The organism is Streptomyces sp. NPDC052040 (genome assembly GCF_044548405.1).
Taxonomy (GTDB): domain Bacteria; phylum Actinomycetota; class Actinomycetes; order Streptomycetales; family Streptomycetaceae; genus Streptomyces.
On sequence record NZ_JBIUBV010000020.1, the window covers coordinates 1 to 111,390 of the forward strand.

105 protein-coding genes and 5 pseudogenes (1 of these 110 only partly in view) are annotated in these 111,390 nt (G+C 71.9%); 61 read left to right on the forward strand and 49 right to left on the reverse strand.

The features are described from left to right. The first annotated feature begins 162 nt into the window (after window positions 1–162). Complete coding sequence (locus ACIHAA_RS28335; protein WP_399822044.1) at window positions 163–522, forward strand: hypothetical protein; 360 nt, start codon at window positions 163–165, stop codon at window positions 520–522. A 66-nt stretch (window positions 523–588) separates the two neighbouring features. Continuing rightward, entirely contained in the window at window positions 589–1,695 is a 1,107-nt protein-coding gene (locus ACIHAA_RS28340; RefSeq protein WP_399822047.1) for an amidohydrolase family protein, read from the forward strand. A 61-nt stretch (window positions 1,696–1,756) separates the two neighbouring features. Here the strand turns inward: ACIHAA_RS28340 and ACIHAA_RS28345 are convergent, their stop codons facing one another. From ACIHAA_RS28345 to ACIHAA_RS28355, 3 genes are read right to left on the reverse strand one after another with little or no spacing between them, the layout of a single operon-like run. Then, a complete protein-coding gene (locus ACIHAA_RS28345) occupies window positions 1,757–2,764 on the reverse strand; it encodes a heme A synthase (protein ID WP_399822049.1) in 1,008 nt (335 codons plus the stop codon). 58 nt (window positions 2,765–2,822) lie between these two features. Further along, a complete protein-coding gene (locus ACIHAA_RS28350) occupies window positions 2,823–3,614 on the reverse strand; it encodes an ABC transporter permease (RefSeq protein ID WP_399822051.1) in 792 nt (263 codons plus the stop codon). Beyond that, window positions 3,611–4,534, reverse strand: coding sequence for an ABC transporter ATP-binding protein (locus ACIHAA_RS28355; RefSeq protein ID WP_399822053.1), 924 nt, complete (start codon window positions 4,532–4,534; stop codon window positions 3,611–3,613). The genes ACIHAA_RS28350 and ACIHAA_RS28355 overlap by 4 nt, the downstream gene beginning before the upstream one ends. A gap of 317 nt (window positions 4,535–4,851) precedes the next feature. Here ACIHAA_RS28355 and ACIHAA_RS28360 point away from each other — a divergent pair, with 317 nt between their 5' ends. The 11 genes from ACIHAA_RS28360 to dapD all read left to right on the forward strand — a co-directional run bounded on the left by ACIHAA_RS28360 (window position 4,852) and on the right by dapD (window position 13,669). Further along, window positions 4,852–5,631, forward strand: coding sequence for a helix-turn-helix transcriptional regulator (locus ACIHAA_RS28360; RefSeq protein ID WP_399822055.1), 780 nt, complete (start codon window positions 4,852–4,854; stop codon window positions 5,629–5,631). Then, window positions 5,628–7,049, forward strand: coding sequence for a Fe-S cluster assembly protein SufB (gene sufB, locus ACIHAA_RS28365; protein ID WP_399822058.1), 1,422 nt, complete (start codon window positions 5,628–5,630; stop codon window positions 7,047–7,049). The genes ACIHAA_RS28360 and sufB overlap by 4 nt, the downstream gene beginning before the upstream one ends. A gap of 89 nt (window positions 7,050–7,138) precedes the next feature. Then, window positions 7,139–8,359 (forward strand): Fe-S cluster assembly protein SufD, encoded by a 1,221-nt coding sequence (sufD, locus tag ACIHAA_RS28370; RefSeq protein WP_399822060.1) that lies wholly within the window; start codon window positions 7,139–7,141, stop codon window positions 8,357–8,359. Continuing rightward, window positions 8,356–8,685 (forward strand): non-heme iron oxygenase ferredoxin subunit, encoded by a 330-nt coding sequence (locus tag ACIHAA_RS28375; protein WP_399822061.1) that lies wholly within the window; start codon window positions 8,356–8,358, stop codon window positions 8,683–8,685. The genes sufD and ACIHAA_RS28375 overlap by 4 nt, the downstream gene beginning before the upstream one ends. Window positions 8,686–8,692: 7 nt before the next feature. Then, window positions 8,693–9,478, forward strand: coding sequence for a Fe-S cluster assembly ATPase SufC (sufC, locus tag ACIHAA_RS28380; RefSeq protein ID WP_399822062.1), 786 nt, complete (start codon window positions 8,693–8,695; stop codon window positions 9,476–9,478). After that, window positions 9,475–10,731 (forward strand): cysteine desulfurase, encoded by a 1,257-nt coding sequence (locus ACIHAA_RS28385; protein WP_399822065.1) that lies wholly within the window; start codon window positions 9,475–9,477, stop codon window positions 10,729–10,731. Before sufC ends, ACIHAA_RS28385 begins: the two co-directional genes overlap by 4 nt. Before the next feature lie 18 nt (window positions 10,732–10,749). Further along, complete coding sequence (gene sufU / locus ACIHAA_RS28390; RefSeq protein ID WP_399822067.1) at window positions 10,750–11,217, forward strand: Fe-S cluster assembly sulfur transfer protein SufU; 468 nt, start codon at window positions 10,750–10,752, stop codon at window positions 11,215–11,217. Then, window positions 11,214–11,546: a metal-sulfur cluster assembly factor gene (locus ACIHAA_RS28395; RefSeq protein WP_399822069.1), complete on the forward strand. Its 333-nt coding sequence runs from the start codon at window positions 11,214–11,216 to the stop codon at window positions 11,544–11,546. Before sufU ends, ACIHAA_RS28395 begins: the two co-directional genes overlap by 4 nt. Window positions 11,547–11,682: 136 nt before the next feature. Then, on the forward strand, window positions 11,683–12,003 hold the full coding sequence (locus ACIHAA_RS28400) for a DMT family transporter (protein ID WP_399822070.1): 321 nt from the start codon (window positions 11,683–11,685) through the stop codon (window positions 12,001–12,003). Then, complete coding sequence (locus tag ACIHAA_RS28405) at window positions 12,003–12,542, forward strand: TetR/AcrR family transcriptional regulator (protein ID WP_399822072.1); 540 nt, start codon at window positions 12,003–12,005, stop codon at window positions 12,540–12,542. Before ACIHAA_RS28400 ends, ACIHAA_RS28405 begins: the two co-directional genes overlap by 1 nt. 137 nt (window positions 12,543–12,679) lie before the next feature. Then, a complete protein-coding gene (dapD, locus tag ACIHAA_RS28410; protein ID WP_399822075.1) occupies window positions 12,680–13,669 on the forward strand; it encodes a 2,3,4,5-tetrahydropyridine-2,6-dicarboxylate N-succinyltransferase in 990 nt (329 codons plus the stop codon). Window positions 13,670–13,798: 129 nt separating this feature from the next. Here the strand turns inward: dapD and ACIHAA_RS28415 are convergent, their stop codons facing one another. After that, window positions 13,799–14,245: an SDR family NAD(P)-dependent oxidoreductase gene (locus tag ACIHAA_RS28415; RefSeq protein ID WP_399822077.1), complete on the reverse strand. Its 447-nt coding sequence runs from the start codon at window positions 14,243–14,245 to the stop codon at window positions 13,799–13,801. Window positions 14,246–14,339: 94 nt separating this feature from the next. On the opposite strand from ACIHAA_RS28415, the gene ACIHAA_RS28420 reads away from it, so the two are divergent. Then, window positions 14,340–15,179: a LysR family transcriptional regulator gene (locus ACIHAA_RS28420; protein ID WP_399822080.1), complete on the forward strand. Its 840-nt coding sequence runs from the start codon at window positions 14,340–14,342 to the stop codon at window positions 15,177–15,179. 83 nt (window positions 15,180–15,262) lie between these two features. Here ACIHAA_RS28420 and ACIHAA_RS28425 read toward each other — a convergent pair whose 3' ends face one another. Both ACIHAA_RS28425 and dapA read right to left on the reverse strand, forming a co-directional pair. Then, window positions 15,263–15,766 (reverse strand): hypothetical protein, encoded by a 504-nt coding sequence (locus ACIHAA_RS28425; protein ID WP_399822083.1) that lies wholly within the window; start codon window positions 15,764–15,766, stop codon window positions 15,263–15,265. A 22-nt stretch (window positions 15,767–15,788) separates the two neighbouring features. Continuing rightward, complete coding sequence (gene dapA / locus ACIHAA_RS28430; protein ID WP_399822085.1) at window positions 15,789–16,697, reverse strand: 4-hydroxy-tetrahydrodipicolinate synthase; 909 nt, start codon at window positions 16,695–16,697, stop codon at window positions 15,789–15,791. 133 nt (window positions 16,698–16,830) lie between these two features. Here dapA and ACIHAA_RS28435 point away from each other — a divergent pair, with 133 nt between their 5' ends. Next, window positions 16,831–17,463: an ArsR/SmtB family transcription factor gene (locus tag ACIHAA_RS28435; protein ID WP_399822087.1), complete on the forward strand. Its 633-nt coding sequence runs from the start codon at window positions 16,831–16,833 to the stop codon at window positions 17,461–17,463. Between the two features lie 26 nt (window positions 17,464–17,489). Continuing rightward, the gene (locus ACIHAA_RS28440) at window positions 17,490–18,233 is read left to right on the forward strand and encodes an SRPBCC domain-containing protein (protein WP_399822089.1); all 744 of its coding nucleotides are present in this window, start codon (window positions 17,490–17,492) and stop codon (window positions 18,231–18,233) included. Window positions 18,234–18,257: 24 nt separating this feature from the next. Here ACIHAA_RS28440 and ACIHAA_RS28445 read toward each other — a convergent pair whose 3' ends face one another. Then, window positions 18,258–20,081: an endonuclease/exonuclease/phosphatase family protein gene (locus tag ACIHAA_RS28445; protein WP_399822091.1), complete on the reverse strand. Its 1,824-nt coding sequence runs from the start codon at window positions 20,079–20,081 to the stop codon at window positions 18,258–18,260. Between the two features lie 360 nt (window positions 20,082–20,441). On the opposite strand from ACIHAA_RS28445, the gene ACIHAA_RS28450 reads away from it, so the two are divergent. Next, window positions 20,442–21,869 carry a hypothetical protein gene (locus ACIHAA_RS28450; protein WP_399822093.1) on the forward strand — a complete coding sequence of 476 codons (1,428 nt, stop codon included), beginning with the start codon at window positions 20,442–20,444 and terminating at the stop codon, window positions 21,867–21,869. Between the two features lie 158 nt (window positions 21,870–22,027). Next, window positions 22,028–22,594, forward strand: a complete 567-nt coding sequence (locus tag ACIHAA_RS28455; protein WP_399822096.1) for a TetR/AcrR family transcriptional regulator — start codon at window positions 22,028–22,030, stop codon at window positions 22,592–22,594. A 95-nt stretch (window positions 22,595–22,689) separates the two neighbouring features. Here ACIHAA_RS28455 and ACIHAA_RS28460 read toward each other — a convergent pair whose 3' ends face one another. The 7 genes from ACIHAA_RS28460 to ACIHAA_RS28490 form a co-directional block, all read right to left on the reverse strand. Continuing rightward, window positions 22,690–23,934 (reverse strand): TerD family protein, encoded by a 1,245-nt coding sequence (locus ACIHAA_RS28460; RefSeq protein ID WP_399822238.1) that lies wholly within the window; start codon window positions 23,932–23,934, stop codon window positions 22,690–22,692. 88 nt (window positions 23,935–24,022) lie between these two features. Beyond that, a complete protein-coding gene (locus tag ACIHAA_RS28465; RefSeq protein ID WP_399822098.1) occupies window positions 24,023–25,012 on the reverse strand; it encodes a zinc-dependent alcohol dehydrogenase family protein in 990 nt (329 codons plus the stop codon). After that, window positions 25,009–25,884, reverse strand: a complete 876-nt coding sequence (locus ACIHAA_RS28470; protein WP_399822100.1) for a carbohydrate ABC transporter permease — start codon at window positions 25,882–25,884, stop codon at window positions 25,009–25,011. The genes ACIHAA_RS28465 and ACIHAA_RS28470 overlap by 4 nt, the downstream gene beginning before the upstream one ends. Beyond that, on the reverse strand, window positions 25,881–26,819 hold the full coding sequence (locus tag ACIHAA_RS28475; RefSeq protein WP_399822103.1) for a carbohydrate ABC transporter permease: 939 nt from the start codon (window positions 26,817–26,819) through the stop codon (window positions 25,881–25,883). The genes ACIHAA_RS28470 and ACIHAA_RS28475 overlap by 4 nt, the downstream gene beginning before the upstream one ends. Then, window positions 26,816–28,186 carry an ABC transporter substrate-binding protein gene (locus ACIHAA_RS28480; RefSeq protein ID WP_399822104.1) on the reverse strand — a complete coding sequence of 457 codons (1,371 nt, stop codon included), beginning with the start codon at window positions 28,184–28,186 and terminating at the stop codon, window positions 26,816–26,818. The genes ACIHAA_RS28475 and ACIHAA_RS28480 overlap by 4 nt, the downstream gene beginning before the upstream one ends. A 94-nt stretch (window positions 28,187–28,280) precedes the next feature. Further along, window positions 28,281–29,051 carry a DeoR/GlpR family DNA-binding transcription regulator gene (locus ACIHAA_RS28485; protein WP_399822106.1) on the reverse strand — a complete coding sequence of 257 codons (771 nt, stop codon included), beginning with the start codon at window positions 29,049–29,051 and terminating at the stop codon, window positions 28,281–28,283. Window positions 29,052–29,350: 299 nt separating this feature from the next. Then, a complete protein-coding gene (locus ACIHAA_RS28490) occupies window positions 29,351–30,172 on the reverse strand; it encodes an NAD-dependent epimerase/dehydratase family protein (RefSeq protein ID WP_399822108.1) in 822 nt (273 codons plus the stop codon). Between the two features lie 333 nt (window positions 30,173–30,505). Between ACIHAA_RS28490 and ACIHAA_RS28495 the strand changes: the two genes are divergently transcribed. From ACIHAA_RS28495 to ACIHAA_RS28505, 3 genes are all read left to right on the forward strand, one after another. Then, complete coding sequence (locus ACIHAA_RS28495) at window positions 30,506–31,447, forward strand: 5-dehydro-4-deoxyglucarate dehydratase (RefSeq protein WP_399822111.1); 942 nt, start codon at window positions 30,506–30,508, stop codon at window positions 31,445–31,447. Continuing rightward, complete coding sequence (locus ACIHAA_RS28500) at window positions 31,444–32,688, forward strand: hypothetical protein (protein ID WP_399822113.1); 1,245 nt, start codon at window positions 31,444–31,446, stop codon at window positions 32,686–32,688. Before ACIHAA_RS28495 ends, ACIHAA_RS28500 begins: the two co-directional genes overlap by 4 nt. 153 nt (window positions 32,689–32,841) lie before the next feature. Further along, the gene (locus ACIHAA_RS28505) at window positions 32,842–33,636 is read left to right on the forward strand and encodes an HAD family acid phosphatase (protein WP_399822116.1); all 795 of its coding nucleotides are present in this window, start codon (window positions 32,842–32,844) and stop codon (window positions 33,634–33,636) included. Between the two features lie 167 nt (window positions 33,637–33,803). Here the strand turns inward: ACIHAA_RS28505 and ACIHAA_RS28510 are convergent, their stop codons facing one another. Both ACIHAA_RS28510 and ACIHAA_RS28515 read right to left on the reverse strand, forming a co-directional pair. Next, window positions 33,804–35,261 (reverse strand): peptidoglycan D,D-transpeptidase FtsI family protein, encoded by a 1,458-nt coding sequence (locus tag ACIHAA_RS28510; RefSeq protein WP_399822119.1) that lies wholly within the window; start codon window positions 35,259–35,261, stop codon window positions 33,804–33,806. 149 nt (window positions 35,262–35,410) lie between these two features. Continuing rightward, a complete protein-coding gene (locus ACIHAA_RS28515) occupies window positions 35,411–36,184 on the reverse strand; it encodes an IclR family transcriptional regulator (RefSeq protein WP_399822122.1) in 774 nt (257 codons plus the stop codon). A 142-nt stretch (window positions 36,185–36,326) separates the two neighbouring features. Between ACIHAA_RS28515 and ACIHAA_RS28520 the strand changes: the two genes are divergently transcribed. From ACIHAA_RS28520 to ACIHAA_RS28540, 5 genes are all read left to right on the forward strand, one after another. Further along, the gene (locus ACIHAA_RS28520) at window positions 36,327–37,856 is read left to right on the forward strand and encodes an aldehyde dehydrogenase (NADP(+)) (protein WP_399822124.1); all 1,530 of its coding nucleotides are present in this window, start codon (window positions 36,327–36,329) and stop codon (window positions 37,854–37,856) included. Between the two features lie 39 nt (window positions 37,857–37,895). Continuing rightward, entirely contained in the window at window positions 37,896–38,504 is a 609-nt protein-coding gene (locus ACIHAA_RS28525; protein ID WP_399822126.1) for a DUF1349 domain-containing protein, read from the forward strand. 123 nt (window positions 38,505–38,627) lie between these two features. Next, complete coding sequence (locus tag ACIHAA_RS28530) at window positions 38,628–39,167, forward strand: GNAT family N-acetyltransferase (protein WP_399822128.1); 540 nt, start codon at window positions 38,628–38,630, stop codon at window positions 39,165–39,167. Window positions 39,168–39,243: 76 nt separating this feature from the next. Further along, window positions 39,244–39,960: a DsbA family oxidoreductase gene (locus ACIHAA_RS28535; protein WP_399822130.1), complete on the forward strand. Its 717-nt coding sequence runs from the start codon at window positions 39,244–39,246 to the stop codon at window positions 39,958–39,960. A gap of 99 nt (window positions 39,961–40,059) precedes the next feature. After that, on the forward strand, window positions 40,060–41,109 hold the full coding sequence (locus tag ACIHAA_RS28540) for an aminotransferase class V-fold PLP-dependent enzyme (protein ID WP_399822132.1): 1,050 nt from the start codon (window positions 40,060–40,062) through the stop codon (window positions 41,107–41,109). Between the two features lie 171 nt (window positions 41,110–41,280). Here the strand turns inward: ACIHAA_RS28540 and thpD are convergent, their stop codons facing one another. The 5 genes from thpD to ACIHAA_RS28565 all read right to left on the reverse strand — a co-directional run bounded on the left by thpD (window position 41,281) and on the right by ACIHAA_RS28565 (window position 46,113). After that, window positions 41,281–42,177 carry an ectoine hydroxylase gene (gene thpD, locus ACIHAA_RS28545; protein ID WP_399822134.1) on the reverse strand — a complete coding sequence of 299 codons (897 nt, stop codon included), beginning with the start codon at window positions 42,175–42,177 and terminating at the stop codon, window positions 41,281–41,283. Window position 42,178: 1 nt separating this feature from the next. Then, window positions 42,179–42,577, reverse strand: a complete 399-nt coding sequence (locus tag ACIHAA_RS28550; protein WP_399822136.1) for an ectoine synthase — start codon at window positions 42,575–42,577, stop codon at window positions 42,179–42,181. Window positions 42,578–42,627: 50 nt separating this feature from the next. Further along, the gene (ectB, locus tag ACIHAA_RS28555) at window positions 42,628–43,899 is read right to left on the reverse strand and encodes a diaminobutyrate--2-oxoglutarate transaminase (RefSeq protein WP_399822138.1); all 1,272 of its coding nucleotides are present in this window, start codon (window positions 43,897–43,899) and stop codon (window positions 42,628–42,630) included. 73 nt (window positions 43,900–43,972) lie between these two features. After that, window positions 43,973–44,515 (reverse strand): diaminobutyrate acetyltransferase, encoded by a 543-nt coding sequence (ectA, locus tag ACIHAA_RS28560; protein WP_399822139.1) that lies wholly within the window; start codon window positions 44,513–44,515, stop codon window positions 43,973–43,975. 491 nt (window positions 44,516–45,006) lie between these two features. Next, window positions 45,007–46,113: a pyridoxal-phosphate-dependent aminotransferase family protein gene (locus ACIHAA_RS28565; protein ID WP_399822141.1), complete on the reverse strand. Its 1,107-nt coding sequence runs from the start codon at window positions 46,111–46,113 to the stop codon at window positions 45,007–45,009. A 315-nt stretch (window positions 46,114–46,428) separates the two neighbouring features. Between ACIHAA_RS28565 and ACIHAA_RS28570 the strand changes: the two genes are divergently transcribed. The 5 genes from ACIHAA_RS28570 to ACIHAA_RS28590 all read left to right on the forward strand — a co-directional run bounded on the left by ACIHAA_RS28570 (window position 46,429) and on the right by ACIHAA_RS28590 (window position 51,264). Beyond that, window positions 46,429–47,280 carry a transporter substrate-binding domain-containing protein gene (locus tag ACIHAA_RS28570; RefSeq protein ID WP_399822143.1) on the forward strand — a complete coding sequence of 284 codons (852 nt, stop codon included), beginning with the start codon at window positions 46,429–46,431 and terminating at the stop codon, window positions 47,278–47,280. Then, complete coding sequence (locus tag ACIHAA_RS28575; protein ID WP_399822145.1) at window positions 47,277–48,119, forward strand: amino acid ABC transporter permease; 843 nt, start codon at window positions 47,277–47,279, stop codon at window positions 48,117–48,119. The genes ACIHAA_RS28570 and ACIHAA_RS28575 overlap by 4 nt, the downstream gene beginning before the upstream one ends. Next, window positions 48,116–48,919, forward strand: coding sequence for an amino acid ABC transporter ATP-binding protein (locus ACIHAA_RS28580; RefSeq protein WP_399822146.1), 804 nt, complete (start codon window positions 48,116–48,118; stop codon window positions 48,917–48,919). Before ACIHAA_RS28575 ends, ACIHAA_RS28580 begins: the two co-directional genes overlap by 4 nt. 71 nt (window positions 48,920–48,990) lie before the next feature. Continuing rightward, window positions 48,991–50,082: an amidohydrolase family protein gene (locus tag ACIHAA_RS28585; RefSeq protein WP_399822148.1), complete on the forward strand. Its 1,092-nt coding sequence runs from the start codon at window positions 48,991–48,993 to the stop codon at window positions 50,080–50,082. Window positions 50,083–50,292: 210 nt separating this feature from the next. Beyond that, entirely contained in the window at window positions 50,293–51,264 is a 972-nt protein-coding gene (locus ACIHAA_RS28590; RefSeq protein WP_399822150.1) for an SCO1860 family LAETG-anchored protein, read from the forward strand. A 287-nt stretch (window positions 51,265–51,551) separates the two neighbouring features. Here ACIHAA_RS28590 and ACIHAA_RS28595 read toward each other — a convergent pair. The 3 genes and pseudogenes from ACIHAA_RS28595 to ACIHAA_RS28605 all read right to left on the reverse strand — a co-directional run. Beyond that, window positions 51,552–52,319: pseudogene (locus ACIHAA_RS28595) on the reverse strand (sirohydrochlorin chelatase); the annotation flags it as partial. Window positions 52,320–52,668: 349 nt separating this feature from the next. Then, a complete protein-coding gene (locus ACIHAA_RS28600; RefSeq protein WP_399822152.1) occupies window positions 52,669–52,881 on the reverse strand; it encodes a hypothetical protein in 213 nt (70 codons plus the stop codon). 15 nt (window positions 52,882–52,896) lie between these two features. Continuing rightward, the gene (locus ACIHAA_RS28605; RefSeq protein ID WP_399822154.1) at window positions 52,897–54,177 is read right to left on the reverse strand and encodes an anion permease; all 1,281 of its coding nucleotides are present in this window, start codon (window positions 54,175–54,177) and stop codon (window positions 52,897–52,899) included. A gap of 478 nt (window positions 54,178–54,655) precedes the next feature. On the opposite strand from ACIHAA_RS28605, the gene ACIHAA_RS28610 reads away from it, so the two are divergent. The 3 genes from ACIHAA_RS28610 to ACIHAA_RS28620 all read left to right on the forward strand — a co-directional run bounded on the left by ACIHAA_RS28610 (window position 54,656) and on the right by ACIHAA_RS28620 (window position 58,279). Continuing rightward, complete coding sequence (locus tag ACIHAA_RS28610) at window positions 54,656–55,306, forward strand: class II aldolase/adducin family protein (protein ID WP_399822240.1); 651 nt, start codon at window positions 54,656–54,658, stop codon at window positions 55,304–55,306. A gap of 121 nt (window positions 55,307–55,427) precedes the next feature. Then, complete coding sequence (locus ACIHAA_RS28615; RefSeq protein WP_399822156.1) at window positions 55,428–56,564, forward strand: alpha/beta hydrolase family protein; 1,137 nt, start codon at window positions 55,428–55,430, stop codon at window positions 56,562–56,564. Window positions 56,565–56,824: 260 nt separating this feature from the next. Then, window positions 56,825–58,279 (forward strand): hypothetical protein, encoded by a 1,455-nt coding sequence (locus tag ACIHAA_RS28620; RefSeq protein ID WP_399822158.1) that lies wholly within the window; start codon window positions 56,825–56,827, stop codon window positions 58,277–58,279. 6 nt (window positions 58,280–58,285) lie between these two features. On the opposite strand, the gene ACIHAA_RS28625 is transcribed toward ACIHAA_RS28620, so the two are convergent. Beyond that, window positions 58,286–58,714, reverse strand: a complete 429-nt coding sequence (locus tag ACIHAA_RS28625) for a VOC family protein (protein WP_399822242.1) — start codon at window positions 58,712–58,714, stop codon at window positions 58,286–58,288. Between the two features lie 292 nt (window positions 58,715–59,006). Here ACIHAA_RS28625 and ACIHAA_RS28630 point away from each other — a divergent pair, with 292 nt between their 5' ends. The 3 genes from ACIHAA_RS28630 (at window position 59,007) to ACIHAA_RS28640 (ending at window position 62,140) form a co-directional block, all read left to right on the forward strand. Continuing rightward, window positions 59,007–60,605: an ABC-F family ATP-binding cassette domain-containing protein gene (locus tag ACIHAA_RS28630; protein WP_399822160.1), complete on the forward strand. Its 1,599-nt coding sequence runs from the start codon at window positions 59,007–59,009 to the stop codon at window positions 60,603–60,605. 388 nt (window positions 60,606–60,993) lie between these two features. Continuing rightward, the gene (locus tag ACIHAA_RS28635) at window positions 60,994–61,215 is read left to right on the forward strand and encodes a helix-turn-helix domain-containing protein (RefSeq protein WP_019885249.1); all 222 of its coding nucleotides are present in this window, start codon (window positions 60,994–60,996) and stop codon (window positions 61,213–61,215) included. 133 nt (window positions 61,216–61,348) lie between these two features. Beyond that, window positions 61,349–62,140 (forward strand): enoyl-CoA hydratase/isomerase family protein, encoded by a 792-nt coding sequence (locus ACIHAA_RS28640; RefSeq protein WP_399822162.1) that lies wholly within the window; start codon window positions 61,349–61,351, stop codon window positions 62,138–62,140. Between the two features lie 73 nt (window positions 62,141–62,213). Here ACIHAA_RS28640 and ACIHAA_RS28645 read toward each other — a convergent pair whose 3' ends face one another. The 4 genes from ACIHAA_RS28645 to ACIHAA_RS28660 all read right to left on the reverse strand — a co-directional run bounded on the left by ACIHAA_RS28645 (window position 62,214) and on the right by ACIHAA_RS28660 (window position 66,701). Then, window positions 62,214–62,969: an SDR family oxidoreductase gene (locus ACIHAA_RS28645; RefSeq protein ID WP_399822163.1), complete on the reverse strand. Its 756-nt coding sequence runs from the start codon at window positions 62,967–62,969 to the stop codon at window positions 62,214–62,216. Then, window positions 62,954–64,759 carry a glycoside hydrolase family 15 protein gene (locus ACIHAA_RS28650; protein ID WP_399822165.1) on the reverse strand — a complete coding sequence of 602 codons (1,806 nt, stop codon included), beginning with the start codon at window positions 64,757–64,759 and terminating at the stop codon, window positions 62,954–62,956. Before ACIHAA_RS28650 ends, ACIHAA_RS28645 begins: the two co-directional genes overlap by 16 nt. A 101-nt stretch (window positions 64,760–64,860) precedes the next feature. Beyond that, window positions 64,861–65,649, reverse strand: a complete 789-nt coding sequence (locus ACIHAA_RS28655; protein ID WP_399822166.1) for an SURF1 family protein — start codon at window positions 65,647–65,649, stop codon at window positions 64,861–64,863. 68 nt (window positions 65,650–65,717) lie between these two features. Beyond that, window positions 65,718–66,701: a DEDDh family exonuclease gene (locus tag ACIHAA_RS28660; RefSeq protein ID WP_399822168.1), complete on the reverse strand. Its 984-nt coding sequence runs from the start codon at window positions 66,699–66,701 to the stop codon at window positions 65,718–65,720. A 440-nt stretch (window positions 66,702–67,141) separates the two neighbouring features. On the opposite strand from ACIHAA_RS28660, the gene ACIHAA_RS28665 reads away from it, so the two are divergent. Beyond that, window positions 67,142–67,879: a VIT family protein gene (locus ACIHAA_RS28665; protein WP_399822170.1), complete on the forward strand. Its 738-nt coding sequence runs from the start codon at window positions 67,142–67,144 to the stop codon at window positions 67,877–67,879. Between the two features lie 122 nt (window positions 67,880–68,001). Beyond that, entirely contained in the window at window positions 68,002–69,048 is a 1,047-nt protein-coding gene (locus ACIHAA_RS28670; protein ID WP_399822172.1) for a zinc-dependent alcohol dehydrogenase family protein, read from the forward strand. A 318-nt stretch (window positions 69,049–69,366) separates the two neighbouring features. Here the strand turns inward: ACIHAA_RS28670 and ACIHAA_RS28675 are convergent, their stop codons facing one another. The 3 genes from ACIHAA_RS28675 to ACIHAA_RS28685 all read right to left on the reverse strand — a co-directional run bounded on the left by ACIHAA_RS28675 (window position 69,367) and on the right by ACIHAA_RS28685 (window position 74,015). Continuing rightward, the gene (locus ACIHAA_RS28675) at window positions 69,367–70,767 is read right to left on the reverse strand and encodes a CoA transferase (protein WP_399822173.1); all 1,401 of its coding nucleotides are present in this window, start codon (window positions 70,765–70,767) and stop codon (window positions 69,367–69,369) included. 87 nt (window positions 70,768–70,854) lie between these two features. After that, window positions 70,855–72,384 carry a S8 family serine peptidase gene (locus ACIHAA_RS28680; protein ID WP_399822175.1) on the reverse strand — a complete coding sequence of 510 codons (1,530 nt, stop codon included), beginning with the start codon at window positions 72,382–72,384 and terminating at the stop codon, window positions 70,855–70,857. A gap of 101 nt (window positions 72,385–72,485) precedes the next feature. Then, entirely contained in the window at window positions 72,486–74,015 is a 1,530-nt protein-coding gene (locus ACIHAA_RS28685) for a S8 family serine peptidase (protein ID WP_399822176.1), read from the reverse strand. Window positions 74,016–74,320: 305 nt separating this feature from the next. Here ACIHAA_RS28685 and ACIHAA_RS28690 point away from each other — a divergent pair, with 305 nt between their 5' ends. The 3 genes from ACIHAA_RS28690 to moaA all read left to right on the forward strand — a co-directional run bounded on the left by ACIHAA_RS28690 (window position 74,321) and on the right by moaA (window position 77,432). Continuing rightward, window positions 74,321–74,677 carry a DUF485 domain-containing protein gene (locus ACIHAA_RS28690; RefSeq protein ID WP_399822178.1) on the forward strand — a complete coding sequence of 119 codons (357 nt, stop codon included), beginning with the start codon at window positions 74,321–74,323 and terminating at the stop codon, window positions 74,675–74,677. Next, window positions 74,674–76,293 (forward strand): cation acetate symporter, encoded by a 1,620-nt coding sequence (locus tag ACIHAA_RS28695; RefSeq protein ID WP_399822180.1) that lies wholly within the window; start codon window positions 74,674–74,676, stop codon window positions 76,291–76,293. The genes ACIHAA_RS28690 and ACIHAA_RS28695 overlap by 4 nt, the downstream gene beginning before the upstream one ends. Window positions 76,294–76,442: 149 nt before the next feature. Continuing rightward, window positions 76,443–77,432, forward strand: coding sequence for a GTP 3',8-cyclase MoaA (gene moaA, locus ACIHAA_RS28700; RefSeq protein ID WP_399822182.1), 990 nt, complete (start codon window positions 76,443–76,445; stop codon window positions 77,430–77,432). 29 nt (window positions 77,433–77,461) lie between these two features. Here the strand turns inward: moaA and ACIHAA_RS28705 are convergent, their stop codons facing one another. Then, entirely contained in the window at window positions 77,462–77,698 is a 237-nt protein-coding gene (locus ACIHAA_RS28705) for a hypothetical protein (protein WP_399822244.1), read from the reverse strand. A 285-nt stretch (window positions 77,699–77,983) separates the two neighbouring features. Further along, window positions 77,984–78,379, reverse strand: a complete 396-nt coding sequence (locus tag ACIHAA_RS28710; RefSeq protein ID WP_399822184.1) for a DUF3099 domain-containing protein — start codon at window positions 78,377–78,379, stop codon at window positions 77,984–77,986. 245 nt (window positions 78,380–78,624) lie between these two features. Here ACIHAA_RS28710 and ACIHAA_RS28715 point away from each other — a divergent pair, with 245 nt between their 5' ends. Then, complete coding sequence (locus tag ACIHAA_RS28715; RefSeq protein WP_399822186.1) at window positions 78,625–78,903, forward strand: GlsB/YeaQ/YmgE family stress response membrane protein; 279 nt, start codon at window positions 78,625–78,627, stop codon at window positions 78,901–78,903. 132 nt (window positions 78,904–79,035) lie between these two features. Here ACIHAA_RS28715 and tyrS read toward each other — a convergent pair whose 3' ends face one another. From tyrS to ACIHAA_RS28730, 3 genes and pseudogenes are all read right to left on the reverse strand, one after another. Continuing rightward, window positions 79,036–80,304 (reverse strand): tyrosine--tRNA ligase, encoded by a 1,269-nt coding sequence (gene tyrS, locus ACIHAA_RS28720; RefSeq protein WP_399822187.1) that lies wholly within the window; start codon window positions 80,302–80,304, stop codon window positions 79,036–79,038. 57 nt (window positions 80,305–80,361) lie between these two features. Beyond that, window positions 80,362–81,756 carry a metallopeptidase TldD-related protein gene (locus tag ACIHAA_RS28725; RefSeq protein WP_399822189.1) on the reverse strand — a complete coding sequence of 465 codons (1,395 nt, stop codon included), beginning with the start codon at window positions 81,754–81,756 and terminating at the stop codon, window positions 80,362–80,364. Continuing rightward, window positions 81,753–82,019 (reverse strand): annotated as a pseudogene (locus ACIHAA_RS28730) (metallopeptidase TldD-related protein); the annotation flags it as partial. The pseudogene ACIHAA_RS28730 and the gene ACIHAA_RS28725, both read right to left, overlap by 4 nt. A gap of 340 nt (window positions 82,020–82,359) precedes the next feature. Here ACIHAA_RS28730 and ACIHAA_RS28735 point away from each other — a divergent pair. The 4 genes and pseudogenes from ACIHAA_RS28735 (at window position 82,360) to ACIHAA_RS28750 (ending at window position 86,042) form a co-directional block, all read left to right on the forward strand. Further along, a complete protein-coding gene (locus ACIHAA_RS28735; protein ID WP_399822191.1) occupies window positions 82,360–83,541 on the forward strand; it encodes a helix-turn-helix domain-containing protein in 1,182 nt (393 codons plus the stop codon). 314 nt (window positions 83,542–83,855) lie between these two features. After that, a complete protein-coding gene (locus tag ACIHAA_RS28740) occupies window positions 83,856–84,137 on the forward strand; it encodes a hypothetical protein (RefSeq protein WP_399822192.1) in 282 nt (93 codons plus the stop codon). Window positions 84,138–84,293: 156 nt separating this feature from the next. Beyond that, a pseudogene (locus ACIHAA_RS28745) lies at window positions 84,294–85,332 on the forward strand (replication initiator). Further along, window positions 85,251–86,042, forward strand: coding sequence for a site-specific integrase (locus tag ACIHAA_RS28750; protein ID WP_399822194.1), 792 nt, complete (start codon window positions 85,251–85,253; stop codon window positions 86,040–86,042). The pseudogene ACIHAA_RS28745 and the gene ACIHAA_RS28750 overlap by 82 nt, the downstream one beginning before the upstream one ends. Window positions 86,043–86,102: 60 nt before the next feature. Here ACIHAA_RS28750 and ACIHAA_RS28755 read toward each other — a convergent pair whose 3' ends face one another. Continuing rightward, window positions 86,103–87,629 (reverse strand): TldD/PmbA family protein, encoded by a 1,527-nt coding sequence (locus ACIHAA_RS28755; RefSeq protein WP_399822196.1) that lies wholly within the window; start codon window positions 87,627–87,629, stop codon window positions 86,103–86,105. Window positions 87,630–87,999: 370 nt separating this feature from the next. On the opposite strand from ACIHAA_RS28755, the gene fabG reads away from it, so the two are divergent. Both fabG and fabI read left to right on the forward strand, forming a co-directional pair. Then, window positions 88,000–88,704 carry a 3-oxoacyl-[acyl-carrier-protein] reductase gene (fabG, locus tag ACIHAA_RS28760; RefSeq protein WP_399822198.1) on the forward strand — a complete coding sequence of 235 codons (705 nt, stop codon included), beginning with the start codon at window positions 88,000–88,002 and terminating at the stop codon, window positions 88,702–88,704. Window positions 88,705–88,709: 5 nt separating this feature from the next. Next, window positions 88,710–89,477: an enoyl-ACP reductase FabI gene (gene fabI / locus ACIHAA_RS28765; RefSeq protein WP_399822199.1), complete on the forward strand. Its 768-nt coding sequence runs from the start codon at window positions 88,710–88,712 to the stop codon at window positions 89,475–89,477. Between the two features lie 95 nt (window positions 89,478–89,572). On the opposite strand, the gene ACIHAA_RS28770 is transcribed toward fabI, so the two are convergent. Next, window positions 89,573–90,262 (reverse strand): FadR/GntR family transcriptional regulator, encoded by a 690-nt coding sequence (locus ACIHAA_RS28770; RefSeq protein WP_399822201.1) that lies wholly within the window; start codon window positions 90,260–90,262, stop codon window positions 89,573–89,575. A 100-nt stretch (window positions 90,263–90,362) separates the two neighbouring features. Here ACIHAA_RS28770 and ACIHAA_RS28775 point away from each other — a divergent pair, with 100 nt between their 5' ends. The 4 genes from ACIHAA_RS28775 (at window position 90,363) to ACIHAA_RS28790 (ending at window position 93,041) form a co-directional block, all read left to right on the forward strand. Beyond that, window positions 90,363–91,775 carry a CynX/NimT family MFS transporter gene (locus ACIHAA_RS28775; protein ID WP_399822203.1) on the forward strand — a complete coding sequence of 471 codons (1,413 nt, stop codon included), beginning with the start codon at window positions 90,363–90,365 and terminating at the stop codon, window positions 91,773–91,775. A gap of 108 nt (window positions 91,776–91,883) precedes the next feature. Then, a complete protein-coding gene (locus tag ACIHAA_RS28780) occupies window positions 91,884–92,000 on the forward strand; it encodes an SGM_5486 family transporter-associated protein (RefSeq protein WP_268256357.1) in 117 nt (38 codons plus the stop codon). A gap of 222 nt (window positions 92,001–92,222) precedes the next feature. Continuing rightward, window positions 92,223–92,387, forward strand: coding sequence for a hypothetical protein (locus ACIHAA_RS28785; RefSeq protein ID WP_399822204.1), 165 nt, complete (start codon window positions 92,223–92,225; stop codon window positions 92,385–92,387). A 135-nt stretch (window positions 92,388–92,522) separates the two neighbouring features. Beyond that, window positions 92,523–93,041, forward strand: a complete 519-nt coding sequence (locus ACIHAA_RS28790; RefSeq protein ID WP_399822206.1) for a SixA phosphatase family protein — start codon at window positions 92,523–92,525, stop codon at window positions 93,039–93,041. A gap of 57 nt (window positions 93,042–93,098) precedes the next feature. Here the strand turns inward: ACIHAA_RS28790 and serB are convergent, their stop codons facing one another. The 3 genes and pseudogenes from serB to ACIHAA_RS28805 all read right to left on the reverse strand — a co-directional run. Next, entirely contained in the window at window positions 93,099–94,310 is a 1,212-nt protein-coding gene (gene serB / locus ACIHAA_RS28795) for a phosphoserine phosphatase SerB (RefSeq protein ID WP_399822208.1), read from the reverse strand. 201 nt (window positions 94,311–94,511) lie between these two features. Continuing rightward, window positions 94,512–96,040 (reverse strand): annotated as a pseudogene (locus ACIHAA_RS28800) (streptophobe family protein); the annotation flags it as partial. A 162-nt stretch (window positions 96,041–96,202) separates the two neighbouring features. After that, a pseudogene (locus ACIHAA_RS28805) lies at window positions 96,203–96,825 on the reverse strand (streptophobe family protein); the annotation flags it as partial. 228 nt (window positions 96,826–97,053) lie between these two features. Here ACIHAA_RS28805 and ACIHAA_RS28810 point away from each other — a divergent pair. Next, complete coding sequence (locus tag ACIHAA_RS28810; protein ID WP_399822210.1) at window positions 97,054–99,609, forward strand: FHA domain-containing protein; 2,556 nt, start codon at window positions 97,054–97,056, stop codon at window positions 99,607–99,609. Window positions 99,610–99,693: 84 nt separating this feature from the next. Here the strand turns inward: ACIHAA_RS28810 and ACIHAA_RS28815 are convergent, their stop codons facing one another. From ACIHAA_RS28815 to ACIHAA_RS28825, 3 genes are all read right to left on the reverse strand, one after another. Beyond that, window positions 99,694–100,395, reverse strand: coding sequence for a transglycosylase SLT domain-containing protein (locus ACIHAA_RS28815; protein WP_399822212.1), 702 nt, complete (start codon window positions 100,393–100,395; stop codon window positions 99,694–99,696). A gap of 296 nt (window positions 100,396–100,691) precedes the next feature. Continuing rightward, the gene (locus ACIHAA_RS28820; protein WP_399822214.1) at window positions 100,692–101,888 is read right to left on the reverse strand and encodes an S-adenosylmethionine:tRNA ribosyltransferase-isomerase; all 1,197 of its coding nucleotides are present in this window, start codon (window positions 101,886–101,888) and stop codon (window positions 100,692–100,694) included. After that, window positions 101,885–102,580, reverse strand: a complete 696-nt coding sequence (locus ACIHAA_RS28825) for an SDR family NAD(P)-dependent oxidoreductase (protein WP_399822216.1) — start codon at window positions 102,578–102,580, stop codon at window positions 101,885–101,887. Before ACIHAA_RS28825 ends, ACIHAA_RS28820 begins: the two co-directional genes overlap by 4 nt. A gap of 196 nt (window positions 102,581–102,776) precedes the next feature. On the opposite strand from ACIHAA_RS28825, the gene ACIHAA_RS28830 reads away from it, so the two are divergent. The 3 genes from ACIHAA_RS28830 (at window position 102,777) to ACIHAA_RS28840 (ending at window position 104,967) form a co-directional block, all read left to right on the forward strand. Continuing rightward, window positions 102,777–103,922 carry a GAF domain-containing sensor histidine kinase gene (locus ACIHAA_RS28830; RefSeq protein ID WP_399822218.1) on the forward strand — a complete coding sequence of 382 codons (1,146 nt, stop codon included), beginning with the start codon at window positions 102,777–102,779 and terminating at the stop codon, window positions 103,920–103,922. Beyond that, window positions 103,915–104,556, forward strand: coding sequence for a response regulator (locus ACIHAA_RS28835; protein WP_399822219.1), 642 nt, complete (start codon window positions 103,915–103,917; stop codon window positions 104,554–104,556). The genes ACIHAA_RS28830 and ACIHAA_RS28835 overlap by 8 nt, the downstream gene beginning before the upstream one ends. 162 nt (window positions 104,557–104,718) lie before the next feature. Further along, entirely contained in the window at window positions 104,719–104,967 is a 249-nt protein-coding gene (locus ACIHAA_RS28840; RefSeq protein WP_399822221.1) for a chaplin, read from the forward strand. Between the two features lie 284 nt (window positions 104,968–105,251). Here ACIHAA_RS28840 and ACIHAA_RS28845 read toward each other — a convergent pair whose 3' ends face one another. Continuing rightward, complete coding sequence (locus ACIHAA_RS28845; protein ID WP_399822223.1) at window positions 105,252–106,034, reverse strand: hypothetical protein; 783 nt, start codon at window positions 106,032–106,034, stop codon at window positions 105,252–105,254. Window positions 106,035–106,185: 151 nt separating this feature from the next. Here ACIHAA_RS28845 and ACIHAA_RS28850 point away from each other — a divergent pair, with 151 nt between their 5' ends. The 3 genes from ACIHAA_RS28850 (at window position 106,186) to ACIHAA_RS28860 (ending at window position 108,573) form a co-directional block, all read left to right on the forward strand. After that, entirely contained in the window at window positions 106,186–106,983 is a 798-nt protein-coding gene (locus ACIHAA_RS28850; protein ID WP_399822225.1) for an ABC transporter ATP-binding protein, read from the forward strand. Window positions 106,984–107,062: 79 nt separating this feature from the next. Next, complete coding sequence (locus ACIHAA_RS28855) at window positions 107,063–107,491, forward strand: NfeD family protein (RefSeq protein WP_399822227.1); 429 nt, start codon at window positions 107,063–107,065, stop codon at window positions 107,489–107,491. A gap of 131 nt (window positions 107,492–107,622) precedes the next feature. Further along, window positions 107,623–108,573 (forward strand): SPFH domain-containing protein, encoded by a 951-nt coding sequence (locus ACIHAA_RS28860; protein WP_399822229.1) that lies wholly within the window; start codon window positions 107,623–107,625, stop codon window positions 108,571–108,573. A 70-nt stretch (window positions 108,574–108,643) separates the two neighbouring features. Here the strand turns inward: ACIHAA_RS28860 and ACIHAA_RS28865 are convergent, their stop codons facing one another. From ACIHAA_RS28865 to ACIHAA_RS28875, 3 genes are all read right to left on the reverse strand, one after another. After that, window positions 108,644–109,150 carry an HNH endonuclease gene (locus ACIHAA_RS28865; RefSeq protein ID WP_399822231.1) on the reverse strand — a complete coding sequence of 169 codons (507 nt, stop codon included), beginning with the start codon at window positions 109,148–109,150 and terminating at the stop codon, window positions 108,644–108,646. 164 nt (window positions 109,151–109,314) lie between these two features. Further along, window positions 109,315–109,854: a YbhB/YbcL family Raf kinase inhibitor-like protein gene (locus ACIHAA_RS28870; RefSeq protein WP_399822232.1), complete on the reverse strand. Its 540-nt coding sequence runs from the start codon at window positions 109,852–109,854 to the stop codon at window positions 109,315–109,317. A 146-nt stretch (window positions 109,855–110,000) separates the two neighbouring features. Next, window positions 110,001–110,786, reverse strand: coding sequence for a sporulation protein (locus tag ACIHAA_RS28875; protein ID WP_399822234.1), 786 nt, complete (start codon window positions 110,784–110,786; stop codon window positions 110,001–110,003). A 178-nt stretch (window positions 110,787–110,964) separates the two neighbouring features. On the opposite strand from ACIHAA_RS28875, the gene ACIHAA_RS28880 reads away from it, so the two are divergent. Beyond that, window positions 110,965–111,390, forward strand: partial view of a DNA-3-methyladenine glycosylase gene (locus tag ACIHAA_RS28880; RefSeq protein WP_399822236.1) — the 5' portion only. It continues 216 nt past the right edge of the window; 426 of the gene's 642 nt are visible here — the first part of the coding sequence; its start codon is at window positions 110,965–110,967; its stop codon lies off the right edge, out of view.

The window sequence follows — 111,390 nt, forward strand, 5'->3', positions numbered from 1 at the left end:
CGGGGGGCCTCGGGGGGGGGCCGGGGGGGCCGGGGCGGGGGGCCCCCCCAACCCCCCCCCCCCCCCCCGCCCCCCCGCCGCCGGGGGGGGGGGGGGGGGGGGCCCACCCCCCCCCCACCCCTCCCGTCGCCGTTTGATCTACTCGTCGGTAGCATCCTGGCCATGGCAGACACGCAGCAGGTTGACGAGGGCACCGACGCCAAGCAGGCCGCCAAGGCCGAGCGCAGGGCCGCCCGGCTCGCCAAGGAGATCGACGCCTTCGCCAAGGCGCACGGCGGCGCCGAGGGCCAGGTGGCCTACATCGGGGAGCGCGGCGCCCGGATCGTGCTCGTCGGCGAGGACGGCGGCTGGGGCGACCTCGTCGCGCCGACCTACGACATCGCCGAGAAGGCCGTGCAGAAGGCGGGGATCACCGTCCACGAGGACTTCGACGGCGAATTCGCGGCCAAGGTGCGCACCGGCCCCTACGAGTGGACGCGGATGGCGGGGATCCAGCTGGGCGGCAAGCACACCGCCGGATAGCAACACCCTCACGCCGGTTCACCCGTTAGGACCTTCGAAGGCACGGTCCAGCCGCGGGGAGTCCGGATGATCGAAACGCCGTCCCTGACGGACCAGTACTGCCACGGTGTGCTCCGCACCGAGCTGGGTCTCGGCACGTTCGAGGCCCATCTGGCCCGCACCGAGGGGCCGCCCGCCGCCGGCACCACCCTCTTCGACACCCAGACCGGTTTCGCCGTACGCCGCTGGTGCCCGCCGCTGCTCGGCCTGGAGCCGCACTGCCCGCCCGCCCGCTATCTCGCCCGGCGCCGGGAGCTGGGCGTCCTGGAGGCGGGCCGCAGACTGCTGCGGGGCAGCGGCATCACCACCTATCTGGTCGACACCGGGCTGCCCGGCGATCTGACCGGCCCGGCCGAGATGGCCGTGGCGGGCGACGCCGAGGCGCACGAGATCGTCCGCCTGGAACTGCTCGCCGAACAGGTGGCCGACACCTCCGGCACGGTGGAGTCCTTCCTCGCCAATCTGGCGGAGTCGATCCACGGGGCCGCGGCGCACGCGGTGGCCTTCACCTCCCTGGCGGGCGTACGGCACGGGCTGGCGCTCGCGCCGGAGCCGCCCGGGACGGGGGAGGTGCGGAGCGCGGCGGGCCGCTGGCTGTCCGGCCGCCGGGTGGGCGGCGCGGTGTCCGATCCGGTCCTGCTGCGCCATCTGCTGTGGAGCGCGGTGGCCTCGGGCCGCCCCCTCCAGCTGCACGCGGGCCTCGGTGAACCGGGCCTGCGCATCGACCGCACCGACCCGGTCCTGCTGACCGACTTCGTCCGCGCCACCGCCGGGCTCGGCACCGATCTGGTGCTGCTGCACGGCTATCCGTACCACCGGCACGCGGCCCATCTGGCGGGCGTCTTCCCGCATGTCCACGCGGACGTGGGCGCGGTGCTCGCCCGCACCGGGGCCCGGGCCGCCGCCGTCCTCGCCGAACTGATGGAACTGGCCCCCTTCGGCAAGCTCCTCTTCTCCAGCGGCGCCCACGGCCTGCCCGAGCTGCATGTGATCGGCGCCCAGCTGTTCCGCGAGGCGCTCTCCCGGGTGCTGGGCGACTGGGTCGCCGACGGTGCCTGGTCGGCGGAGGACGCGGAGCGGGTGGCGGAGATGATCGCCTCGGGGAACGCCCGACGGGTGTACGGGCTGGCGTGAGCGGGGGGTGGGCGGCGCCCCCGGCCGTGGCGACGGCGCGGGGAGCCGTTGGCGGTCCCCGTCAGGCCGCGGTGAGGGCCGACTCCGCCGAGGGGTCCGGCAGTCCCGCCGGGGCCCCGGGCCGCTCCCGCAGCGACAGCAGCACCCGCAGCACCCCGATCCACACCAGGCACGACCCGAGCATATGGACGCCCACCAGGGCCTCGGGGAGGTGCGTGAAGTACTGGACATAGCCCACCACGCCCTGGCAGAGCAGCACCACGAACAGATCGCGGGTGCGGTGCAGGGGCCCCTTGGGGGCGTCTACGGCCTTGAGGACGAACCACAGCGCGAAGGTCAGCGTCACCACGATCCAGGCGAGCACCGCGTGCACCTTGCTGACGGTCTCCCAGTCGATCGGGATGCGTTCGACGTCTCGGGAGTCGCCCGCGTGCGGTCCGGCGCCGGTGACGACCGTGCCCACCGCGATCAGCAGACCCGAGGCGGCGACCAGGAACCACACCAGCTGCTGCACGGCCTTGCCGGTCAGCGGCCGGGGCGCCCCGTCGCCCTCGCGGGTGCGCTGCCACATGACCGCGGCCACCGTGATGAGCGCGGTGGTGAGCAGGAAGTGGGCGGCGACGGTGTACGGGTTGAGGCCGACGAGCACGACAATGCCGCCGAGGACCGCGTTGCCCATCACGACCCAGAACTGCGCCCAGCCGAGCCGGGTGAGGACCCGCCGCCGGGGTTTCTCCGCGCGGGCGGCGACGATCGCCCAGCCGATGGCCGCGCACAGAACATAGGTCAGCATCCGGTTGCCGAACTCGATGGCCCCGTGCACGCCCATGGCGCTGGTCGTGGTCAGCGAGTCGTCCGTGCACTGCGGCCAGGTCGGGCAGCCGAGCCCCGAGCCGGTCAGGCGCACGGCGCCGCCGGTGACCACGATGACCACCGACATGACGAGTGCGGCGAGCGCCGCCCGCTGCACCGTCCGGGGCTCCGGGGTCCAGCGTGCGGCGAGGAAGGCGAGCGGGTTGCGCGCGGCCGCTACGGCGTCGGCGCGGGTCACGTTTGGCACGCCCTTCATCGTAGGGGGCCGCTTGTGCATGAATTCACGTGGGTGGGGGCCCGGGGGGTGGGGCTGCTCACTCCCAGCGGAAGAACCGGCCCGCCGCGGCCAGGCCCAGGACCGCCCAGACCGCGAGGATCCCCAGGTCGCCGAGGGGCAGGGCGGCCCCGTGCTGGAGGACGGCGCGCAGTCCGTCCGAGAGCGCGGAGATCGGCAGCAGGGAGAGCACGTCCTGCACGCCGCCGGGGAACTTGTCCAGCGGCACGATCACGCCGCCGCCGACGAGCAGCAGCAGGAAGACCAGGTTGGCGGCGGCCAGGGTCGCCTCCGCCTTCAGCGTGCCGGCCATCAGCAGGCCGAGCCCGGAGAACGCCGCCGTGCCGAGGACCAGCAGAAGCAGCACGGCGAAGGGGTTGCCGTGCGGCGACCAGCCAAGCGCGAGGGCGACGGCGGTCAGCAGGACCACCTGGAGGACCTCGGTGACCAGGACCGAGAGCGTCTTCGCGGTCATCAGCCCCCAGCGGGGCAGCGGCGAGGCGGCGAGCCGCTTCAGCACGCCGTAGCGGCGCTCGAAGCCGGTCGCGATGGCCTGGCCGGTGAAGGCGGTCGACAGCACGGCGAGACCGAGGATGCCGGGGGCGAGGAAGTCCACGGCCTTGCCCGCGCCGGTGTCCACGATGTCGACGGAGCCGAAGAGGACCAGCAGCAGGGTCGGGATGACGACGGTCAGCAGCAGCTGCTCGCCGTTGCGCAGCAGCATCTTCGTCTCCAGCAGGGCCTGCGCCGCGATCATCCGCGGCAGCGGGGCGGCGCCGGGAGCGGGGGCGTAGGCGCCTGCGGCGGTCGTCGGTGCGGCCTCGTGGTTCATGAGCGCAGCTCCCTGCCCGTCAGCTCCAGAAAGACGTCTTCGAGGGTGTGCCGTTCGACGGAGATCCGGTCCGGCATCACCCCGTGCTGGGCGCACCAGGAGGTGACCGTGGCCAGCAGCTGCGGGTCGACCTTGCCGGAGACGCGGTAGGCGCCCGGCGTCAGCTCCACGGCCGTGGAGTCCGCCGGGAGCGCCATGAGCAGGGAGCCCACGTCCAGGCCCGGGCGGCCCATGAAGCGCAGGGTGTTCTCGGCGCCGCCGCGGCACAGCGCCTCGGGGGAGCCCTGGGCGATGACCCGGCCCGCGTCGATGATCGCGACATCGTCGGCGAGCTGCTCGGCCTCGTCCATGAAGTGGGTCGTCAGGATCACCGAGACGCCGTCGGCGCGCAGATCGCGTACGAGGTCCCAGGTGGCCCGGCGGGCCTGCGGGTCGAGCCCGGCGGTGGGCTCGTCCAGGAAGACCAGTTCCGGGCGGCCGACGATGGCCATCGCCAGGGCCAGCCGCTGCTGCTGGCCGCCCGACAGCCGCCGGTAGGCGGTGCGCCCGCAGCCGGACAGCCCCAGCCGCTCGATCAGCGCGTCCACGTCCAGCGGACGGGCGTGCAGCTTGGCGACATGGCGCAGCATCTCCTCGGCGCGCGCGCCCGGGTAGACGCCGCCGGACTGGAGCATCACACCGATCCGGGGGCGCAGCGCGGCGGCGTCGCGGACCGGGTCCAGGCCGAGGACGCGTACCGTCCCGGAGTCCGGCCTGCGGTATCCCTCGCAGGTCTCGACGGTGGTGGTCTTGCCCGCCCCGTTGGGGCCGAGTACGGCGGTGACGCCCGCGTGGGCCACCAGGTCGAGGCCGTCCACCGCGGTCTTCGCGCCGTACCGCTTCACCAGGGACTGCACCTGGATGACCGGCTCACTTCGCATGGGCGAGAGTCTAGGTAGGTGCGCCGGACGCCGGACGAGGGGGTCCGAAAACCACCCTTCGCATGGCCGGTGCCCGGTCCGCGGGGAACGCCTCCGCCGGACCGGTCGCGGCTGGGGCCCGAGTGACAAGAGGGCCGGTCGGAGGGGGTGCGGGCGAGGAGCCGGGATCTTGAGGGAACCCCCTGAAACGGTTCAGTCCCCTCTGGTCCGGAGATCGTTTGCGCAGGTCAGCTTAGGTTTACCTAAGTGATGTAGCGCACCGTGGGTGGTCCGGACGCCGCTTGTCAGTCCCCTCGGAATTACGCAACAATGGCGTTGTGAAAAACGTCGGCGAGGCTCGGGAGACCCCCACGGGGACCCCGCAGGAGGAACTCGCGACCGGTGAGCGCTCCACGCGCAACCGCGTCGCGCGCTCCATCCTGGACCACGGCCCGTCGACCGTCGCCGAGCTGGCCGGACGGCTGGGGCTCACCCAGGCGGCCGTACGGCGCCATCTGGACGCCCTGGTCGCGGACGACGTCGTCCAGGCGCGCGAGCAGCGGGTCTACGGGGCGCGCACCCGGGGCCGCCCCGCCAAGGTCTTCGCGCTCACCGACTGTGGCCGGGACGCCTTCGACCAGTCCTACGACACGCTCGCCGCGGACGCCCTGCGCTGGATCGGGGAGCGGTTCGGCGGGGACGAGGCCGTCCTCGCCTTCGCGCGCGCGAGGATCGCCGAGCAGGCGACCGCGTACCGGCGGGCCATCGAGGCCGCCGACCCCGACCGCCGCACGGAAGCCCTCGCCAGGGCCCTGAGCGTGGACGGGTACGCTGCTACGGCGCGCAGCGCGCCCCTTCCGCAGCGGGGCGAACAGCTCTGCCAGCACCACTGCCCGGTCGCCCATGTCGCCGAACAGTTCCCGCAGCTGTGCGAGGTCGAGACGGAGATCTTCTCCGAACTGCTCGGCACGCACGTGCAGCGGCTGGCGACGATCGCGCACGGCGACGGTGTCTGCACGACGTTCATCCCCAAGGCGCCACCGGCGACGGACACCCCCACGATTTCCGAGACCACCCACAACGCATCTGCCAGCACGGCCGGGAGGAACCCCGCATGACTCTCCCCACGGAGACTGCCCACCCCGAACTCGAGGGCCTGGGCAAGTACGAATACGGCTGGGCCGACTCCGACGAGGCCGGTGCCGCGGCGAAGCGCGGTCTGAACGAGGACGTCGTCCGTGACATCTCCGGCAAGAAGTCCGAGCCGGAGTGGATGACCAAGCTCCGCCTCAAGGGTCTGCGGCTCTTCGAGAAGAAGCCCATGCCCAACTGGGGCTCGGACCTGTCGGGCATCGACTTCGACAACATCAAGTACTTCGTGCGCTCCACGGAGAAGCAGGCGGAGTCCTGGGAGGACCTGCCCGAGGACATCAAGAACACCTACGACAAGCTGGGCATCCCCGAGGCGGAGAAGCAGCGCCTCGTCGCCGGTGTCGCGGCCCAGTACGAGTCCGAGGTCGTCTACCACCAGATCCGTGAGGACCTGGAGGAGCAGGGCGTGATCTTCCTCGACACCGACACCGCCCTGAAGGAGCACCCGGAGCTCTTCAAGGAGTACTTCGGCACGGTCATCCCGGCGGGTGACAACAAGTTCGCCTCGCTGAACACCGCCGTGTGGTCCGGCGGCTCCTTCATCTACGTGCCGAAGGGCGTGCACGTCGAGATCCCGCTCCAGGCCTACTTCCGTATCAACACGGAGAACATGGGCCAGTTCGAGCGGACCTTGATCATCGTCGACGAGGGTGCCTACGTGCACTACGTCGAGGGCTGCACGGCGCCGATCTACAAGTCGGACTCCCTGCACTCCGCGGTCGTCGAGATCATCGTCAAGAAGAACGCCCGCTGCCGCTACACGACCATCCAGAACTGGTCGAACAACGTCTACAACCTGGTCACCAAGCGCGCCGTGGCCTATGAGGGCGCGACCATGGAGTGGATCGACGGCAACATCGGCTCCAAGGTGACGATGAAGTACCCCGCCGTCTACCTGATGGGCGAGCACGCCAAGGGCGAGACCCTGTCCATCGCCTTCGCGGGCGAGGGCCAGCACCAGGACGCCGGCTCCAAGATGGTCCACATGGCGCCGAACACCTCGTCCAACATCGTCTCCAAGTCGGTGGCGCGCGGCGGCGGCCGTACCTCGTACCGCGGCCTGGTCGAGATCGGCGAGGGCGCCGCGGGTTCCAAGTCCAACGTGCTCTGTGACGCGCTGCTCGTCGACACCATCTCCCGCTCGGACACCTACCCCTACGTGGACGTCCGCGAGGACGACGTGTCCATGGGCCACGAGGCGACCGTCTCCAAGGTCTCCGAGGACCAGCTCTTCTACCTGATGAGCCGCGGCCTCTCCGAGTTCGAGGCGATGGCGATGATCGTGCGCGGCTTCGTCGAGCCGATCGCCAAGGAACTGCCCATGGAGTACGCGCTGGAGCTCAACCGGCTGATCGAGCTGCAGATGGAAGGCGCGGTCGGCTGACGTCCGGCCCCGTCCGCAGCAGGCGGCCCGCCCTTCCGGAGCGGGTCGCGGGTCACCACTGACTTTAGGAAGAGAGCACAACGACAGCCATGGCCGAGGCCCAGAACTCCCCCACCCTCGACTCCACCCGGGCGGGCGGACCCCCACCGGTGGGGTCCACCACCGCGGGCTCGATCGCGGTCGCCGCGGAGTCGACCGTCGCCACCCGTATGAGCGCGCCGCCGTCCTTCGACGTGGCGGACTTCCCGGTGCCGCACGGCCGCGAGGAGGAATGGCGGTTCACCCCGCTGGAGCGCCTGCGCGGGCTGCACGACGGCACCGCCGTGGCGAACGGCGGCGGTGTGAAGATCACCGTCGAGGCCCCCGAGAGCGTCACCGTCGAGAGCGTCGGCCGTGACGACGCCCGGCTCGGCAGGGCGGGCACCCCGGTGGACCGGATCGCCGCCCAGGCCTACTCCTCCTTCGAGAAGGCCTCGGTCGTCACCGTCCCCAAGGACACCGTCCTCGACGAGCCGATCCGTATCGCCGTGCACGGCCAGGGCGGCACCGCCTACGGCCACCAGGTGATCGAGCTGGGCGCCTTCGCCGAGGCCGTCGTGGTCATCGACCACACCGGTGACGCGGTGCTCGCCGGCAACGTCGACTACCTGCTGGGCGACGGCGCCAAGCTGACCGTCGTCTCCGTCCAGGACTGGGACGACACGGCCGTGCACGTGGCCCAGCACAACGCGCTGGTCGGCCGGGACGCCTCCGTCAAGTCCGTCGTGGTGACCTTCGGCGGGGACGTGGTCCGGCTGCACCCGCGGGTGACCTACGCGGGCACCGGCGGCGAGGCCGAGCTGTTCGGGCTCTACTTCACCGACAGCGGCCAGCACCAGGAGCACCGGCTCTTCGTCGACCACAACACCCCGCACTGCAAGTCGAACGTCGTCTACAAGGGCGCGCTCCAGGGCGAGGAGGCGCACGCCGTGTGGATCGGCGACGTGCTGATCGAGGCCAAGGCCGAGGGCACGGACACCTACGAGATGAACCGCAATCTCGTGCTCACCGACGGCGCCCGCGTCGACTCGGTCCCCAACCTGGAGATCGAGACCGGTGAGATCGTCGGCGCCGGCCACGCCAGCGCCACCGGCCGCTTCGACGACGAGCAGCTCTTCTACCTGATGGCCCGCGGCATCCCGGAGCACGAGGCCCGCCGCCTGGTGGTCCGCGGCTTCTTCGCCGAGCTGGTCCAGCAGATCGGTGTCGCGGACATCGAGGCGCGGCTGCTCGCCAAGATCGAAGAGGAGCTGGAGGCGTCGGTCGCATGACTGACTCGTCGAAGTTCGAACGCGTCTGCGGGCTGAGCGAGCTGGAGGAGGACACCCCGAAGCGGGTGGAACTCGACGGCACGCCGGTCGCCGTGGTGCGCACCGAGGGCGAGGTGTTCGCGATCAACGACATCTGCTCGCACGCGAACGTCTCGCTGTCGGAGGGCGAGGTCGACGACTGCCACATCGAGTGCTGGCTGCACGGCTCGCGCTTCGACCTCCGCTCCGGCAAGCCCGACGCCCTTCCCGCGACGCGCCCCGTCCCCGTATACCCCGTAAAGATCGAAGGGGACGACGTGCTCGTCTCCCTCACCCAGGAGTCCTGAGGCACCCATGGCAACGCTTGAAATCCGAGACCTGCACGTCACCGTCGAGGCCGACAACGCCACGAAGGAGATCCTCAAGGGCGTCGACCTCACCGTGAAGCAGGGCGAGACGCACGCCATCATGGGCCCCAACGGCTCCGGCAAGTCGACCCTCGCCTACTCGCTCGCGGGTCACCCGAAGTACACGATCACCAGCGGCACCGTCACCCTCGACGGCGAGGACGTCCTGGAGATGTCCGTCGACGAGCGCGCCCGCGCGGGCCTCTTCCTGGCCATGCAGTACCCGGTCGAGGTCCCCGGCGTCTCCGTCTCCAACTTCCTGCGCACCTCCGCCACCGCCGTCCGCGGCGAGGCGCCCAAGCTGCGCACCTGGGTGAAGGAGGTCAAGGAGGCCATGGAGCGCCTCAACATGGACCCGTCCTTCGCCGAGCGCAACGTCAACGAGGGCTTCTCCGGCGGCGAGAAGAAGCGCCACGAGATCCTCCAGCTCGAACTGCTCAAGCCGAAGGTCGCGATCCTCGACGAGACCGACTCGGGCCTGGACGTCGACGCGCTCCGCATCGTCTCCGAGGGCGTCAACCGCGTCCGCGAGACCGGTGAGGTCGGCACCCTGCTGATCACGCACTACACGCGCATCCTGCGCTACATCAAGCCCGACTTCGTCCATGTCTTCTCCGGCGGCCGGATCGTCGAGTCCGGCGGCGCCGAGCTGGCCGACAAGCTGGAGAACGAGGGCTACGAGGCATATGCGAAGCACGACGTAGCCGACACGAAGGGTGGCGTATCCGCGTGACACAGCTGCCGGGCCTCCTCGACACAGAGGCGATCCGCAAGGACTTCCCCATCCTGGACCGGCTGGTCCACGACGACCGGAAGCTCGTCTACCTGGACAACGCGGCGACCTCGCAGAAGCCGCGCCAGGTGCTGGACGCCCTGAGCGAGTACTACGAGCGCTACAACGCCAACGTCCACCGCGGTGTGCATGTGCTCGCCGAGGAGGCCACGGCGCTGTACGAGGGCGCGCGCGACAAGGTCGCCGAGTTCATCAACGCCCCCAGCCGCGACGAGGTGATCTTCACCAAGAACGCCTCGGAGTCGCTCAACCTCGTGGCGAACATGCTGGGCTGGGCCGACGAGCCCTACCGGGTGGACCACGAGACCGAGATCGTCATCACGGAGATGGAGCACCACTCCAACATCGTGCCGTGGCAGCTGCTCGCGCAGCGCACCGGAGCGAAGCTGAAGTGGTTCGGCCTCACCGACGACGGCCGCCTCGACCTGTCGAACATCGACGAGATCATCACCGAGAAGACGAAGATCGTCTCCTTTGTGCTGGTGTCCAACATCCTCGGCACGGTCAACCCGGTGGACGCGATAGTCCGCCGCGCCCAGGAGGTCGGCGCGCTGGTCTGCATCGACGCCTCCCAGGCCGCGCCGCACATGCCGCTGGACGTCCAGGCCCTCGGGGCCGACTTCGTCGCCTTCACGGGTCACAAGATGTGCGCTCCGACGGGTATCGGTGTGCTCTGGGGCCGCCAGGAGCTGCTGGAGGACCTTCCTCCGTTCCTGGGCGGCGGCGAGATGATCGAGACGGTGTCGATGCACTCCTCGACCTATGCCCCCGCCCCGCACAAGTTCGAGGCGGGCACCCCGCCGATCGCCCAGGCGGTCGGTCTGGGCGCGGCGATCGACTATCTGACCGCCATCGGCATGGAGAACGTCCTCGCCCATGAGCACGCCCTCACCGAGTACGCGGTGAAGCAGCTCGGCGAGGTCCCCGACCTGCGGATCATCGGCCCCACCACGGCCGAGGACCGGGGCGCGGCGATCTCCTTCACCCTGGGCGACATCCACCCGCACGACGTGGGCCAGGTCCTGGACGAGCAGGGCATCGCGGTCCGGGTCGGCCACCACTGCGCCCGCCCCGTCTGCCTGCGGTACGGAATTCCTGCGACCACGCGGGCGTCGTTCTATCTGTACTCCACGCCGGCCGAGATCGACGCACTGGTCGAGGGGCTGGAGCACGTTCGGAACTTCTTCGGCTGAGGGACGTGAGCTGAAACCGTGAAGCTGGATTCGATGTACCAGGAAGTCATCCTGGACCACTACAAGAACCCGCACGGGCGTGGTCTGAGGGATGGCGACGCCGAGGTACACCATGTGAACCCGACGTGCGGCGACGAGATCACCCTCCGTGTGAAGTACGACGGCACAAAGATCGCGGACGTCTCGTACGAGGGCCAGGGCTGCTCCATCAGCCAGGCCTCGGCCTCCGTACTGAACGACCTGCTGGTCGGCAAGGACCTGGCGGACGCGCAGAAGGTCCAGGAGACCTTCCTGGAGCTGATGCAGTCCAAGGGCAGGATCGAGCCCGATGACGCGATGGAGGAAATCCTGGAGGACGCGGTCGCGTTCGCGGGTGTCTCCAAGTACCCGGCACGGGTCAAGTGCGCCCTCCTGAGCTGGATGGCGTGGAAGGACGCGACGGCCCAGGCCCTGGGCGGAGCCGACGCCGAAAGGAAGACGGCATGAGCGAGACCATGGAGATCAAGCCCGCCTCCGAGGAGGAGGTCCGCGAGGCCCTGCTCGACGTGGTCGACCCCGAACTGGGTATCGACGTCGTCAATCTCGGCCTCATCTACGGCGTGCACATCGACGACGCCAACATCGCGACCATCGACATGACGCTGACCTCGGCGGCCTGCCCGCTGACGGACGTCATCGAGGACCAGGCCAAGTCCGCCACCGACGGCCTGGTCAGCGAGCTGCGAATCAACTGGGTCTGGATGCCGCCGTGGGGCCCCGACAAGATCACGGACGACGGCCGCGAGCAGCTGCGGGCGCTCGGCTTCAACGTCTGAGCACCCCGGCCCACCCCGGCCTCGAAGAACGGCGACGCCCGACGGGCGTCGCCGTTCTGTTGTCCGCACCCGACTTTGTGAAGTACTTGCGCAGACATGTGTACGCCCGTACATATCGTTGCGTACACTCGTACACATGGGATACGCATTCCTCGCGGGGGCCATAGCCGCCGAAGTCGTCGCCACCATCTCCATGAAGTACAGCGAGAGCTTCAGCAGGCTGGGGCCCTCCCTGGTGACCCTCACCGGCTATGTCGTGTCCTTCGCGCTGCTCGCCCGGGCCCTGAGGACCCTGCCGATCGGCACGTCCTACGCCATCTGGTCGGGGATCGGCACCGCGGCCGTGGCCTCCCTCGGCCTGCTGCTCTTCGGGGAGCACCTGGGCCCTGCGAAGATTGCCGGGATCCTGCTGATCGTCGGCGGGGTGGTGGTCCTGAATCTGGGAGGTGCGCACTGATGCCCCGACGCCACGACCCCGGACGGCGGCAGCGGATCGTGGACGCGGCGATCCGGGTGGTGGGCGAGAAGGGCCTCGCCGGACTGAGCCACCGCTCCGTCGCCGCCGAGGCGGAGGTCCCGCTCGGCTCCACGACGTACCACTTCAAGACCCTCGACGAACTGATGGTCGCCGCCCTGCGCCAGACCAACGAGAACTTCGCCGCGGTCCTCGCCGAGACCGGTCTGCCTCGGGACGAGGACGGCGACCTGGCGACGGACCTGGCCCGCGCCCTGGGGGAGTGGCTGAACGGCGACCGCACCGGCGTGGAGCTGGAGTACGAGCTGTATCTCGCCGCCCTGCGCCGCCCCGCCCTGCGCCCGGTCGCCGCCGCCTGGACGGAGGAGACCGCCGCCCGCCTGTTCCACCACACCGACCCGGCCACCGCCCGCGCCCTGCTCGCCCTGATGGACGGCATCTGCCTCCAGGTCCTCCTGACGGGGGCGGAGTACGACGAGGCGTATGCGCGGGAGATGCTGGGGCGGGTGCTGGAGGGGTAGCCCGGGTGCGTGAGGGGCGGGTCCTGGTGGGGTAGCGCCCGGGTGTGGGGGGCCGGGGGCCCGGTGGCGCGCCCGGCACCTGGGACGGCTCGTCCACCGGTTCGCCCGCGCGCCCCCCGCCACGTTAGGTTTCCCTCATGACCGACACGACTGCTCCCCGTACCACCGGTGCCGTGGCCGCCGGCCTCGCCACCGTCGCCGCCGACGGCACCGTCCTCGACACCTGGTTCCCCGCGCCCGAACTGGCCGCCGAGCCCGGCCCGTCCGGCACCGAGCGGCTGTCCCCCGAGCGTGCCGTGGAACTGCTCGGCGACGGTGCTGCCCGGGCGATCGGCCCGGACGTCCGCCGGGGCGTCGAGGTGGTCGCGGTCCGCACGGTCATCGCCTCCCTCGACGACAAGCCGATCGACACGCACGACGTCTATCTGCGTCTGCACCTGCTCTCGCACCGCCTGGTCAAGCCGCACGGCCAGAGCCTGGACGGCATGTTCGGCCTCCTCGCCAACGTCGCCTGGACCTCCCTCGGCCCGGTCGCCGTCGACGACATCGAGAAGGTGCGCCTCAACGCCCGCGCCGAGGGACTGCACCTCCAGGTGACGTCCATCGACAAGTTCCCGCGCATGACGGACTACGTCGCCCCCAAGGGCGTGCGCGTCGCCGACGCCGACCGTGTGCGCCTCGGCGCCCACCTCGCCGACGGCACCACGGTCATGCACGAGGGCTTCGTCAACTTCAACGCGGGCACCCTCGGCACCTCCATGGTCGAGGGCCGCATCTCCGCGGGCGTGGTGGTCGGCGACGGCTCCGACATCGGCGGTGGCGCCTCCACCATGGGCACGCTCTCCGGTGGCGGCAACGTGATCATCTCCATCGGCGAGCGCTGCCTGATCGGCGCGGAGGCGGGCGTCGGCATCGCCCTCGGCGACGAGTGCGTGGTCGAGGCAGGCCTCTACGTCACCGCCGGCACCCGGGTCACCATGCCCGACGGCCAGATCGTCAAGGCCCGCGAACTCTCCGGCGCCTCCAACATCCTCTTCCGCCGCAACTCGGTCACCGGCGCGGTCGAGGCCCGCCCGAACAACGCGGTCTGGGGCGGCCTCAACGAAATCCTCCACGCCCACAACTGAGCATCGGCGAGGGCGCCTTGCCGCCACCGCCACCTTGGATCGCCCTCCCCGGGCCGGAACCCGGCCGGGGAGGGCGCATACCCGTGGGGAGAGGCCGGGTGGCGTTGCGCAGGTGCGGACCGGGTCGGGTCACCACGCTACGACCCCGTTGTCGTCGAACAGCTGGCCGGTCGGGCCGTCGTCCGGCAGGGTCGCCAGCCGGATGGCGATCGCCGCGCCCTGCTCGGGGGTCTGCGTCCCGCTGAAGCCGTTGAGTCCGGTGGCCACGTAACCGGGGCAGGCGTTGTTGATCAGGATGTTTGTGCCGGTCAGCTCCTTGGCGTACTGGACGGTGACGGCGTTGAGTTGGACCGCGGCGGTCACGCTCCCGCTGTCGGTCACGTCCAGAGGGACGCCGAACGCGTCGGCACCGGCCGCGCGCAACTTTGCCACGGCGTCCTGGCGGCGCCGCTCGTCCCGGGCGCCGACACCGACACTCCAGCCCCGCGCGCCCAGCCCGGCCGCGATCTCATACCCGATTCCCTTGTTCGCGCCGGTGACCAGCGCGATCGTCCTCTCGCTCACGACAGCGAGCATGCCTGCGCGGCAGCCGGGCACCAACACCGGCTCGGTGGTGCAGCGATACCCGAGCGGTATCGATCGGCCGTCTGCCCGTCACTAGCCTGTGCCCATGGAGATACGCGAGCTGCGGTACTTCGTCGCCGTCGCCGAGGAACTGCACTTCGGCAAGGCTGCCCAGCGCCTCGGGATGGCCCAGCCGCCGCTGTCCCGCGCGATCACGCAGCTCGAACGGCGGCTCGGAGTCCCACTGCTGGAACGCACCAGCCGCAAGGTCGCGCTCACCGAGGCCGGAGCAGTACTGCTGGCCGAGGGGAGAGCGATCCTCGGCGCGGTGACAGCGGCTGAGCGGCGTACCCGACGGGCCGCGACAGCACCTTCCAGCCTGGTCCTTGCCGTCAAATCCGGCACCGCCGGACGGCTGTTGACGAAACTGCTCGACGCCTACGCCGCGGAGCCCGGCGCGGCTGCCGTCGATCTGCTGCTCTGCGAGGCCCACCAGCATCAGCAACTGCTCCAGGACGGGCAGGCCGACGTGGCTCTGCTGCATCTGCCGTTCGACTCCGCAGCCGGGCTCGACACCGAAGCTCTGTGCACCGAGGGACAGGTTGCGATCCTGCCGTCCTCCCACCCGCTCGCCGACCGCTCCCGGCTCCGGATGGCCGACGTCGCCGCACTGCCCGAGCTCCCGATGGCCCGCTGGCCCGGTCCCGGCGGCAACTGCCCGGAAGGGCCGGGCGCGGAGGTACGGAACCTGACGCAGCTCTTCCAGCTGATCGCGCTCGGCCGCACCACCGCGGTCCTTCCCGAGTCGGCCGGGGCCGACCTGCGCCGAGACCTCGCCGCCGTACCGGTCCTGGACGCCCCGCCCGTGACAACGGTGATCGCTTGGCCGCCGCACAGCCGCCTCCGTGCGGTTGCCGACCTGGTCCGCGTGGCAACACGTCGTTGACCTCGGACGAGGGGAGGTCGGCCACCCGTTGACGGCCCCGATCCGCGATGCGCGCGGCCGGTCGCGGGACGGGACGCGTCCGCTCACCCCCTCTCCGAGGACGCGAACTCCCTCAGTGCGGTGAAGTCCGGCTCGCGCAGGCCGAGTCGGGGGTTCACATGGTGGAGGAGGGCCGGGGCCGGGTGGTGGGCGGAGACGTACTCCTGGTCCGCGGGGGTCTGTTCGTCGTCCACCCAGGCGAAGGGGCGCTGCCGGGCGTGGGCCACGATGGCCTCGGTCTTCCAGTGGACGCCGTCCGGGCGCAGGGCGAACAGATCCGTGCCGAAGTCGACGTAGGGGAGTTCGGGCAGGCCGATGACCGGGCCGATCCAGCGGTTCGCGGCGTCCATCCAGGTGGTGGCCCAGCACAGGTCGTAGCCGAGTGCCAGCAGTTGGCGGCCGTGGCCGGGGTGCAGCCATACGCGCAGGGGCCGCCCCGGACGGAGGGCGACGCGAATGGTCGTGTAGCCCTCCGGACGGCGTTCCGGCTGCGCCGCCCAGGGGTTGAGGGGGCCGTCGACGTCCAGGAAGAGTAAGGGGCGGTCCATGGGGTCACCGTAGGGCAGCAGGTCAGTCGGTTGTCAGCCGGGCGAGCAGGGACAGGAGTCCGGCGGTCGTTCCGGGGGGTGCGGGGCGCAGCGGCGGGCGGACCGGGCCGGCGGGCAGGTCGAGGGCGGTGAGGAGGGCCTTGGCCGTGACCGTGCCGGGCAGGCCCGCCGCCATCATGGCCTCGATCAGGGGCAGGAGGCGGTGCTGCGCCCGGGTCGCGGCAGCCGTGTCGCCGCTGTCGAAGGCGTCCAGTACGGCCCGCACGGCGCCCGGGGCCACGTTCGCCACCGTGCTGACGCAGCCCGCGCCGCCCACCGCGTAGAGCGCGAGGCAGTGTTCGTCGCAGCCCGCGTAGCAGGCCAGATCCGTTCGGGAAAGGACCTTCTGGATGCCCAGGAGGTCGTAGGAGCAGTCCTTGACGGCCACGATGCGGGGGTGGTCCGCGAGCCGGATCATGGTGTCGGGCTCGATGCGGGTGCCGGTGCGGCCGGGGATGTCGTAGAGCATGACGGGCAGTTCCGAGGCGTCCGCCACCTCGTGGAAGTGCTGGGCCAGGGCGTCCTGCGGGGGCCTGCTGTAGGAGGGGCTGACCACCAGGAGGCCGTCCGCGCCCGCCTTGCCCGCCGCGAGGGCCAGTTGGACGGTGTGCCGGGTGTCGGCGGTGCCCACGCCCGCGAGGACGGACGCACGGTCGCCGACCGCTTCCCGAACTGCCTGGACGAGCGCCGTCTTTTCGGTGTCCGTGGTGGTCGGGGACTCGCCCGTCGTTCCGTTGAGCACCAGTCCTTCGCAGCCGCCGGACACCAGCCGGTCGGCGAGCCGCTGGGCCCCGTCCAGGTCGAGCGCGCCCGACTCGGTGAAGGGGGTGACCACGGCGCACAGGGCGCGGCCGAAGGGCGGGGGAGGGGGCACGGAGGCGGTTGTCGTCATGTGCAGCAGTTTCGGGGAGGATGATCATAAAGATCCACTTAAATCTCCTCACGGGTATTCGTTAGGAGTGGTGATGGGTGGGGGTGATGGGGGCGCGTGGACAAAAAAAGTTTTCGGTGGGAGGGTGGGGGCCATGCTGGACGTGACCGTGATCGAGGACCCCGAGGCGGCAGCCGTGTCGCTGGACCCCGTGCGGGCGCGGCTGCTCGCCGAGCTGGCGGGCGGGCCCGCGTCGGCCGCCATGCTGGCCGGACGGGTGGGGCTGCCCCGGCAGAAGGTGAACTACCACCTCAGGGCCCTGGAGCGGCACGGCCTGGTGGAGCTGGCCGGGGAGCGCCGCAAGGGCAATGTCACCGAGCGGCTGATGCGGGCCACCGCCGCCTCATATGTGATCAGCCCCCTGGCGCTCGCCTCCGTGCAGCCGGACCCGGACCGGTTCCGCGACCAGCTCTCGGCACGGTGGCTGCTGGCGCTCGGCGCCCGGCTGGTGCGGGACGTCGGCTCGCTGCTCACCGGTGCCGCCAAGGCCCGCAAGGGGCTCGCGACCTACGCGCTGGACGGCGAGGTGCGCTTCGCCAGCGCCGCCGACCGGGCCGCGTTCGTCCAGGAGCTGACGGCCGGTGTCGGGGCCCTGATCAGCAAGTACGACGCCCCCGATGCCGAGGGGGGCCGTGACCACCGGATCGTGGTCGCCGTTCACCCCGCCCTCGGGGCGGCATCCGCCGGGCAGGACCCCGGGACTCCGGCGCCCGAACTCACCAGCTGAACCGCACGTCGCACAGGAGCCACACCATGCCCCAGGAATTCGAGATCGTCCGCGAGTTCGAGGTCGACGCCACGCCCGAGGAGGTCTGGGAGGCGGTCACCCACGGCACCGGTGGCTATCTGTGGCCGATGGAGCCGCCGGAGCCCCGGGTGGGCGGCGCCGGACCCTTCGGCTCCGAGGTCACCGCCTGGGACCCGCCCCATCGCTACGCCAACCGCGTCTCGGCCGCCGAGGGCGTCTCCCGGCAGACCCTCAACCAGCTCGACCACACCATCGAGCCGCGGGACGGGGGCCGCCGTGCCTGGGTGCGCTATGTGCACAGCGGGATCTTCGTCGACGACTGGGACAACCAGTACGACGGCGCGAGCCGGCACACCGACTTCTATCTGCACACCCTGCGCGAGTATCTGACCCGCTTCGCGCCGCGCCCGGTAACCTTCGCGACCCTCAACGGGCCCGAGGCGTCCACGGCCGCCGACGCCTTCACCGCCGTGAGGGATGCCCTGGGGCTCGCCGAGGACACCCCGGTGGGCGGCACGGTCGGCGTCCGGGGACCCGGCGGGGGGACCCTGGACGCCGTACTGGACTTCCGCAGCCCCTACTTCATCGGGCTGCGCACCGGGAACGCCCTGATCCGCTTCTTCGGCCGCAATCACTGGGGCGCCCCGGTGGGCATCAGCGTGCACGACTTCGCACCGGACGCCGACGCCAAGGCGAACGAACTCGCCTGGCAGCGGTGGCTGGACGGGGTCTACGGGGTCCACGGCTGACCCCGTCCGGCTCACCCGCGACCGCTACGGGCGGAAGCGGAGCACCTGCGGGTCGTGGTCGCTGATCTGGTCGTGGAACTCCGAGTTGATGTGCACGCTGTCGTAGTGCAGACCACCGCGGCGGATCGACGGGCTCACCAGGATCTGGTCCAGGACCTGGCTGTTGCCCTGGTAGTCGTAGGTGTACTGCTCGCTCTTCGGCAGCGACTTGATCGCCGACCACAGCTCGCCATGGCCCTCAAGGGTCTTCGCGGTGTCGGAGAACTGGAAGTCGTTCATGTCACCGAGCGCGATGACCTCGGCGTTCTTCTGGGTGTCGAGGATGTTCTTGACGAAGTCGTGCACCTCGGTCGCCTGAAGGTGGCGCTGGGTCTCGGAGCTGCGCACCGGCGGCTGGTACTGCCCGGCCAGCCCCTGGTCGCCGCCCTTGGAGGTCAGGTGGTTGGCGATCACGAAGACCGTCCTGCCGCGGAAGACGAACTCACCGGCGAGCGGCTTGCGGCTGGCCTTCCAGGCGTCGCTGGCCGGGTCGATCCGGCCCGGGGAAGCCGTCAGCTGCGCCTTGCCGTGCACCTTGGTGACGCCCACGGCGGTCGTGGAGTCGCCGCCCGGACGGTCGGTGAAGGAGACCCGCGCGGGGTTGAAGAGGAACACCTGGCGGATGTTGCCGCCGGGCTCGCCGCCGTCCTGGTCGTTGACCGGGTTGATCGAGCGCCAGTCGTACTTCGGGCCGCCCGCCGCGACGATCGCGTCGATCAGCTTGTTCACCGTCTGGTCCGCGGCGACCGTGCCGTCGTCGGTGGCGCCGTTGTTGTCCTGGATCTCCTCCAGGGACACGATGTCCGGCGACTGGAGGTTGTTCACGATCGCGGCGGCGTGGGCCGCGAAGGTGCCGTCGGACGGGTCCAGGTTCTCCACGTTGTACGTCGCCACGGCCAGCTCGCCGCGCGCCTGCTTGTGGGTGGTCTCGCGCTTCAGGCCCCCGCTCTTGAGGGTGCCGAGCTGGTTCGCGACCAGGGTGTAGCCGCCGAACTGGTTGAAGTCCAGCGGGCCGGTGGTGGTCCCGGCGAGCGTGTCCCCCACGTTCGCGGCGGGGAAGTCGGCGGTCGCGCCGAGCGACTGGATCTGGAGCCGTCCGGTGTTCTGCGAGGTGTAGGAGCCGTAGACCGTGCCGCCGCGGCGGTTGGCGTGCTCATGCGGCTTCACCGTGACCCACAGCTCGGTGTACGGGTCGGTGCCGGTGATCACCCGGGCGTCGGAGACCTGGACGTTCATGCCCTCCAGGGACTCGTAGTAGTCCAGGGCGTACTGCGTCGGCTGGAGCGGGAGGGCGTTGATCGACCCGCTCGCGGCCGTGTCGCCCGCCGGGGCGTACCGGGAGGGCACCGAGCGCGCGTTGATCACCACGGGGGCCGGTACGGCGTTGCCGCTCGACAGGACCGCGACGGTCGGCTTGGTGATCTCGGTGACCGACTGGTTGCCGGACGAGGTGCCGCCCGGTACGTACTCCGAGACCGTGCCCGCCACGGTGACCGAGTCGCCCACGGCGACCTTCGGGGCGGAGCTGGTGAAGACGAAGACGCCCTCACTGGTGGCCGGGTTGGCGTCCGGGTTCGGGTCCTGCATCCAGAAACCCTTCGACGAACCGTAGGTCCGCACGCCCGTGACGATTCCGGGCACATCCGTGACCTTCTGGCCCGCCAGCGGCGACAGGCGGGTGGTGCCCTGGATGTCATGGATGCGCACGGTGTCCGCGTGGGCCGGCGCGGTGAGCACCACGCCGGACAGCACGGAGCAGGCGGCGGCGACGGTGAGCGCGGCGAGGCGCGCGGAAGACTTGCTCGGCAACGGGATCCCTCCGGGGACATACGTGGGTGCCGGGACGAGTGGTACGTGGTGCGTGGAACCGGGACGGCCGCGCCGGTGGGCGGCGTCCGCGCATACAGAAGGGCGGCGGGATGATCACCTGGGCAATCACCGGGACGATCACCGGACGATCGCTGAAAGTGTCTTGGTGAACAACTGTCCGCCGACTTCTACGCGCGTCAATCTCCTGTGTTCCCAGGTCAGTTGTCAAGGTTTCGGCCATGTACGGTGCCCTGCGGAGAGATGAACCGGGCGGCATGGGTGGAAATCCGTCTAGGCTGAGCCGTGTGCTCCGGGGCGCGCCCCTCGGCCACTACATACGCCCCCAAGGAGGCCCCGCCGATGTCAGACAGCTCCCCCTTGCCGCCGGTACGGCTGCACCCCGAAGCGGAACTCGCCCGGGATGCGCTCGCCGCGCCGCTGCTCTCCCGTGCGGCCCGGCTCGCCCGCTGGGCGGGGCCGGACACCCGCGTGGGCGCCGGGGGCGAACTCGTCGAGGAGCAGCTGCCCGCCGCGGCCGAGGTCCTCGGGCTGACCGGCGAGGACGCCGCCGCCTATGCGGGCGAGGCCTGGCGGGTCGCCGTCGACAGCGGACTCGTCGAGATCGTCGACGAGGAGGAGGGGACGGTCGCCGCGGGCGCCGACCTCGCCCTGCTCACCTCGGGCAGCCCGCACGACGTGCTCGGCGTGTGGCTCGGCGCGCTGGACACCGTGCTCGCCGACGCGAGCGTGCCCGATCTGGAGGACCTCGTCGGCGCCCTGGACGAGGGCGTCGAGATCGACTTCTCCTCCCTCGACTGGGACCCGGAGGCGGAGGCCGAGTTCCTCGACGGAGTGCTGGGCAACCTCTATCTGCTCACCGTCAGCGAGGAGGGGCCCGGCGAGGGCCCGGTGCCGCTGCCCGCGCTCGCCGCGTCCATGATCGTGCCGGACGACATGGGCGAACCCACCAATGACGTCCTGGAGCAGGTCTCGGACGCCATGATGCGGCTGGACGACCAGTTCCGGATCCTGGAGCCGATCGGGCTCGTCGACTTCCGGCCCGTCGACGAGGCCCTGATGGCCGACGCCGACGAGGAGCCCGCCGCACCGCTGGACGAGACGGATGTCAGCCGGTACGGGATGGTACGGCTGACCCCCCTCGGTCTCTACGGGGTCCGGGCCCGGCTGCTGGAGGCGGGGATGTCCGCCCCCGCGGTCGGGGAACTCGCGGACAAGGGCGCGGACGCGCTGCTCGACGGCACCTCGGCGTTCCCGCCGGCGGCGGCCCAGGCCGAGACCGAGCAGTGGCTGACCCGCCGGGAGCCGCTCGCGGCCGCCCGGGAGCTGCTCGCGGCCGCGCGCGGTTCCGACGCCGGGGCGCCGCTGCGACGGCTGCGCTGCCAGCAGGCACTGTCCCTGGTCGGGCCCGAGGCGGAGCCCGCGCTGCGGGAGGTGCTGGACGACGCGGAGCTGGGCGGCCTGGCCCGGGTCTGGCTCGTCGAGCGGGGGGCGGCCGATGTGCCCCCGCCGCCGGAGTCGATGGTCTTCTGGCTGACGATCGACACCGTGGCCGCGCAGCTGGCGGCCGAGGGCAACTCCGAGGAGCTGCGGGGCCTGGTGGAGGGCCTGGCGGCGCAGCACAGCGGCTTCTTCGACACGGCCTGGCGGGTGGACCACCCCGCGACCCCGGAGGTCCTGGAGGCGATGGGGCGCCTGCACCCGGACAAGAAGATGGCCAAGGAGGCCCGCAAGGCCGCGTTCAAGGCCCGCTCCCAGCAAGGCGGTTGAGGGAGCAGGGCGGCGGCCGGGTCCCACCGGGGGCTGTGACACAGGAGCGAGCCGGGCCGGAGAAGCGCCGGTCCGGGCGCCCGCCGCGCGGAAAAGCGCTCCGCGTCCGCCCGTTACAGTACGGAAAGGGGATCCCCGGGTTCGCAAGGAGTGTCCGGATGCCAGAGATCAGGCCCATGCGAGCGGACGCGAGGCGTAACTACGAGCGGCTGCTGACGGTGGCCGCCGTCGCCTTCGCCGAGCACGGGGAGAACGCCTCGCTGGACGACATCGCCAAACGGGCGGGCGTCGGATCCGGCACCCTCTACCGGCACTTCCCCACACGTCAGGCGCTGCTGGAGGCGGCCTACCTGGACCGGGTCGAGGCGATCGCGGCCCGGGCGGACGCGCTCGCGGAACATCTGCCGCCGGGCGAGGCCCTGATGGCCTGGCTGCACGAACTCTGCGTGGGGAGCCTTCAGGTGCGCGGGCTCAAGGCCCTGGTGGGGTCGGCCGTCGCGGACGGCGGCCCGGCGGCGCTCACGGTCTGCGGCACCTCGATCAAGGGCGCGGCGGCCCGGCTGGTGGGGGCGGCGCAGCGGGAGGGGACCCTGCGGGCGGACATCGAGCCGATCGAGGTCCTGAGACTGGCGCACGGGGTGGCGACGGCCTCGGAACTGGCCGACGGGCAGGGCACGCACATCCACCGCTATCTCTCGCTGCTGGCCGAGGGGCTGCGTCCCTGAGGAGCGGCCGGGGACGCGCCCGCGGACAGGGACCGGCCCGGTCCGCGGGCACCCCGGAAGTATGTGCGGCCGCTGGGCTGCCGACCACAGGGCCGCTACAGGGCCTCCGCGGCCGGCTTCACCATGTTCCGCACCGTGCGGGCCTTCACGAAGTCGCCCATGGCGGTCATGTCCCACTCCCCGGAGAACTGCCGGATCAGCTTGGCCATCATCACGCCCGTCTGCGGTTCGGCGTTGGTGAGGTCGAAGCGGACCAGCTCCTCGCCGGTCGCGTCGTCCAGCAGACGGCAGTAGGCCTTGGCGACCTCCGTGAACTTCTGCCCGGAGAAGGAGTTCACGGTGAAGACCAGGCCCGTGACCTCTTGAGGGAGGCGTCCGAGGTCAACCGTGATGACCTCGTCGTCGCCCCCGCCCTCTCCGGTGAGATTGTCGCCGGAGTGCTGGACGGAGCCGCTCAGGATGGTCAGCTTGCCGAAGTAGCAGCTGTCGACATGGTTGCGCTGGGGGCCGTAGGCGATGACCGAGGCGTCCAGGTCGATGTCCTTGCCGCGGAAGGCGGGCTCCCAGCCGAGGCCCATTCTGACCCGGGACAGCAGGGGTTGGCCGCCCTTGACCAGGGACACGGTCTGGTTCTTCTGGAGGCTGACCCGGCCCTTGTCCAGGTTGATCTTCCCGGCGCCGGGGGCCGGGGCGGGCGGAGCCGGGGCAACGGCGGGCACTGGCGGAGCCGCGGCGGGCACCGGCGGAGCGGCGGCCGCGGCGGGCGGCGCCGCCGGGGGCGTCGGCGCGGTGGCGGGCGCCGGGGGCTGCGGAGAGGGCGCGGTGGTGGGAGCCGGGGGTGCGGCGGGCTCCTCCACCGTGACGCCGAAGTCGGTGGCGATGCCCGCCAGACCGTCCGCGTACCCCTGGCCGACGGCGCGTGCCTTCCACGCGCCGCCCCTGCGGTAGACCTCCACGACCACCAGCGCCGTTTCGGTGCCGAGCTGCGGCGGGGTGAACGTGGCGAGGACGCTGTTGTCGTCCGCGTCGCGGACCGTGGCCGTCGGCTCCACGCCCTGGAAGGTCTGGCCCGCGGCGTCGGGGCTCGCGGTGACCACGATCTTCTCGATGCCGTCCGGGACCCCGGCGGTGTCCACCGTGACGGAGTCGGGGGCCGTGCCACCGCCGGAGCGGTAGCTGACACCCGGGCCCGAGGGCTGGTTGTAGAAGATGAAGTCGTCGTCGGAGCGCACCTTGCCGTCGCCGGTGAGCAGCAGTGCCGAGACATCGAGCCGCACCGGGGCGGCGACGTCGACGGTCACGCGGGTGGCTGCGAGCGCGATGTTCGAGCCGGGGGTCATAGCTGTCATACCCCGTGAACGAACGGGCCCGCTTTACCGTTCCCTTACCGACGGCCGGATGGCCGACCCGGCCGCCTCCCCGGATCCGCTACGGCACCACCACGATCTTGCGTCCCACGCCCGCCGCGAACTGCTCCAGCGCCTTCGGGTACTGCTCCAGCGGGATGCGGTCGCTGATGAACACCTCGGGGTCCAGCACCCCGCCCGCGAACAGCTCCGCCGCCCGCTCGAAGCTGTGCAGCACCGCCATGGAGCCGGTGATGGTGATCTCCTGGTTGTAGATGCGGTACGGGTCGATGGTGACCCGGGTTGCGTAGTCCGCCACGCCGAACTGGAGGAAGGTGCCCGCCTTCGCCACCCGGCCCAGGCCGTCCTGGATCGCCGCCGCGTTGCCGGTGGCGTCGACCACCAGGTCCCAGCCCTGGGGGCGGTCCAGTTCGTCGGGGTTCGCCGCGGCCCCCGAGACACCGAGACCGCGCGCGGTCTGGAGGCGTGCCGGGTTCACGTCCACCACGTCCACGCTCGCCGCGCCGGTGCGCTTGGCCAGCTCCAGCATCATCAGGCCCATCGTCCCGGAGCCGTAGATCAGCACATGCGCGCCCAGTTGTGACTTCAGCACGTCGTAGCCGCGCACCGCGCAGGACAGCGGCTCGATCAGCGCCGCGTCCTCGGTGAGTACGTGCTCGGGGAGTTTCACGCAGTTGGCCACGGGCGCGACCGCGTACTGCGCCGCCCCGCCCGCCGTGGTCACCCCGATCGCGGCCCAGCGCTCGCACATGTTGTTGTGCCCGGCGCGGCAGTACCGGCACTCGAAGCAGTACAGGGAGGGGTCCACGGCCACCCGGTCGCCGACCGACACCTCGGTGACCTGGGTGCCCGTGCCGACCACGGTGCCCGCGAACTCGTGCCCGGGCACGATCGGCAGCTTGGGCGCGAACTCGCCCTGGAGGATGTGCAGATCCGTTCCGCACAGTCCGCAGGCCGCGACCTCCACGACGACGTCGCGGGGCCCGGGCGTCGGGTCCGGGACCTCGGTGACGACGGCGCGGCCCACGGACTCGATGACGGCGGCCTTCATTTCACGGCTCCCAACGACAGGCCCTGGACCAGCTTGTCCTGGGCGGCGAACCCCGCGGCGAGCACCGGCAGGGAGATCACGAGCGACGCGGCGCACACCTTCGCCAGGAAGAGGCCCTGGCTGGTGATGAAGCCGGTCAGGAAGACGGGCGCGGTCTCGGCGACCACCCCCGTGAGCACCCGGGCGAAGAGGAGCTCGTTCCAGCTGAAGATGAAGCAGATCAGCGCGGTGGCGGCGATCCCGGGCAGGGCGATGGGGGCCACCACGCGGGTGAGGACCGTGGGCAGCCGGGCGCCGTCGATCTGCGCCGCCTCGATCACCGCCACCGGGACCTCGGCGAGGAAGGACTGCATCATCCACACCGCGATCGGCAGGTTCATCGAGGTGTAGAGGATGACCAGGAGCCAGATGTTGTCGAGCATCCCGGCGTTCTTGGCGAACAGATAGATGGGCAGCAGTCCCGCCACCACCGGGAGCATCTTGGTGGACAGGAAGAAGAAGAGGACGTCGGTCCACTTCTTCACCGGTCGCACGGACAGCGCGTAGGCCGCGGGGAGGGCCAGCAGCAGGACGCAGAGCGTCGACGCCAGCGATGCCACCGTGGAGTTGATCAGCGAGGGCCAGGGGCTGGCGCCGCCGCCCACGCCGAAGAAGTCGCGGTAGCCGTCCAGGGTCAGGGCGGCCCCGAAGGACGGAGGGTTGGTGGCGGCGTCGGCCTCCGAGTGGAAGGACGTCAGGGCCATCCAGGCGATGGGCAGGAAGAACAGCAGCCCGGCCAGCCAGGCCAGCAGGCCGAGACCGGCTCCGCGGCGGCTGCGGTTGCGTACGGCGGCGGGGCGCCGGGGGGCGGTGCGTTCGGCGACGGCGCTCATGCGCGGGACACCTCCTCGCGGAACAGGGACGACACCACGCGCAGGGCGAAGGTCGCGATGACGATGGAACCGAGGACGACCAGGACGCCTGCGGCCGAGGCCAGGCCGTTCTCATGGGCCTGGTAGAAGCTCTGGTAGACGGTGTAGGGGAGGTTGGCGGTGCCCAGCCCGCCGGAGGTGAGGGTGAACACCGCGTCGAAGTTCTGGACGATGTAGATCGAGCCCAGCAGGGCGCCGAGTTCGAGGTAGCGGCGCAGATGCGGCAGGGTGAGATGGCGGAAGATCTGCCAGTTGCTCGCGCCGTCCACCCGGGCGGCCTCGGTCTGCTGGTGGTCGCGGCTCTGGAGGCCCGCCAGCAGGATCAGCATCATGAACGGGGTCCACTGCCAGATCAGCGAGGCCTCGACCGCGAGCAGCGGGGTGTGGGAGATCCAGTCCGGCTGCGGGCCGCCCACATAGTGCAACAGCCCGTTGAGCAGGCCGTATTCGGGGTTGTAGAGCACGTGCTTCCAGAGCAGGGCCGCGGCGACCGGGACCACGAGGAAGGGCGCGATCAGCAGGGTGCGGACAAAGCCCCGGCCGCGGAACCTGCGGTCCAGGAGCAGGGCCAGGCCCAGCCCGAGCACCAGGCTGACCAGCACCACCGCGACGGTCAGCAGGACCGTGGTCCACACCGAGTGGCGCAGGTCCGCGTCGGTGAGGACCTGGCGGTAGTTGTCGACGCCGGTGAAGTGGCGGGCCTTCGGATAGAGGGCGTTCCAGTCGAAGAACGAGATCACCAGGGTGGCCACGAAGGGCAGCTGGGTCACGGCGATCATGAAGATCAGGGCGGGCAGCAGCGGCGCCCGGGTGGCCCAGGCGCGCAGCCGCGCCGGGGGCCGGTGCGCGGTGCGTACGGACGGGGCGGCCACGGAGGCCGCGGTCGTGGCGGTCATCGTCCCTTGTACTCCTTGGAGATCTTCTCGGCGAGCTGCTGGGACTTCCTCAGGGCCGCGCCGACCGACTGGCGTCCGGCGATGGCCGCGCTGATCTCCTGGGACACCTTGGTCCCGAGGTCGGTGAACTCGGGGATGTCCACGAACTGGATGCCGGGCGCGGGACGGGGCTGCACGCCGGGATCGTTGGGCCGGGCGCCCTCGATGGCCTTGCGGGTCATGTCCTGGAAGGCGGCCGCCTGCTTGCGGTAGGCCGCGTTCTCATAGGTGGAGGCCCGCTTGCCCGCGGGCACGTCGGCCCAGCCGCTGGTGTCCCCGACGAGCTGCTCGTACTGCTTTCCGGAGGCCCAGGAGATGAACTTCCAGGCCTTGTCCGGGTTGCGGGACGCCTTCTGGAGGCCCCAGGCCCAGGTGTAGAGCCAGCCGGAGTCGGAGGTCTTCTCCACCGGTGCCGGGGCGTAGCCGAGCTTGCCCTTGACCGGGGAGCCTGCGGCCTCCAGCAGACCGGCCGCGGAGGTGGCGTCGTACCACATGGCGACCTTGCCCTGGGTCATGTTGTTGAGGCACTCGGCGAAGCCGGACTGCGCGGCTCCGGACTCCCCGTGCTGCCGCACCAGATCGACATAGAACTTTGTCGCCTTCTCGAACCCGGGTGAGTCCAGTTGCGCCTTCCAGTCCTTGTCGAACCAGGTGCCGCCGAAGGTGTTCACGACCGTGGTGAGCGGCGCCATGAGTTCGCCCCAGCCGGGCAGCCCGCGCAGGCAGATGCCCCGCATCCCGGGCTTCGCGCCGTCCGCCTCGGCGGCCAGGTCGGCCACCTGCTGCCAGGTGGGGTGGGCGGGCATGGTCAGGCCCTTCGCGGCGAAGACGTCCTTGCGGTACATGAGGAAGGACGACTCCCCGTAGAACGGCTGCCCGTAGAGCCTGCCGTCGTCGCCGGTCAGCGACTGGCGCATCGGCCCCAGGATGTCCTGCTCGTCGTAGCCGGGGTCCTTGGCCGTGTACGAGTTCATCTCGTGCAGCCAGCCGTTGCGGGCGTAGATGGGTATCTCGTAGTTGCTCAGGGTGGCCACGTCGTACTGACCGGCCTGGTTGGCGAAGTCCTGGCTGATCTTGTCGCGGACGTCGTTCTCCGGCAGCACGGTGAAGTTCACCTTGATGCCGGTCTCCTTGGTGAAGTGCGACGCGGTGAGTTTCTGCAACTCCACCATCTGCGGGTTGTTGACCATCAGGACGTTGATGGAGTTGCCGCCGGAACCGGACCCGCCCGCTCCGACCCAGCAGCCGGAGAGGAGGGGGGCGAGCAGCGTCCCTGCGGCGGCCATGGCGAGCGTCGCTCGCGGCCTCCGTCGGCTCTGGGTGCGCATGGATCGCTCCTGGACGTTTGGGGAGATAAGGGGCGCGCACGGGTGTGGTCGTGCCCCGGGGGACGGGGGTGGTGGGGGTCGAGGGCGGGCGGGGTCAGACGCGGAGGACCTGGGGTCCCTGCAACGAGTAGCGGTGGGCCTCGGAGGCCGGCAGCAGCGTGCTGGTGACGATCGCCTCCAGGGCGGCCACCTCCGCGAAGCGGCAGAAGCTCACCGCCCCGAACTTGGTGTGCACCCCCGCGAAGACGGTGCGCCGCGAGGCCCGGATCGCCTGGGCCTTGACCTCGCTGACCGCCGGGTCGGGGGTGGTCAGCCCGTGTTCGCGGGAGATGCCGTTGGCGCCGATGTACGCCAGGTCGATGACGAACCCGGCCAGCATCTTCGTCGTCCAGTGGTCGACGGTGGCGAGCGTTCCCGGCCGCACCCGGCCGCCCAGCAGCAGGACCGTGGTGTTCTCGGCCTCGGCGAGCACCCCCGCCGTGGCGAGGGAGGCGGTGACCACCGTCAGCGGGCGGTCCCGGGGCAGCGCCTCGGCGATCAGCTGGGGGGTGAAGCCCTCGTCCACGAAGAGGGTCTCCGCGTCCCCGAGCAGCCCGGCCGCGGCGGCCGCGATCCGGCGCTTCTCGGGCACATGGCTGGTGGCGCGGAAGGCAAGGGTCGTCTCGAATCCGGCGCTCTCCACGGGATAGGCGCCGCCATGGGTGCGGCGGACCAGTCCGTGGTCCTCCAGGGCGCGCAGATCGCGCCGTACGGTCTCCTTGGCCACGCCCAGTTCGGTGGCGAGCGTGGTGACGTCCACCGCGCCCGCGCGGCGCGCGGCCTGGACGATCTCCCGCTGGCGCTCCTCCGCGGTCCTCGTCGTCATCGTCGCCTCCCGCCTCCCTCCACTGGTCCGCCGGTCCGGGTGGCCGGTTTCGCCCCTGGGGGCGGTCCGGCCGTGCCCGTTCGGGCCCTGGAGGATTTTTTACAGCGGGCGCGCGGCGGTGACCAGGTCTGTTGCATGCCCGGATGTGCCCGATCCCGCCTGTTCGGTCAACGCGGTGCCCGTCGCGGACCTGCGGGGGAGCGGGGGAGGCGGTGGGAACGGGCGGCCTCGGCGCCCGGAACGGGGGGCGGCCGGGCCCGTTCGGTGCCCGTCCGCCCCGCCGTACGTCCTCAGTGCGGTCAGTACGGCCAGATCGGGGGGTCGGTGACGAAGTGGCCGCCGAGGCGGGCATGGGCCGGGTTCTCCGGGTCCAGTTCGCCCTGCTCGGCGAGGAGCGCGGCGGCGTAGCGCTCGGAGTCGTCCCGGGGCTCGTAGCCGAGCGCCCGCGCGCTGCCGAGGTCCCACCACAGGCGGGTGTTGGCGGAGGAGCCGTGGACGACGGTGTGGCCGACGTGCTCGGCGGTCAGGGCGGCGTGGAAGAGGCGGGCGCAGTCCCCGGGGCTCAGCCAGAGGGAGAGCATTCGCACCCCGGTCGGCTCGGGGAAGCAGGAGCCGATGCGCACCGAGACGGTCTCCAGGCCGTGCTTGTCCCAGTAGAGCTGGGCGAGGTCCTCGCCGAAGGACTTCGACAGGCCGTAGAAGGTGTCCGGGCGGTGCGGGGTGGTCACCGGGATCAGCGGGTCGCCGCCGCGGGGGACCGGGGTGCAGCCGACCGCGTGGTTGGAGGAGGCGAAGACGATCCGGCCGACGCCCTCCTCCCGGGCGGCCTCGTACAGGTGGTAGGTGCCCTCGATGTTCGCGCTGAGGACCTTCTCGAAGGTGGACTCGACCGAGATGCCCGCGAGATGGATGATCGCGTCGACGCCCCGTACGGCCTCCCGCAGGGCCGTACGGTCCGCGAGGTCCGCGGTGACGGCGTCCGGTTCGCCCTCGACGGGCCGCACGTCCAGCAGCCGCAGCCGGTAGCCGTACCCGGGCAGCAGCCCCCGCATCAGGGTGCCGACACCGCCGGCGGCGCCGGTGAGCAGCACGGTGCGGGGCTCGGTGCGCGGAGCGGTCATCCTCGGGTCTCCTCTTCTGCGGCTCGCCCGACGGGGACTGACCGGGGCCGACCGGCACCGGCCGGGGAGGCGACGGCCGCATTCGTGTACGGCATTCACATGCATGGAAACGCTAGGGAGGTGCGGTCCGGCCCGTCAAGTGTCGCGCCCGGGCGAGGGAAGTGTCGCGCGCGGGCGCGGTATTCGCCTCCGGGTTCCCCGGTCTGTGTGCTTGACCGGCCCCGCGGCGGGGTCCTAGCGTGGATGCGTTCAGGAATATGGACATGGATCAGAAACATGCACCACGGTGTGCCGTCGATGTCCGTCTTCCGGCGCCTGCTCAAGGGAGAGTCCGTGACCTCAGCCCCTCTCGCCGCCCGGCTCGGCGTCCCCAGCGGGCCGCTGTTCTTCCCCGTGACCGCCTACGGCCCCGACGGCGCCCTCGCCCCCGATGTCTTCCGCGCGCATGTCCGGCAGGGGGTCGAGGCGGGGGCCGCCGCCGTCTTCGCCTGCTGCGGCACCGGGGAGTTCCACGCGCTCACCCCCGAGGAGTTCCAGGACTGCGTCCGCACGGCCGTCGAGGCGGCCGGGGGCCGGGTGCCGGTGGTGGCGGCCACCGGATACGGCCCCGCGCTCGCCGTGCGCTACGCACGGCTCGCCGAGGAGGCGGGCGCCGACGGGCTCCTCGCCCTGCCGCCCTATCTGGTGGCCGCGGGCCAGGAGGGACTGCTGCGGCACTACCAGGAGCTGGCCGCGTCGACCTCGCTGCCGATCATCGTCTACCAGCGCGACAACGCCCTGTTCACCCCCGGGACCGTGGTCCGGCTGGCCCGCACGGACGGTGTCATCGGCCTCAAGGACGGACTCGGCGACCTGGACCTGATGCAGCGCATCGTCAGCGCCGTACGCACCGAGGTCCCGGAGGACTTCCTCTACTTCAACGGCCTGCCCACCGCCGAGCAGACCCAGCTCGCCTACCGCGGCATCGGCATCACGCTGTACTCCTCCGCCGTGTTCTGCTTTGCCCCGGAGATCGCCCTCGCCTTCCACAAGGCGCTCACCGCGGGCGACGACCCCGCCGTCCACCGCCTCCTCGACGGCTTCTACCGCCCGTTGGTCGAACTGCGCGCCGAGGGACGCGGCTACGCGGTCTCACTCGTCAAAGCGGGCGTCCGGCTGCGGGGACTCGATGTCGGCGGGGTACGGCCGCCGCTGCACGATCCGCCCGCGGAACACATCGAACGGCTCGGCCGTCTCATCGACCGCGGCCGGGCGCTGCTGCGGGACGGCGGATGAAGGCCTCGGCCTTTCTCTACCCCTGGGACGTCGTCGGTGACCCGGAGGCCGCGGACCGGATCGCGGCCCTCGGTGTCCACCGGGCGACCCTGGCCTCCGCCTACCACTCCACCCGCGCCCTCACCCCCCGCCATCCGCGTCACCGCGTTGTGACGGCCCGTCATGCCGCCGTGCTCTACCAGCCGGACGCGCGCTGGAACGGCAGGGCGCTGCGGCCCTACCCGGCCGCGGACTGGGCCCCGGGCGACGCCTTCGGTACGGCGGCCGAGGCCCTGGCCGCAGCCGGGGTCGAGGTGCACTCCTGGGTGGTGCTCGCGCACAACTCCCGCCTGGGCGAGGAACATCCGGACACCTCGGTCGTCAACGCCTACGGCGACCGCTATCCGTGGGCGCCCTGTATCGCGCAGCCCGGCATCCGCGCGTATCTCGTGGACCTCGCCGCCGAGGCGGGCGCCCGGCCGGGCGCCCGCGGCACCGAACTGGAGTCGCTCGGCTGGTACGGCCTGGCGCATCTGCACGCCCACGACAAGACCGGTGGGGTGCGGCTCGGGGACGCCGGTCAGTATCTGATGTCGCTGTGCTTCTGCGCCGTCTGCCGGGAGGGCTACGGGGCACGGGGACAGGACGCCGAGGAGCTGGCCGCGGCGGTACGGGCCGCGCTACAGCCACTGTGGCGCGGCGCGCCACCCCGTGGTGTGTCACCTGGTGGTGCGTCTTCCCGTGCCGCGTCACCTCGCGGTGCGGCCTCCGTCGGTGCGTCCCCCGCCGGCGGGGACGGTTGGGCGGGGATCGAAGCGCTGCTGGGCGAGGACCGTGCCGCCGCCGCCCGGGCCTGGCGCGAGGATGCCGCCCGCACCCTCCAGGAGGCCGCGGTGGCGGCGGTCCGCGCGGCCGCGCCCGACGGCTTCCAGGTGCTGCTGCACGCGGACCCGGTGCCGTACCACTGCGGAGCCAATGCCGGGGTGGACCCCGCGCACATCCTCTCCGTGGCGGACGGCGTGGTGGTGCCCTGCACGGGCGGGCCCGGGCTGCTGACCCCGTTCGCGGAGCAGCGCCGGGCGGGTGCCGTGCTCGCGGCCAACCTCACGGTGGTCTCCGGCATGGGCGGCAGCCCGGCGACGCTGGCGCGGGACGCCCGGGCGGCCGCGGAGCGGGGCGCCGGTGAACTGCGGCTCTACCACGCCGGTCTGGCCTCCGACGGCGACCTGGCGACCGTACGGAAGGCACTCGCCCAACTCTGAATCGCAAGGGCGCTGGATCCCGTCCACGCGCCCCTGTTCCGGTCCCGGGAGCCCAATGCACCTACCCCATAAGTCGGATGACATTCCATCCGTAGATATCGATCACGCAACGGGGGTCGCGCACGGGTGGGTGACGCGCGTAGAAATCCTGTCATGCATAAGTCACTTCGCATCGCGGCCCTCGTCGCCGCCTGCGCCGTCGCCGGCGGGGCCCTGTACGGCGCGGGCGCGGCCACCGCCGGTCAGTCGACGGCGAACTCCACCCGCGAGCCCTACAACATCGGGCTGCTGGTCAAGGACATCGACACCTACTACGGTGCCACGCTCGACAGCAACGGCGTCTACCAGGCGTCCCCGGACAGCCCGTACGCCAGGGACCTGGCGCGCGTCGAGTCGTCCGCCAAGCACTCCATCGACCGGGCGGCCCGCTCGGCGCACCGCCACGGCGAGAAGCCCGCGGTCGTGTTCGACATCGACGACACGCTGCTGCTCAGCCTCGACTACGAGAAGAAGACCAACTACACCTACAACTCGGCCAGCTGGGCCGACTACGTGGCCAAGGCCGACCGCCCCGCCGTCCCCGGCACCCCGGCGCTCGTCCGCTACGCCCAGTCCAGGGGCGTCGAGGTCTTCTACAACTCCGGCCTGACGGAGGCCCAGCGCTCCGCCGCGGTCGAGAACCTGAAGAAGGTCGGCGCCGACGTCAATCTGGACGCCGCCCACATGTTCCTCAAGGACGCGGCCAACCCGCCGTCCTACCTGAAGGACTGCGCCGCCCCGGGCAGCTGGAAGTGCAGCACCGTCCAGTACAAGTCCGGCACCCGCGCCCACATCGAGGACCTCGGGTACCGGATCATCGCCAACTTCGGCGACCAGTACTCGGACCTCGACGGCGGCTACGCCGACCGGACCTACAAGCTGCCGAACCCGACGTACTTCGTCGGCTGAGTGCGCTGATCCCACGGGCGAACGCCCCCGCCGGTCGTCACCGGCGGGGGCGTTCCTGCTGACGGCCAGGGGGGTGAGCCGTCAGCTCCATGCGGTAGGACGGCCGGAGAGCGGCCGGGGTTGCCCCGGACCCGCCCCCGGCGGGGACAACACGCCTCCGGGCGGCCCTAGTTCTTCAGCGCCGCCTTCATCATCGCCTTGGCGACGGGCGCCGCCAGCCCATTGCCGCTGACCTCCGAGCGTGCCGCGTCCGACTGCTCGATGATCACCGCCACGGCGACCTCCTTGCCGTTGCTGTCGGACTTCGCGTACGACGTGAACCAGGCGTACGGCGTCTTGCTGTTGTTCTCGCCGTGCTGGGCCGTACCCGTCTTGCCGCCCACCGTGGCGCCCGGGATGCGCGCGTTGGTGCCGGTGCCCTGCTCGATGACCGTCCGCATCGCGGACTGGAGCTGCTCCGCGGTGGAGGAGCGGACGACCTGCCGGGACTCCGGGTCCTTGTTGTCGTCCTGGAGCACCTGGCCGTCGCCGTCGGTGATCTGCGCGACCATGTGCGGCGAGACCAGCTTGCCGCCGTTGGCTATCGCCGCCGACACCATGGCCATCTGGAGCGGGGTGGCCGTGACGTCGAACTGGCCGATGCCCGTCAGCGCCGTCTGCGCCTTGTCCATGCCCTTCGGGAAGACGCTCGCGTAGGCGCGCACCGGCACGTCCTGCTGCTCGTCGTTGAAGCCGAACTTCTCGGCCATCGCCCGCACCTTGTCCTGGCCGAGGTCGACGGCCATCTTGCCGAAGACGTTGTTGCACGAGTAGCGCAGGGCCTGGCGGATCGAGGCGTCGGTGCAGGGGGCGTTCGGGTTCTCGTTGGGCAGGTCATGGGTGGAGCCCGGCAGCCGGTAGGGGATGGGGCTGTCCGTCTTCACATCCACCGAGGAGTACAGCCCGTCCTCCAGCGCGGCCGCCGCGACGACCAGCTTGAAGGTGGAGCCCGGCGGCAGCGGCTGGCGCAGCGCGCGATTGGTGAGCGGCTTGTCGGAGTCGTCGATGAGCCGCTTCCAGGCCGTTCCGGCGGTGTTGGCGTCGGTCAGCGACGAGGGGTCGTACGACGGGGTCGACACCATCCCGAGGATCCGGCCGGTGGCGGGGTCGATCGCGACCGCCGCGCCCTTCGTCTCGCCGAGCGCCCGGTAGGCCGCCTTCTGGACGCCCGGGTCGATGGTCGTCACCACGTCGCCCGGATCGGCGCGCTTGTTGGTGATCGTGTCCATGGCTGTCTTCAGCCGGGTGTCCGTGCCGTTCAGTACGTCCTGGTAGATGCCCTCCAGCTGGGTGGGCGCATAGGCCTGCGAGGCATAGCCGGTCACCGCCGCGTACAGCTTGCCGTCCGTGTAGGTGCGCTTGTACGCGAGGTCGCCGCTGCCGGCCTTCGCCGAGCCCGTGACCGGGCTGCCCCCCACGATGATGTTTCCGAGCGGTCCGGCGTAGGTCCTGATCGCGTTCCGCCGGTTGTTCTTGTCGTCTGCGAGCGCCTTGCTGTCGTAGAACTGAACCCAGGTCGCCCTGACCAGCAGGGAGACCACCAGGAGCAGCGCAAAGACCGATGCGCGTCTGATTGTCTTGTTCATCCCGCTCGGAAGACGAGCGGGACGGCGGGGATCGTTCCCTTCCGCCTCGTTTTCTCACCGGGCTCTCATGAAGCGGGCGGCGGCGCGGGAGCCGCAGCGGCGGAGGCGGCGGTGTCGGGGCGGCGGGTCGCAGTCGTCGGGTCGGCGGGTCACAGCCGTCGCGTCGCCAGTGTCAGCCGGTCCCGGGCGTCGAACAGCGCGTCCTTGATCATCTGTTCATGGGCGGGGGTGAGCCGGGCCACCGGGACCGAGCAGCTGATCGCGTCGCGGGCCGGGGTGCGGTAGGGGATGGCGACCCCGAAGCACCGCAGGCCGAGGGTGTTCTCCTCGCGGTCGACGGCGAAACCCTGTTCGCGGACCTGGTGCAGCTCCTCGATCAGCTTCTCCCGGTCCGTGATGGTGTGCTCGGTCAGCGCGGGGAGCGTCTCGGGCAGCAGCTTGCGCACCTGCTCGTCCGTGCAGGTGCTGAGCAGCGCCTTGCCCAGGGAGGTCGAGTGGGCGGGGAGCCGTCGGCCGACCCGGGTGAACGGGCGCAGATAGTGCTGCGACTGCCGGGTGGCGAGGTACACCACATTGGTGCCGTCCAGCCGGGCCAGATGGATCGTCTCCGTGGTGTCGTCGGACAGCCGGTCCAGAGTGGGGCGGGCCGCCGCCACCACCTCGTCGCCGTCGATGTAGGACGTGCCGACCAGCAGCGCCCGTACGCCGATGCCGTAGCGCGTGCCGGTCGCGTCCGTCTCCACCCAGCCCAGCTCCACCAGCGTGCGCAACAGCATGTACAGGCTGGACTTCGGATAGCCCACGGCCTCCTGCACCGCGGCCAGGGAGTGCATCCCGGGGCGCCCGGCGAAGTACTCCAGCAACTCCACTGTCCGTACCGCGGACTTGACCTGTGCCCCGCCGCCTGTCTCCCCTGCCGGCATCGCCTTTGGCCCCTTCGTTCGACGGGTAGCTGGAGATAGAGTCTCCACGTAGCACATTCACCATCTCAGACGGCGTTCAGTATATCGAACGCTCCCGATGGCCGCCGGACGGATTGCGGCACGACATCTGGAGGGACCCGCGGTGGCAGCAGCACCAGTCTGGAGTGTCGACCCCCGTACCGGGAAGCGGCGGGAACAGGTCACGGCGGAGGCCACGGCCGGGGACGTGGACGCCGCCGTCCGCGCGGCCCACGCCGCCCGGGGAGCCCTCGCCGACCGCACGGTCCGCGCCGCCTTCCTGCGCACCGCGGCCGCCCGGCTGGAGGCCGCCGGGGAGCGGCTGGTCGGCACCGCCGACGCGGAGACCGCGCTGGGCCCGGTCCGGCTCACCGGCGAACTCGCCCGCACCTGCTATCAGTTGCGGGCCTTCGCGGACCTCGTCGACGAGGGCGCCTTCCTCGACGTGATCATCGACCACCCGGACGACACGGCGACCCCGCCGGTCCCGGACCTGCGCCGCTACAAGGTGCCCCTGGGCGTCGTCGCCGTCTACGCCGCCTCCAACTTCCCCTTCGCCTTCTCGGTGGCGGGCGGGGACACCGCGAGCGCGCTGGCCGCCGGGTGCCCGGTGGTCGTCAAGGCCCACCCCGATCACCCCGCCCTGTCCGAGCTGGTCGCGGCGGCCCTGCGCGAGGCCGCCGCCGAGCACGGCATCCCCGGGGGCGCCGTCGGCCTGGTGCACGGCTTCGGGGCGGGTGTCGAACTGATCGGGCACCCGCTGGTCGCGGCGGCCGGGTTCACCGGCTCGGTGCGCGGCGGCCGCGCCCTCTTCGACGCGGCGGCCGCGCGCCCGGTGCCGATCCCCTTCCACGGCGAACTGGGCTCGCTCAACCCGGTCCTGGTCACCGAGGCGGCGGCCGCCGAACGCGCCGAGGCGATCGGGGCGGGGCTGGCGGGCTCCATGACGCTGGGCACGGGCCAGTTCTGTGTGAAGCCCGGTCTGGTCCTCGTCCCCGCGGGCGCGGCGGGCGACGGGCTGGTGAAGTCGCTGGCGGAGGCCGTCGGCGGGGTGGCGGCCGGGGTCCTGCTGGACCACCGGATGCGGGACGCCTTCCTCGCCGGGGCCGCCGAGCGCGCCGCACTGCCGGGCGTGGAGTCCCCGGTGGTGCCGGGCGCGGGCGGCGAGCACACGGTGAGCCCGGGCGTGCTGACCGTCCCGGCCGGGAACCTGACCGCCCCGGGCGCCTGCGACCTGCTGCTCGAGGAGTGCTTCGGCCCGGTCACCGTGGTCGCCCGCTACGAGGACGGGGCCCAGGCGGGGCAGGTGCTGTCCCGCCTGCCCGGCACCCTCACGGCGACCGTGCACCTGTCCGAACGGGAGGCCGCCGGGGAGGGCCGCGGCGCGGCGATCCTGGCGGAGCTGACCGCGCTGGCGGGCCGCGTCCTGGTGAACGGCTGGCCCACCGGGGTGGCGGTGGCGCACGCCCAGCACCACGGCGGCCCCTACCCGGCCACCACCTCCACCTCCACCTCGGTCGGCGGCACGGCGATCGAGCGATGGCTGCGGCCCGTGGCGTACCAGGGCGTCCCCGGGGCGCTCCTTCCGCCGGAGCTGCGGGACGACAACCCGCTGGGGCTGCCGCGGCGGTACGGCGGACGACGGGAGCGCTGACGGCCCGGCCCCCGGACCGGGAGCTGGGACACTCGCCGCATGGACCTCGAACTTCCCGAACTCCCCTTCCTGTTGCGGACCTACGGGCCCCCGGGTCACTGGTCCTACGAGGACCGGGTGCTCACCGGCTGGGCTGGGGCCCGGGAGGATCGTTTCGTTCCGCCCACCGGTGAGGGACTGGACCCGGCCTCGGACGCACCCCGGCTGCTCGGCGCCCCGGAGGGCGACTTCCAGCTGATCGCCCGGGTCACCGTCGGTTTCAACGCGTCCTTCGACGCGGGCGTGCTCTGGGTGCAGGTGGGGGAGCGGGCCTGGGCCAAGCTCTGCCTGGAGTACGCGCCGGACGTGCCCACGGTCTGCACGGTGGTGACGCGCGGGCACTCCGACGAAGCCAACTCCTTCACCGTGGAGGGCAGTTCGGTGTGGCTCCGGATCAGCCGCACCGGCCGGGCCTTCGCCTTCCACGCCTCCCGGGACGGAGAGCGGTGGACCTTCGTCCGCCTGTTCACCCTGGGCGACGCGCAGGAGACGGGCGCGGCCCTGGTGGGATTCATGGCACAGTCACCGGTGGGGGAGGGCTGTGTGGTCACCTTCGACCACCTCGCCTACCGCGACTCCTGGCCGCAGGGGCTGCGGGACGGCTCCTGAGCGGACGACCGGACCCGCCCGCGCCCCGGACCACCGCGGCCGGAGTGGTTCTGGACGCCCCGTCCGCCCGGAACCGTCCCGTCCGCCCGGAACCGCCCCGGCCCCGCTCACGTCCTCCCCGTCATGATCGAAGACCGTACGACCGACCGCACGACCGGCCGCCCGGTGATCCGCAGCGCGCTGCCCGCCGAGGTGGGGACCATCGCCGCGCTGCACGCACGCGCCCGGGCGACCTACTATCCGGACGGGCTCCCGCGGGACGACTTCGACTGGACGGCCGCCTGGGAGAGCGCCGTCCGGCGGCCGGACGGACAGGTGCTGTGCGTCGCCGCCGCGGGCCGTGTGGTCGCCGTGGCTTCCTTCCGTCCTCCTGAGGACGCGCCCGACGGGACCGTCAAGCTCTTCCAGTTCCATGTGGACCCCGATCACTGGCGGCGCGGCATCGGCAGCGCACTGCACGCGGCCTGCGCCGAGCAGTGGGCGGCCGACGGCAGGCACACCGCCGTCCTGGACGTGCATGTGGACAACCGGCGCGCCCAGGCCTTCTACGCCCGTCACGGCTGGCTCCCCGACCCGGAGGACCCGCCCGCAGAGGGCGACCACCACCTCTGTCTCCGGTACGCCGTGCGGGCACTCCCGGGCGAGGCGGGAGAGAGGGAATGAAAACGGACGCTTGAAGGTTCACGTACATGACGGAGGAGTGCTCCGCACCCGTACGGACTGGAGAGAAGCCGAACATATGCGCGTCGAGATCTGGAGCGACATCGCCTGCCCCTGGTGCTATGTGGGCAAGGCCCGCTTCGAGAAGGCGCTCGGGGCCTTCCCGCACCGGGACGAGGTCGAGGTGGTGCACCGCTCCTTCGAGCTGGACCCGCACCGTGCCAAGGGCGACGTCCAGCCGGTTCTGGCGATGCTGTCCGGGAAGTACGGGATGAGCGCGGCGCAGGCCCAGGCCGGGGAGGACAACCTGGGCGCCCAGGCCGCCGCCGAGGGCCTGGACTACCGCACCACCGGGCGTGACCACGGCAATACCTTCGACATGCACCGGCTGCTGCACCTCGCCAGGGAGCGGGGCCGCCAGGACGAGCTGATCCAGATCCTCTACCGGGCGAACTTCGCAGAGGAGCGCTCCGTCTTCTCCGAGGGCGACGAGCGGCTGGTGGAGCTGGCCGCGGAGGCCGGACTCGACACCGAGGAGGCACGCCGGGTGCTCGCCGACCCCGCCGCCTACGCGGACGCCGTGCGCGCCGACGAGCGGGAAGCCGCCGAGCTGGGGGCGAACGGTGTGCCGTTCTTCGTCCTCGACCGCGCCTACGGCGTCTCCGGCGCCCAGCCCGCCGAGGTCTTCACTCAGGCGCTGACGCAGGCCTGGGGCGAGCGTTCCCCGCTGCGGCTGATCGAGGACGGCGGAGCGGAGGCCTGCGGTCCGGACGGCTGCGAGGTGCCCCGCACCTGAGTGAACGGGCAGGTCGCGGGCATTCCATAAGCACTCCTTGGCGGTACCGCGCAGAAATGCGCAATGGACTGTGACTTCGGCGGGCCGCAGAGTGGTCCCATGGAGATCCTCGAGACCCTCGTCCGGACCGAGTTCGCCCCGAAGAACACCTATCTGAACACCGCGAGCACCGGCCTGCTGCCCGCCCGCACCGTCGACGCCATGCGCACCGCGCTGGAGGCGGCGGCCGCCGGGCGGCCGACCGACATGTTCGCCGACGTCGAGGCCGCCCGCGCCTCCTTCGCCCGGCTCATCCGGGTCCCCGTCCGCCAGGTGGCGGCCGGGGGCTCGGTCGCCGTCTACACCGGACTGATCGCAGCGGCTCTGCCCGAAGGGGCCGAGGTGCTCACCGCCGACGGCGACTTCAGCTCCGTGGTCAACCCCTTCCACGTCCGCCGCGACCTCAAGGTGCGCAGCGTGCCCCTGGAGCAGATCGCCGAGGCGGTGCGGCCCGGCACGGCGCTGGTCGCCGTGAGCGCCGCCCAGTCGGCGGACGGCCGGATCGCCGACCTGCCCGCGATCCGCGCCGCCGCCCTCGCGCACGGGGCGCGCACCTATATCGACGCCTCACAGGCCGCGGGCTGGCTGGACCTCGACGCGAGCGCCTACGACTTCGTCGCGGCCGTCGCCTTCAAATGGCTGCTGTGCCCCCGGGGCGTGGCCTTCCTGACCGTCCCGGAGGACCTCGGCGGCCTCAGCCCGCTGTTCGCCGGCTGGGTCGCGGGCGAGCACCCCTGGGACAGCTGCTACGGCCCCGTCGAGGAACTTGCCCACTCCGCCCGGCGGTTCGACGAGAGCCCCGCCCTCTTCTCCTACGCCGGTGCCCGCCGCTCCCTCGAACTCCTGGAGGAACTCGGCACGGACACCGTACGGGCCCATGACCTCGCTCTCGCCGAGCGCTTCCGCACCGGACTGCGCGGCCTCGGCCATGAGCCGCTCCCCGCCCCGGGCTCGGCGATCGTCTCCGTGCCCGGACTCGGCTCCCGCCAGGCCGGGTTGAGCGAGGCGGGCATCGAGACCTCCGACCGCGCGGGCAACCTCCGGGCCGCCTTCCACCTCTACAACACCCCCGAGGACGTCGACCGCCTGCTGGCCGCCCTGGACGCATGACCCCGCGGCGGGCCGGTGACCGCCGCAACGCAGTGGGACCCGCCACCCTGGGAAGGATGGCGGGTCCCACTGCGTTGCGGGAGCTTGCATGCCCGGCCCGAAGGGTAGTCCCACACCACCACACAGGCCCGGCATGCGGCTCCGTCGTGCCTGGTTGGCCCAGGCGTCCGCTCAGCGCACCGGCGTGAAGTCCCGTGCGCCGACGTAGTCGGGGCGGCGTACCGGAGCCGAGAACGGCTCCACCGCCGTGTTCTCCACGCTGTTGAACACGATGAAGACATTGCTGCGCGGGTAGGGCGTGATGTTGTCGCCCGAGCCGTGCATGCAGTTGCAGTCGAACCAGGTCGCCGAGCCGGGCTTGCCCGTGAACAGCTTGATGCCGTACTCGCTCGCCATCCGGGTCAGCGCCTCGTCGGACGGCGTACCCGCGTCCTGCATCTGGAGCGACTTCTTGTAGTTGTCCTTCGGCGTGGCCCCGGCGCAGCCCAGGAACGTCCGGTGCGAGCCCGGCATGATCATCAGGCCGCCGTTGGTGTCGTGGTTCTCGGTCAGCGCGATCGAGACGGACACCGTCCGCATGTTCGGCAGACCGTCCTCGGCGTGCCAGGTCTCGAAGTCGGAGTGCCAGTAGAACCCGCTGGCCCCGAAGCCCGGCTTGACGTTGATCCGCGACTGGTGGACATAGACGTCCGAACCGAGGATCTGGCGGGCCCGGCCGACCACGCGCTCGTCACGGACCAGCCGTGCGAACACCTCGCTGATCTTGTGGACCTCGAAGACGGACCGGATCTCCTTGGACTGCGGCTCCACGATCGACCGGGCGTCGGCGCGGATCTCCGGGTCGGTCACCAGCCGTTCCAGCTCCCGGCGGTACACCTCGACGTCGGCCGGGCCGATCAGCTCGTCGACGGCGAGGAAGCCGTCGCGCTCAAAGGCCTGGAGGTCGGCCAGGGAGACGGGGCCGGGCGTACCGGGCGCGCCCCAGACGACCGGGTCCTGACGGGGGACGGACACCTCCGCGGTGCCCCGGCTGGGGTACAGGTCGGTGCGGGCGGGGGCGGTGGTCATGTCACACCTCCTCGGTCAGCAGCGGATAGACGCCGTTCTCGTCGTGGTCCTCCCGCCCGGTCACGGGCGGGTTGAAGACGCAGAGGCAGCGGAAGTCCTCCTTGACCAGGAGCGTGTGCCGCTCATGGCCGTCCAGGAGGTACATGGTGCCGGGCGTGATCGTGTGGGTCAGCCCGGTCTCGTGGTCGGTCAGCTCGGCCTCGCCCTCCACGCAGACGACGGCCTCGATGTGGTTGGCGTACCACATCGACGTCTCCGTGCCCGCGTACAGGATCGTCTCGTGGAGGGAGAAGCCGACCTTCTCACGGGCGAGCACGATGCGTTTGCTCTCCCAGGTGCCGGACGCGGCCTTCACATGACGGTCGGTGCCTTCGATGTCCTTGAACGAACGGACGATCACGGTGGAACATGCCTCCTTCAGGCGGGTGTTCGGATGACTCGGAGGTGGTCTCAGGCGGTCTCGCGCACGGCGCGGGCGAGGATGCTCAGACCCTCGTCCAGCTCCTCCGGGGTGATGGTCAGGGCGGGCAGCATCTTCACGACCTCGCTCTCGGGACCCGAGGTCTCCACGAGCAGCCCCAGTTCGAAGGCGCGCTTGGCGACCCGTCCGGCGCGCTGCTTGTCGTGGAACTCCAGGCCCCACACCAGGCCGCGGCCGCGGTACTCCTTGATGTCGGCGAGGTTCTCCTCGGTGATCGAGATCAGCCACTGCTCCAGCTGCTCGCCGCGGGTGCGGGTCTGCTTCTCCATGGCGGACCCGTCGGCCCAGTAGGTCTCCAGGGCGGCCGTGGCGGTGACGAACGCGGGGTTGTTCCCGCGGAAGGTGCCGTTGTGCTCGCCCGGCTCCCAGACGTCCAGCTCGGGCTTGAACAGGCAGAGCGACATGGGCAGTCCGTAGCCGCTGATGGACTTGGACACGGTCACGATGTCCGGCACGACCCCCGCCTCCTCGAAGGAGAAGAAGGCGCCGGTGCGGCCGCAGCCCATCTGGATGTCGTCGACGATCAGCAGCATGTCCCAGCGGGCGCACAGCTCGGCCAGGCTCCGCAGCCACTCGGGCCGGGCGACGTTGATGCCGCCCTCGCCCTGCACGGACTCGACGATCACTGCGGCGGGCCGGTTGAGCCCGGAGCCCTGGTCCTCCAGCAGCCGTTCGAACCACAGGAAGTCGGGGACCTTGCCGTCCAGGTAGTTGTCGAACGGCATGGGCGTCCCGTGCACGAGCGGGATCCCGGCGCCGGCCCGCTTGAAGGCGTTGCCGGTGACCGCCAGGGAGCCGAGCGACATCCCGTGGAAGGCGTTGGTGAAGGACACGATGGCCTCGCGCCCCTTGACCTTGCGGGCCAGTTTGAGCGCGGACTCGACCGCATTGGTGCCCGTCGGGCCCGGGAACATGACCTTGTACGGCAGGTCACGGGGACGCAGCACCAGGTCCTGGAACGTCTGGAGGAAGGAACGTTTCGCCACGGTGGACATGTCCAGTCCGTGGGTGACGCCGTCCCGCTCCAGGTAGTCGATCAGCGCCCGTTTCAGTACGGGGTTGTTGTGGCCGTAGTTGAGAGAGCCCGCGCCGGCGAAGAAGTCCAGGTACTCATGGCCGTCCTCGTCGTACATACGGCTGCCCTGGGCGCGGTCGAAGACGGTGGGCCAGCCGCGGCAGTAGCTGCGCACCTCCGACTCGAGGGTCTCGAAGACGCTGAGGTCCGGCTGGGTGATGGTCACGGCGAAATCGCTCCTCGTGCGTGGGGGAGTGGTCCGGGGAGTGCGGGTGGGCGGACCGGGGCGGTGGCGGTCGTCAGACGGAGAGGGGCCCGATGCGGTAGAGCACCTCGGGGTCGTGCGGTCCGTCGGGGAAGTGGCCCGTCTCGAACAGGACCTCCGTCTCGACGTCCGCGCCGTGGCGCTCCGCGAACGAGGCGAAGAGGCGCTCGGAGGCGGTGTTCCCGGGGGTGATCGTCGTCTCGACGGTGGTCACCCCGTGCTCCTTCGTGACGCGTGCCGTCAGCTCGTCCAGCAGCCGTGCGGCGAGACCGCGGCCGCGCTGGCCGGCGTCGACGGCCACCTGCCACACCAGCAGGGTGCGCGGGCGGTCGGGCCGGAGGTAGGCGGTGACGAAACCGACGGGACGGCCGTCGGGTCCACTGCGCGCCACGGCCGAGGTGCCGGCGAAGTCGCGGCACCACAGCAGATAGCTGTAGGAGGAGTTCAGGTCGAGCTTTCCGGAGTCCCTGGCAATGCGCCAGAGGGCGGCTCCGTCCGCTGCCTCCGGACGGTCGATCCGGGGCTCCTCCGGCATTTCCAGGAATTCCGCTTGCAGGTCTGCTTGTGCGGCGGTCATGTCGTTGGAACTTACCCAGCAAAAATGAAAATTGCATCGCCGGACGGGGTTACGCATGAGCAGCACATGTGTTATCGCGCGGGCGCGAGCGGGCATGCGAGCAGGGCGGCGATACGCCGGAAATGCGTGGAAAATCCGGTGCAAAATGGGCGCACTGTGGAGTCGGTCACATGCATGTAACCTTCACGAGATGTGCTCGAATTGAGTCGCCCCACGTTCGCGGAATCTTTGCGTTTAGGACCCGGAATAGCGGGCAGAAGGATGGAGGAATATATCCTCGCGCTCGTTCGATAATGACCCGTAAAGATTCCGGATGCAAGAGCGGTAAGCGCGGTTTGATGCACGGGTCCGGGGCATCCGCGGGGGGATGAGAACCGGGGACGGGAAAGCCCGCGCGAGCGTGGCAGGACGTGGGAAGACGGGCATGGAAAAGGGCCGGGGGCGGATCGCTGCGCGATGCCCCCGGCCCCGGCCGTGCGCTGCTGCCGCCGTCAGTTCTCCGGCCAGGCCTCCGTGGCCGCCCGGTGGGCCGCCTCCGGGTCCGTTGTGACGCCGGACGCGCGCAGCGCGGCTGCCAGCGCGGCCAGGCAGGCTGCCACGGACTCACGGCTCGCGTCGGGCCCGTAGTGGTTGACCCGGATCATCTCCTTCGCCAGCGCGCCCCCGCCCGCCGCGAGCGGCAGCGCGGGCTCCGCCGCCAGCGCCCGGGCGACCAGCTCCGAGGCGATCACACCGGACGGCGTCCGCAGCGTGGTGGCGACCGGTGCCGCCGCCGTGCTCTCGGTCACAAAGGGCTCCAGGCCGCCGCCGAGCGCCGACGCGCCCGCCCGGGTGGCCGCCGCGGCCGACCGGTGCCGCGCCATCACGGTGTCCAGGCCCGCCGCCTCGATCCGCTCCACGCACGCCTCCAGGGCCAGCATCTCCAGCTGCGCCGGGGCGTGCAGCAGCGTCGTACGGCCGCCGTCGATCCAGCGCTCCTTCCAGTCCAGGAGCGACAGATACGAGCGGCGCGGCGCCCCGGGGTTCGCCGCCATCCGGGCCCAGGCCCGCTCGCTGACCGACACCGCGGAGACCCCCGCGGGGCCGCCCATGGCCTTCTGCGCCCCGATCACGCACAGGTCCACGCCCCAGGCGTCCGGCAGCACCGGCTCCGCGCCGATGGAGGCGACGGCGTCCAGATAGAAGAGGGCGCCGTGCTCCCGCACCACCGCGCCGATCTCCGTCACCGGGTTGGTGTTGCCGGTCGCCGCCTCCGCGTGCACCAGCGACACGAAGTCCGTCTCGGGGTGCGCGGCGAGCGCCTCGCGGACCTGCTCCGCCGTGACCGCCGTGTGGAACGGCACGGCCAGGTCGTGGACGGTCGCCCCGCAGTCCCGCAGCCAGTTGCCGAAGGTCTGCCCGTAGGGGCCGGTGATCACGTTCAGCGCCGTGGTGCCGGGCCCGGCGCACCCGCGGATCGCGCCCTCCAGGGGCAGCAGCGCCTCGCCCTGCATGATCACGACGTCCTGCTCGGTGGACATGAGCCGCGCCACCCGGTCCTCGATCGAGGCGAAACGGGCGGCGCTCAGCGGCGGGAGGTCCAGGAAGGGGTGCGTCACGGCGGTGCTCTCTCCGGTGGCGGGTGGATCGCGGATGGTTCACGGACGGGTGCGGGTGGAACGCGGGTGGATCGCGGACGGGTGCGGGTGGAACGAGGAGGACCGCGCGGCTCGTGCGGGCCGGTGGTGAGGAGGCTCACGCGAGGGCCCGCGCAGTGATCGAGGACGAGGGTATCCGCCGGGTGTTTCGCCCTTTCGACCGGTTGGTTCTTAGGCGGGGTGACCCTGAAGCCCTCGGAATAATTTGAGAGACTCAAACTCTTCCTTATAATCAGAACCCGCAGATCCCCCCACACCCCCACAGAGAGGTCCCCCGTGAAGACGCTCCCCGGGCGCCGGGCCCGCATCCTGACCGCCGTCGCCGCGACGGCGGGTGCCGTGCTCGTGGCCGGCTGCACCTCGACCGGCAGCGGCGGCAGCCCCGGAAAGTCGGCCGTCGGCGGGGTCGACCTGGTCAAGGCGGGTAGCCTCACCACCTGCACCCACCTGCCGTACCCGCCCTTCCAGTCGGAGATCCACGGCAAGGTGCAGGGCTTCGACGTGGCGCTGGTCGACCTGGTCGCCAAGAACCTCGGGGTGAAGCAGCAGATCGTCGACACGCCGTTCGAGAACTTCAAGACCGGCGCGTTCCTCAACTCCGGCCAGTGCGACCTGGCCGCGGCGGGCATGACCATCACCCCCGAGCGCAAGAAGAACGTCGACTTCTCCGACCCGTACTTCGACGCCACCCAGGCGGTCCTGGTCGACAGCAAGAGCGGCATCGGCTCGCTCGCCGACCTCAAGGCCAAGGGCAAGAAGCTCGGCACGCAGGCCCAGACCACCGGCGAGGACTACGCCAAGAAGCAGGGCTTCGACCCGATCTCCTTCGAGTCCTCCGACGCCGTCCTCAACGGACTGCGCACCGGCCAGGTGCAGGGCGTCGTCATCGACTACCCGGTGGCCCAGGGCTGGCTCAAGGACAAGGCCACCGCGGGCGCCTTCAAGCTGGTCGGCAACCTCACCACCGGTGAGCAGTACGGCTTCACGGTGAAGAAGGGCAACACGAAGCTCCTCGCCGCCGTCAACAAGGCGATCGCCGACGCCAAGGCCGACGGCACCTACCAGAAGCTGTACGAGCAGTGGATCGGCCCGTACAAGCCGTCCGTCCCCACGCACACGGCCTCATGACCGATTCCACGGACACGACCGGATCCGCCGCCTCGCGCCGCAAGGGCCTCAGCCGCCGCCGTCGGCGCATGATCTCCCGCGGCGCGCAGTACGCCGTCTTCGCCGCCGCCGTGATCGCGCTCGCGGTCTCGGCGGACTGGGGGCGGCTGAAGAACCAGTTCGCCCAGGCGGACATCGCCCGGCAGATGTTCCCCGACGTCATCACGCTGGCGCTGCGGAACACCGTCCTCTACACCCTGTCCGGCTTCGTCGTCGGCCTGGTGCTGGGCATGGTCGTCGCGCTGATGCGGCTGTCGCCCGTCGGCCCCTACCGTTGGGTCGCCGGTGTCTACATCGAGATCTTCCGCGGCCTGCCCGCCCTGCTGATCTTCATCTTCGTCGGGGTCGCCGTGCCGCTGGCCTTCCCCGGCACGGAGATCATCGGCGGCACCTACGGCAAGGTCGCCCTCGCGCTCGGCCTGGTGTCCGCCGCCTATATGGCGGAGACCATCCGCGCGGGCATCCAGGCCGTGCCCAAGGGGCAGTTGGAGGCCGCGCGCTCGCTGGGCTTCTCGCCCGCCCGGGCCATGGTCTCGATCATCGTCCCGCAGGCGTTCCGGATCATCCTCCCGCCGCTCACCAACGAACTGGTCCTGCTCTTCAAGGACTCCTCGCTGGTGCTGTTCCTGGGCGTCACCCTGGAGGAGCGCGAACTGTCCAAGTTCGGCCGCGACCTGGCCAGCCAGACCGCCAACTCCACCCCGATCCTGGTCGCCGGTCTGTGCTACCTGCTGGTCACGATCCCGCTCGGCCTGGTCGTCCGCCGTATGGAGGCCAAGGCACAGGAGGCCGTCAAGTGAGCCCTGTCCCAGAGATCCGGATCCAGGACCTGCACAAGTCCTTCGGCGACAACGCGGTGCTGCGCGGTATCGACCTGGAGGTCGGCCGGGGCGAGGTGGTCTGCGTCATCGGCCCCTCGGGCTCCGGCAAGTCCACGCTGCTGCGCTGTGTGAACCTCCTGGAGGAGCCCAGCCGGGGCCAGGTCTTCGTCGGCGGCACCGAGCTGACCGACCCCGATGTGGACATCGACGCCGCCCGCCGCCGTATCGGCATGGTGTTCCAGCAGTTCAACCTGTTCCCGCACCTCACGGTGACCGAGAACCTCACCCTGCCGCAGCGCCGTGTCCTCGGGCGGGACAAGGCGGGGGCCGCGCGCACCGCCGCCGAGAACCTGCGGCGCGTGGGCCTCGCCGAGAAGGCGGACGCCTATCCGTCCTCCCTCTCCGGCGGCCAGCAGCAGCGGGTGGCGATCGCCCGCGCGCTCGCCATGGGCCCCGAGGTGATGCTCTTCGACGAGCCGACCTCCGCGCTCGACCCCGAGCTGGTCGGCGATGTGCTCGCGGTGATGCGGATGCTCGCCGACGAGGGCATGACGATGATGGTCGTCACCCATGAGATGACCTTCGCCCGGGAGGTCGCGGACCGGGTCGTCTTCATGGACGGCGGTGTGGTCGTCGAGGACGGCACCCCCGACCAGGTCATCGGCAACCCCCGCCACGAGCGCACCCGGCACTTCCTGTCCCGGCTCCTCGACCCGGCGATGGCCGAGGTGGAGGAGGAGTCCGAACGGACCGGCGGGAGTGTGCCGCGGGAGCACTAGGGTCTTTCGTTCGTCGGATCGGCCCGGATCGGCCCGGCACGATCCGAACGAGAGGCCCTAGGGTGCCCTGCATGAGCGATCACACGGTGCTGCACGTGAAGGGGAGGGTGCTCGTCGGGCCGGAGGAGGTCCGGGACGAGCTGTGGGCGGTCGACGGCCGGATCTCCTACGACCGGCCCTCCGGTGCCCGGGACGTCCGTACCGTCGAGGGCTGGGTGCTGCCCGGTCTCGTCGACGCGCACTGCCATGTCGGGCTGGACGCGCACGGACCGGTGGCGGCGGACGTCGCCGAGAAGCAGGCGCTGACCGACCGCGACGCGGGCACCCTGCTGATCCGCGACGCGGGCTCCCCGTCGGACACCCGCTGGATCGACGACCGGGAGGACCTGCCGAGGATCATCCGGGCAGGGCGCCATATCGCGCGCAGCCGCCGCTACATCCGCAACTACGCCTGGGAGATCGAGCCCGAGGACCTGGTCGCGTATGTGGCCCAGGAGGCGCGGCGCGGCGACGGCTGGGTCAAACTCGTGGGCGACTGGATCGACCGGGAGGCCGGGGACCTGACCGCGTGCTGGCCGCGCGGGGCGGTGCGGGCGGCGATCGAGGAGGCGCACCGCCTCGGCGCACGGGTCACCGCCCACTGCTTCGCGGAGGACTCGCTGCGCGACCTCGTCGAGGCGGGCATCGACTGCGTCGAGCACGCCACGGGCCTCACCGAGGAGACGATCCCGCTGTTCGCCGAGCGGGGCGTCGCGATCGTCCCGACCCTGGTGAACATCGCGACCTTCCCGCGGCTCGCCCGGGGCGGGGAGGCCAAGTTCCCGCGCTGGTCGGACCATATGCGACGACTGCACGAGCGGCGCTACGACACCGTGCGCTCCGCCTACGACGCCGGGATCCCCGTCTTCGTCGGCACCGACGCGGGCGGTTCGCTGGCGCACGGGCTGGTGGCCGCGGAGGTGGCCGAGCTGGTCACCGCGGGCATCCCGCCGCTCGCGGCCCTGTCCGCCACCACCTGGGGCGCCCGGCGCTGGCTCGGCCGCCCCGGCCTGGAGGAGGGCGCACCCGCCGACCTGGTGGTCTACGACACGGATCCCCGGGCGGACGTCCGGGCCCTGGCCGCGCCGCGGCGCGTGGTGCTGAACGGGCGGGTCGTCGGGTAGCCGGCCGGGCGCCACCGCCGTACGCGCTCCCGATGCGCCCCCGGTGTGGGGGATGCCGGGGAGGCCTACGGGAACAGGCGTGCCGTCAGTTTCGAAAGAGTGCGCTAAACATCCACGATGGGGTGAAGTCATGCCGTATCGCTGACGGTGTGCCATCGGTGCCGCGATTCTTTCCGGGTCCCAAGCCTGTCCTACCTGGGGGTCCCACCCGTGAACGGCACCACTTTCCGCCTGCCCGCCCGCCGTCTGGCCACCGCCGCACTGACCACCGCCCTGGCCGCCGGTCCTCTTGTGCTCGCGGACGCCGGTTCCGCCGCCGCCACCGGGAACCACGGCCGGGCGAGCGCCGCCGTGCTGCGCACCGGACTCGATGTATCGCTGCTCAACAAGACGCTGAACGTCCCGCTCAGCGTCTCCCTCAACGCCGTCGAGGCGCCCGGCAGCGCCGACCGCACCGCGCTGTCGGCCCGCCTCGACGGCGTCGACGGCGGCCAGCCGTTCACCGTCCTGGCCGCGGACGTCGCCTCGGCACGCGCGACCGTCACCGCGGACCGGGCGGAGGGCACGACCCGCCTCGCCCACGCCCGGATCCATCTGCCCGGCCTGCCCCTGCTGTCCCTGATCGAGGTCGACGGCGTCACCTCCAAGGCCCTGTGCGAGGCCGGGAAGAAGCCGGTCGCCGAGGCGAATCTGCTGGGCTCGGTGAAGGTGCTCGGCAGAAGGGTGCGGGTGACCGCGGGCGGCCCCGCGGAGGTGAAGGTGCCGGGCGTCGGGGACGTGAAGCTGGAGATCTCGCCGACCCGGACGACCGCCCGCACCGCCGCGGCCGCGGCGCTGCGCCTCACGGTGAGCGTGAACCCGCTCAAGCTGAACGTGGCCGAGGTGAAGGGGTCCCTGACACTGGGCGGCGTCTCCTGCGAGGCCCCGGGGGCTCCGGCTGCTTCGGGCGGCACGTCCGCCACCCCCACGCCCACCGCGGGCGGCGCCGCACCGGCCGCCCCCAGCGTCTCCGCCGCCGCCCATCCCGCCGAGGACCTGAAGCCGCAGGGCGCCCCCGCGAAGAAGGCCAACCTCGCCGAGACCGGCGGCAGCGCGATGACGCCGTACGTGGTCGGCGGGGCCGTGGCGCTGCTGGTGGCCGGCGGCGGGGCAGTGGGCGTGGCACGCTGCCGCCGCGGCTGACCTCGGCGGGGGTCGGCCGCCGCAGCAGCCGACCCCCGCTCCGGCCGACCGGACCGGTCCTACGGGCGGGGGAGTGGCTGGGGCGGGGGCCGTCGTCGTCGGGGAGCGTGCGGCGGGCCGGACCGGTCCGACGGGGGGGGATTGGCCGGGGCGGGGGCCGTTGGCCGTCAGGGAGTGCGCGGCCGACCGGACCGGTTCGACGGGCGGGGGAGTGGCTGGGGCGGGGGCCGTTGGCCGTCGGGGAGCGTGCGGCCGACCGTGGGGGATCCGCCGGTTCAGCCGCGGATCCCCCGCACGGCCTCCGCGTAGCGCTCGCCGATCGCGGTGAGCAGTTCCGGCTCCGGGCCGATCACGTCCGCCGGGCGCACCTCGACCTCGGAGTGCGCCTCCGCCCAGCCCTCGGCCTGCTGTCGCACCCGCTCCGGCAGGGTGCCCCCAAAGAGGACGTACGGCAGCACCACGATCCGCCGCGCGCCCAGCCGGGCACAACGGTCGAGGCCGCTCGGCACGTCGGGTGCCGCGGGCGACAGGAACGCCGTCTCCACACCCGCGTAGCCGCGCCCCTCCCACAGCAGCCGCGCCGCCCGGTGCACCTCGGCGTTGGCCTCGGGGTCGGCGGAGCCCCGGCCCACCAGCAGCACCGTCACCCCCGCCCGGTCCCCGGGCGCCCGTGCCGGGCCGCCCAGCGCCTCGTCGAGCCGCCGCTCCAGCACCGACAGCAGCGCCGGGTGCGGGCCGGGCGGACGGCCGCAGTGGTACGAGACCTCCGGGTGCCGCTCCGTCTCCCGGGCCAGCGCCGCCGCGAGGTCCTCCTCGGTGCGCCCGGTGGACACCAGCAGCAGCGGCACGGCGATGATCCGGCTCACTCCCTGCCGTACCAGCCCGTCCACCGCCGCACCGAGCGACGGCGCCGCCAGGTCCAGGAAGCCGCCCGCGACGGGCAGTTCGGGACACCGGCGCCCCAGTTCGCCCACGACGTCGCGGAACGCCTCGGCCGTCGCCTCGTCCGGGGTTCCGTGGCCGGTGACGAGCAGGGCGGGCGGCGGGGTGGTCACAGGGTCTCCTCCGAAGTGGGGGGCTGCGGCGAGGAGCCGGGCTCCTCGTGCCGACGGCGGCCGCACGGTGTCACCGTGCGCGCGGTGATCCCACGGTTCGTCGGAACCGGCCGCGGTCACCCCGGTCATCATGTCGGCCGCGGCCGGGGCGACCGCGGTCAGGGGTGCCCCCTGCCCCGGCCCGCCAAGGCCGGGACACATTCCGCACGGTCACCACACACCACGGTCACCACACACCACGGTCACACCACCCCGCGCCACACCACCCCGCGCCACAACAGGGCCGAGCCCCGCAGTGGATCACTGCGGGGCTCGGCCGGGGCCCGGAGGGGCGACGGTGCGGTGCGGGTCAGGCGACGATCAGATAGATCCCGTACGCCACCGCCGCCGCGCACGCCGCGAAGCAGGCGTAGGCGCCGGTGGCCGCGAGGGTGCCGCCGCCCTTGGGGGACTCCTTCTTGGTGAGGCCCACCACGCCCAGGGTGAACAGGCTCACCAGGGCCACGGTGATCACGAGGCTGACGCCGAAGACGGAGCCGAGTGCTGCCCAGTCGATCTTCATGAGGGGTGCGCTTCCTTAAACCGTCGCGGAGGGGGCCGGCTTCGCGGAGGAGCCGGTGGACTGGGCCGGGATGGTCACCTTCGGGGCGGTGGGACCGGCGGCCGCCTCGGCCGACTCCTCAAGTGCCGCGAGCTGGGCGGCGGGCGGCGGCGGAGACACCGCGGCGATGGCCGCCGTGACGACGCCGACGGGCTCCTCGACATCGTTGACGTTGTCGACCGTGACGGGGGTGCGGCGGGACAGGAACCAGATGACACCGGCGCCCGCGACCAGCAGCACACCGGTGGTGACCGTGCCCCAGGTGCCCTGCTTGGTGAGGAACTCGGCGCCCGCGCCGACCAGACCGGCGGCCGGGAGCGTCATGACCCAGGCGACCAGCATCCGGGTCGCGGTGGACCAGCGGACCACACCGCCCTTGCGGCCGAGGCCCGCGCCCATGACGGCACCGGAGCAGACCTGGGTGGTGGAGAGCGAGAAGCCGATGTGCGAGGAGGCGAGGATCGCGGTCGCCGCGCTGGTCTGGGCGGCGAAGCCCTGCTGCGGCGCCAGGTCGGTCAGGCCCTTGCCCAGGGTGCGGATGATGCGCCAGCCGCCCAGGTAGGTGCCGAGCGCGATGGCCAGTCCGGCGGAGACGATGACCCAGACGGGAGGGTTCGAGCCGGGGGCGATCACACCGCCGGTGACCAGCGCCAGGGTGATGATGCCCATCGTCTTCTGGGCGTCGTTGGTGCCGTGCGCCAGGGAGACCAGACCGGCCGAGGCGATCGACCCGGCGCGGTAGCCCTTGGCGGTCGCCTTCTCGCCGGCGCGGCTCCCGATGGCGAACGACAGGCGCGTCGCCAGCATCGAGGCCAGGCCCGCCACGATCGGGGCGGCGACCGCGGGGATCAGGACCTTGGTCACGACCGTCGAACCGTTGACCGCGGACCAGCCCGCCGAGGAGACGGCGGCACCGATCAGACCTCCGAAGAGCGCGTGGGAGGAGCTGGACGGCAGACCGAGAAGCCAGGTCAGCAGGTTCCAGAGGATGGCGCCCACCAGGGCCGCGAAGATCACTTCGACGCGTATGCCCTGCTCGTTGATGATGCCGCCGGAAATGGTCTTGGCGACCTCGACGGAGAGGAAGGCGCCGACGAGGTTCAGCGTGGCGGACATCGCCACCGCCGTCTTGGGCCTCAGGGCGCCGGTCGAGATGGTGGTCGCCATCGCGTTGGCAGTGTCGTGGAAACCGTTCGTGAAATCGAACACGAGAGCGGTGACGATCACGATTCCGAGGAGGAGCGTGATGTGTTCCATTTACCCAGGCTTCTGTGGGAGGTCAGTGGCTGGTGGACCGTAGGAAACCTGAATGAACGGAAGGTGAACTGCGACCCACCTGAAGGTTTATCAAACGGAGGTCGCTGCCTCCGCTTGGGGAGTGTGACATCTGGCCCGGTTGTGAACGAAGCCGGAAATTCGGCCTTCGCGGGCCTCGGTGCCCTCCCGGCCGGGTCTCCGGGGGCCTCTCGGACCCAACCCGGGGGCGGCCGAAGAGACATTGGTCACTCGGCGGACTGCCGTCCTTGGAAGGGGTGTTGAGGATGAGTATAAGCGGCAAATCGCCCATAAGGGGCAGGCGATCCGGCGAAGGTGGCCGGTCGCTGACGGGCCGGGATCCGGCTGGGACGATCGCGGCATGACGGAGCAGCGATACGGGACCCGGGGCGCGCACGAGAGCAGATCAGGCATATCGGCAGAAAAGGGTGAAACGGGCGCACTGGACGCGGTGGGCGCGATGGACGCGTCGGATGCGCTGGCGCGGGCCTGGGGTGAGCTGGTCGCGACGGCTCGCCGGACGGTGGCCGACGGACTGGTCGTCGGCACCTCAGGCAATGTCTCCGTACGCGTCGGCGACACCGTGCTGGTCACCCCCACGGGGGTGCCCTACGACCGGCTGACGCCCGACGACGCCGTAGGGGTGGGCCTCGACGGCCGCCAGGTGCTGGGCTCCCTGCGGCCGACCAGCGAGCTGCCGATGCACCTCGCCGTCTACCGTGCGACCGGGGCGCGGGCCGTCGTCCACACGCACGCGGTCCACGCCACGGCCGTCTCCACCCTCGTACCGGAGCTGCCGCCGATCCACTACATGGCGGGCGCGCTCGGCGGTGCCGTCCGGGTGGCCCCCTACGCGACCTACGGCACGGAGGAGTTGGCCCGGAACATGCTCGCCGCCCTGGCCGACCGCACCGCCTGCCTCCTCCAGAACCACGGCACGGTCGCCCATGGAGCCACGCTCGCCCAGGCGTACGACCGCACCGCGCAGCTGGAGTGGATGTGCCGGGTGTGGCTGACGGCGTCGTCGATGCCCGGCCTCACCCCGACCCTCCTCAGCCGCGCCCAGCTCGCGGAGGCTGAGGAGCGACTGCGGGGGTACGGGCAGCAGTAGCGGCACCGCGGAGGACGGCGGCCGGGACAGGGTCGGGGGAACCGCGCCACGGTGCGCCCGGCACGGCGTCCGCGCGGTCCTCCGGCTGGCCGGGGGCGACCTGCGACGGGAGACTGGACAAGTGCGCACTGTGAGAGCGGCGGCCGCGGCCGCCACCGTAGCCATCGCCGCGGGCGCGGCCGGTATCGCGGCCGGCCGCTTCGCCAGCAACGCCGCGCTCAAGGCGCCCTCGGGCCGCCCGCTGCCCACCGAACCCCGCCTCACCGTGCACTCCACGGCGGCCGGACGGATCACCCTGACCCGCGCCCTCGCCTCCCTGCGGCCCGGCGTCTACGGACTCTCCGGCGACGGCTCGCACGCCGTCGTCGGCCCGGTGCTCGACTCCGCGCCCCACGCGCCCGACACCGTCGTACGCCGCCTGGAGCGGGTGACCCAGGGCACCCTGGAACCCGGCGACCGCGCCTGGCTCACCCCGGGCCTGCACATCGGCGACCCGGGCACCGCACTCGGACTCGACCACAGCGACATCCTGGTCCCCGGTGAACTCGGGGCGCTGCCCGCCTGGTTCGTGCCCGCCTTCCGCGACACCTGGGTGATCGCCGTGCACGGGCTCGGCGCCACCCGGGAACACCCGATGAACGTCATGGAGTTCCTGCACCGGCACCGCTTCCCGGTGCTCGACCTCGCCTACCGCGGCGACGCCGGGGCGCCGCGCCCCCCGGACGGCCTGAACCATCTCGGTGAGACGGAGTGGCGGGACGTCGAGGCCGCCATCCGGTACGCCGTGCACCACGGCGCCGAGCGTGTCGTCCTGCACGGGTGGTCCACCGGCGCCACCATGGCGCTGCGCACCGCCGTGTACTCCCCGCTGCGCGGGCGGATCTCCGGGCTGGTCCTGGACTCCCCGGTGCTGGACTGGGAAGCCACCCTGCGCGCCCTCGCCGCGGCCCGCCGCACCCCCGGCGCGCTGCTGCCGCTGGCCGTCCGCGCCGCCCAGGGGCGCACCGGCCGGTACGGCGACCGCGTCCACGCCGATCACGGGCCCGTCGACCCGGACCGGCTCACCGTGCCCACCCTCGTCCTCCACGGCCCCGACGACACCGTCGCGCCCTGGGGGCCCTCGCGCCGTCTCGCGGAGCGCCGCGCGGACCTGGTCACCCTGCACACCGTGCGGGGCGCCCCGCACGGTGCCATGTGGAACGCGGACCCCACGGCCTACGAGGAGGCCCTGCGCCGCTTCCTGGTCCCGCTGATGTAGCCCGTCCCCGCCGCGTCACCCCCGGCCCGCGAGCGTGCCCGGGCCCCGCACGGCCAGGTCCGCCCACCGCGGCCCACCGGCCCCGCGAGGGCCGTTCGCGGGGTACCGCCCGGGCCCGCCCCGGTTCCTTCCGCTTAGCCTTCCCCGGGCCCCCGGCAGTCGTCACAGCCCGTTCTCCGCGACCGGTGCCTTGGCCAGCCCTGTCGCCCGCCGTGACATTCCGTTTGGGTTTTCGGACCGTCAACCGGAAGACTGCACCTGTGACGTCCCGTACCCCGCGCGACTCCAGGCTCCGACTCGTCCGCCCGCGGCCACTGGCCGCCGCCCCCGAAGCGGTCGCCCGGGGCCGCTCTCGCCGCCCCGCCCCCCGGCCCCCCGAGGGCACGCCCCCGCCCGCGGAGCTGGCCCGCCTGGCCCGCGCCCGCCTCGCCGGGGCGGCCCGGGTGGCCCGCTGGGCCGACACCTGTCTCGGGCCGGGCCGCGACGGCGGGACCTCCGACGGCGGGGGCACCCTCTCCGAGGCGACCGCCGAACGGGCCGCCGCCGACCTCGGCCTGACCCCCGCTCAGGTGCGCGCCGACTGGGACACCGCCCGCCTGGCCGGACTCGTCGAGGTGCACGGCGACAGCGCCCGCCCCGGCTGGCGGCTGCGCGCCTGGAACCGCGACGACTCCGCGGTGCTGCGCGGCTGGGTCGCCCTCTTCGACGCCTGGTCCCTGGCCCACCCCGAGCCCGCCGACCGCGAGCACGCCGCCGTCGCCGAGGTCGTCTCGGCCATGCCCCAGGTGCTGTCCTTCCTCCAGCTGTCCGCGGGGCCCGTCCCCGTCGACCAGCTGCTCGACCTGCTCGGCCAGCGGGTCACCGAACTGCGCACCGAGCGGTGCGAGATCGCCTACGTGCCGCCCGCCGCCCCGCACGCCGCCGAGGAGCCGCTCCGGGCCACCCCCGCGGCCCCCGGCACGGTCCGGGCGCCGGTCCTCACCGCCGAGGACACCCCGCTCGCCCCGCTGCTCGACTGGGCCCTGGAGGCGCTCGCCTCGGTGGGAGCGCTCACCTGCGCCGACGGCCAGGCCACCCTCACACCGCTCGGCAGCTGGGCGGTCTGGGTCAAGCTGGAGCAGATCTGCGTCGCCGCGCAGAGCCCCGCCGGGAACATCGAGCAGCACGCGGAGGCCATGCTCCGCGGCTGCGCCGGGCTCCGCCCCAACGCGGCCCGCGCCGAGTACCGCGCCTGGCTCGCCGCCCGCACCGTCGGCAGCGCCGTCACCGAGCTGCTGGACGCCGCCCGGGGCGAGGACGCCCTGCTGCGCGGCCTGGCCTTCGAGGCGCTGCGCGTGGTCGGGGCGCCCGCCGAGCCCGAGGTCCGCGCGGGCGCCGGGGAGACCGCGCTGCGCCCCTACGCCCTGATCTGGCTCGCCGAGCAGGAGGGCGCCGACCCCGAGGACGCCCATGAGGTGCTCACCCGGGACGAGGCCACCTGGCTGTGGGTCGACACCGCGGCCGCCGTCGCCGACCACGGCGAGGCCCCGCTCCTGGTGCGCCATCTGGAGTCCGCCGTGCAGCCCACGGTGCCCGCGCTCCTCGAAGCGGTCCGGGCCGTGGGGCACCCCCGCACCGTGCAGGTCCTGGTCGCACTCGCCGCCGCCCACCCCGACCCGGCGCTCGCCAAGGCCCTGCGCCGGGCCGCGTTCCAGGTGCACACCGGAGGCAGCTGAGACCGCTCAGAGGGTGGTCTCGGGGCCGTAGGTGCCGAAGCTCCAGAGGTTGCCCCCGACATCGCGGGCCAGATACTCCCGGGAGCCGTACTCCTGGTCCGTCGGGGGCACCAGGATCTCCGCCCCGTGCTCCGCGGCCTGCCGGTGGTGGGCGTCGACGTCGTCCACCACGGCGTACACCGCGGACGGGCCCGCCCCCTCCATGGCCTCGTCGAAGGGGCCGCCGCGCCCCTTCGAGCCGAGCATCACCACCCCGTTGCCCAGTACCAGCTCGGCGTGGAGCACCGTGCCGTCCGCGCCGTCGGCCTCGTGGCTCTCGTAGACCGACAGCTCGGTGAAGCCGAACGCCTCCGTGAGCTGTCTGATCGCGGCCTTGGCGTCCGCGTACAGCAGCGTCGGACAGATGCTCGGACGCCTGACGCCCATGCCCGCCATTCCGCTCACCCCTCCCGCAGTCCGGCCGGGAACCCGGCCCGCCCCCAGTCTGGCAGCGGCCCCGGCGCCGACTGCGGGCCCGGACGGCCCAGGAGGGTCGTCCCCGTCACACCGGGGAACGGCCGCCTGCCGGGTAAAGCGCTTGCAGGCCCCCGTTAGACTGGGGCCCATGGCCATTCTCCTCGCGCATTAGACAGCGGGAACGTCCTCAGCCGCCCTTCCCGCCACCATCCCCCAGCTCCCGACTCCGTGCGGGTCCGTTCGAGCAGGGGCCCAGTCCAGGAGTCTGTCCGTGATTTCCGCCTCCGGTATCGAGCTGCGCGCCGGTGCCCGCATCCTCATCGAGAACGCCAGCTTCCGTGTCGCCAAGGGCGACCGCATCGGACTCGTCGGCCGCAACGGCGCCGGCAAGACCACCCTGACCAAGGTCCTCGCCGGTGAGGGCATCCCCGCCGCGGGCACCGTCACCCGCTCCGGCGAGGTCGGCTACCTCCCGCAGGACCCCCGCACCGGCGACCTGGACGTGCTGGCCCGCGACCGCGTCCTCTCCGCCCGCGGCCTCGACGTGCTGATCCGCAAGATGCGCGAGAACGAGCAGCGCATCGCCAACGGCCAGGGCGCCACCCGCGACAAGGCCCTCAAGCAGTACGAGCGCCAGGAGACCGAGTTCCTCACCAAGGGCGGGTACGCCGCCGAGGCCGAGGCCGCCACCATCGCCGCCGCGCTCAACCTGCCCGACCGGGTGCTCGGCCAGCCGCTGCACACCCTCTCCGGCGGTCAGCGCCGCCGGATCGAGCTGGCCCGCATCCTGTTCTCCGACGCGGACACCCTGCTGCTCGACGAGCCGACCAACCACCTCGACGCCGACTCGATCGTCTGGCTCCGCGACTATCTGAAGTCCTACCGCGGCGGCTTCATCGTCATCTCGCACGACGTCGACCTGGTCGAGACGGTCGTCAACAAGGTCTTCTACCTGGACGCCAACCGCGCCGGGATCGACGTCTACAACATGGGCTGGAAGCTCTACCAGCAGCAGCGCGAGGCCGACGAGAAGCGCCGCAGGCGCGAGCGGCAGAACGCCGAGAAGAAGGCGGCGGCGCTGAACGCGCAGGCGGACAAGATGCGCGCCAAGGCCACCAAGACGGTCGCCGCGCAGAACATGGCCCGCCGCGCCGACAAGCTGCTCTCCGGCCTGGAGGCCGTGCGCCAGTCCGACAAGGTCGCCAAGCTCCGCTTCCCGGATCCCGCGCCCTGCGGCAAGACCCCGCTGATGGCGGAGGGCCTGTCGAAGTCGTACGGCTCGCTGGAGATCTTCACCGATGTCGACCTGGCCATCGACAAGGGCTCCCGGGTCGTGATCCTCGGGCTCAACGGTGCCGGAAAGACCACCCTGCTGCGGCTGCTCGCGGGTGTCGAGCAGCCGGACACCGGCGGGGTCGTCCCCGGTCACGGCCTCAAGCTCGGCTACTACGCCCAGGAGCACGAGACCCTCGACCCGGACCGCACGGTCCTGGAGAACATGCGCTCCGCCGCACCCGACATGGACCTGGTCGAGGTCCGCAAGGTGCTCGGCTCCTTCCTGTTCTCCGGTGACGACGTCGACAAGCCCGCCGGTGTGCTCTCCGGCGGTGAGAAGACCCGTCTCGCCCTCGCCACCCTCGTGGTGTCGTCCGCGAACGTGCTGCTGCTCGACGAGCCCACCAACAACCTCGACCCGGCCAGCCGCGAGGAGATCCTCGGGGCGCTGCGCACCTACAAGGGCTCCGTCGTCCTGGTCACCCACGACGAGGGCGCGGTCGAGGCGCTCCAGCCGGAGCGGATCATCCTGCTGCCCGACGGTGTCGAGGACCTCTGGGGCGCGGACTACGCCGACCTCGTCACCCTCGCCTGAGCCCCGCGCCCATGCGGCCGGCACCGGCCCGACCGCACCCCGGCCGCACTCCGGCCGCACAGTGATCCCCCGCGGATGGATCATTCGGCCGATCCGTGATCCATCATCTGCGTGAGATCTCCTCGTACCAGGGCGTGTCCTCCCCGCAGATCACGGCCCAGCCCTTTTGTCCCAAGGGCTGGGCCGTTGTGGATCGCTGACCTGGTAGTTCCCGGATGAACCCGTTCGGGCGTACGGATGCGACCGGGCGGAACCCCGGATTCCACTCGTGGGGACGCGCTCCTGTCGTCACAAGCTTGTGGCACCGACCTTGCCGAATGGGTGGCCATCCCGCCCCCGAGGGGTGATCATGAGGAGACCAGAGCGCACTTCCCATGAGGAGGCACGGGTGGCCGAGACTCTGAAGAAGGGCAGCCGGGTGACCGGCGCCGCGCGCGACAAGCTCGCGGCAGACCTGAAGAAGAAGTACGACTCCGGTGCGAGCATCCGGGCGCTGGCCGAGGAAACCGGCCGCTCGTATGGCTTTGTGCACCGGATGCTCAGTGAGTCGGGCGTCACGCTGCGAGGGCGTGGCGGAGCGACGCGGGGCAAGAAGGCCCCGACGGCCTGACGCCGGGCGGCCCATCGGCTTTCCGCGGTGGCCACCCGGTCGGTCGGGTGATCGACCGGGTGGTTACTGTGCAGTCACTTGTGGATGTCCTCGCAGGGCGTCCACGCCTGACCGCACCCCTCGGAGGCGCCGCATGGCTTCGCTCGACCCGGTACTCGACAAGGACGGCGTACAGCTCACCGTCGACGACACGCTCGCCACGGTGACCTTGACCAACCCCGACAAGCGCAATGCGCAGAGCCCGGCTCTGTGGCGCGCGCTGGCAGAGGCCGGACGCGCGCTGCCCGGTTCCGTGCGCGTGGTCGTGCTGCGTGCCGAGGGCAAGTCGTTCTCGGCCGGACTCGACCGCCAGATGTTCACCCCCGAGGGCATTCCCGGCGAACCGACCTTCGTCGATCTCGCGCGCAGCGGCGACGCCGAACTGGACGCGAGCATCGCCGGGTTCCAGGAGGCCTTCACCTGGTGGCGGCGGAACGACATCGTGTCCATCGCCGCGGTGCAGGGCCATGCCATCGGCGCGGGGTTCCAGCTCGCGCTGGCCTGCGATCTGAGGGTGGTGGCGGACGATGTGCAGTTCGCCATGCGCGAGACCAGCCTCGGACTGGTCCCGGACCTCACCGGCACCCATCCGCTGGTGAGCCTGGTCGGCTATGCCCGGGCGCTGGAGATCTGCGCGACGGGCCGCTTCGTCCTGGCCGAGGAGGCCGTGGCGTCCGGACTCGCGAACATCTCCGTACCGCGCGGGGAACTCGACGCCGCCGCCCGCGATCTGGCCTCCGCGCTGCTCGCCGCGGACCGGCAGGCGGTCATCGAGACCAAGGCACTGCTGCGCGGTGCGCAGGACCGTTCCTACGAGGAGCAGCGCGCCGCGGAGCGCACCGCACAGGCCCGCCGACTGCGAGACCTGGCCGGTACCGGCGACTGAGGCACGACGCCGTACCCCCCGGGGGGTGCCCGCCGCACCGCCACGCCGAAGGGCACGGCGGTGCGGAATCAGGTCAGAAGCCGTGCCGGAAGCCGCCGTCCACCGGCAGCATGATGCCCGTCAGGTATGAGGCGGCCGGTGACAGCAGAAACGCCGCGGCGCGGCCGAACTCCTCCGGAGTGCCGTAGCGGCGCAGTGGGATCCGGGTCTCGTTGGCCGTGCGCGTCGCCGCCGGGTCGGCCGAGAGGGCGTCCAGTTCCCGCACCCGGTCGGTGTCGATCCGCCCCGGAAGCAGCCCGACGACCCGGATGCCGTGCGGACCCAGCTCGTCCGAGATGGACTTGGCGAAGCCCGCGAGGCCGGGGCGCAGGCCGTTGGAGATGGTCAGACCCGGAATCGGCTCGTACACGGAACCGGACAGCACAAAACCGATCACCCCGCCCTCGCGCAGCTCCTCGGCGGCCCGGCGGGCCAGTCGCACCGCGCCCAGGAAGACCGAGTCGAAGGCGGCCGCCCACTGCTCGTCCGTGGTGTCGGTGAGATAGCCGGGCGGGGGACCGCCGACGCTGATCAGGATGCCGTCGAAGCGGCCGAAGTGCTCGCGGGCCGCGGCCACCAGCCGGGCCGGTGCCTCCGGGTCGGCGTTGTCGACGGCCACCCCCACGGCGTTGGCGCCCAGCGCGGCCGCCGCCTCCGCGGCCCGGTCCGCGTCGCGGCCCGTGAGGACCACCTTCGCCCCGTCGGCGACCAGTTCCCGCGCGGCCGCGTTGCCCAGTCCGCGGGTGCCGCCGGTGACGACGTACACCCGGTCCCTCAGTCCAAGATCCATGGCCCCCATCCTGCCGTGCGGTCCCCGTACAGGGCGAGGGCGGTGCCCACCAGACCGAGGTGGCTGAACGCCTGGGGGAAGTTCCCGAGCTGGCACCCGGCCCCGGGGTCGTACTCCTCGGCGAGCAGACCGACGTCGTTGCAGAGCCCCACCAGCCGGTCGAACAGCTCCCGGGCCTCCGCCGAGCGGCCCGCGTGGTGCAGCGCCTGGGCCAGCCAGAAGGAGCAGACCAGGAAGGCGCCCTCGCTGCCGGGCAGCGGGTCCACCTCGGAGCCCTCCGTGCTGTACCGGCGCAGCAGCCCGTCGGCCGACAGCTCCGCGCGCACCGCGTCGATGGTGCCGGTCACCCGGGGGTCGTCGCCCGGCAGAAAGCCCACCCGGGGGATCAGCAGCAGCGAGGCATCGAGCGCGCGGGAGCCGTAGTACTGCGTGAACGTGTTGCGGCCGGGGTCGTAGCCGCGCTCGCACACCTCCTGGTGCACCTCGTCCCGCATCGCCCGCCAGCCGCTCAGATCGCCCTCCAGGGCGGGGTCGGACTCCAGGGTGCGGACCGCCCGGTCGGCGGCCACCCAGGCCATCACCTTGGAGTACACGAAGTGGCGCAGTTCGCCGCGCACCTCCCACAGTCCCGCGTCCGGCTCCCGCCAGGCCGTGCGCAGGAACTCCATCAGCGCGCACTGCACCCGCCACATGTGCGGCCGCACCGGCAGGCCCGCCCGCTGCGCCAGCGACAGCGAGTCGATGACCTCGCCGTAGACGTCCAGCTGGCGCTGTCTGACCGCGTCGTTGCCGATCCGGACCGGTACCGAGTCCCGGAAACCGGCCAGCCACGGCAGCTCGTACTCGGGCAGCCGCCGCTCGCCCGACAGCCCGTACATGATCTGGAGGTCCGCGGGGTCGCCCGCCACCGCGCGCAGCAGCCAGTCGCGCCAGGCCTGGGCCTCCTCGTGGTACCCGGCCGCCAGCAGCGCCTCCAGGGTGAGCGTCGAGTCACGCAGCCAGCTGTAGCGGTAGTCCCAGTTGCGCTCGCCGCCCGGCCACTCCGGCAGCGAGGTGGTGGGGGCGGCGACGATCCCGCCGGTGGGTGCGTGGGTGAGGGCCTTGAGCGTGATGAGGGAGCGCACCACGATGTCCCGGTGCGGGCCGCGGTAGCGGCAGCGGGCCGCCCAGGCGCGCCAGTCCTCGACGCTGTTCGCCAGTGCCTCGTCCGGGTCGATCAGCGGGGGCCGTGCCCGGTGCGAGGGGTGCCAGGTGAGCACGAACGCGACCCTCTCGCCCTTGCGGACGGTGAACTCGGAGTGGGTGGCGAGGCCCTTTCCCCAGGTGCGCACCTGGGGGTGGCTGCGCAGCCACACCGCGTCGGGCCCCGCGACGGCCAGCCGGTCGCCGTCGGTCCGGCGCACCCACGGCACGATCGAGCCGTAGTCGAAGCGGAGCCGGAGCCGTCCGCGCAGGGTCACGCTGCCCTCCAGGCCCTCGATCACCCGGATCAGGTCGGGGGCGCGGTCCCGCTGCGGCATGAAGTCGGTGAGGCGGACCGAGCCGTCGGGGGTGTCCCACTCGGAGTCGAGGACGAGGGTGTCGTGGCGGTAGGCGCGGCGGGTGCACGGTCCGGCGCCCTCGGGGGCGATGGTCCAGTGGCCGTTCTCCTCGTCGCCGAGCAGCCGCGCGAAGCAGGCGGGCGAGTCGAAACGGGGCAGGCACAGCCAGTCGACGGAGCCGTCGCGGCCGACCAGGGCGGCGGTCTGCTCGTCGCCGATGAGCGCGTAGTCCTCGATCCGGGGATGCACGGGGTGCGGTTTCCCGGAGCGCCGCGCGGCGAATCAGTACGGGCGGCGCGGTGGTCCGGTCGGCCTACCGGCCGGGGCGGCGGCCGCAGCCGACGGGAAGGTCAGACCGCGGCCGGTTCCGGTTCCTCGGCGGGCCGTCGTGCCGCCTCGGCGCGGTCGCGGGCCTCCCTGCGGGCCAGGACGAACCAGCCGAAGGGGACGCCCGCCGAGAACAGCCACCACTGGACCGCGTAGGCCATGTGCGGGCCGATGTCGCTGTGCTCGGGGTCGGGCAGCAGCTCGGGGCTGCCGCCCTTCGGCGCCGGGGCGGTCAGCTCGATATAGCCGCCGAGGACCTGCTTGCCCAGGCTCAGCGCCTGCTGGCCGCTGCTGATCAGCATGATCTGGCGGTCCGGCAGCCCCTGGACATTCTTGATGCCGCTCTCCGCGGTCGTCTCGTCCGGCATCAGCCGTCCCGTGACGGTGATCTCGCCCCGGGCGGGCGCGGGGATGCTGGGGAAGGCGGTCTGCGCGCCGTTCGCCGGGATCCAGCCGCGGTTGACCAGCAGCACCTTGCCGTCGTCGAGGACGAAGGGGGTCAGCACGTGGTAGCCCACCTCGCCGTCGGCGTTGGTACGGCGGCGCACCACGACCTCGTGCGCGGTGTCGAAGGAGCCCTTGGCCGTCACGCGGCGGTAGAGGTCCTTGTGTGCGACCGTCGCACCGGGCGAGGTGAGCGACTCCGCCGGGACGGGCGTGGCCGCCAGTGAGTCCCCGATGACCGTGTTCAGGGCGACCTTGTGCTCATGGCGGTGCAGCTGCCAGAAGCCCAGCTCGATCATCGTCGGGACGAGCGCGATGGCGACAAGGGTGAGGATCACCCATTGCCGGGACAACAGGAAGCGGTACACCCCACGACCGTACAACTCGGGACGCGGAGCACCGCCACGGGGGTGGCCCTCGGCGCGGGCGCGGTGCGCTACGCCGGTTCGACGTCCCGCAGCAGCTGGCCGAACGCCGCCTCGTCCAGCACGGGCGTGCCGTACTGCCGGGCCTTGACCACCTTCGAGGTGCCCGAGTCCGGATCGTTGGTGACCAACAGGCTGGTCAGCCGGGACAGGCTCGTCGCCACATGGAGCCCGGCCTCGGCCGCCCGGTCCTCCAGCAGCTCCCGGTCGACCGAGGTGTCCCCGGAGAAGGCGACCCGCATGCCCTGCTTGAGCGGTTTGCCCTCTTCGTAGCGGCCCGGATTGGGGTGGGGGCATACGGGCCTTTTGCGGGACGGCCGCCAGTTGCCCGACCGGTATCCGCCGTGGCCGCCCGGCTGGCGTCCGATGAGCGGCGCGGGCCGGTCCGTCCACTCGGTCAGCGGCAGGCACTCCAGCAGCGGCAGCCGCACTCCGCCCGCCGCCGCGGCCCGCAGGCTGGGCCGGAAGGCCTCCGCCAGCACCCGCGCGTCGTCGAGCGCGTGGTGCGCCCGCTGCTGGACCACGCCGAAGTGCGCCGCCAGCGACTCCAGCTTGTGATTGGCCAGCGGAAGGCCCAGCTCCTTGGAGAGCGCGATGGTGCACAGCCGCTGGCGCACCGGCGCCTCGCGCCGCGCACGGGCGTACTCCCGCGCGATCATCTGCCAGTCGAAGACGGCGTTGTGCGCGACAAGCACCCGGTCCGCCAGCCGGGAGGCGAACTCCTCGGCGATGTCCCCGAAGAGCGGAGCCCCTTCGAGCATGTCGCCCGACAGCCCGTGGATCCACACCGGACCCGGGTCCCGCTCCGGGTTGACCATCGTGTACCAGTGGTCCTCGACCTCGCCGCGCGCGTCCAGCCGGTAGACGGCGGCGGAGACGATCCGGTCGTCCCGGGCCAGGCCGGTGGTCTCCACGTCAACGACCGCGTATCCCTTCGGATACGCGGCCGGCCATTCCCCGGGGGAGGGCACTGCGGTCGTACGGTCTTCGAGCATGGTCATTGAGGATACGGGCCGCGACCGACAGCGGTCCGCCCGCCCGGTCCGGCCGAGCGCGCGCCGCGCGGCCCTCGCGCCGGGGTGCGCACAACCCCGCTGTGGCGCCTCGGAGTTCACGCCCCCGTGGCGCGGGTGTGCCGTCCGGCGCGCCGGGAAGCGGTCCCGGTACTGCGGTCGGCCGCCCCGAGGGAGGACTCCCACCGCGCCGAACTCCGTCCGTTTCCAGGCGTTTTGCCCAACACGGGTGTGCGGCGGCGTGCGTGAGGAGCCGGAAGCCGGGCCCCGAGCCGGGGTGGAGCCGGGACGCGCCGTCCGCCGCGGGGCCGGACGTCCGCGCAGTCACCGGCACCGGTACCGGCGCCGGCCGATCGGAATCTCCCGGGCGCCCCTCGGCGTGGCCCGCCGCTCCCTCCTCGCCCGAATGAGACCCTCCCGGCGTGAACGATGCGGTCCCCGGCACGCCGCCCGCGGGCGGCCCGGCCCATGAGCCCCACGACGGCGCGCTCGGCTCCCGGTTGAACTGGCTGCGGGCCGCGGTGCTCGGCGCCAACGACGGCATCGTGTCCACCGCGGGTCTCGTCGTCGGCGTCGCGGGCGCCACCACCGACCGCGCGGCGCTGCTCACGGCGGGGCTGGCGGGTCTGCTCGCCGGGTCCATGTCGATGGCCGCGGGCGAGTACGTCTCCGTGTCGACCCAGCGGGACTCGGAGCGGGCGGCACTGGCCCTGGAGCGGCGGGAACTGACGGAGCAGCCGGAGGCGGAACTCGCGGAGCTGACGGAACTGCTCCAGCGGCGCGGTCTGACGCGGCAGGTGGCCCGGGACGCGGCCGTCCAGCTGACGGAGCGGGACGCGCTGCGCGCCCACGCCCAGGTGGAGCTGGGCATCGACCCCGACGCGCTGACGAACCCCTGGCACGCGGCGGCGGCCAGCTTCCTCGCCTTCACGGTGGGCGCGCTGCTGCCCCTCCTCGCCATCGTGCTGCCGCCCGCGGGCCGGCGGCTTCCGGTGACGGTCCTGTCCGTCCTGGCCGCCCTGGTCGTCACCGGCTGGTCCGGCGCCCGCCTGGGCGCGGCGGCGCCGGGGCGCGCGGTGCTGCGGAACGTGGCGGGCGGGGCGCTGGCGATGGGGGTCACCTACGCGGCGGGGGCACTGCTGGGCGCCGCGGGGGCCTGACCGCGGGGCGCGGGACCAGGTCCCCCTGGGTGCGGGTCCGCACCCGGCGACGGCGTACCGTGAAGTGCGCTCGACCACCCCCCCGGGCGCACCCGGAAGACCGCACGAGAAGGATCCTCGCCATGCGCGCCACCACCATTCACGCTCCCTTCGACATGCGGGTGGAGGACGTGCCCGAGCCCGTGGTGCAGCAGCCCACGGACGCGGTCGTACGCGTACTGCGGTCCTGTATCTGCGGCAGCGACCTGTGGGCGTACCGCGGTGAGGCGGCCCGGCAGCCGGGGCAGCGGATCGGGCACGAGTTCCTCGGCTTCGTGGAGGAGACCGGCTCCGAGGTCAGCGGTGTCCGCCGCGGTGACCTGGTGGTCGCGCCCTTCATGTGGTCCGACGGCGTCTGCGACTACTGCCGCGAGGGGCTCACCACCTCCTGCGAGCACGGCGGCTTCTGGGGCACGGTCGGCCACGACGGCGGCCAGGGCGAGGCCGTGCGCGTGCCCCACGCCGACGGCACCCTGGTCCGGCTGCCCGGCGAGGCCGCCTCCGACGACCGGCTGCTGTCCGCGCTGCTGACGCTCTCCGACGTCCTGGGCACCGGGCACCACGCCGCCCTCGGCGCGGGCGCCCGCCCCGGGGCCACGGTCGCCGTGGTCGGCGACGGGGCCGTCGGCCTGTGCGCCGTGCTGGCCGCCAAGCGGCTCGGTGCCGAGCGGATCATCGCGCTGGGGCGCCACCAGGCCCGTACGGACATCGCCCGCCGCTTCGGCGCCACCGAGGTGGTCGCCGAACGCGGGGACGCCGCCGTGGAGGCAGTCCGGGAGCTGACCCGCGGCCAGGGCGCGCACGCCGTGGTCGAGGCCGTCGGCACCGAGCAGTCCATGCGGACCGCCGTGAACATCACCCGCGACGGCGGCGCCATCGGCTTCGTCGGCGTCCCGCACGGCAGCGGCACCGGACTCGATCTCGGCGTGATGTTCGACCGGAACATAGCCCTGCGCGGCGGTGTCGCGCCGGTGCGCTCCTACATCCCCGAGCTGCTGCCCGACGTCCTCGACGGCACCATCGACCCCTCCCCGGTCTTCGACCGCACGGTCGACCTCGAGGGCGTGCCCGAGGGCTACCGCGCGATGGACGAGCGCACGGCCCTGAAGGTCCTGGTCACCCACGACTGACCCCACCCGGGCACACACCTGGCTCGAAGCCGGACCGGGTGCGCCTACCCGGCTCCGGGCCGGTCCGGGTGCACCCACCCCGCTCCGTGCCGGACCGGGCACGCGCACCGGCTCCGAGCAGGTCCGGGTGCACCCGGCCGGACCGCGCCGGTGCGGTGACGCATGCCGCTGCGCGCCGCCGGTTCACGGCGGGCCGGGCGTGCGCCGCCCGGTCTGAGCCACGCCGGGCGTGCGCCGCCGGTCCGGACCCAGCCCGGCGGCGCGCCGAGCCGGGTGCGTGCCGGGCCGGGTGGGTGCCCGCAGGCCCCCCCGCAGTGTCTACGGCCTGTCCCAGCGTGCCGTGTCCTCGCCCCAGGGGCCGGGCGGCCGTGCCCAGTCGGACGGGCCGTCCTCGAAACGCACCGGCGGCAGGGCGTACCGCAGCCGCCCCAGCCCGCTGTCCCGCTCCGCGAGCCACGGCTCCGGTCCGTCGTACGCGGCGGCCGGGCCGTCCGGCCCGGTTCCGTGGCCCGTGCCCTGCGTCAGCCAGGCCGCCGTCCGCGCGAGCGCCAGCCGTACGAGCCGGGTGCCGCCCTCCTCGGTCTGCTCGGTGAGGGACCTGAGGACCGCCGCGGCCAGCAGATATCCCGTGCCGTGGTCCAGGGCCTGCGCGGGCAGGGCACCGGGCTGCCCGGCCGACCCCTCGGTCAGCGCGATCCCGGTGGCGACCTGCACCAGGCTGTCGAATCCCCGCCGCCCGCCCCAGGGCCCGTACGCGCCCCACGCCGACACCTGCGCCACCACTAGCCCCGGCCGTCGCCCGGCCAGCTGCTCCGGGGCGAGCCCCCACCGGTCCAGGGCGCCGGGCCGGTAGCCGGTGACGACCACATCGGCCTCCGCCAGCAGCTCCTCGAAGGTCCGCCGGTCGGCGGGCGCCGCCAGGTCGAGCAGCGCGGACCGCTTCCCGGCGTCCAGGTCGGCGTGCTGGTCGGGGAGTTCCGGCAGCCGCGGGCTGTCGATCCGCAGTACGTCCGCGCCGAGCAGGGCCAGGGTGCGGGTGGCCACCGGGCCCGAGATCACCCGGGTGAGGTCCAGCACCCGCAGCCCGGCGGCGGGCAGCAGCGGTGACCCGGCGGACCGGTCCAGCGGAACCAGGGGGCGCCCGGGCGCCTTGTCGAGCCGCTCGCGCTCCACCAGCGGACGCGCTGCCACCGCGCGCCCCTGCTCATGCGCCGCCCACTCCCCGGGCGTACGCATCGCCACCGCGAGCCCCCCGGCCGCGTAGACGAGGTCCTCCACCTCGACCGCCGGGCGCGCGGCGATCGCCTCGGCCACGGTCTCCACGGACGCGTCCGCCGCCAGCCCCAGGGCGTCGAGCAGCCGCTGACGGTGGTGCGGATAGTTGGCGTGCGTCCGCACCCAGCCGTCCGCGCCGCGCCAGAACCGGGACAGCGGTGCGAAGTTGACCGGTGCGCGGCCGTCGACCCGCAGCTGCCGCTCACTCAGGAAGGCCGCGGCCACGGCCCCGTCGTCCACCCGGACCCCGGGCACGGCCGACAGCCCGGCCCGCCGTGCGCCCCATTCGGCCGCGGCCAGCGCACAGGCCCCGACGCAGGCCCGCGCCCGCTCCCGCACGGGCAGCCGCGACGGCAGCGTCCCCTCCCGCACCACCGCCGAGACGCCGTCCACCAGCGCGGGATCCCCGCCCAGCGCCTCCCATGCACCAAACGTATTGATCATGAAGGCACTATGCGGGTGCACCGGGCGGCACGGCAAGGGGGCCGGGCCGCGACCCAACCCCCCGCCGGTGCACCGCCGTTGGCCCGGCTAGCGGGTCACGGCCTTCCAGGCGTTCACGACGCCCCACCCGTAGAACCCGTTGCGGTCCACCGAGCCCTTGCACACCGCGTCGGCCGTGCCGTCCCCGTCGATGTCGTAGGGATCCGGGCACGCGGTGGCGTCGGCCTCGGCGTACAGCAGGGCCTTCACCAGGGCGGCGGAGGCGTGCGGATGCGTCGACTTGATGAGGGCGGCCACGCCCGCGACATGCGGGGTCGCCATCGAGGTGCCCGCCATGTAGCCCCAGGTGCCGCCGGGCAGCGGGCCGAGGATCAGACCGCTGACCGCGGGCGGGGCGGGGGTCTGGTAGGCGGTGGAGTCGCCGCCGGGCGCGGCCACGTCGATGACGCCGAGACCGTAGTTGGAGAAGGAGGACTTCAGGCCCTTCGCACCGGTCGAGGCGACGGTCACCACCCCGGGCAGCTGGGTCGGGATGTCGAAGCAGCGGTGCGGGTCGACCACCCGGTCGGCGGGGGTGCCGTCATTGGGGGAAGCCGGGTCGGTGAGGGAGCGCGCGTCGAGGTCGAAGCTCTCGTTGCCCGCCGCGGCGACATTGACCGTGCCCTTGCGCTCCGCGTACCGCGAGGCCCGGGTGATGGCGTCCACCAGCGCCTTCTGGTCCGGGTCGCCGGTGCAGTTGAAGTACCAGGGGTCGGTGTAATAGCTGTTGTTGGTCACGTCCACGTGGTGCTCGGCAGCCCAGACGAAGCCGCACACCACGGCCTCGGTGTAGAAGAAGCCCGCGGTCGTGGCCACCTTGATCCCGGCGACCCGGACGCCGGGCGCGACACCGGTGATGCCGACGCCGTTCTTGGCGGCCGCGATCTCCCCGGCCACATGGGTACCGTGCGGGCTCTCCCCCGTGCCCGGCCGCCAGGCCCCGTCGGCCGTGTCCGGCTTGCCCGACACACAGTTGACGGACGCCCGGCGGTCGAAGTTCGGGGCGATGTCGGGGTGGGTGTCGTCCACGCCCGTGTCGATGACGGCGACCGTGACCTTGCGGCTGCCCAGCGTCTTCTGGTGCGCCTTGTCCGCCTTGATGGCCGGCAGGTCCCACTGGAGGGGCTCCAGCGGGTCCTGTCCGTCGGCCGCCTTGGCCCGGGCGGCCTCCTGGGCGGTGAGCACCTTCGGGGTGCCGACGTCGGTGGTCGACTGCGCGGGCAGCGGCGCGTTGCGGGTGGCCCCCGCCGACTGCACCTCGCGGACCGTGCGCAGGGTGCGGGCGAAGTCCGGGTTCGGGGAGTGGGCGACGATCACGCCGATCCGGTCGTAGGCGATCACGATCGTGCCGCCCGCGTCGGCGATGGCCCGCTTCACCCGGGCGGAGGTGTCCCGCCCGGGGCGGATGTTCACGACATAGCTCAGCGAGGTGGTGTCCGCGGTGGTGGCCGTGGCGGCCACCGGGGCGGCCGGGGCCGCCGAGGCGGTGGCCTGGGGCAGGAGGGCGAGGGCACAGGCCATGGCCGTCCCGAGCGGGACGGCGAGCAGGCGGCGGGCGCGGGTGCGCGGCGCTGTCATGGTGGAGGACTCCCGTTCGTATCCGATTCCGGCTGCGAGCCGTGCGGAAGTGCAAGAGGACGGTCCGGGCGGTCGGTCGACCAGGGGACCGGTCCGGGCGGTCACTTGACCGCGCGCAGCGCGTCGACCACGCCGAAGCCGTAGAACCCGTTGATGTGCTTGCCGCCCGCGCAGACGGCGTCCACGACTCCGTCGCCGTCGCCGTCGTAGGGCCCGGCCGGGCAGCCCGGGTTGTCGGCCTGCGCTCGGAGCAGGGCCGTCAACTGCTCGGGGGTCGCCCGCGGATGCGCCGACTTCAGCAGCGCTGCCACGCCCGCGACATGCGGCGAGGCCATCGAGGTGCCCTGGAGGAAGCCGTACTGACCGCCCGGCATGGTGGAGAGGATGCGGCCGTTCCCCGACGGGGTGGCCGGGATCTGGTACTTGTCGCCGCCGGGCGCCGCCACGTCGATCACGCCGTCGCCGTAACTGGAGTAGTAGGACTTGGCGTTCGCGACTCCGGTCGCGGCGACCGTGACCACGCCGGGCAGCTGGGTCGGCACATCGAGGCACCGGTGGGGGTCGACCGTGCGGGTCGCCGGGGTGGAGTCGTCGGGGCTGGAGGTGTCCACCAGCGCGTGGGAGTCCAGGTCGTGGTTGGAGTTGCCCGCCGAGGCGATGCTGAGGGTGCCCCTGCGCTGGGCGTACCGCTGGGCCCGGTCGAGGGCGTCGACGATGGCCCGCTGGTCCGGGTCGTCCAGGCAGTTGTAGAGCCAGGGGTCGACGTAGTAGCTGTTGTTGGTGATCTGCACGCCGTGGTCGGCGGCGAAGACGAACGCGCAGACGACGCTCTCCGGGTAGAAGAGCCCGCTGACCGGGTCGGCCACCTTGACGGCGGAGACCCTGACGTTCGGTGCGACCCCGGCGACCCCGACGCCGTTGCGGGCCGCCGCGATCTCACCCGCGACATGCGTGCCGTGGTACGCCTCGGGGGTGGCGGGGCGCCAGGCGCCGTAGGAGGTGTCCGCCGTGCCGCCGACACAGCTCGCGGACTGCGCGGCGGAGAAGTTCGGCGCGAGGTCGGGGTGGGTGTCGTCGACCCCGGTGTCGATGACGGCGACCGTGACCCTGCGGCTGCCCGGGTTGGTCTGCGCGGCCCGGTCGGCGCCGATCGCCCGCAGGTCCCACTGGTCGGCCTCCAGCGGCTCGCTCTCGCCCGCGGCCGCCGAGGCGCCGGCGATCCGGGACGCCTGAGCCTTCGTCAGGTACTGGGCCGCGCCCTCGTCCGTGGTGCCCGCGGGGGTCAGCGGGGCGGTCCGGCTCGCGCCCGCGGACTGCACCCCGCGGACGCCGCGCAGGGTGCGGGCGAAGTCCGGGTTCGCGGAGTGGGCGACGAGCACGCCGATCCGGTCGTACGCCGCCACGACCGTGCCGTCGGCCGCGGTGACCGCCTTCCGCACCGAGGCGAGGGTGCGGCGGTCCGTCCGGGTGTTGACCAGATAGGCGAGTCCGGGCCCCTCCGCGGTGGCGGCCGCGGCACGGGCGCGAGGGGCGGCCGAGGCGGTACCGGGCAGAAAGCCCAGAGAGGCGGTGAGCGACAGCACGAGCGGCACGACGAGCGCGAGCCGGCGTCTGGAGCGCAGATGAGACATGGAAACTCCACATCATCCGGAAACAGAACGAGCCGGAACGCGGCAGCATCCCGGCAGGTACATGACGGGTGGTGCAGGGCGACGCTATCCGCCGCCCGGGGCGGACGGCAATGACTTCCGAGCGATCACGTAAAAAGGAGACCAAGGCGGTTGAACGGGGACCCATTTCGCGCCCATCCCTCGGGCGGGGGTGCGAAGACTCCGCCGCCCCCTGTTGGATCACTTGCCGGAGCGCTACCGTCGCACCCAGTGATGTGACTCACGTCACTTCAGGCTGCCCATGGCCCCATCGCGAGGAGACAACCGTGGCCACCGACGCACCTTCCCCCGCCGAGACCGGAAGGGGCCTTCCGCCCGCCGACGCGTACATCGCGGTCCAGCAGAGCGCCGAATTCGGCGAACTGCGCCGCTCCCACCGCTCGTTCGCCTTCCCGCTGACCGCGGCGTTCATCGCCTGGTACCTGCTCTACGTCCTGCTGTCGAACTATGCGGGCGGCTTCATGGGCACCAAGCTCCTCGGCAACGTCAATGTCGCCCTGGTGCTCGGCCTCGCCCAGTTCCTGACCACCTTCCTGATCGCCTGGTGGTACGCGCGCCGCGCCGCCACCCGGCTCGACCCCAGAGCCGAGGCCATCAAGTCCCGGATGGAGGGCGGCGCATGAGCCCGCACCTCCAGCTGGCCGCCAGCGCGGCGACCGAGCACCGGCCGCTGATCATCACGCTGTTCGCGGTGTTCGTCGCGGCCACCCTGGTCATCACCGTGTGGGCGGGCCGCCAGACCCGCAGTGCCGCCGACTTCTACGCGGGCGGCCGTCAGTTCACCGCCTTCCAGAACGGACTCGCCGTCTCCGGCGACTACATGTCCGCCGCCTCCTTCCTCGGCATCGCGGGCGCCATCGCCCTCTTCGGCTACGACGGCTTCCTGTACTCCATCGGCTTCCTGGTCGCCTGGCTGGTCGCCCTGCTGCTCGTCGCCGAGCCGCTGCGCAACACCGGCCGCTACACGATGGGCGACGTCCTTGCCCACCGCATGCGCCAGCGCCCGGTCCGCACCGCGGCCGGGACCTCCACCATCGTGGTGTCGATCTTCTATCTGCTGGCCCAGATGGCGGGCGCGGGCGTCCTGGTCTCCCTGCTCCTCGGCATCACCAGCGACGCGGGCAAGGTCGGCATCGTCGCCCTGGTCGGCCTGCTGATGATCGTCTACGTCACCGTCGGCGGGATGAAGGGCACCACCTGGGTGCAGATGGTCAAGGCCGTCCTGCTGATCGCGGGCGCCCTGCTGCTGACCTTCCTGGTCCTGCTGAAGTTCCACTTCAACCTCTCGGACCTGCTCGGCCGGGCCGCGAGCAACAGCGGCAAGGGCTCGGCCTTCCTGGAGCCCGGACTGAAGTACGGCGCCACCGGCACCAGCAAGCTGGACTTCCTCTCCCTGGGCATCGCCCTGGTCCTCGGCACCGCGGGCCTGCCCCACATCCTCATCCGCTTCTACACCGTGCCCACCGCCAAGGCCGCCCGGAAGTCCGTGAACTGGGCCATCGGCCTCATCGGCGCCTTCTATCTGATGACCCTCGCCCTCGGCTTCGGCGCCGCCGCCCTGATCAAGCCGGACGAGATCACCGCCTCCAACAAGGCGGGCAACACGGCGGCCCCCCTGCTCGCCCTGCACCTGGGAGGCACCGACTCCGACTGGGGCGCGATCCTGCTCGCCTCCATCTCGGCGGTCGCCTTCGCCACCATCCTCGCGGTGGTCGCGGGACTGACCCTCGCCTCCTCCTCGTCCTTCGCCCACGACATCTACGCCAACGTCATCAAGAAGGGACAGGCCGACGAGAAGCAGGAGATGGCGGCGGCCCGCTGGGCGACGGTCGCCATCGGCGCCGTCTCCATCGCCCTCGGCGCCCTCGCCCGGGACCTGAACGTCGCGGGCCTGGTCGCCCTCGCCTTCGCGGTCGCCGCCTCGGCCAACCTGCCCACGCTCCTCTACAGCCTCTTCTGGAAGCGCTTCACCACCGCGGGCGCCCTGTGGTCGATCTACGGCCGCCTGGTGACCGCCGTCGGCCTGGTGCTGTTCTCACCGGTGGTCTCCGGACGGGCGACCTCGATGTTCCCGCACGCCGACTTCCAGTGGTTCCCGCTGGAGAACCCCGGCATCATCTCCATCCCGGCCGGGTTCCTGCTGGGCTGGCTCGGCACCCTCCTGTCCCGGGAACAGCCGGACCCCGGCAAGTACGCGGAACTGGAGGTGCGGTCCCTCACCGGCACCGGAGCCCACTGACCCCCCGCGGCGGCCGCGCCGCACGGATCGTAGGGAGCTACGACGCGGCCGCCGCACACCTCGTGGGATCGGGCCGCTGCCGCTGTCGGTGCCGTCACGTAGGCTCGCAGATGACGGAACAGTGATCCGCGACGAGGGAGGGGGCCCACGTGCTCATCGACACCTACGGCCGGGTGGCCACCGACCTGAGAGTCTCGCTGACCGACCGGTGCAATCTGCGCTGCGCCTACTGCATGCCCGAGGAGGGCCTGAGCTGGCTCGCCAAACCCGATCTGCTGACGGACGACGAGATTGTCCGCCTGATCGGCATCGCGGTCACCTCCCTCGGTATCGAGGAGGTCCGCTTCACCGGGGGCGAGCCGCTGCTGCGCCCCGGACTGGTCGGCATCGTGGAGCGGGCCGCCGCCCTCACCCCCCGGCCCCAGCTGTCCCTGACCACCAACGGGATCGGCCTCCGGCGCACGGCCACTGCCCTGAAGGCGGCGGGCCTGGACCGGGTGAACGTCTCCCTGGACACCCTGCGCCCCGACGTCTTCAAGACACTCACCCGCCGGGACCGCCACCACGACGTCCTCGACGGCCTCCGCGCCGCGCACGACGCGGACCTCACCCCCGTCAAGGTCAACACCGTGCTGATGCCGGGGCTCAACGAGGACGAGGCCCCCGACCTCCTCGACTGGGCGGTCCACCACGGCTACGAGCTGCGCTTCATCGAACAGATGCCCCTGGACGCCCAGCACGGCTGGAAGCGCGAGGGCATGGTCACCGCCGCGGACATCCTCGCCTCGCTGCGCACCCGCTTCGAGCTGACCCCCGAGGACGCGGGGGAGCGGGGCTCCGCCCCGGCCGAGCGCTGGCTCGTCGACGGCGGCCCGCACCGCGTCGGTGTGATCGCCTCGGTCACCCGCCCCTTCTGCGCCGCCTGCGACCGCACCCGGCTGACGGCCGACGGACAGATACGCACCTGCCTGTTCGCCACCGAGGAGACCGATCTGCGCGGGGCGCTGCGCTCCGGGGCGCCCGACGAGGAGATCGCCCGGATCTGGCGGCACGCGATGTGGGGCAAGAAGGCGGGCTCGGGACTGGACGACCCCTCGTTCCTGCAACCGGAGCGGCCGATGTCCGCGATCGGCGGCTGAGCCCCACCGCCCGCCGGGCCCCGCCGCGGTCAGCCCGCCGACGGCCCCGGTGCGGTGGACTCCCACTCCGCCAGCGTCACGACGTCCTTGAGGAAGCCCCGCACACTCAGGAACTGGGACAGATGCTCACGGTGCTCCTCGCATGCCAGCCAGGTCTTGCGGCGCTCGGGAGTGTGCAGCTTCGGGTTGTTCCAGGCGAGCACCCACACGGCGGCGGCGCGGCAGCCCTTGGCGGAGCAGATCGGTGCATCGGGGTCGGGGAGCATCACAGGCCCGACCCTAGCGCGCATCCGCCCGCACTCCACGAGCCGGTCTCCGTATGCCCGGTCGATGTCCGGTCGACACGATTCAGTACGGGGGTGCCAAAAGGCGACGCCGAGCAGCCACGGGGGGAGCTGCCCGGCGTCGGTCTTTCGCTCCGACGGGGGATGCGGAGCGCGTACGAAGTATGTCACGGGTAACCCGGCGCCCGGCACCGGAACAACATGATTGTCCTGAGCTTTTCCTGAGGTTCACGACGGGCCGTATTCCGCCTCCCGCACCCGGCCTGCTCAGGCCCGTTCGCGCGGTTCCTCCCGGGCCCCCGAGGGGGTGTTGGCCGCCCCGTCCCGGGGGACCGAATCCGTTCGCTCCTCCGTGGCGGGCGGTGTGATCATCGGGCGCACCGGCACATGGAGGAAGGACGACGGCAGGGACGGCGCGTTCTCCCGGCCCGCGTTCGCGATGACCACCGCGACATAGGGCAGGACCCCTCCGAGGACCAGTGCGACGATCGCGACCGGCCGCTCCACGTTCCACAGGGTGGCGGCCAGGATCACCGACACCGTGCGGATGCTCATGGAAATGACATAGCGCCGCTGCCTGCCGCGCACATCGTCCGCGAGGCCCTGCCGGGCGCCGGTGATCCGGAACACCTGGGCCTGCTCCCCGCTGTGCCGCTTGCGCATCACACACCACCACCCGCCTGACTCGGACTCTCCCCGGCCCGTACCTGATACCTACCCGGTCAGGGGCCGAGCCCGAACACCCACCACGTTACGCCGCACCCGCGCCCGCGCCGAGACCGGGGCCGTCCCCGCCGGGGGCGCATCCGGAGGGGACTCGCGCGTACGGATGCACCCGACGTGCGCCGTATGGCGGACCGCCCGAGACTGGGCGTACCGCTCGCGTCGAGCCGTACGAGGAGGCAGCCATGGGCTGGTTGTGGGCGATCATCGTCGGATTCATTCTGGGGCTGCTGGCCAAGCTCATCCTGCCGGGCAAGCAGCACAGCCCGCTCTGGCTGACCACCATCATGGGCATGATCGGCGGCATCGTCGGCAACGCCATCGCCCGCTCCATCGGGATCGCGGAGACCCGGGGCATCGACTGGGGCCGCCACGGCCTCCAGCTGGCCGCCGCGGTCGTGCTGGTCTTCCTGGGCGAGATGATCTACATGTCGACACGAGGCAGGGACCGGGCGAGAGTCTGACCCGGGCGGGAGCCCGGTTCCGACGGCCAGGGGGCGCCCCCTCGACGGGAACGCCCCCTGCTTCACTGCCGTACGCCCGCGCGCCCGCCCAACGGGCGGCGGGAACGCCCGTCCCGCGGGCGGCGGGACCGCTCAGTCGCCCGTGACCTCGACCGCTGCCAGATTCTTCTTGCCGCGGCGCAGCACCAGCCAGCGCCCGTGCAGCAGATCCTCCCGGGCGGGCACCGCGTCCTCGGCGGTGACCTTCGCGTTGTTCACGTAGGCGCCGCCCTCCTTCACCGTGCGACGCGCGGCCGACTTGCTCGCCACCAGGCCCACCTCGGCGAACAGGTCCACCACCGGCTGGAGCTCGGCGACCCGCACATGCGGCACCTCGGACAGGGCCGCGGCCAGCGTCCCGGCGTCCAGGTCATTCAGCTCGCCCTGGCCGAAGAGCGCCTTGGACGCGGCGATCACGGCGGCCGTCTGGTCGGCGCCGTGCACCAGCGTGGTCAGCTCCTCGGCGAGCGCGCGCTGTGCGGCACGGGCCTGCGGACGCTCCTCCGTCTGCTGCTCCAGCTCCTCGATCTCCGCACGGGAGCGGAAGCTGAAGATACGCAGGAACTTGGAGACGTCCCGGTCGTCGGCGTTCAGCCAGAACTGGTAGAAGGCGTACGGGGTGGTCAGCTCGGGGTCCAGCCAGACCGTGCCGGACTCCGTCTTGCCGAACTTGGTGCCGTCGGCCTTGGTGATCAGCGGGGTGGCCAGCGCGTGCACCCCGGCGTGCGGCTCCACCTTGTGGATCAGGTCGGCGCCCGCCGTCAGATTGCCCCACTGGTCGCTGCCGCCGGTCTGGAGCGTGCACCCGTACCTGCGGTACAGCTCCAGGAAGTCCATGCCCTGGAGGATCTGGTAGCTGAACTCGGTGTAGCTGATGCCCGCGTCCGAGTGCAGCCGCCGCGAGACGGCCTCCTTCGAGATCATCTTGTTGACCCGGAAGTGCTTGCCGATGTCCCGCAGGAAGCCGATGGCCGACAGGCCCTGGGTCCAGTCCAGGTTGTTGACCATGGTCGCGGCGTGCGGCCCCTCGAAGTCGAGGAACCGCTCGATCTGGCCGCGCAGCCGCGCCACCCAGGCCGCCACCACCTCGGGGTCGTTGAGCGTGCGCTCCGCCGTCGGCTTCGGGTCGCCGATCAGGCCCGTGGCCCCGCCGACCAGGCCCAGCGGGCGGTTGCCCGCCAGCTGGATCCGGCGCATCGTCAGGATCTGCACCAGATTCCCGAGGTGCAGGCTGGGCGCTGTCGGGTCGAAGCCGCAATAGAACGTGACGGGACCGTCCGCGAACGCCTTGCGCAATGCGTCCTCGTCCGTGGAGAGGGCCATGAGCCCGCGCCACTTCAGCTCGTCGACGATGTCCGTCACGGTTCTCGTATCTCCTTGAACGACCCAGCGGCGGTCGAACGACCACCGGCTACGAGGTTATACGCCCTGGCTGACAGAGCTCATATTGAAGTCCGGCACCCGCAGCGCGGGCATCGCCGCTCTAGTGAACCAGTCGCTCCACTCCCGCGGCAGCGTCTTTTCCGTGCGCCCGGCCTCCACCGCCCGGCCCAGCACACCGACCGGGGACTCGTTGAAGCGGAAGTTGTTGACCTCCCCGGTGACCTCGCCGTCCTCCACCAGATACACCCCGTCCCGGGTCAGGCCGGTGAGCAGCAGCGTCGCCGGGTCGACCTCGCGGATGTACCAGAGGCAGGTCAGCAGCAGCCCCCGCCGGGTCCCCGCGACCATCTCCTCCAGGGAGCGGTCGGCGCCGCCGTCCAGGATCAGGTTCCCGACCGGGGGAGCGAGCGGAAGACCGGTCAGGGCCGCGCTGTGCCGGGTGGTCGTCAGCCGCTTCAGCTCCCCGTCGGCGATCCACTCCGTGGCCGTCAGCGGCAGCCCGTTGTCGAACACCGACGCGTCGTCACCGGAGGAGTGCGCGATCACAAAGGGCGCGGTCTCCAGACCGGGGGCGTGCGGATCGCTGCGCAGGGTCAGCGGCAGCCCGGCCAGCCGCTCGCCCACGCGGGTACCGCCGCCGGGTCGGCTGAAGACCGTGCGGCCCTCGGCCGCGTCCCGGGCCGCCGCCGACCACATCTGGTAGATCAGCAGATCCGCGACCGCGGTGGGCGGCAGCAGGGTCTCGTAGCGGCCCGCGGGCAGCGCGACCCTGCGCTCCGCCCAGCCCAGCCGCCGCGCCAGCTCGGCGTCCATGGCCGCCGGGTCCACGTCCTTGAAGTCCCGGGTCGACTGCCCCGCCCAGGCCGACCGCGTCCGGTCCGGGGACTTGGCGTTCAGCTCCAGCGTGCCGCTCGGCTGGTCGTGGCGCAGCCGCAGCCCGGCCGAGGTGCCCACATAGGTCGAGACCAGCTCGTGGTTGGCGAAGCCGTACAGCTCGCGGCCGCCCGCCCGCGCCCGGGCGAAGGACTCGCCGAGCGCGGGCGCGAAGTCCGCGAACACCGAGGACGAGGTCTCGGCCGGCGGATCCGCGAAGTCCGGGGACTCCGGCACCCCCGTCACCAGCGGCCGGGCGTCCTCGGCGGGACCCGCGGCACGCGCCGCTGCCTCCGCGGCCCGCACCAGCGACTCCAGCTCACCGGCGGTGACCGCCGAGCGGGAGACCACCCCGGAGGCCGTGCCCTCGGCCCCGTCCACGGCCGCCACCACGGTGAGGGTGCGCCCGCGGGTGACCCCGTTCGTGGTCAGCGCGTTGCCCGCCCAGCGGAGATTGGCCGTGGAGTGCTCGTCGGCGAGGACCACGCAGCCGTCCGCGCGGGACATCGCGAGGGCGCGCTCGACGATCTCGTGCGGCTTGTTCGTACGGGCGCTCATCGGCCGGCCTCCTGCGTGGTGTTGAGAACGGTGACCCCGCGGAACAGGACCGAGGGGCAGCCGTGCGAGACCGCGGCGACCTGCCCCGGCTGTGCCTTGCCGCAGTTGAAGGCGCCGCCGAGGACATAGGCCCCCGGACCGCCGACGGCCGTCATGGAACCCCAGAAGTCCGTGGTCGTCGCCTGGTACGCGACATCGCGCAGCTGGCCCGCGATCCGCCCGTTCTCGATCCGGAAGAACCGCTGCCCGGTGAACTGGAAGTTCACCGCAGGATCAGGGGGCATACCTCTCTGATCGGCGTTTGTGCAGGTCAGGCGATCATTCACGGTCTGCTCTCAATCCCTTTTCATACGGGGTGAAACCGGACTGTACGGGATCAGGTGATGACCTGGTGTCGACCTCCGGGACCCGCTTCGGGGCTGCCTGGCGCGGGTCCCGGAGGCTGGCTCCAGATCGGATCAGAGGCTAGCCATCGGTGCTCCGGACTGGGGATGCGGATGTCGCCCTGACCTCAGACTCTCCAGCCGCACGACAAGGCAGCCTGTGGGAGTGACGAGCGGTGAAGGCTGCCCGGACGGACGGCGGGCCCCGTACGCTCGAAGTATGAGTGCCGACATTGGCAAGCGGCTTCAGGGCGTACGCAAGCGGCGCGGTTTGACTCAGCGTCAGCTCGCGAGCGAGTCCGGCGTGTCCCTGTCCTTGATCCGGAAACTCGAACAAGGGGAACGGGCTGACACACGCCTGGAGACTGCGCGTCATCTGGCACAGGTCCTGAGGGTCCCGACAACGAGCCTCATTGCGGACCATGAGGACGAGCGAGAGGCGGCACCCGGCGCCGATGATTGCTGGGAGGGGGTCCGGCGTGCCCTCGTCGCTCCGGTACGGGCGGACGGTCCGACGGAAGAGCCGACCGTGGGCGGTGTGCGGGACGCGCTGGAATCAGCCCTGCCGCTCTTCTCCGGTGATCGCTTCGCAGAGCTGAGTGTGATCCTTCCGCCTCTGCTGCGGGACGCTGATCTGATCGCCGAGAGCAGCCCGGACGGGCGGGCCGTACGCGTCCGGCTCTCGCAGCTCACAGGCTGGCTGCTCACACAGACTCGACAGTTCCAGGCGGCCGACATCGCACTGTCCCGGTCACTGGAAGAGTCGTCCGATCGGCTACAGGCGGCGGCCACGGTGAGCACGCGGTGCTGGCTCTTGCTGCGGCGCGGTCGGCTCGCTGAGGCGCGAGAGCTGGCAACTCGGTGGGCGGATGATGTCGAGCCTCGCATTTCGCGGGCGACCCCGGTGGAGCTGAGCGCCTGGGGCTGGCTGCTGCTGCGGGCCTCCGCTGCTGCGATCCGGGACAACCGGCCCGGGGAAGCGGAGGACGCGTTGCGCTACGCCAACTCGGCGGCGGTCGCGATGGGGCGGGAGTTCGCCCCGCGCGACGACTTCTTGCAGGCGTTCGGGCCGGTCACGGTGGCTCTGAAGCGGGCCGAGAATGCCATGATCGTCGACAAGCCTGATCTGGTGCTCAAGCTCTCGAAGCGCATCCCGACCAGCGGTATGCGGCCCACCTCCAACAACCGCAATCGCCACCTTCTGGACGTGGCGGAGGCGCATGCCCGCTCGCGTGACTACGCGAAGGCGGTTGAGGTCTTGCAGGGCATCCGCGCGGACGCTCCACAGTGGCTGCCCAACCAACGCTATGCGCGGGACATCTTCGGCCGAGTGATCGCGCGTCGGCGCACCCTCACGCCGGAGATGAGGGACCTGGCTGACGCGATCGGCGTACCGGTGTGACTCGGTGTGGCACTTCGGGCTGGCCCCTCATCAAAGTGCCATTGAGGTGTGTTCCTTCCGTTACGTAGCGTCATATGCATGACCGCCCAAGGTAGAGCAGCAGAGACAGTTGTCCGTGAGCGCACGACCACGGTTGATGCCGACGCGCGTCAGTGGGAGTACACGACCTACGCTCCGAGCGGTGAGACGTGCCCGTCGTGCGGGAAGCTGATCAAGAGTCTTGAGAGCTGCCGCCGGGGGATGCTGGCTCGCCGGGACTCGTCTCCGATCGTGGCCTACTGGCACACCGCCTGCGCATCGAAAGGGGCGGGGCAGTGATCCCGATGGAGATCTACAGGAGCAGCAAGCGAGCTGCTGCTGACGCGCATGGGGCGCTGTTCCAGGCATTGCTGGCGATCGGGATTCCGAGGAGGGATCTTGGCTGGCTGGCTCCACGTGTGGCGCCGGACGGGCGTCCGATGGTGGCTATGGGAACGTGGAACGCTGACGTGGTGCAGAAAGTGGCGGCGCATCTGATGGCGTCACCTGCGCATGTCGAGGCGGCGCCGGATGGCCGTGTTGTGTCCGATCATGTCCGTGTGACAGGGGACGAATGACCCCGGATCGCTGAGGACGGCGAATCAAGGCTCAGCGAGTCGGCTGCCCCGTCTGTGCGCCTCCCTGCGGCGCATGGACGGGCCTTTCCGGCGTCTGGGCGTGTGGCGCGCTGTGGGCACGCCGCCGACCGTAGAGGATTTTGGGCTGGAGCTGCCGTGGGGCGATTCGGGTCGGTCCATCGCTTCCTCGATGGTGAGCGATGCCGACCGCGCCGGGACGCCGGAGAGTGCGAACACGGACGTCCGGTCGGCTGCGGCCTGGTGCACACAGAGGATGACCCGGTGTTGGGGGGTCCGCTGTGGCCGGACTGCTACGACCACGTGACGCATGTGCTGTGGCACGCGTACCCCGGACGCCTGTGGGACCGTTTCACCACGGCCGTACGGCGGCACCTCGCCTCGGCCGCAGGCATCCCGCGCTCGAAGCTCCGTGAGCACCTGGTGGTGTCCTTCGCCAAGGTCGCCGAGTACCAGAAGCGTGCAGCCATCCACTTCCACGGGGTGGTACGCCTGGATGGTCCGGCCGGTCCAGGCGACCCCTCCCCCGGCTGGGCCACGGCCGAAGTGCTCGCCGACGCCGCACACACGGCCGCCGCATCGGCGAACGTGCGCGTCCCGGAGTCCGACGTCTACGGAACCGAACTCCTTCTCGGCAAACAGTTGGCTGTACGGCCGATCTGGCCCTTCGCCAACGACGAGGGACCTACCGATGACGCGGTCGCTGCCTACGTGGCCAAGTACGTCTCCAAGGGAACGGCCGAAACCGGCGCGGGACTTGATGGCTACGTGCTGGCGCCTGGGCGGCCTGCCGGAACTGGAACACCTCCGGTTGCGCTCCTGGGCTCACACGCTCGACTACCGGGGTCACATCCTCACCAAATCCCGCCGCTACTCCACCACGTACACGGCCCTGCGTGAGGAACGGGCCGAGTACCGGCGCGGCGATACGGAGCCGGCCGACAGTCCTGCCGTCGTCACGGACTCGAACTGGCGTTATGCCGGCTCCGGCTGCACCGTCGGTGCGGCCCTGGTCGCTGCCGGAATCGCAGAAGACCACGTCATGAGCCCATCAACGGGCGTAGGAACGTCCTCTCGTCGGTCTTCAATTACGCGGTGGCGGCAGAGATCATCGGCCGTAATCCGTGCAAGAAGGCAAACCCTCGAAGGACTTCGGGGCAGCAACTCACGCCGGTGACCGACGCCGATATCCCGACCATGGAGGAGGTGCTCGGGATCATTGCGGAAGCACCAAAGCTCATCCGGGCCGGTTTCTGGGCCATGGCGGGTTGTGGGACGCGGCCGGGGGAGTCTCTGGCCCTGGCTGACGAAGCCATGGACTGGGAGCGCAGCATCCTGGTCGTGGATCACCAGGTCTCGGCGTACGGCTGTCAGGAGATCTCCGGCTATCGACGCGGAGTGAAACGGGGTACGAAGCACCGGACATTCGATCAGGCGAGGCGTACGCCAGTGCCTGAATCGATCAACGAGATGTTCAACGATCACATCGACGCGTTCGGGACCTGGGGAGACCGGGGCTGGTTCTTCGAGTCGCCTCGGCTGAACGATCGCCACCCGTCCTATGACTGGTTCCTGGATCAGTTCAAGGCGGCGGCCAAGCTGGCGGGGACCCCTCAGTACACCCCGAAGAGCTTCCGGCACTTCTTCGTCTCCGAAGCGATCCACGCCGATATCCCGCTCTTCGAGATCGCGGCGTGGGTCGGGCACCGGACCACCAGGACGACAGAGTTGGTCTACGGGCACCTCGTCCGCCGGGCAATGGACCGGGGCGCCCGGACCATGCACAACCGTCTGGGGCTGAAGCTGGAGCCCTTCAAAGGTCTGATCGTCCCGCCCTCGCTGACCCCCTCCGAGGACGACGTACAGGACTGGGACGACGTGGCATAGGCGGATCACTGTGATCGCGTGTCGACCTGGTGCAGACTTTGCGCCGGAACGACTGCCCCGTCAGGTACGGCCGGACTCCTTCGCAGTATTCAGAATGTTCACACTCCGAAACATTGCTGAGGGGCACCCGTGCGACACGGAGGCGACTTGCCCAGGCTGGGCCTTTCCACAGTTGAAGGCCCCTCCTAGTACGTAGGTCCGGGGGCCGCCGACAGCGTCCATGGAGCCCCAGAACTCGGGGGTGACCCCCTGATATGCAAAGTCTTTGACCTGCCCCGCAAGGCGGCCGTTCCGAATCATGTATGCCCTCTGACCCGTAAACTGGAAGTTGTAGCGCTGCATGTCGATCGACCAGGAGCGGTCCCCGACGACATAGATGCCGCGCTCCACGCCCCCGATCAGGTCCTCGGTGGACAGCCCGGCCGGATCCGGCAGGAGCGACACATTGGCCATGCGCTGCACGGGGACATGCCCGGGGGAGTCGGCGTAGGCGCAGCCGTTGGACCGCTCGAAGCCGGTCAGCCGGGCCATGCGCCGGTCCAGCTGGTAGCCGACCAGGGTGCCGTCCCGCACCAGGTCCCAGGACTGGGCCTCGACGCCCTCGTCGTCGTAGCCGATCGTCGCGAGGCCGTGCTCGGCGGTGCGGTCGCCCGTGACGTTCATCAGCCCGGAGCCGTAGCGCAGGGTGCCCAGCCGGTCGAAGGTGGCGAAGGAGGTGCCCGCGTACGCGGCCTCGTAGCCCAGCGCCCGGTCCAGCTCGGTGGCGTGCCCGATGGACTCGTGAATGGTCAGCCAGAGGTTCGACGGGTCGACCACCAGGTCGTACACCCCCGGCTCCACGCCGGGCGCGCGCATCTTCTCCGCGAGCAGCTCGGGCATCCGCTCCAGCTCCGCGTCCCAGTCCCAGCCGGTGCCCGTCAGATACTCCCAGCCTCGGCCCACGGGCGGCGCCAGGGTCCGCATCGAGTCGAACTCGCCGGTGGACTCGTCGACCGAGACCGCGGTGAGCTGCGGATGCAGCCGGACCCGCTGCTGGGTCGTCACGGTCCCCGCGGTGTCGGCGTAGAACTTGTTCTCGTGGACCGTCAGCAGCGAGGCGTCCGCGTGGTCGATGCCACGCGCCCCGAGCAGCCGCGCGCTCCACTCGGCCAGCAGCCCCGTCTTCTCCTCGGCGGGCACGGAGAAGGGATCGATCCCGTACGACGACACCCAGGTCCGCTCCGCGTGCACGGGCTCGTCGGCCAGCTCCACCCGCTCCTCGGACCCGGCCGCCCGGATCACCTGCGCGGACAGCTTCGCCATCGCCACGGCCTGCGAGGCGACCTTGGCGGCGGCGTCCTGCGTCAGATCCACACCCGAGGCGAAACCCCAGGTCCCACCGTGCACGACCCGTACCGCGTACCCCAGGTCCGTGGTGTCCGAGGACCCCGCGGGCCGGCCGTCCCGCAACCGTAGAGCGGCGCTGCGCACCCGCTCGAAGCGGAAGTCCGCGTGCGCGGCCCCCAGCGACCGTGCGCGGGCCAGCGCGGCGTCGGCCAGGGCCCGCAGCGGCAGCGCCGTGAAGGCTTCGTCGATGGAATGCGGCACGGGATCTCCCTGCTGTCGGAGCCTGTCGGCCCCCGGCGGAGCCTTCAGGACCCTTGTCGGGCCACGCGGACCCCGCCGGAGGCTGTCGGATCCGATCATGTCGTGCGGACGACCGCGGGGACCACATCCGCCGCCCGGCGACCGGGCCGTCGCCTCCGACTTCCTCCGACGGCCGTCCCGGCGCGCTCCCCGCGGCCGTCCCCGTTCGCTCCCCGCCCACTCCACGGCGATCGATTCTGTAGGGATCCGACAGCGACTCCCCGGCGCCACTGTCGGTGCCCGATTGTCCGCGCGGCGGGCCGGACCGATAGGTTTTCGATGAAGGCGCCTGTCCAACAGGGGTGCAGACCGTTATCGAAAGGGTGATCCGTTGAGCCGCTCGGTTCTCGTCACTGGGGGCAACCGGGGCATCGGCCTCGCCATCGCCCGCGCGTTCGCCGACGCCGGAGACAAGGTCGCGATCACATACCGCTCGGGTGAGCCGCCGGCCGGCTTCCTCGCGGTCAAGTGCGACATCACCGACACCGAGCAGGTGGAGCAGGCCTACAAGGAGATCGAGGCCGAGCACGGCCCGGTCGAGATCCTCGTCGCCAACGCCGGCATCACCAAGGACCAGCTCCTGATGCGCATGTCCGAGGAGGACTTCACCTCGGTCGTCGACACCAACCTCACCGGCACCTTCCGCGTCGTCAAGCGCGCCAACCGCGGCATGCTGCGCGCCAAGAAGGGCCGTGTCGTCCTCGTCTCCTCGGTCGTGGGGCTGCTCGGGTCCGCGGGGCAGGCGAACTACGCCGCCTCCAAGGCCGCCCTGGTGGGCTTCGCGCGCTCCCTCGCCCGCGAGCTGGGCTCCCGCAACATCACCTTCAATGTCGTCGCCCCCGGCTTCGTCGACACCGACATGACCAAGGCGCTCACCGACGAGCAGCGCGCGAACATCGTGGCGCAGGTGCCGCTCGGCCGGTACGCGCAGGTCGAGGAGGTGGCCGCCGCGGTGAGGTTCCTCGCCTCGGACGACGCCTCGTACATCACTGGAGCCGTCATCCCCGTTGACGGCGGACTGGGAATGGGTCACTGATCACCATGAGCGGAATTCTCGAGGGCAAGCGCGTCCTGATCACCGGTGTGCTGATGGAGTCCTCCATCGCCTTCCACGCCGCGAAGCTGGCCCAGGAGCAGGGCGCCGAGATCATCCTGACCGCCTTCCCGCGGCCCACGCTGACCGAGCGCATCGCCAAGAAGCTCCCCAAGCCCACCAAGGTCATCGAGCTGGACGTCACCAACGACGAGCACCTCGGGCGCCTGGCCGACATCGTCGGCGAGGAGCTGGGCGGTCTCGACGGCGTCGTGCACTCCATCGGCTTCGCCCCCCAGGACGCCCTCGGCGGCAACTTCCTCAACACCCCGTTCGAGTCCGTGGCCACCGCCATGCATGTCTCGGCGTACTCCCTGAAGTCGCTGACCATGGCCTGCCTGCCGCTGATGCAGAACGGCGGCTCGGTCGTCGGTCTCACCTTCGACGCCCAGTACGCCTGGCCGCAGTACGACTGGATGGGCCCGGCCAAGGCCGCCCTGGAGGCCACCAGCCGCTACATGGCGCGCGACCTGGGCAAGCAGAACATCCGCTGCAACCTGGTCTCCGCGGGCCCCATCGGCTCCATGGCCGCCAAGTCCATCCCCGGCTTCAGCGAGCTGGCCGCCGTCTGGGACAGCCGCGCCCCGCTGGAGTGGGACCTGAAGGACCCGGAGCCCGCCGGCCGCGGCATCGTCGCCCTGCTGAGCGACTGGTTCCCGAAGACCACCGGCGAGATCATCCACGTGGACGGCGGTCTGCACGCCATCGGCGCCTGAGCCGTCGCCCCACGGGCCCTGGCCCGACCGGGTGGCCTACGCGGCCGATGCCCCGTTTCCCGCAAGAGCGCGGGGAAGCGGGGCATCGCCCGTTCTCAGGACTCCCGGCTGCGGGAGCGGCCCGGACGGCACTCGAAGGGATAGCTCGCCGCCGCGGCTGCCGCCGCCGGTGCGTCACCCGCGCGGATCGCGTCCACCAGCCGCGTGTGGTCCATATAGGTCTCCGGCGTCAGCTCCTTGCCGACGTCCTCGCGCAGCCAGTCCCGGAGCACCTCGCCCAGGTCCGCGTACATCGCCTGCATGACGTCGTTGTGGGAGGCGGCCACCACGGCCAGATGGAAGGTGGCGTCGATGGTCACGAAGGCCTCGGCGTCTCCGGACTCCCAGGCCTCCTCGCGGCGCAGCAGCAGCGCGTCCAGCTGCTTGAGATCGCGCTCGGTGCGCCGCTCGGCGGCCAGCCGGGCCGCCCCCGACTCCAGGGTGGAGCGCAGCTCGGCGATATGGCCGGGATCGGCGTCCGCGAACCGCCGGTGCATCACGCCCGCCAGCTCACTGGTCGCCGCGACATAGGTGCCCGAACCCTGGCGGATGTCCAGCAGACCGTTGTGCGCGAGCGCGCGCACGGCCTCGCGGACCGTGTTCCGGGCGACCCCGAGCTGGTCGACCAGCTCGGGCTCGGTCGGGATGCGGGAGCCCACCGGCCATTCGCCCGAGGTGATCTGGCTCCGCAGTTCGGCGATGACCTGTTCGGACAGCGCGGATCGGCGGGGGTGGCTCAGCGGCATGACGGTCCTTCGTGCGGGCCCGGGCGAGGGGCCGGAGGATCCGGAGCGTAACGAAACCGAAGTGGACAACAATTCATCCCATCATTCTATGATGAGCGGTATGGCAACCGACGAGACCGGGACGGCCACGTCCGCACCGACACCCACCTCCACGGCACTGCGGGACTCCGCGCCCGCCCCCGGCGGCGCGGCGACGAGGCCCGGGGGCGCTGCGTCCGGCCCCCGCGCGTGGACCGCGCGGGTGCTGGTCGTCGGCATCGTCCTCACCGCGCTCAACCTGCGGCCCGCCATCACCAGCCTCGGCGCCCTCCTCGAAGAGGTGCGCGACGGTCTCGGCATGAGCGGCAGCCTCGCCGGACTGCTGACCTCCGTCCCTCCGCTGTGCTTCGCCGTCTTCGGTGTCATGGCACCCCGGCTGGCCCGCCGCTTCGGCCCGCCCGCCGTGGTCTGCGCCGGAATGGCGGCGATCACCGCCGGACTCCTGATCCGCCCCTACGCCGGGAGCACCGCGGGCTTCCTGGCCGCGAGCGCCCTCGCCCTGATGGGCGTCGCCGTCAGCAACGTCCTGATGCCGGTGATCGTCAAGCGCTGGTTCCCGGACCGGGTGGGCCCGATGACCGGCCTGTACTCGATGGCGCTGGCCCTCGGCACCGCGGCCGCGGCGGCGATATCGGTCCCGATGACCGACGCGCTGGGCGGCAGCTGGCAGCTGGGCCTCGCCGTCTGGGCCGCACTGTCGGCGACGGCCGTGCTGCCGTGGATTCCGTTCGTACGGGGGCGGCGGGCCCCTTCCGAGGCCGCGCCGGGCGCCCTGGCCGCCGGTACCGGCGGGGACGGGTCCGGTGGAGTGGCGGCGCCCGGCGGGGCGGCGGGGTCTCGTGGGAGCGGGTCCAGCCGGGTCGCGTCCGGCGGGGAGGAGGCCGACGGACTGCGGATCACCCGGAGCCGTACCGCCTGGGCCCTGGCCGTGTTCTTCGGCCTCCAGGCCACGGCCGCCTACATCACGATGGGCTGGATGGCGCAGATCTTCCGGGACGCCGGGGTGTCCGCGAGTACGGCCGGAGTGCTGCTCGCCGTCACCATGGCCATGGGCGTGCCCCTCGCCTTCGTCATCCCCCGGCTGGCCACCCGGCTCCCGCACCAGGGACCCATCGTGGTGGTGCTCGGCGTCTGCGGTCTGGCCGGGTACGCCGGTCTGTACTGGGCCCCGGCGGCCGGTGCCTGGGCCTGGGCGCTGCTGCTCGGCGTCTCCAACTGCGCCTTCCCGCTGGCCCTGACCATGGTGGGCATGCGGGCACGGACCGGCGCGGGCGTGGCCAAGCTGTCGGCCTTCGCCCAGAGCACCGGCTATCTGCTCTCGATCCCGGGACCGCTGCTGGTCGGCGTGCTCTACCAGCACAGCGGCGGCTGGGGACTGCCGCTCGCCCTGATGGCGGCTCTGATGGTCCCGCAGGTCGCGGTGGGCGTCCTGGCGGGCCGCGACCGGACCGTGGAGGACGAGGCGGGGCGCTGAGCGCGGTCCCGGCGGGACGGCGGAGTGCTCCCCGGACAGGTGGGTGCGGTCCGCCCCGGCGGTGACCCCGCCGGGGGCAGGGCGGGGGAGGGGTGCGAAACTGACCGTATGCCCGTCCTCGACCCGAATCCCCAGAACGGCCAGAAGAAGATGCTGCTTGTCTTCGGCACGTTCTTCGCCATTTTCGTGATCATCGCCGTGATCGCCACCATCGCCTCCCCCTGACGGGAGGTCCCCGGCCGTACCGGGGTGGGGCTGTCCCCCGCATCCCCTAGGGGGTGAGTGTCAGGGACAAGTGGGTGGATCACCGGATGGGCCCAGCGCCGCCGGATCCCTAACGTCGAGATGTGGCCGCCCGAAGGCGGACCGCGGACCGTCCGAAGACCCACGGAGGCAGCCATGCCGGCCCCTGCGCACCCCCGGCCCCACCCGGCGACCCCGGGCGGGATGGACACGAGGCTGCCCTGGTGGGCCCTCGCGCTGCCGACGGTGGCCTTCGTGGTGCTGCTGGCGCTGATGTCCCATCCGGTGGACGCGCGGGCGGGCGGCGACCCCGCGCTCGGCCATGTCGTCCAGCGGATCCAGCAGACGATGACCCACCACCCGCGATGATCCGGCTCGGCTGCCCGGTGACGGCATCGCGCCCCCCGTCCGGGGGAGATTCGGTCGGGTGTCCGGACGCGGATGGATCTTCTCCATGGTCAACTCCCTGCGCTCCCTGGCCTGTTTCATGCAAAGCTGGGACCCATGAGCTCCGCAGAACCCCGCAGGATTGTCCTCCTCCGGCATGCGAAGGCCGACTGGCCGCAGGTGGCCGACCACGAGCGCCCTCTCGCAGACCGGGGCCGCAAGGACGCGCCCGTCGCCGGCCGCAAGCTGGCCGACACCGGCATCCCCTTCGACCTGGCCCTCTGCTCCACCGCGACGCGCACCCGCGAGACCTGGAAGCTCGCGGTCCAGGAGCTTCCGCACCGGCCGAAAACCGCATACGAGGAGCGGATCTACGACGCCTCGCCCGGCGAGCTGATCGCGCTGCTCAACGAGACGCCGGACGACGTCCGGAACGTGGTGCTGATCGGCCACAATCCGGGCATCCACGGCCTCACCGAGGTGCTCTCCGGATCGGCCGAGGCCGAGGCCCGCGAACGGCTGGAGCGGCGCGGCTTCCCCGCCGCCGCCTTCGCCGTGCTCTCCTTCGACGGCTCCTGGAAGTCCCTGGAACCGGGCACGGCCACCCTGGCCGACTACTGGACGCCGAGCGAGTAGACCCCCGTACGGCGGCGGGGTCCGGCACCGGTGACGGCGCCGGGCCCCGGGGAGGCCTCAGAGCACGTCGTCGTGTATGTCCGCCGCCTCGACCTCTTCCCGGGTGACACCGAGCAGATACAGGACGGTGTCCAGGAAGGGGAAGTTCACCGCGGTGTGCGCGGCCTCGCGGACCACCGGCTTGGCATTGAAGGCGACGCCCAGCCCGGCCGCGTTCAGCATGTCGAGATCGTTGGCCCCGTCCCCGATCGCCACGGTCTGCGCCAGCGGCACACCCGCCTCCGCGGCGAACCGGCGCAGCAGCCGCGCCTTGCCCGCCCGGTCCACGATCTCGCCGACGACCCGGCCGGTCAGCTTCCCGTCGACGATCTCCAGCGTGTTGGCCTGCGCGAAGTCCAGGCCGAGCCGCTCCCTGAGGTCGTCCGTCACCTGGGTGAAGCCGCCGGAGACGACCCCCACCTGGAAGCCGAGTCGTTTCAGCGTACGGATCAGCGTGCGCGCGCCCGGGGTGAGCCGCACCTCGGTGCGCACCTTGTCGACCACCGACGCGTCCAGCCCCTTCAGCAGGGCCACCCGCGCGTGCAGCGACTGCTCGAAGTCCAGCTCGCCGCGCATCGCGGCCGCCGTCACCCCGGCCACCTCGGCCTCGCAGCCCGCGTGCGCCGCGAACAGCTCGATGACCTCGTCCTGGATGAGCGTCGAGTCCACGTCCATGACGACCAGACGCTGGGCCCGCCGGTGCAGACCCGCCGCGACCACGGCGATGTCGACGCCGAGTGCCGCGGCGTCGGTCACCAGCGCGGTGCGCAGCGGTTCGGTCTCCACGCCGGACACGGCGAACTCGACGGCCGTGACGGGGTACTTCGCGAGCCGGAAGACACGGTCGATGTTGCCGCCGGTTTCGGCGATACGGGCGGTGATGGCGGCCGTCGACTCGGCGGTGAGCGGATGGCCGAGCACGGTGACCAGGGACCGGCCCAGACCGCGCGGACGGTTGTCGCCGGTCCCGGAGATGATCTCCGCCTGCATCTTCATGGACTCCGCCCAGCTGTGGACGGTCGCCCGCAGATCCCCTTCCAGCCCGGACGGGGGCATCGTCACCAGGGCGCAGAGCACCATCCGGCCCCGGGTGACGACCTGCTCGATGTCGACGACGTCGACGCCGTACGCGGCCAGAGTGTCGAACAGCCCGGCCGTCAGGCCGGGCCGGTCCTTGCCGAAGATCTTGACAAGGAGCGTGGGGGCGTCGGTGGTCTGCGAAGCGCTCATGGTGTTTCCACCGTATCCGGCACCCAGTGCCTCCCGCGTGCCCGGTCCGTCCACCGGACACGGAACAGTGGATGGCGGTCGGGTGACGAAGGGTTTGACCGACGGCGACGGTATGACACGGCGGTGCAGCGGTCCGCGCGCCGCGCGGCACCTCGGCGGACTGGCGTTGCGGCCCACCCGGGTGCCCCTGTCGGTCCGTCATCAGTCACGGTCCCCGTGCCGTTCGTGCCGCCCCGGCGGAATCGGCGGCGACGGTGGAAACCGGGGCGGTGGTGGAGGCCCCGGGTCCCCGGGTGGTGGCGGGGGCAGCCCAGGACCCGAGGGCGGCGGGGTCTCCCGAGGACGGCCCGGCGGGGGATCTCCGGGGGCGGGCCGCCCCCGCGTCGGCGGCCCGGCCCGCCCGTGCCCCCGGTGCGGCGACTCCAGCGGCCCGATCACCGTGGGCGCGTCGTTCACCTCGCCAGACGCGGACCGCGGGCTGCGGCCGGTCGCTCCCGGCCGCGCGTCCTCCGGTCCCCGCGCGTGCTCCGGTCCCCGCGCGTCCTCCGGTTCCCGGGACTCTTCCGGTTCCCGGGACCCCTCCGGCCCTCGGGACCCCTCCGGTCCCCGGAACTCCTCCGGTACCCGCGCCCCCTCCGGTACCGACGCCCCCTCCGGTTCCCGCGCGTCCTCCGGTACCGACGCCCCCTCCGGTTCCCGCGCGTCCTCCGGCTCCCGCGCCCCCTCCGGTCCCCGGAACTCCTCCGGCTCCCGCGCCCCCTCCGGTCCCCGGAACTCCTCCGGCAGCCGCAGATACGGATTGGTATCCGGGTTCGGCGGACGGTAGGGCCTGCTCGGAGCGTAGGGACCGGGCCGCGGTGCCGGGCACGAGGGGCCGGACCGCGGTGCCGGGCACGGCGGTCCGGGCAGGGAAGTCGGGCGCGGGGGAGTGGGCGGCGACCCCGGCACCCTGTCACCCCGTGCCAGGGGCGCCGCCCGGCTTCCCGCCGCCCCGCACGGCCAGGCCAGCAGGGCCCCGGCCGCCCCGGCCCCCGCGCCCCACACCGCCCCCAGCAGCAGCGCCGTGCCCGGATGCCCGTCCAGCACGACCCCCGCGCCGAACGCGTCGAATCCGAACACCGACAGCCCGGCGTCCCCCGACACCTCCGTCAGCCGCACCAGCAGCGCCAGTGCGACCGCCGTCGCGGCCCCGAGCCGCAGCGCGCACTGCCCTGCGAAGCGGAGGGGACCCGGGGCCCTTACACCCGGCACATCCGCGGCACCCCCGGCCCGTACCGGCGGCGTACGTGCCGCCGTCAGCACCCCGGCGACGAGCATCAGCAGCGCCGCGGCGACCGCCAGCAGCCACACCCTGCCGTCCAGCGCGGCCAGCCGCCCCAGCGTCACCGGCCGCCCCGGCTGCCCGGCGAGCAGCCGGTCCAGCGGATCCGGCAGCAGGGCCGCCAGCGGCCCGTGGCCCTGCCGTCCCAGGGCACGAAGAGGCCGAGCGGGACGCCCAGCCACACCCCGTTGGGCGCGCCGAGCAGCGCGGCCCCCGCGATCCGCGCCGGATGCGCGTCGCGGACCGCCGCCCAGACCGCCGCCGCGAGACCTGCGGCCACCGCCACCAGCGCCACCGTCACCAGGGCCGAGACGGCAGGGCGCACCACCCGGTGCACGGCCTCCCAGCCCGGCGGCAGGGGGGCGCGCCGGGATGCGAGCAGCGCGACGAGAAGGACTCCGGCCGCCCAGAGCGCGCTCCTAGGGCCTCCTCGTGTGGATCATGCCGGGCTCGCGGGGTCTGGCACCGCGCCTCGCGGCGTTGTCGTCGGTTGCCATGGCTCCGCCATGACGCCCTCCTCCGCCTTGCGATGCACGGCACCAGACCCCGCTCCCTGACTCGGCCCGATCCAAACGAAAGCCCCTAGCAGGGTGGGCACCGTGTCGACGCCGAATCCCACCGAGGCCCTGGCCCGCACCAGGCCCCCGATCCGGCCCGACAGCAGCCCGCCGAGGTCCCCCGGTCCCGGGCCCCCGCCGCCGCCCGGGAGCCGGTCGAGCCCGGCGAGTCCGGGCGAGCCGACGTCGAGGGTGACGACATCGTGGCCCGCCCAGGCGAGGCCGCCCAGTACCGCCACGAACAGCCCCACCACCGCGCCCGCCCGGACGAGGAGTTCGGAGACGGTGACCGTCCCTGGGGCGGTGCGCAGCGACCGCAGGAAGCACCAGGAGAGCAGCAGCGCACCCACCAGGCCCACGCCCAGTGGCGTGATCTCGACGGCAGTGGTCGCCTCGGCCCCCTTCAGATCGAAGGCGGACACCTCCCCGGACGAGCTGACCGACCCGTTCGCCCCCAGCCCACCACGGCCGCGGTCAGCGGCCCGAGCGAGGCCACCGCATCCGCCCGGAGCAGATGCAGACCCAGCGCCGCCGTGCCCGCCATCCCGGTCAACGCCCAGCTCACCGAGGCGATCGCGGACAGCAGCACATCCGTCCAGGGCAGTCCCCTGCGGTCGTCCACGGCCTCATAGCCCATCGCCGGTCCCCCGGTCCGCGCCGCGGCAACGAGCCGCGGATGTCCGCCTCGCGTCGGATTACCACTCTCCGGCCGGGTTTCGCCTCCGTCAACGGCGCGCGTCCAGGCACCCGTTCGCGCCCGTCGCAAGGCCCGACTTTCGGTCAGAGTGCCGAGCCTGAAATAGTTCCTCCCGATGTTCGACATCCCTACACTCCCCGTGACGGGGGTATTCCGGGGGACAACTCAGTGGGGCATGGAGTGCCTGAACTCGTAGTGGAATTCAATGGACGCACCTGGACGCTCGACGGGTCCAGGTCGTACGCCGTCGGCCGCGATCCGCAGGGCGACATCGTGCTGGAGGACGGCAGGGTCTCCTGGCGCCACGCCACGATCGGCTGGAACGGCAGCAGTTGGGTCCTGGAGGACCGGGGGAGCACCAACGGCACCTTCGTCGAGGGCAGCCGGATGCAACGGCTGGAGGTCGGCGCGAGCACGACCGTGCACCTGGGCAACGCCACCGACGGTCCGGACCTGAAGCTGTCCGGCGCGGCGGCCCCGGCGGGGGTCCCGCAGGGCGCACCCGGGCAGCAGCCGTACGCGGCCCGGGGCGCCGGGGCCGACCGGGCAGCCGGGGCAGCCGGGCAGCAGGCCCCTCGGCCGGAGGCTCCGCAGCGGGTGCCCGCCCAGAGCCCGGGGACGACGCCCCCCGCACCGGCCGCCCGGATCCCGCAGCAGGGCCCGGGCGATGACGCGGAGGCCCGCCCGGTCCACGGCGACCGCAGCCCGACCACCTTCCACCAGCTCGCCCTCGGCCGGGTGATGCGCATCGGCCGCGCGCTGGAGAACGATCTCGTCGTCTCCGACCTCCAGGTCTCGCGGAATCACGCCGAGTTCCACGCCACGCCCGACGGCCGCTGCGAGATCCGCGATCTGGGCTCGCACAACGGCACCTTCGTCAACGGCATGCCCATCGGCAAGGGCGGCTCGGCGCTGCTCGGGCCGAACGACATCGTGGGCGTGGGCCACTCGACGTTCCGCCTGGTGGGCGACCGGCTGGAGGAGTTCGTCGACACCGGCGACGTCTCCTTCTCCGCCCGCCATCTGACCGTCACCGTCGACGGCGGCAAGCAGATCCTCAAGGACGTCTCCTTCGGTGTCCCGGAGAAGTCGCTGATCGCGGTCATCGGCCCGTCCGGCTCCGGAAAGTCGACCCTGCTGAAGGCGCTGACCGGCTACCGCCCCGCAGACCAGGGCGACGTCCTCTACGACAACCGCAACCTCTACAAGCAGTTCGCCGAGCTGCGCCAGCGCATCGGCCTGGTTCCGCAGGACGACATCCTGCACAAGGAACTGACCGTCAGGAAGGCCCTGAAGTACGCGGCCAAGCTGCGCTTCCCTGCCGACACCACGGGTGCCGAGCGCGAGGCCCGGATCGACGAGGTGCTGCGCGAGCTGAAGCTCGACATCCACAAGGAGAAGAAGGTCACCTCCCTCTCCGGTGGCCAGCGCAAGCGGGTCTCGGTGGCCCTGGAACTGCTCACCAAGCCCTCGCTGATCTTCCTGGACGAGCCGACCTCCGGCCTGGACCCGGGCATGGACCGCGATGTGATGCAGCTGCTGCGGGGCCTCGCCGACGACGGCCGCACGGTGCTCGTCGTCACCCACTCCGTGGCCGAACTGGCCCGGTGCGACAAGCTCCTGGTGATGGCACCCGGCGGGGCCGTCGCCTACTTCGGGCCGCCGGAGGAGGCGCTCAACTTCTTCGGCTACGCGTCCTGGGCCGATGTCTTCTCCGCCTTCGAGAACTACCGCGACTACGACTGGGCGGGACGCTGGAAGGGCTCCCAGCACTACCAGTTGTACGCGGCGGACATCGACGCCGTGGCCCCGCAGCCGGTGGACGTCTCCCCGCCGCAGGCGATCAGGCCGATCAAACCGCAGGGCTGGTTCTCCCAGCTGGCCACCCTGGTCCGGCGCTATGTCGCGGTCATCGTCTCCGACAAGGGCTTCCTGGCGCTGACGGTGATCCTGCCCGCGGTGCTCGGCGCGGTCAGCCTGCTGATCGACAGCGACAAGGGCCTGCTGGTCAACAAGGCGGTCAACCGCACGACCGGCCTGCACGTCCCGAACGGCACGGCCACCACGGTCCTGCTGATCCTCGCGGTCGGCGCCTGCTTCGCGGGCGCCGCCAACTCGGTCCGCGAGCTGATCAAGGAACGGGTCATCTACGAACGGGAGCGGGCCACCGGCCTGTCCCGCTCGGCATATCTGATGTCCAAGGTGGTCGTCCTCGGTGTGATCACCGTGCTCCAGGGCCTGATGGTGGGCCTGATCGGCTTCTCCAGCCGGGAGATCCCCGACCGGGGCCTGATTCTCGGCCACGCCACGCTGTTCGAGCTGTGCCTGCCGGTCATGGCGCTCGGCTTCACCTCGATGATGGTCGGCCTGGTCATCTCCTCGCTGGTGAAGACCGCCGAGAAGACGATGCCGCTCCTGGTGATGTTCGCGATCGTCCAGGTCGTGTTCACCGGCTGTCTGTTCACGCTGAACGGCACGATGGGCGTCAACCAGGTCTCGTATCTGATGCCGTCCCGCTGGGCGGTCGCGGCCGCCGGCACCACGCTGGACTTCAACAACATCGCCCCCAACACGGACGACCCGACCAGCACCGACCCGCTGTGGAACCACACGGCGGCGGCCTGGAGCCTGGACATGGCCGCCCTGGTCGTGCTCGGGGTGCTCTGCGGCTTCCTGGTGGCCCGCTTCCTGCGCCGCCACGAGCCCGAGGTCATGCGGAAGTAGCCGTCCCCGGACGCGCGGAAGGGCGGCACCCCGAGGGGTGCCGCCCTTGCGTTCGCTCCAGGCGAGAAGAGGTCCGCGCCGACCTCAGTACGCGCTGTTGACGTTGTCCATCGAGCCGTAGCGGTGCGCGGCGTAGTTGCAGGCCGCGGTGATGTTGGCGACCGGGTCGTAGATGTTCCAGGACGTGCCCGCGACGTGGTACGTGCTGAAGGTCGGCGGGATCACCTGGAGCAGACCCTTGGACGGGATGCCGTTCTGGGCGTTGATGTCCCAGTTGTTGATCGCCATCGGGTTGCCCGAGGACTCCCGCATGATGTTGCGGTACAGGCCGTTGTACGAGCCCGGGATGCCCTTCTTGGCCATGATGTCGAGCGACTCGCGGATCCAGCCGTCGAGGTTGTTGGCGTAGGCACGCGGGGCGGGAGCGGCCTGCGGGCGCTCGGCGGAACGGTTGGCGGCCTGCTGGGCCGAACGCTGCTGGACGGCCTTCTTGACCGCGGCCTCGTTGACGCTCTTCTGCTGGGCGGCGACGGCCTCGGCCTTCAGCGACTGGGCCGCCTTCTGGTCGGTGACCGCGACCTTGATCTCCTTGGCCGGCTTGTTGCCCAGCGCCACCGGGGCGGACGCGGCGGCGGGGGCCGCGTGGGCCGGGCTCTGTGCCTCGCTGGGCGCCGCGGTGACCGCGAGGACGCAGCAGCCGAGGGCCGCCACACCGGCGGCGGACAGCTTGTGGGTCTTGGTCAGGTCACGACTACGGGCACGAAGAGTGGTGGTGATCTTGGGCATGGTGAGGGACCTCTTTGTGTAGCTCGGAGGCCGCTCTGGTGCCGGCGGAAGGACAGGTGTTCCAGCACAAGCGCCGCGGGTCATGCCCACGGCGCCGAGCGACGTGAGCAATTCTTAGCGGGCGCAAAAACCCCTGGCAAAGGTGTGACGTACGACCTGGGATAGTGGAAAGAGGACGGGCAAAACGGGACAGACTGGAGCGTCTGCCCCGTTCATCGCGGGCCTTTATATCTCCTATATCCCTTCGTACGTGATGTGGCTCCTATGCGCGGCCTCACATCCCGACAGCCCGCATCTCACCAATAGTTGCTGGAGCAATGCTCTGTGTGAGCCGTCTCCTCCGGCAGGAGGAGGTGGGCGTCGCCGAACTCGTGCCACAGGTAGAGCCCGGCCAGCGCCTCCTCGTAGCCACGGCGGACGGCGGCCCGGCCCGCGACGGCCTCCAGCATCAGCAGATGCGACGCCCCGGGCTCGTGCAGCCCGGTCAGCAGCCCCTCGACCACCCGCACCCCCCGCTCCGGCGTCACCACCAGGCCGGTCCAGCCCTCCCGCGCCCGTACGACACCGTCGGCGCCCGCCGCCGACTCCACCGCCCGCACGGCCGTCGTACCGACCGCGATCACCCGGCCGCCCGGCCCGTCCCCGCCGTCCGCCCGTTCCCCGCTCCCGGCCCTCCCCGGCGGCACTCGGCCACCGGCACGCCGCGACCGCGCCGCATTGATCAGCCGCGCCGACGCCTCCGGCACCGCGAAACGCTCCGGGTACGGCGGCTCGCCCGCCTCCGCCGACGCCACCCCGGTGTGCAGCGTCACCGGGGCGAACTGCACCCCCCGGCTCACCAGCTCCGCCACCATGCGCGCGGTGAAGGGACGCGCCGCGCTCGGCATCTCGGCACTGCCCGCCCCGTCGCCGTACGGCAGCGCGAACACCGTCCGATACGCCGACAACGGCTGGTCCCGCTCCGTGTAGGAGTAGCGAATCGGACGCCCGTGCCGGGCCAGCAGCCCCGGCACGTCCGGGTCAGACGGCCGGGACCACCACAACCGGTCCCCCTCCGGCGACAGCGGCTCCTCCAGCACCAGCCGGGCGCCTCCCGGCAGCCGCACCTCCCGCCCCGCGGACCCGCCGCGCGCCCCCGGCCCCGGCGGACGCGTCGTCCCCCGCCCGTCCGGCTCGCGCAGCTCGACCGCCCAGCGCCCGTCGTCACCGCGGGTGGAGAAGTGCACCACCACCCGCGCGCCCCCGGCCGTGCCGTCCACCGCGGCCGCCAGCGTCGGAGAGGTGTTGACGACCAGCACGTCCCCGGCCCGCAGCAGCCCCGGCAGCTCCCGGAACGTGTGGTGCGCCACCTCGGACCCGCGTGAGACCAGCAGCCGCACGGAGTCCCGGTCGAGGCCGGGTCCGCGCTGCTCCACCGGCACCCGCGCCGCCAGTTCCCCGGGCACCCGCAGCCCGGACACACCGCTGTCCAGCGGCACCCGCGCCGCGCTCACCGCTCCGCCACCAGGACCTGCGCACCGAAACGCCCGCTCGCCGGACGCTCGTCCAGCAGCCGCAGGAAACCGGGCACCACGAGCTCCGGCGCGGGCCGCGGGGCCGGATCGCCGGGCACCGCCGCCGCATACAGGTCCGTGGCCATGTCCCCCGGGTCGACCGCCCACACCCGCAGCCCCGGCTCCTCCACCCCGAGCACCGCCGCCACCAGGTCGAGCGCCGCCTTGGAGGCGCCGTAGCCGCCCCAGGTCGCATACGCCCCGGCCGCCGCGTCCGACGTGACGGCGATCACCGCCCCCGCCGTCGAGGCCCGCAGCAGCGGCAGCGCCTCCTGCACCAGCCCGAGCGCGGCCACGGCGTTCACCTCCAGCACCCGCCGCAGCCCGTCGAGCCCCAGCTCCGCGAGCGGCACCAGGGGCTCCGCGCCCAGCGCACTCGCGTTGTGCACCAGCAGGTCCACGCCGCCCAGCCCGCGCGCCGCCGCCACCAGACCGGCCCGGTGCCCCGCGTCCGTGACATCGCCCGGCAGCGCCGCCACCCGCGTCCCGTGCGCCGACAGGGCCCGCGCCGCGTCCTGGAGCAGCGGAGCGGTCCTGGCGTCCAGCACCAGGTCCCAGCCGCGCTTCGCCAGGGCCGCGGCCAGCGCCCTCCCCAGCCCCTTCGAAGCCCCCGTGATGATCGCAACCGGCATGGCGGCTCTCCCTTCTCCCCGTACGTCCCTCGCCGCCGGAGATCGGCGACCGCCTCACCGTAGGAACGGCGCCCCCCGGGCCGCCTCGGACGCAGGCCGCAGACGGGCGGGGCCCTTGGCCTTAGGCCCAGCGACCCAGAGGGGCGCGGCCGCCGGTCGGATACGCACCGTCACACCTCGCCGGTACGGTGAGGCCATGAGCCATGGACCCCGGTCGGGCCTGTACGCGGTGAGTTCCGCGCTGCTGGCCATGAGCAGACACCTGGAGGTGCGCGATGTCCTCAAGACGATCGTCGCCTCCGCCCGCGAGCTGCTCGACGCGGAGTACGCGGCCCTGGGCGTCCCGGACGACCATGGCGGCTTCGCCCAGTTCGTGGTGGACGGTGTCACCGAGGAGCAGTGGAAGGCCATCGGCCCACTGCCCCGCCAGCACGGCATCCTGGCCGCGATGCTGCACGAGGCGAAGCCCGAGCGGCTGGCCGACGTCCGCCGGGACCCGCGCTTCGAGGGCTGGCCCGACGCCCACCCCGACATGTCCGACTTCCTCGGTCTGCCCATCCGCGACGGCGACGAGATCATCGGAGCGCTCTTCCTCGCCAACAAGAGGTGCCCACGGCCCCAGGGCGGCTGCGGCTTCACCGAGGACGACGAGGAACTGCTGTCGATCCTCGCCCAGCACGCCGCGATCGCCCTCACCAACGCCCGCCTCTACGAGCGCAGCAGAGAGCTGACCATCGCCGAGGAACGCTCCCGGCTGGCCCATGAACTGCACGACTCGGTCAGCCAGAAGCTCTTCTCCCTGCGGCTCACCGCCCAGGCGGCGGCCGCCCTGGTCGACCGCGACCCCCGGCGCGCCAAGGGCGAGCTGCACCAGGTGGCAGCGCTCGCCGCCGAGGCCGCCGACGAACTGCGCGCCGCCGTCGTCGAACTGCGCCCCGCCGCCCTCGACGAGGACGGCCTCGTCCACACCCTGCGCGCCCAGGTCCAGGTCCTCGACCGCGCCCACACCGCACGCGTCACCTTCACCGGCCGGGGCGTGCGCGCCCTGCCCGCCGCCCAGGAGGAGGCGCTGCTGCGCGTCGCCCAGGAGGCACTGCACAACGCCCTGCGGCACTCCGGTGCCGAACGGGTCGAGGTCACCCTGGAGAAGCGCGGTCCGGGAGCCGTCCTGCGGGTCATGGACGACGGGGGCGGATTCGAACCCCGGAGCGTGCGCCGGGCCGGGCGCCATCTGGGCCTGGTCTCCATGCGCGACCGGGCGAGCGGGGTCGGCGGCACGCTGACCGTGGAATCGGCGCCCGGCAAGGGCACCACCATCGAAATGGAGGTCCCTGGTGGCTGATGCGATCAAGGTGCTGCTCGTCGACGACCACCAGGTCGTCCGCCGCGGTCTGCGCACCTTCCTGGAGGTGCAGGACGACATCGAGGTCGTCGGAGAGGCCTCCGACGGCGCCGAGGGCGTCGCCCTCGCCCAGGAGCTGGCCCCCGACGTGATCCTCATGGACGTCAAGATGCCGGGGATGGACGGGGTCGACGCGCTCCGCAGACTCCGCGAACTCGACCATCCCGCGCGGGTGCTGATCGTCACCAGCTTCACCGAGCAGCGCACGGTGGTCCCGGCCCTGCGCGCGGGAGCCGCGGGCTATGTGTACAAGGACGTGGACCCCGACGCCCTCGCCGGGGCCATCCGGTCCGTCCACGCGGGACACATCCTGCTCCAGCCGGAGGTCGCCGGTGTGCTGCTCTCCCAGGAAGAGGCCAACTCCGGGCAGGGCAGGGGCGGTTCGCTCACCGAGCGGGAGCGGGAGGTGCTGGGCCTGATCGCCGACGGCCGCTCCAACCGGGAGATCGCCCGGGCGCTGGTGCTCTCCGAGAAGACCGTGAAGACCCATGTCTCCAACATCCTGATGAAGCTGGACCTGGCGGACCGCACCCAGGCCGCGCTGTGGGCCGTCCGCCACGGCGCGACCGGCTGAACCGCCCGGCCCGGGCCACCGGGCGAACCGGAACGTCTCCCTCCAGGATGAGATTCATACCGTCGGGTGTATGTCCCCCGGATGGCGCATCCCCCGCCCCGCCCCGGGCGTTCTCCAGGCGTGCTGCGGACCTGCCGCAGTGATCGCAAGGAGGACCTGGAAGTGAAGAACCTGAAGAAGGCCGCAGCGGTGACCATGGTGGCCGGCGGTCTGATCGCCGCCAGCGCCGGACTCGCCTCCGCCAGCGAGGGCGGGGCGCACGCGCTCGGCAAGGCCGCGGGCTCCCCGGGCGTCGTCTCGGGCAACGTCATCCAGGCCCCGGTCCACGTCCCCGTGAACGCGGTGGGCAACACGGTGAACGTGATCGGCGCCCTGAACCCGGCCTTCGGCAACCTCGGCCTCAACCACTGAGGACCCGACCGCGGCGGCCCCTCCACCACCGAGGGTCCTCGATCACTGGGGCCCTTGGCCACGGGGGCTCCGACCACGGGGGGGGGCTCCGGCCGCTGGGGCACTCCGGGCCCTCAGGGCCCGGGCGGCTGAGGAGCCAGACAGCTGACGAGCCAGACAGCTGAGGGGTCAGGCGGCTGAGGGCACGGCGCCCGCCGGTCCGCCTCCCGGGCCGCACTCCCGGGAGGCGGCCCGTCCCCCGACAAACCGATGGGCGACGGGCCGATGGGCGACGTACTGACCGGTCACCGCATCTCCCGCTGCTCCACCATGGAGTTGTACGCCGCCACCTGCGCCCGTCGCGCGGTCCGCTCCACCGGCCGCAGCGCCTCGGCGCGGGCCCCCATCTCCGAGGCGCTCACCGCACCCCCGTGCCCCTCCTCGTACGCGACCGAGATCAGCAGCCCCACCCGCTGCGCCAGCTCCAGCACCCGCACCGCCCGCGGCGGATACCCCGGAGCCAGCACCTCCCGTCCCCGCTCCGCCCGCGCCCGGTAGGCGTCGATCGCCGCCTCCGCCACCGGTCCCGACCCCGTCACATCCAGCCGGGACAGCACCTCCGTCGCCTCGCGCAGCGCCTCCGCCAGCTCCCGTTCGGCCTCTCCGAGCGAGGGCACATCGGCCGGGGGAGCCTCCCGCACCGGCAGACAGTGCCAGACCACCTCGGCATGCACATCGCCGTCCGGACCCGCCTCGAAGACCTCCGGCACCAGCCCGAAGGCGGCCCCGTGGCACACCACCGCCTCCTCGGCCTCCAGCGCCCGCGCGTTGAACTCCGGAGGGCCGCTCAGGCCCAGCGGATGCCCCGGCGCGGGCAGCGCCACCCGCAGCCCCACCACCCCGAGCCTGCGCAGCCGGCCCAGCGCGAAGGTGAGACCGACGGGCGCCGACTCGTCCGGCAGACCCTCCACCCGGTGCACCGCGTCCTCCCCGGCAATGGCGGAGGCGGCATCATCCGGCGAGACAAATCCGGCCAACAGGGCATTTCCCCAAGCGGCCAGCCGACCTGAGCGTGGTTCCGAGAGCATGCCCCCACCCTACGGACCGGACCTATGGAATCGACCGGGCAACCAGTGGCGTAGATTTCATGGGGGCCCCGCCCACCGGCGTGGCGGACCACGCCCACAGGCGTACGCGAGAGCCGACACCGGCCACACTGCAAGGGGAGACAACGCGCCCATGAGCGATGTTCTGGAGCTGGAAGACGTATCCGTGGTCCGCGAGGGCCGGGCTCTCGTGGACGAGGTCTCCTGGTCGGTCAAGGAGGGCGAGCGCTGGGTCATCCTCGGCCCCAACGGCGCCGGGAAGACCACTCTTCTGAACGTCGCCTCCAGCTACCTCTACCCGACCGCGGGCACCGCCACCATCCTCGGCGAGACCCTCGGCAGGCCCGGCACCGACGTCTTCGAGCTGCGCCCCCGCATCGGCGTCGCCGGTATCGCCATGACCGAGAAGCTCCCCAAGCGGCAGACGGTCCTCCAGACCGTGCTGACCGCCGCCTACGGCATGACGGCCGGCTGGCAGGAGGAGTACGAGGACATCGACGAGCAGCGCGCCCGCGCTTTCCTCGACCGCCTGGGCATGAGCGACTACCTGGACCGGAAGTTCGGCACCCTCTCCGAGGGTGAGCGCAAGCGGACCCTCATCGCCCGCGCCCTGATGTCCGACCCGGAACTGCTGCTCCTCGACGAGCCCGCGGCCGGCCTCGACCTCGGCGGCCGCGAGGACCTCGTACGCCGCCTCGGCCGCCTCGCCCAGGACCCCATCGCCCCCTCCATGATCATGGTCACCCACCATGTCGAGGAGATCGCCCCCGGCTTCACCCATGTCCTGATGATCCGGCAGGGCAAGGTGCTCGCCGCCGGTCCGCTGGAGCTGGAGCTGACCTCGCGCAACCTCTCCCGCTGCTTCGGCCTCCCCCTGGTGGTGGAGCAGGCCGGTGAGCGCTGGACCGCCCGCGGTCTGCCCCTGTCCTGACCCCGGACGCCCCCGAGGGGCCTTTGTGCTCCCCGACGGCGCCCTGTCCGCGACCGGACCCCGGCTCTACCATGACCATGTGGACATCGACGCATGGGTGTGGTGGCTGGTCGGCGCGGCCGGGCTCGGCATCGGGCTGGTGATCACCGCGATGCCGGAGCTGGGCATGCTCGCCGTGGGCGCCGTCGCGGCCGCCGTGGTCGCCGCCCTCGGCGGCGACGCCGTCCCCCAGGTGGCCGTCTTCGCCCTTGTCTCCGTCGCGCTCATCGCCGTGGTCCGGCCCATCGCCGCGCGCCACCGCTCCCAGCGGCCCGAACTCGCCACCGGAATCGACGCGTTGAAGGGCAGGCAGGCCCTCGTCCTGGAGCGCGTCGACGGCAACGGCGGCCGCATCAAGCTCGCCGGAGAGGTCTGGTCGGCGCGCTCCCTCAACGGCGGGCTCACCTATGAGCCGGGCGAGGAAGTGGATGTCGTGGACATCGACGGAGCCACGGCGATTGTGATGTGACCTTGTAGGACGTAAGTCGGCCGAACGGACCACGAGGGACGCGACGGTCTGTCAGACTCGACCAGCAAGATCTTCAACAACCATAAGATCTTCCACAGGCGCCGAGGCGGAGAAGGGTACGGGGACTCACGATGGAACCGATCATCATCGTCCTGATCATTCTGGTGGTGTTGGTCTTCATCGCCCTGATCAAGACGATCCAGGTCATCCCCCAGGCGAGCGCGGCCATCGTCGAGCGCTTCGGCCGCTACACACGCACCCTGAACGCGGGCCTCAACATCGTGGTCCCGTTCATAGACTCCATCCGCAACCGCATCGACCTGCGCGAGCAGGTCGTCCCGTTCCCGCCGCAGCCGGTGATCACCCAGGACAACCTGGTCGTCAACATCGACACCGTCATCTACTACCAGGTGACCGACGCCCGGGCCGCGACCTACGAGGTCGCCAGCTACATCCAGGCCATCGAGCAGCTCACCGTCACCACGCTCCGCAACATCATCGGCGGCATGGACCTGGAGCGCACCCTGACCTCCCGCGAGGAGATCAACGCGGCACTGCGCGGCGTCCTCGACGAGGCCACCGGCAAGTGGGGCATCCGCGTCAACCGCGTGGAGCTGAAGGCGATCGAGCCCCCGACCTCCATCCAGGACTCGATGGAGAAGCAGATGCGTGCCGACCGTGACAAGCGCGCCGCGATCCTCACCGCGGAAGGCACGCGACAGGCCGCCATCCTCACCGCCGAGGGTGAGAAGCAGTCCCAGATCCTGCGCGCCGAGGGTGAGGCCAAGGCCGCGGCCCTGCGCGCCGAGGGCGAGGCCCAGGCCGTGCGTACGGTCTTCGAGGCCATCCACGCGGGCGACCCGGACCAGAAGCTGCTCTCCTACCAGTACCTCCAGATGCTCCCGAAGATCGCCGAGGGCGACGCCAACAAGCTCTGGATCGTCCCCAGCGAGATCGGCGACGCCCTGAAGGGCCTCTCCGGCGCCATGGGCAACTTCGGTTCGCTGGGCGGCGGTTCGGGCAATGGCGGCGCCTCCTCCGGCACCGCGACCGAGCGCCGCGAACGGCCCCCCATCGACTGACCGCACAGCGCCCCTACGGCCGTGGGGCCCGCCTCCTTCGGGAGGCGGGCCCCACGGCCGTACGGGCCGGCTAGGCGGCAGGCTGTCCCAGCCACTCCGGCAGCGGCTCGAGCTCGTCGTGTCCCAGCGCCAGCAGCATCGCGTCCGCGGGCGTCGGCTCGAACGGCTGCCGCAGCAGCGGCATCCCCGCCTGCTCCGGGGTCCGGTTCGCCTTGCGGTGGTTGTCCTCGGCACAGGACGCCACCGTGTTCAGCCAGCTGTCGGCGCCGCCGTGCGACCGCGGCACCACATGGTCCACAGTCGTCGCCCGGCGCCCGCAGTAGGCGCATCTGTGCCGGTCCCGGACCAGCACACCCCGCCTCGACCACGGCGCTTGTCTTCGGAACGGCACCCTCACATAGCGGCAGAGCCGAATGACACGGGGCGCCGGTATATCGACATCGGCACCCCGCATCCGCAGCTCGGGGTGGGCCTGTTCGACGACGGCCTTGTCCTGGAGCACCAGAACGACAGCTCGGTTCAGTGTCACCGTCGACAGCGGCTCGAAGCTCGCGTTCAGCACCAGCGTGTCACGCATCCAGCCCACCTCCCGTGTGCACCTGCCCACTCCCTGGCGGGCTTGGATCAACTCTGGACGGGCGCGCCGAGATGGACAACGCAATAAAAAATGCCCGCCTCCGATCACTTCCAGGACCGGAGGCGGGCAAACGTTCAATGAACGTCAGGCTTCAATCGGGGGCATCAGCCCTCGGCCGGGACCTCGTACTCACCGATGAGCTGTGCGCGCCCCAGCGTGTGGAACCGCAGATTGAAGCCGACCACCGCGGGAGAGGCGTCCGCGTCCGGACCCAGCTTCTCCTGGTCGACGGCGTACACGGTGAACACGTACCGGTGCGGCCCGTCCCCGGGCGGCGGTGCGGCACCACCGAAGTCCTTCGACCCGTAGTCGTTGCGCGCATGCACCGCCCCCGCGGGCAGCCCCTCGAACTGTCCGCCGCCCGCGCCCGCGGGCAGCTCGGTGACCGACGCCGGGATGTCGAACAGCACCCAGTGCCAGAACCCGCTGCCCGTCGGGGCGTCCGGGTCGTAGCAGGTCACGGCGAAGCTCTTGGTCTCCGGCGGGAAGCCCTCCCAGCGCAGGTGCGGCGACACATTCCCGGCCGCGTGGACCTGAGCGTCCTTGAGCGTGGCCCCCGGCTCGACATCCTCACTCGTCACCGTGAACGACGGCACGGGCGGATGGAAGTCATGGGGCAGGGGCCGCCTCTTCGGCTCGGTCACCTCGGTACCTCCCAATCAGTGGATCATCAGGTTCCCGTGCAGAGCCTAGGGCCTGTCTGACAATTCGCGTCGTCGCCCGAAGGGCGGGCCTGCGGCGAGAGTGCGTGCATGACGTCGTGGGCCAGACGGGAATTGTCAGACAGGCCCTAGAACCAGCTGCGCTTGCTGCCGACCTCCGACAGCCACTGGTGGAGATAACCGGGCCAGTCCGTGGTCCGGTAGTCGTGCAGACCCACCGTGAAGGCGCGGTAGGAGTCGCTGCCCTCGCTGAACAGCCCCGGCTTCTTGTCCATCTCCAGGACGACGTCCATCTCCCGCTCGTCCGCGACGAAGCTCAGCTCCACCTGGTTCAGACCGCGGTACTGCGACGGCGGGAAGAACTCGATCTCCTGGTAGAACGGCAGCCGCTGCCGCGTCCCCCGGATCACACCGCGCTCCATGTCCGCGTTCTTGAAGCGGAAGCCCAGCTGGATGAAGGCGTCCAGGATGGCCTTCTGGGCCGGCAGCGGATGCACATGGACCGGGTCCAGATCCCCGGAGTCCACGGCACGCGCGATCTCCAGCTCCGTCGTCACCCCGATGTGCATCCCGCGCAGCGCCTGCCCGTCGATCATGGTGACCGGGGTCTCCCAGGGGATCTCAAGACCGAACGGCACCACGTGCACGGCACCGGCCTGGAGCTCGAAGGCACCGCCGAGACGCACCTTGGTGAACTCGATGTCCTGCTTGTACTCGGTGTCGTCGTGCCCCTCGACCTCGACCTTGGCCTGGAGCCCCACGTTCAGACCCTCGACCGACTGGTTCACCGAACCGCCCTGGATCCGCACCTCACCCTGGACCACGCCGCCCGGTACGACATTGACCTCGGCGAGCACCGTCTCCACCGACGCCCCGCCGGCCCCCAGGCTCGCGAGCAGTCGCTTGAACCCCATGAAACTTCCCTCCCGGACGGCATACGATCCGCCGTCCCGCATCGTGCACGCGTACGTGGAACCTTGATCCCGCTACACGCGATCCGGCCCCGGGCCGGTTCCGTGCCCTCACCCTTCCAAGGGCGGGGACTTTTGACCACCCCTTGGTACGCACCCGCCTGGACTACGCTCGTACGCCGTGATCGCGACCCCTGACCGTACGCCCCTGCCCAGGAACTTCTTCGACCGGCCCGTGCTGGAGGTCGCCCCCGACCTGCTGGGCCGCATCCTCGTCCGCACCACCCCGGACGGCCCGATCGAACTGCGCCTGACCGAGGTCGAGGCCTACGACGGCCCCAACGACCCCGGTTCCCACGCCTATCGCGGCCGCACCCCCCGCAATGACGTGATGTTCGGCCCGCCCGGCCATGTGTACGTCTACTTCACCTATGGCATGTGGCACTGCATGAACCTGGTGTGCGGCCCGGAGGGGAGTGCCAGTGCGGTGCTGCTGCGCGCCGGGGAGATCACCGAGGGCGCCGAGTCGGCCCGCACCCGCAGGCTCTCGGCTCGTCATGACAAGGAACTGGCCAAAGGCCCGGCACGTCTGGCGACGGCGCTGGAC

What these genes read in the sequence shown, in the direction of transcription:
- ACIHAA_RS28335 (WP_399822044.1), top strand. Translation starts at nt 163, where the DNA reads ATGGCAGACACGCAGCAGGTTGACGAGGGCACCGACGCCAAGCAGGCC.
- ACIHAA_RS28340 (WP_399822047.1), top strand. Translation starts at nt 589, where the DNA reads ATGATCGAAACGCCGTCCCTGACGGACCAGTACTGCCACGGTGTGCTC.
- ACIHAA_RS28345 (WP_399822049.1), bottom strand. Translation starts at nt 2,764, where the DNA reads ATGAAGGGCGTGCCAAACGTGACCCGCGCCGACGCCGTAGCGGCCGCG.
- ACIHAA_RS28350 (WP_399822051.1), bottom strand. Translation starts at nt 3,614, where the DNA reads ATGAACCACGAGGCCGCACCGACGACCGCCGCAGGCGCCTACGCCCCC.
- ACIHAA_RS28355 (WP_399822053.1), bottom strand. Translation starts at nt 4,534, where the DNA reads ATGCGAAGTGAGCCGGTCATCCAGGTGCAGTCCCTGGTGAAGCGGTAC.
- sufB (WP_399822058.1), top strand. Translation starts at nt 5,628, where the DNA reads ATGACTCTCCCCACGGAGACTGCCCACCCCGAACTCGAGGGCCTGGGC.
- sufD (WP_399822060.1), top strand. Translation starts at nt 7,139, where the DNA reads ATGGCCGAGGCCCAGAACTCCCCCACCCTCGACTCCACCCGGGCGGGC.
- ACIHAA_RS28375 (WP_399822061.1), top strand. Translation starts at nt 8,356, where the DNA reads ATGACTGACTCGTCGAAGTTCGAACGCGTCTGCGGGCTGAGCGAGCTG.
- sufC (WP_399822062.1), top strand. Translation starts at nt 8,693, where the DNA reads ATGGCAACGCTTGAAATCCGAGACCTGCACGTCACCGTCGAGGCCGAC.
- ACIHAA_RS28395 (WP_399822069.1), top strand. Translation starts at nt 11,214, where the DNA reads ATGAGCGAGACCATGGAGATCAAGCCCGCCTCCGAGGAGGAGGTCCGC.
- ACIHAA_RS28400 (WP_399822070.1), top strand. Translation starts at nt 11,683, where the DNA reads ATGGGATACGCATTCCTCGCGGGGGCCATAGCCGCCGAAGTCGTCGCC.
- ACIHAA_RS28405 (WP_399822072.1), top strand. Translation starts at nt 12,003, where the DNA reads ATGCCCCGACGCCACGACCCCGGACGGCGGCAGCGGATCGTGGACGCG.
- dapD (WP_399822075.1), top strand. Translation starts at nt 12,680, where the DNA reads ATGACCGACACGACTGCTCCCCGTACCACCGGTGCCGTGGCCGCCGGC.
- ACIHAA_RS28415 (WP_399822077.1), bottom strand. Translation starts at nt 14,245, where the DNA reads ATGCTCGCTGTCGTGAGCGAGAGGACGATCGCGCTGGTCACCGGCGCG.
- ACIHAA_RS28420 (WP_399822080.1), top strand. Translation starts at nt 14,340, where the DNA reads ATGGAGATACGCGAGCTGCGGTACTTCGTCGCCGTCGCCGAGGAACTG.
- ACIHAA_RS28425 (WP_399822083.1), bottom strand. Translation starts at nt 15,766, where the DNA reads ATGGACCGCCCCTTACTCTTCCTGGACGTCGACGGCCCCCTCAACCCC.
- dapA (WP_399822085.1), bottom strand. Translation starts at nt 16,697, where the DNA reads ATGACGACAACCGCCTCCGTGCCCCCTCCCCCGCCCTTCGGCCGCGCC.
- ACIHAA_RS28435 (WP_399822087.1), top strand. Translation starts at nt 16,831, where the DNA reads ATGCTGGACGTGACCGTGATCGAGGACCCCGAGGCGGCAGCCGTGTCG.
- ACIHAA_RS28440 (WP_399822089.1), top strand. Translation starts at nt 17,490, where the DNA reads ATGCCCCAGGAATTCGAGATCGTCCGCGAGTTCGAGGTCGACGCCACG.
- ACIHAA_RS28450 (WP_399822093.1), top strand. Translation starts at nt 20,442, where the DNA reads ATGTCAGACAGCTCCCCCTTGCCGCCGGTACGGCTGCACCCCGAAGCG.
- ACIHAA_RS28455 (WP_399822096.1), top strand. Translation starts at nt 22,028, where the DNA reads ATGCCAGAGATCAGGCCCATGCGAGCGGACGCGAGGCGTAACTACGAG.
- ACIHAA_RS28460 (WP_399822238.1), bottom strand. Translation starts at nt 23,934, where the DNA reads ATGACCCCCGGCTCGAACATCGCGCTCGCAGCCACCCGCGTGACCGTC.
- ACIHAA_RS28465 (WP_399822098.1), bottom strand. Translation starts at nt 25,012, where the DNA reads ATGAAGGCCGCCGTCATCGAGTCCGTGGGCCGCGCCGTCGTCACCGAG.
- ACIHAA_RS28470 (WP_399822100.1), bottom strand. Translation starts at nt 25,884, where the DNA reads ATGAGCGCCGTCGCCGAACGCACCGCCCCCCGGCGCCCCGCCGCCGTA.
- ACIHAA_RS28475 (WP_399822103.1), bottom strand. Translation starts at nt 26,819, where the DNA reads ATGACCGCCACGACCGCGGCCTCCGTGGCCGCCCCGTCCGTACGCACC.
- ACIHAA_RS28480 (WP_399822104.1), bottom strand. Translation starts at nt 28,186, where the DNA reads ATGCGCACCCAGAGCCGACGGAGGCCGCGAGCGACGCTCGCCATGGCC.
- ACIHAA_RS28485 (WP_399822106.1), bottom strand. Translation starts at nt 29,051, where the DNA reads ATGACGACGAGGACCGCGGAGGAGCGCCAGCGGGAGATCGTCCAGGCC.
- ACIHAA_RS28490 (WP_399822108.1), bottom strand. Translation starts at nt 30,172, where the DNA reads ATGACCGCTCCGCGCACCGAGCCCCGCACCGTGCTGCTCACCGGCGCC.
- ACIHAA_RS28500 (WP_399822113.1), top strand. Translation starts at nt 31,444, where the DNA reads ATGAAGGCCTCGGCCTTTCTCTACCCCTGGGACGTCGTCGGTGACCCG.
- ACIHAA_RS28505 (WP_399822116.1), top strand. Translation starts at nt 32,842, where the DNA reads ATGCATAAGTCACTTCGCATCGCGGCCCTCGTCGCCGCCTGCGCCGTC.
- ACIHAA_RS28510 (WP_399822119.1), bottom strand. Translation starts at nt 35,261, where the DNA reads ATGAACAAGACAATCAGACGCGCATCGGTCTTTGCGCTGCTCCTGGTG.
- ACIHAA_RS28515 (WP_399822122.1), bottom strand. Translation starts at nt 36,184, where the DNA reads ATGCCGGCAGGGGAGACAGGCGGCGGGGCACAGGTCAAGTCCGCGGTA.
- ACIHAA_RS28525 (WP_399822126.1), top strand. Translation starts at nt 37,896, where the DNA reads ATGGACCTCGAACTTCCCGAACTCCCCTTCCTGTTGCGGACCTACGGG.
- ACIHAA_RS28530 (WP_399822128.1), top strand. Translation starts at nt 38,628, where the DNA reads ATGATCGAAGACCGTACGACCGACCGCACGACCGGCCGCCCGGTGATC.
- ACIHAA_RS28535 (WP_399822130.1), top strand. Translation starts at nt 39,244, where the DNA reads ATGCGCGTCGAGATCTGGAGCGACATCGCCTGCCCCTGGTGCTATGTG.
- ACIHAA_RS28540 (WP_399822132.1), top strand. Translation starts at nt 40,060, where the DNA reads ATGGAGATCCTCGAGACCCTCGTCCGGACCGAGTTCGCCCCGAAGAAC.
- thpD (WP_399822134.1), bottom strand. Translation starts at nt 42,177, where the DNA reads ATGACCACCGCCCCCGCCCGCACCGACCTGTACCCCAGCCGGGGCACC.
- ectA (WP_399822139.1), bottom strand. Translation starts at nt 44,515, where the DNA reads ATGACCGCCGCACAAGCAGACCTGCAAGCGGAATTCCTGGAAATGCCG.
- ACIHAA_RS28575 (WP_399822145.1), top strand. Translation starts at nt 47,277, where the DNA reads ATGACCGATTCCACGGACACGACCGGATCCGCCGCCTCGCGCCGCAAG.
- ACIHAA_RS28585 (WP_399822148.1), top strand. Translation starts at nt 48,991, where the DNA reads ATGAGCGATCACACGGTGCTGCACGTGAAGGGGAGGGTGCTCGTCGGG.
- ACIHAA_RS28600 (WP_399822152.1), bottom strand. Translation starts at nt 52,881, where the DNA reads ATGAAGATCGACTGGGCAGCACTCGGCTCCGTCTTCGGCGTCAGCCTC.
- ACIHAA_RS28605 (WP_399822154.1), bottom strand. Translation starts at nt 54,177, where the DNA reads ATGGAACACATCACGCTCCTCCTCGGAATCGTGATCGTCACCGCTCTC.
- ACIHAA_RS28610 (WP_399822240.1), top strand. Translation starts at nt 54,656, where the DNA reads ATGGACGCGTCGGATGCGCTGGCGCGGGCCTGGGGTGAGCTGGTCGCG.
- ACIHAA_RS28625 (WP_399822242.1), bottom strand. Translation starts at nt 58,714, where the DNA reads ATGGCGGGCATGGGCGTCAGGCGTCCGAGCATCTGTCCGACGCTGCTG.
- ACIHAA_RS28640 (WP_399822162.1), top strand. Translation starts at nt 61,349, where the DNA reads ATGGCTTCGCTCGACCCGGTACTCGACAAGGACGGCGTACAGCTCACC.
- ACIHAA_RS28645 (WP_399822163.1), bottom strand. Translation starts at nt 62,969, where the DNA reads ATGGATCTTGGACTGAGGGACCGGGTGTACGTCGTCACCGGCGGCACC.
- ACIHAA_RS28660 (WP_399822168.1), bottom strand. Translation starts at nt 66,701, where the DNA reads ATGCTCGAAGACCGTACGACCGCAGTGCCCTCCCCCGGGGAATGGCCG.
- ACIHAA_RS28670 (WP_399822172.1), top strand. Translation starts at nt 68,002, where the DNA reads ATGCGCGCCACCACCATTCACGCTCCCTTCGACATGCGGGTGGAGGAC.
- ACIHAA_RS28675 (WP_399822173.1), bottom strand. Translation starts at nt 70,767, where the DNA reads ATGATCAATACGTTTGGTGCATGGGAGGCGCTGGGCGGGGATCCCGCG.
- ACIHAA_RS28680 (WP_399822175.1), bottom strand. Translation starts at nt 72,384, where the DNA reads ATGACAGCGCCGCGCACCCGCGCCCGCCGCCTGCTCGCCGTCCCGCTC.
- ACIHAA_RS28685 (WP_399822176.1), bottom strand. Translation starts at nt 74,015, where the DNA reads ATGTCTCATCTGCGCTCCAGACGCCGGCTCGCGCTCGTCGTGCCGCTC.
- ACIHAA_RS28695 (WP_399822180.1), top strand. Translation starts at nt 74,674, where the DNA reads ATGAGCCCGCACCTCCAGCTGGCCGCCAGCGCGGCGACCGAGCACCGG.
- ACIHAA_RS28705 (WP_399822244.1), bottom strand. Translation starts at nt 77,698, where the DNA reads ATGCTCCCCGACCCCGATGCACCGATCTGCTCCGCCAAGGGCTGCCGC.
- ACIHAA_RS28710 (WP_399822184.1), bottom strand. Translation starts at nt 78,379, where the DNA reads ATGCGCAAGCGGCACAGCGGGGAGCAGGCCCAGGTGTTCCGGATCACC.
- ACIHAA_RS28715 (WP_399822186.1), top strand. Translation starts at nt 78,625, where the DNA reads ATGGGCTGGTTGTGGGCGATCATCGTCGGATTCATTCTGGGGCTGCTG.
- ACIHAA_RS28725 (WP_399822189.1), bottom strand. Translation starts at nt 81,756, where the DNA reads ATGAGCGCCCGTACGAACAAGCCGCACGAGATCGTCGAGCGCGCCCTC.
- ACIHAA_RS28735 (WP_399822191.1), top strand. Translation starts at nt 82,360, where the DNA reads ATGAGTGCCGACATTGGCAAGCGGCTTCAGGGCGTACGCAAGCGGCGC.
- fabI (WP_399822199.1), top strand. Translation starts at nt 88,710, where the DNA reads ATGAGCGGAATTCTCGAGGGCAAGCGCGTCCTGATCACCGGTGTGCTG.
- ACIHAA_RS28770 (WP_399822201.1), bottom strand. Translation starts at nt 90,262, where the DNA reads ATGCCGCTGAGCCACCCCCGCCGATCCGCGCTGTCCGAACAGGTCATC.
- ACIHAA_RS28775 (WP_399822203.1), top strand. Translation starts at nt 90,363, where the DNA reads ATGGCAACCGACGAGACCGGGACGGCCACGTCCGCACCGACACCCACC.
- ACIHAA_RS28780 (WP_268256357.1), top strand. Translation starts at nt 91,884, where the DNA reads ATGCCCGTCCTCGACCCGAATCCCCAGAACGGCCAGAAGAAGATGCTG.
- ACIHAA_RS28785 (WP_399822204.1), top strand. Translation starts at nt 92,223, where the DNA reads ATGGACACGAGGCTGCCCTGGTGGGCCCTCGCGCTGCCGACGGTGGCC.
- ACIHAA_RS28790 (WP_399822206.1), top strand. Translation starts at nt 92,523, where the DNA reads ATGAGCTCCGCAGAACCCCGCAGGATTGTCCTCCTCCGGCATGCGAAG.
- serB (WP_399822208.1), bottom strand. Translation starts at nt 94,310, where the DNA reads ATGAGCGCTTCGCAGACCACCGACGCCCCCACGCTCCTTGTCAAGATC.
- ACIHAA_RS28815 (WP_399822212.1), bottom strand. Translation starts at nt 100,395, where the DNA reads ATGCCCAAGATCACCACCACTCTTCGTGCCCGTAGTCGTGACCTGACC.
- ACIHAA_RS28825 (WP_399822216.1), bottom strand. Translation starts at nt 102,580, where the DNA reads ATGCCGGTTGCGATCATCACGGGGGCTTCGAAGGGGCTGGGGAGGGCG.
- ACIHAA_RS28830 (WP_399822218.1), top strand. Translation starts at nt 102,777, where the DNA reads ATGAGCCATGGACCCCGGTCGGGCCTGTACGCGGTGAGTTCCGCGCTG.
- ACIHAA_RS28845 (WP_399822223.1), bottom strand. Translation starts at nt 106,034, where the DNA reads ATGCTCTCGGAACCACGCTCAGGTCGGCTGGCCGCTTGGGGAAATGCC.
- ACIHAA_RS28850 (WP_399822225.1), top strand. Translation starts at nt 106,186, where the DNA reads ATGAGCGATGTTCTGGAGCTGGAAGACGTATCCGTGGTCCGCGAGGGC.
- ACIHAA_RS28860 (WP_399822229.1), top strand. Translation starts at nt 107,623, where the DNA reads ATGGAACCGATCATCATCGTCCTGATCATTCTGGTGGTGTTGGTCTTC.
- ACIHAA_RS28865 (WP_399822231.1), bottom strand. Translation starts at nt 109,150, where the DNA reads ATGCGTGACACGCTGGTGCTGAACGCGAGCTTCGAGCCGCTGTCGACG.
- ACIHAA_RS28875 (WP_399822234.1), bottom strand. Translation starts at nt 110,786, where the DNA reads ATGGGGTTCAAGCGACTGCTCGCGAGCCTGGGGGCCGGCGGGGCGTCG.